Origin of the sequence: Halosaccharopolyspora lacisalsi, from assembly GCF_014137975.1 — a bacterium.
In the GTDB taxonomy this organism is placed as follows: Bacteria; Actinomycetota; Actinomycetes; order Mycobacteriales; family Pseudonocardiaceae; genus Halosaccharopolyspora; species Halosaccharopolyspora lacisalsi.
This window is the reverse complement of record NZ_JACGWZ010000004.1, coordinates 1-115,343: the sequence shown is the minus strand read 5'-3', so window position 1 is coordinate 115,343 and position 115,343 is coordinate 1. Positions and strand designations below refer to the sequence as shown.

Annotated in this window: 104 protein-coding genes, 3 rRNA genes and 1 pseudogene (1 of these 108 running past the window's edge); 44 read left to right on the top strand and 64 right to left on the bottom strand. The window is 67.7% G+C overall.

Annotation, left to right across the window (positions count from 1 at the left end):
• A protein-coding gene (locus tag FHX42_RS14650; RefSeq protein WP_182544955.1) for a vitamin B12-dependent ribonucleotide reductase crosses the window boundary here: on the bottom strand, window positions 1-2,388 show its 5' portion. Its footprint begins 435 nt before the window's first position; only the first 2,388 of its 2,823 coding nucleotides appear in the window; its start codon is at window positions 2,386-2,388; the stop codon falls past the left edge of the window.
• 175 nt (window positions 2,389-2,563) lie between these two features.
• A complete protein-coding gene (nrdR, locus tag FHX42_RS14645; RefSeq protein ID WP_182544954.1) occupies window positions 2,564-3,025 on the bottom strand; it encodes a transcriptional regulator NrdR in 462 nt (153 codons plus the stop codon).
• Between the two features lie 772 nt (window positions 3,026-3,797).
• Between nrdR and lexA the strand changes: the two genes are divergently transcribed.
• Complete coding sequence (gene lexA / locus FHX42_RS14635) at window positions 3,798-4,520, top strand: transcriptional repressor LexA (protein WP_182544952.1); 723 nt, start codon at window positions 3,798-3,800, stop codon at window positions 4,518-4,520.
• Between the two features lie 58 nt (window positions 4,521-4,578).
• On the opposite strand, the gene FHX42_RS14630 is transcribed toward lexA, so the two are convergent.
• The 4 genes from FHX42_RS14630 to miaA all read right to left on the bottom strand — a co-directional run bounded on the left by FHX42_RS14630 (window position 4,579) and on the right by miaA (window position 8,969).
• Complete coding sequence (locus FHX42_RS14630; protein ID WP_235987360.1) at window positions 4,579-5,520, bottom strand: NHL repeat-containing protein; 942 nt, start codon at window positions 5,518-5,520, stop codon at window positions 4,579-4,581.
• Window positions 5,521-5,630: 110 nt separating this feature from the next.
• Window positions 5,631-6,989, bottom strand: coding sequence for a GTPase HflX (gene hflX / locus FHX42_RS14625; protein ID WP_235987391.1), 1,359 nt, complete (start codon window positions 6,987-6,989; stop codon window positions 5,631-5,633).
• A 203-nt stretch (window positions 6,990-7,192) separates the two neighbouring features.
• Window positions 7,193-8,056, bottom strand: a complete 864-nt coding sequence (gene dapF, locus FHX42_RS14620; RefSeq protein WP_182544949.1) for a diaminopimelate epimerase — start codon at window positions 8,054-8,056, stop codon at window positions 7,193-7,195.
• 10 nt (window positions 8,057-8,066) lie between these two features.
• Window positions 8,067-8,969: a tRNA (adenosine(37)-N6)-dimethylallyltransferase MiaA gene (gene miaA, locus FHX42_RS14615; RefSeq protein WP_182544948.1), complete on the bottom strand. Its 903-nt coding sequence runs from the start codon at window positions 8,967-8,969 to the stop codon at window positions 8,067-8,069.
• A 558-nt stretch (window positions 8,970-9,527) separates the two neighbouring features.
• On the opposite strand from miaA, the gene FHX42_RS14610 reads away from it, so the two are divergent.
• Entirely contained in the window at window positions 9,528-10,850 is a 1,323-nt protein-coding gene (locus FHX42_RS14610; RefSeq protein WP_182544947.1) for a DUF349 domain-containing protein, read from the top strand.
• Window positions 10,851-10,930: 80 nt separating this feature from the next.
• Here the strand turns inward: FHX42_RS14610 and FHX42_RS14605 are convergent, their stop codons facing one another.
• Together FHX42_RS14605 and miaB are read right to left on the bottom strand one after the other, a co-directional pair.
• Window positions 10,931-11,446, bottom strand: a complete 516-nt coding sequence (locus tag FHX42_RS14605) for an Rv2732c family membrane protein (RefSeq protein ID WP_235987359.1) — start codon at window positions 11,444-11,446, stop codon at window positions 10,931-10,933.
• Complete coding sequence (gene miaB, locus FHX42_RS14600) at window positions 11,443-12,915, bottom strand: tRNA (N6-isopentenyl adenosine(37)-C2)-methylthiotransferase MiaB (RefSeq protein ID WP_182544946.1); 1,473 nt, start codon at window positions 12,913-12,915, stop codon at window positions 11,443-11,445. The genes FHX42_RS14605 and miaB overlap by 4 nt, the downstream gene beginning before the upstream one ends.
• A 259-nt stretch (window positions 12,916-13,174) precedes the next feature.
• Between miaB and FHX42_RS14595 the strand changes: the two genes are divergently transcribed.
• From FHX42_RS14595 to FHX42_RS14580, 4 genes are read left to right on the top strand one after another with little or no spacing between them, the layout of a single operon-like run.
• A complete protein-coding gene (locus FHX42_RS14595) occupies window positions 13,175-13,903 on the top strand; it encodes an amino acid ABC transporter ATP-binding protein (RefSeq protein ID WP_182545289.1) in 729 nt (242 codons plus the stop codon).
• Window positions 13,904-13,951: 48 nt separating this feature from the next.
• Window positions 13,952-14,854: a glutamate ABC transporter substrate-binding protein gene (locus FHX42_RS14590; protein ID WP_182544945.1), complete on the top strand. Its 903-nt coding sequence runs from the start codon at window positions 13,952-13,954 to the stop codon at window positions 14,852-14,854.
• A gap of 57 nt (window positions 14,855-14,911) precedes the next feature.
• Window positions 14,912-15,562, top strand: a complete 651-nt coding sequence (locus FHX42_RS14585; protein WP_182544944.1) for an amino acid ABC transporter permease — start codon at window positions 14,912-14,914, stop codon at window positions 15,560-15,562.
• A complete protein-coding gene (locus tag FHX42_RS14580) occupies window positions 15,559-16,422 on the top strand; it encodes an amino acid ABC transporter permease (protein ID WP_182544943.1) in 864 nt (287 codons plus the stop codon). The genes FHX42_RS14585 and FHX42_RS14580 overlap by 4 nt, the downstream gene beginning before the upstream one ends.
• A gap of 6 nt (window positions 16,423-16,428) precedes the next feature.
• On the opposite strand, the gene FHX42_RS14575 is transcribed toward FHX42_RS14580, so the two are convergent.
• The gene (locus tag FHX42_RS14575; protein ID WP_182544942.1) at window positions 16,429-17,052 is read right to left on the bottom strand and encodes a transporter substrate-binding domain-containing protein; all 624 of its coding nucleotides are present in this window, start codon (window positions 17,050-17,052) and stop codon (window positions 16,429-16,431) included.
• Between the two features lie 190 nt (window positions 17,053-17,242).
• On the opposite strand from FHX42_RS14575, the gene edd reads away from it, so the two are divergent.
• Both edd and eda read left to right on the top strand, forming a co-directional pair.
• A complete protein-coding gene (gene edd, locus FHX42_RS14570) occupies window positions 17,243-19,099 on the top strand; it encodes a phosphogluconate dehydratase (protein WP_182544941.1) in 1,857 nt (618 codons plus the stop codon).
• Between the two features lie 26 nt (window positions 19,100-19,125).
• Window positions 19,126-19,749: a bifunctional 4-hydroxy-2-oxoglutarate aldolase/2-dehydro-3-deoxy-phosphogluconate aldolase gene (gene eda, locus FHX42_RS14565; protein WP_182544940.1), complete on the top strand. Its 624-nt coding sequence runs from the start codon at window positions 19,126-19,128 to the stop codon at window positions 19,747-19,749.
• 48 nt (window positions 19,750-19,797) lie between these two features.
• On the opposite strand, the gene FHX42_RS27100 is transcribed toward eda, so the two are convergent.
• The 4 genes from FHX42_RS27100 to FHX42_RS14545 all read right to left on the bottom strand — a co-directional run bounded on the left by FHX42_RS27100 (window position 19,798) and on the right by FHX42_RS14545 (window position 22,607).
• Window positions 19,798-20,478 (bottom strand): HAD family hydrolase, encoded by a 681-nt coding sequence (locus FHX42_RS27100; RefSeq protein WP_182544939.1) that lies wholly within the window; start codon window positions 20,476-20,478, stop codon window positions 19,798-19,800.
• Window positions 20,479-20,522: 44 nt separating this feature from the next.
• Window positions 20,523-21,044: a regulatory protein RecX gene (locus FHX42_RS14555; RefSeq protein WP_328796143.1), complete on the bottom strand. Its 522-nt coding sequence runs from the start codon at window positions 21,042-21,044 to the stop codon at window positions 20,523-20,525.
• 12 nt (window positions 21,045-21,056) lie between these two features.
• On the bottom strand, window positions 21,057-22,121 hold the full coding sequence (gene recA, locus FHX42_RS14550; protein WP_182544938.1) for a recombinase RecA: 1,065 nt from the start codon (window positions 22,119-22,121) through the stop codon (window positions 21,057-21,059).
• A gap of 291 nt (window positions 22,122-22,412) precedes the next feature.
• Window positions 22,413-22,607 carry a DUF3046 domain-containing protein gene (locus FHX42_RS14545; protein WP_182544937.1) on the bottom strand — a complete coding sequence of 65 codons (195 nt, stop codon included), beginning with the start codon at window positions 22,605-22,607 and terminating at the stop codon, window positions 22,413-22,415.
• Window positions 22,608-22,641: 34 nt separating this feature from the next.
• On the opposite strand from FHX42_RS14545, the gene FHX42_RS27095 reads away from it, so the two are divergent.
• The 3 genes from FHX42_RS27095 (at window position 22,642) to FHX42_RS14535 (ending at window position 24,355) form a co-directional block, all read left to right on the top strand.
• On the top strand, window positions 22,642-22,770 hold the full coding sequence (locus tag FHX42_RS27095) for a hypothetical protein (protein ID WP_268898399.1): 129 nt from the start codon (window positions 22,642-22,644) through the stop codon (window positions 22,768-22,770).
• A gap of 56 nt (window positions 22,771-22,826) precedes the next feature.
• A complete protein-coding gene (locus tag FHX42_RS14540) occupies window positions 22,827-23,651 on the top strand; it encodes an MBL fold metallo-hydrolase (RefSeq protein WP_182544936.1) in 825 nt (274 codons plus the stop codon).
• 119 nt (window positions 23,652-23,770) lie between these two features.
• Window positions 23,771-24,355 carry a GNAT family N-acetyltransferase gene (locus tag FHX42_RS14535; protein WP_407926244.1) on the top strand — a complete coding sequence of 195 codons (585 nt, stop codon included), beginning with the start codon at window positions 23,771-23,773 and terminating at the stop codon, window positions 24,353-24,355.
• 10 nt (window positions 24,356-24,365) lie between these two features.
• Here FHX42_RS14535 and FHX42_RS14530 read toward each other — a convergent pair whose 3' ends face one another.
• Entirely contained in the window at window positions 24,366-26,048 is a 1,683-nt protein-coding gene (locus FHX42_RS14530) for a DUF885 domain-containing protein (RefSeq protein ID WP_182544935.1), read from the bottom strand.
• Between the two features lie 108 nt (window positions 26,049-26,156).
• Between FHX42_RS14530 and FHX42_RS14525 the strand changes: the two genes are divergently transcribed.
• On the top strand, window positions 26,157-26,834 hold the full coding sequence (locus FHX42_RS14525) for a DUF3153 domain-containing protein (RefSeq protein WP_220480374.1): 678 nt from the start codon (window positions 26,157-26,159) through the stop codon (window positions 26,832-26,834).
• Window positions 26,835-26,948: 114 nt separating this feature from the next.
• Window positions 26,949-28,079, top strand: a complete 1,131-nt coding sequence (locus FHX42_RS14520) for a polyprenyl synthetase family protein (RefSeq protein WP_328796139.1) — start codon at window positions 26,949-26,951, stop codon at window positions 28,077-28,079.
• 34 nt (window positions 28,080-28,113) lie between these two features.
• On the opposite strand, the gene FHX42_RS14515 is transcribed toward FHX42_RS14520, so the two are convergent.
• Both FHX42_RS14515 and FHX42_RS14510 read right to left on the bottom strand, forming a co-directional pair.
• Window positions 28,114-28,647, bottom strand: coding sequence for a VanZ family protein (locus tag FHX42_RS14515; RefSeq protein WP_235987357.1), 534 nt, complete (start codon window positions 28,645-28,647; stop codon window positions 28,114-28,116).
• A 336-nt stretch (window positions 28,648-28,983) separates the two neighbouring features.
• Window positions 28,984-29,349 (bottom strand): Rv2175c family DNA-binding protein, encoded by a 366-nt coding sequence (locus tag FHX42_RS14510; protein WP_328796138.1) that lies wholly within the window; start codon window positions 29,347-29,349, stop codon window positions 28,984-28,986.
• A gap of 166 nt (window positions 29,350-29,515) precedes the next feature.
• On the opposite strand from FHX42_RS14510, the gene pknB reads away from it, so the two are divergent.
• Complete coding sequence (pknB, locus tag FHX42_RS14505) at window positions 29,516-31,534, top strand: Stk1 family PASTA domain-containing Ser/Thr kinase (RefSeq protein WP_235987356.1); 2,019 nt, start codon at window positions 29,516-29,518, stop codon at window positions 31,532-31,534.
• Between the two features lie 278 nt (window positions 31,535-31,812).
• Window positions 31,813-33,366, top strand: coding sequence for a polyprenol phosphomannose-dependent alpha 1,6 mannosyltransferase MptB (gene mptB, locus FHX42_RS14500; RefSeq protein WP_235987355.1), 1,554 nt, complete (start codon window positions 31,813-31,815; stop codon window positions 33,364-33,366).
• Window positions 33,367-33,406: 40 nt separating this feature from the next.
• Here mptB and FHX42_RS14495 read toward each other — a convergent pair whose 3' ends face one another.
• The 4 genes from FHX42_RS14495 to FHX42_RS14480 form a co-directional block, all read right to left on the bottom strand.
• Window positions 33,407-34,795: a class II 3-deoxy-7-phosphoheptulonate synthase gene (locus FHX42_RS14495; protein ID WP_182544930.1), complete on the bottom strand. Its 1,389-nt coding sequence runs from the start codon at window positions 34,793-34,795 to the stop codon at window positions 33,407-33,409.
• A gap of 98 nt (window positions 34,796-34,893) precedes the next feature.
• On the bottom strand, window positions 34,894-35,931 hold the full coding sequence (locus tag FHX42_RS14490) for a 6-phosphofructokinase (RefSeq protein WP_182544929.1): 1,038 nt from the start codon (window positions 35,929-35,931) through the stop codon (window positions 34,894-34,896).
• Window positions 35,932-36,027: 96 nt separating this feature from the next.
• On the bottom strand, window positions 36,028-36,531 hold the full coding sequence (locus FHX42_RS14485) for a polyadenylate-specific 3'-exoribonuclease AS (RefSeq protein WP_182544928.1): 504 nt from the start codon (window positions 36,529-36,531) through the stop codon (window positions 36,028-36,030).
• 52 nt (window positions 36,532-36,583) lie between these two features.
• A complete protein-coding gene (locus FHX42_RS14480) occupies window positions 36,584-37,330 on the bottom strand; it encodes a lysophospholipid acyltransferase family protein (RefSeq protein ID WP_182544927.1) in 747 nt (248 codons plus the stop codon).
• Window positions 37,331-37,787: 457 nt separating this feature from the next.
• Between FHX42_RS14480 and FHX42_RS14475 the strand changes: the two genes are divergently transcribed.
• Entirely contained in the window at window positions 37,788-38,267 is a 480-nt protein-coding gene (locus FHX42_RS14475) for a DUF308 domain-containing protein (protein ID WP_182544926.1), read from the top strand.
• Between the two features lie 20 nt (window positions 38,268-38,287).
• Here FHX42_RS14475 and FHX42_RS14470 read toward each other — a convergent pair whose 3' ends face one another.
• From FHX42_RS14470 to FHX42_RS14450, 5 genes are all read right to left on the bottom strand, one after another.
• Window positions 38,288-39,259 carry an ROK family protein gene (locus FHX42_RS14470; protein WP_182544925.1) on the bottom strand — a complete coding sequence of 324 codons (972 nt, stop codon included), beginning with the start codon at window positions 39,257-39,259 and terminating at the stop codon, window positions 38,288-38,290.
• Window positions 39,253-39,699 carry a hypothetical protein gene (locus FHX42_RS14465; RefSeq protein WP_182544924.1) on the bottom strand — a complete coding sequence of 149 codons (447 nt, stop codon included), beginning with the start codon at window positions 39,697-39,699 and terminating at the stop codon, window positions 39,253-39,255. The genes FHX42_RS14470 and FHX42_RS14465 overlap by 7 nt, the downstream gene beginning before the upstream one ends.
• A gap of 6 nt (window positions 39,700-39,705) precedes the next feature.
• Window positions 39,706-40,935 carry an ArsA family ATPase gene (locus tag FHX42_RS14460; RefSeq protein ID WP_182544923.1) on the bottom strand — a complete coding sequence of 410 codons (1,230 nt, stop codon included), beginning with the start codon at window positions 40,933-40,935 and terminating at the stop codon, window positions 39,706-39,708.
• Window positions 40,936-40,974: 39 nt separating this feature from the next.
• Window positions 40,975-41,418 carry an SRPBCC family protein gene (locus FHX42_RS14455; RefSeq protein WP_182544922.1) on the bottom strand — a complete coding sequence of 148 codons (444 nt, stop codon included), beginning with the start codon at window positions 41,416-41,418 and terminating at the stop codon, window positions 40,975-40,977.
• A gap of 67 nt (window positions 41,419-41,485) precedes the next feature.
• The gene (locus FHX42_RS14450; RefSeq protein ID WP_182544921.1) at window positions 41,486-42,274 is read right to left on the bottom strand and encodes a metallophosphoesterase family protein; all 789 of its coding nucleotides are present in this window, start codon (window positions 42,272-42,274) and stop codon (window positions 41,486-41,488) included.
• A 302-nt stretch (window positions 42,275-42,576) separates the two neighbouring features.
• On the opposite strand from FHX42_RS14450, the gene FHX42_RS14445 reads away from it, so the two are divergent.
• The gene (locus tag FHX42_RS14445) at window positions 42,577-44,385 is read left to right on the top strand and encodes an AMP-dependent synthetase/ligase (RefSeq protein ID WP_182544920.1); all 1,809 of its coding nucleotides are present in this window, start codon (window positions 42,577-42,579) and stop codon (window positions 44,383-44,385) included.
• Window positions 44,386-44,484: 99 nt separating this feature from the next.
• On the opposite strand, the gene FHX42_RS14440 is transcribed toward FHX42_RS14445, so the two are convergent.
• The 3 genes from FHX42_RS14440 to FHX42_RS14430 form a co-directional block, all read right to left on the bottom strand.
• Complete coding sequence (locus tag FHX42_RS14440; protein WP_182544919.1) at window positions 44,485-45,819, bottom strand: peptidase MA family metallohydrolase; 1,335 nt, start codon at window positions 45,817-45,819, stop codon at window positions 44,485-44,487.
• 91 nt (window positions 45,820-45,910) lie between these two features.
• Window positions 45,911-46,963 carry a C40 family peptidase gene (locus FHX42_RS14435; protein ID WP_182544918.1) on the bottom strand — a complete coding sequence of 351 codons (1,053 nt, stop codon included), beginning with the start codon at window positions 46,961-46,963 and terminating at the stop codon, window positions 45,911-45,913.
• A 470-nt stretch (window positions 46,964-47,433) separates the two neighbouring features.
• On the bottom strand, window positions 47,434-48,801 hold the full coding sequence (locus FHX42_RS14430; protein WP_407926256.1) for an NYN domain-containing protein: 1,368 nt from the start codon (window positions 48,799-48,801) through the stop codon (window positions 47,434-47,436).
• 81 nt (window positions 48,802-48,882) lie between these two features.
• Here FHX42_RS14430 and FHX42_RS14425 point away from each other — a divergent pair, with 81 nt between their 5' ends.
• Window positions 48,883-50,598, top strand: a complete 1,716-nt coding sequence (locus tag FHX42_RS14425; RefSeq protein ID WP_182544916.1) for a DEDD exonuclease domain-containing protein — start codon at window positions 48,883-48,885, stop codon at window positions 50,596-50,598.
• A 10-nt stretch (window positions 50,599-50,608) separates the two neighbouring features.
• Here FHX42_RS14425 and FHX42_RS14420 read toward each other — a convergent pair whose 3' ends face one another.
• From FHX42_RS14420 to ctaE, 6 genes are all read right to left on the bottom strand, one after another.
• Window positions 50,609-51,031, bottom strand: coding sequence for a PPOX class F420-dependent oxidoreductase (locus FHX42_RS14420; protein WP_182544915.1), 423 nt, complete (start codon window positions 51,029-51,031; stop codon window positions 50,609-50,611).
• Window positions 51,032-51,095: 64 nt separating this feature from the next.
• Entirely contained in the window at window positions 51,096-51,521 is a 426-nt protein-coding gene (locus FHX42_RS14415) for a PPOX class F420-dependent oxidoreductase (protein ID WP_182544914.1), read from the bottom strand.
• 139 nt (window positions 51,522-51,660) lie between these two features.
• Window positions 51,661-53,328, bottom strand: a complete 1,668-nt coding sequence (gene qcrB, locus FHX42_RS14410) for a cytochrome bc1 complex cytochrome b subunit (RefSeq protein ID WP_182544913.1) — start codon at window positions 53,326-53,328, stop codon at window positions 51,661-51,663.
• Window positions 53,325-54,515 (bottom strand): cytochrome bc1 complex Rieske iron-sulfur subunit, encoded by a 1,191-nt coding sequence (qcrA, locus tag FHX42_RS14405; protein ID WP_182544912.1) that lies wholly within the window; start codon window positions 54,513-54,515, stop codon window positions 53,325-53,327. Before qcrA ends, qcrB begins: the two co-directional genes overlap by 4 nt.
• On the bottom strand, window positions 54,512-55,318 hold the full coding sequence (qcrC, locus tag FHX42_RS14400; RefSeq protein WP_182544911.1) for a cytochrome bc1 complex diheme cytochrome c subunit: 807 nt from the start codon (window positions 55,316-55,318) through the stop codon (window positions 54,512-54,514). The genes qcrA and qcrC overlap by 4 nt, the downstream gene beginning before the upstream one ends.
• 53 nt (window positions 55,319-55,371) lie before the next feature.
• A complete protein-coding gene (gene ctaE, locus FHX42_RS14395) occupies window positions 55,372-55,983 on the bottom strand; it encodes an aa3-type cytochrome oxidase subunit III (RefSeq protein ID WP_182544910.1) in 612 nt (203 codons plus the stop codon).
• 85 nt (window positions 55,984-56,068) lie between these two features.
• Between ctaE and FHX42_RS14390 the strand changes: the two genes are divergently transcribed.
• From FHX42_RS14390 to trpD, 3 genes are all read left to right on the top strand, one after another.
• On the top strand, window positions 56,069-56,530 hold the full coding sequence (locus FHX42_RS14390; RefSeq protein ID WP_328796134.1) for a hypothetical protein: 462 nt from the start codon (window positions 56,069-56,071) through the stop codon (window positions 56,528-56,530).
• A 104-nt stretch (window positions 56,531-56,634) separates the two neighbouring features.
• Entirely contained in the window at window positions 56,635-57,042 is a 408-nt protein-coding gene (locus FHX42_RS14385) for a hypothetical protein (protein WP_182544909.1), read from the top strand.
• Window positions 57,043-57,055: 13 nt separating this feature from the next.
• Window positions 57,056-58,108, top strand: coding sequence for an anthranilate phosphoribosyltransferase (gene trpD / locus FHX42_RS14380; RefSeq protein ID WP_182544908.1), 1,053 nt, complete (start codon window positions 57,056-57,058; stop codon window positions 58,106-58,108).
• 39 nt (window positions 58,109-58,147) lie between these two features.
• Here the strand turns inward: trpD and FHX42_RS14375 are convergent, their stop codons facing one another.
• The 3 genes from FHX42_RS14375 to ctaC all read right to left on the bottom strand — a co-directional run bounded on the left by FHX42_RS14375 (window position 58,148) and on the right by ctaC (window position 59,864).
• Window positions 58,148-58,429 carry an Lrp/AsnC family transcriptional regulator gene (locus tag FHX42_RS14375; protein WP_182544907.1) on the bottom strand — a complete coding sequence of 94 codons (282 nt, stop codon included), beginning with the start codon at window positions 58,427-58,429 and terminating at the stop codon, window positions 58,148-58,150.
• A 63-nt stretch (window positions 58,430-58,492) separates the two neighbouring features.
• Window positions 58,493-58,891 carry a cytochrome c oxidase subunit 4 gene (locus tag FHX42_RS14370; RefSeq protein ID WP_182544906.1) on the bottom strand — a complete coding sequence of 133 codons (399 nt, stop codon included), beginning with the start codon at window positions 58,889-58,891 and terminating at the stop codon, window positions 58,493-58,495.
• A gap of 43 nt (window positions 58,892-58,934) precedes the next feature.
• Entirely contained in the window at window positions 58,935-59,864 is a 930-nt protein-coding gene (ctaC, locus tag FHX42_RS14365; protein WP_182544905.1) for an aa3-type cytochrome oxidase subunit II, read from the bottom strand.
• 347 nt (window positions 59,865-60,211) lie between these two features.
• Here ctaC and asnB point away from each other — a divergent pair, with 347 nt between their 5' ends.
• Window positions 60,212-62,140, top strand: coding sequence for an asparagine synthase (glutamine-hydrolyzing) (gene asnB, locus FHX42_RS14360; RefSeq protein WP_182544904.1), 1,929 nt, complete (start codon window positions 60,212-60,214; stop codon window positions 62,138-62,140).
• Window positions 62,141-62,183: 43 nt separating this feature from the next.
• Here asnB and FHX42_RS14355 read toward each other — a convergent pair whose 3' ends face one another.
• Window positions 62,184-62,690, bottom strand: coding sequence for a GNAT family N-acetyltransferase (locus FHX42_RS14355; protein ID WP_182544903.1), 507 nt, complete (start codon window positions 62,688-62,690; stop codon window positions 62,184-62,186).
• A gap of 378 nt (window positions 62,691-63,068) precedes the next feature.
• On the opposite strand from FHX42_RS14355, the gene FHX42_RS27820 reads away from it, so the two are divergent.
• Window positions 63,069-63,230: a hypothetical protein gene (locus FHX42_RS27820; protein WP_407926255.1), complete on the top strand. Its 162-nt coding sequence runs from the start codon at window positions 63,069-63,071 to the stop codon at window positions 63,228-63,230.
• Window positions 63,227-63,427: a DUF397 domain-containing protein gene (locus FHX42_RS14350; protein ID WP_220480372.1), complete on the top strand. Its 201-nt coding sequence runs from the start codon at window positions 63,227-63,229 to the stop codon at window positions 63,425-63,427. The genes FHX42_RS27820 and FHX42_RS14350 overlap by 4 nt, the downstream gene beginning before the upstream one ends.
• Window positions 63,428-63,498: 71 nt before the next feature.
• Here the strand turns inward: FHX42_RS14350 and FHX42_RS14345 are convergent, their stop codons facing one another.
• The 4 genes from FHX42_RS14345 to FHX42_RS14330 all read right to left on the bottom strand — a co-directional run bounded on the left by FHX42_RS14345 (window position 63,499) and on the right by FHX42_RS14330 (window position 70,199).
• Window positions 63,499-64,998, bottom strand: coding sequence for an FAD-binding oxidoreductase (locus FHX42_RS14345; protein ID WP_182544902.1), 1,500 nt, complete (start codon window positions 64,996-64,998; stop codon window positions 63,499-63,501).
• 376 nt (window positions 64,999-65,374) lie between these two features.
• Window positions 65,375-67,504 (bottom strand): glucan 1,4-alpha-glucosidase, encoded by a 2,130-nt coding sequence (locus FHX42_RS14340; protein WP_182544901.1) that lies wholly within the window; start codon window positions 67,502-67,504, stop codon window positions 65,375-65,377.
• A 19-nt stretch (window positions 67,505-67,523) separates the two neighbouring features.
• Window positions 67,524-69,131, bottom strand: a complete 1,608-nt coding sequence (locus FHX42_RS14335) for a glycoside hydrolase family 13 protein (protein ID WP_182544900.1) — start codon at window positions 69,129-69,131, stop codon at window positions 67,524-67,526.
• Between the two features lie 30 nt (window positions 69,132-69,161).
• The gene (locus tag FHX42_RS14330; RefSeq protein WP_182544899.1) at window positions 69,162-70,199 is read right to left on the bottom strand and encodes a LacI family DNA-binding transcriptional regulator; all 1,038 of its coding nucleotides are present in this window, start codon (window positions 70,197-70,199) and stop codon (window positions 69,162-69,164) included.
• A gap of 234 nt (window positions 70,200-70,433) precedes the next feature.
• Between FHX42_RS14330 and FHX42_RS14325 the strand changes: the two genes are divergently transcribed.
• The 3 genes from FHX42_RS14325 to FHX42_RS14315 are packed head-to-tail and all read left to right on the top strand — an operon-like array spanning window position 70,434 to window position 73,584.
• A complete protein-coding gene (locus FHX42_RS14325) occupies window positions 70,434-71,681 on the top strand; it encodes an extracellular solute-binding protein (protein ID WP_182544898.1) in 1,248 nt (415 codons plus the stop codon).
• A 20-nt stretch (window positions 71,682-71,701) separates the two neighbouring features.
• The gene (locus tag FHX42_RS14320) at window positions 71,702-72,679 is read left to right on the top strand and encodes a carbohydrate ABC transporter permease (RefSeq protein WP_182544897.1); all 978 of its coding nucleotides are present in this window, start codon (window positions 71,702-71,704) and stop codon (window positions 72,677-72,679) included.
• A 2-nt stretch (window positions 72,680-72,681) separates the two neighbouring features.
• Complete coding sequence (locus tag FHX42_RS14315) at window positions 72,682-73,584, top strand: sugar ABC transporter permease (RefSeq protein ID WP_182544896.1); 903 nt, start codon at window positions 72,682-72,684, stop codon at window positions 73,582-73,584.
• A 65-nt stretch (window positions 73,585-73,649) separates the two neighbouring features.
• Here FHX42_RS14315 and FHX42_RS14310 read toward each other — a convergent pair whose 3' ends face one another.
• Window positions 73,650-75,134, bottom strand: a complete 1,485-nt coding sequence (locus FHX42_RS14310; RefSeq protein WP_182544895.1) for an alpha-amylase — start codon at window positions 75,132-75,134, stop codon at window positions 73,650-73,652.
• Window positions 75,135-75,314: 180 nt separating this feature from the next.
• Between FHX42_RS14310 and FHX42_RS14305 the strand changes: the two genes are divergently transcribed.
• Entirely contained in the window at window positions 75,315-75,527 is a 213-nt protein-coding gene (locus FHX42_RS14305) for an RNA-binding S4 domain-containing protein (RefSeq protein ID WP_182544894.1), read from the top strand.
• A 165-nt stretch (window positions 75,528-75,692) separates the two neighbouring features.
• Here FHX42_RS14305 and FHX42_RS14300 read toward each other — a convergent pair whose 3' ends face one another.
• The 4 genes and pseudogenes from FHX42_RS14300 to FHX42_RS14295 all read right to left on the bottom strand — a co-directional run.
• Window positions 75,693-76,058, bottom strand: coding sequence for a HesB/IscA family protein (locus tag FHX42_RS14300; RefSeq protein WP_182544893.1), 366 nt, complete (start codon window positions 76,056-76,058; stop codon window positions 75,693-75,695).
• Window positions 76,059-76,322: 264 nt separating this feature from the next.
• A complete protein-coding gene (locus tag FHX42_RS27090; protein WP_328796131.1) occupies window positions 76,323-76,577 on the bottom strand; it encodes a zinc ribbon domain-containing protein in 255 nt (84 codons plus the stop codon).
• On the bottom strand, window positions 76,544-76,648 hold the full coding sequence (locus FHX42_RS27085) for a zinc ribbon domain-containing protein (RefSeq protein ID WP_328796129.1): 105 nt from the start codon (window positions 76,646-76,648) through the stop codon (window positions 76,544-76,546). The genes FHX42_RS27090 and FHX42_RS27085 overlap by 34 nt, the downstream gene beginning before the upstream one ends.
• Before the next feature lie 206 nt (window positions 76,649-76,854).
• Window positions 76,855-77,565: pseudogene (locus tag FHX42_RS14295) on the bottom strand (RNA-guided endonuclease InsQ/TnpB family protein); the annotation flags it as partial.
• A gap of 219 nt (window positions 77,566-77,784) precedes the next feature.
• Here FHX42_RS14295 and FHX42_RS14290 point away from each other — a divergent pair.
• The 5 genes from FHX42_RS14290 to cobS are packed head-to-tail and all read left to right on the top strand — an operon-like array spanning window position 77,785 to window position 81,918.
• Window positions 77,785-78,429: a DUF3043 domain-containing protein gene (locus FHX42_RS14290; RefSeq protein WP_182544892.1), complete on the top strand. Its 645-nt coding sequence runs from the start codon at window positions 77,785-77,787 to the stop codon at window positions 78,427-78,429.
• Window positions 78,430-78,478: 49 nt separating this feature from the next.
• Entirely contained in the window at window positions 78,479-79,465 is a 987-nt protein-coding gene (locus FHX42_RS14285) for an aldo/keto reductase family protein (RefSeq protein ID WP_182544891.1), read from the top strand.
• Window positions 79,462-80,010, top strand: a complete 549-nt coding sequence (gene cobU, locus FHX42_RS14280; protein ID WP_182544890.1) for a bifunctional adenosylcobinamide kinase/adenosylcobinamide-phosphate guanylyltransferase — start codon at window positions 79,462-79,464, stop codon at window positions 80,008-80,010. The genes FHX42_RS14285 and cobU overlap by 4 nt, the downstream gene beginning before the upstream one ends.
• 34 nt (window positions 80,011-80,044) lie before the next feature.
• Window positions 80,045-81,178: a nicotinate-nucleotide--dimethylbenzimidazole phosphoribosyltransferase gene (gene cobT / locus FHX42_RS14275; protein ID WP_407926243.1), complete on the top strand. Its 1,134-nt coding sequence runs from the start codon at window positions 80,045-80,047 to the stop codon at window positions 81,176-81,178.
• Entirely contained in the window at window positions 81,145-81,918 is a 774-nt protein-coding gene (gene cobS, locus FHX42_RS14270) for an adenosylcobinamide-GDP ribazoletransferase (RefSeq protein ID WP_328796252.1), read from the top strand. The genes cobT and cobS overlap by 34 nt, the downstream gene beginning before the upstream one ends.
• Window positions 81,919-81,925: 7 nt before the next feature.
• On the opposite strand, the gene FHX42_RS14265 is transcribed toward cobS, so the two are convergent.
• From FHX42_RS14265 to FHX42_RS14245, 5 genes are all read right to left on the bottom strand, one after another.
• Window positions 81,926-82,216, bottom strand: coding sequence for a MoaD/ThiS family protein (locus FHX42_RS14265; RefSeq protein WP_328796127.1), 291 nt, complete (start codon window positions 82,214-82,216; stop codon window positions 81,926-81,928).
• A gap of 3 nt (window positions 82,217-82,219) precedes the next feature.
• Entirely contained in the window at window positions 82,220-83,308 is a 1,089-nt protein-coding gene (locus tag FHX42_RS14260) for a WD40/YVTN/BNR-like repeat-containing protein (RefSeq protein ID WP_182544888.1), read from the bottom strand.
• Window positions 83,309-83,399: 91 nt separating this feature from the next.
• The gene (locus tag FHX42_RS14255) at window positions 83,400-84,503 is read right to left on the bottom strand and encodes a branched-chain amino acid aminotransferase (RefSeq protein ID WP_182544887.1); all 1,104 of its coding nucleotides are present in this window, start codon (window positions 84,501-84,503) and stop codon (window positions 83,400-83,402) included.
• A gap of 55 nt (window positions 84,504-84,558) precedes the next feature.
• On the bottom strand, window positions 84,559-85,248 hold the full coding sequence (locus FHX42_RS14250) for a DUF402 domain-containing protein (RefSeq protein ID WP_328796125.1): 690 nt from the start codon (window positions 85,246-85,248) through the stop codon (window positions 84,559-84,561).
• Window positions 85,249-85,253: 5 nt separating this feature from the next.
• Window positions 85,254-86,489, bottom strand: a complete 1,236-nt coding sequence (locus tag FHX42_RS14245) for an APC family permease (protein WP_182544886.1) — start codon at window positions 86,487-86,489, stop codon at window positions 85,254-85,256.
• A gap of 174 nt (window positions 86,490-86,663) precedes the next feature.
• Here FHX42_RS14245 and FHX42_RS14240 point away from each other — a divergent pair, with 174 nt between their 5' ends.
• Both FHX42_RS14240 and FHX42_RS14235 read left to right on the top strand, forming a co-directional pair.
• Window positions 86,664-88,154 (top strand): leucyl aminopeptidase, encoded by a 1,491-nt coding sequence (locus tag FHX42_RS14240; RefSeq protein WP_182544885.1) that lies wholly within the window; start codon window positions 86,664-86,666, stop codon window positions 88,152-88,154.
• A gap of 154 nt (window positions 88,155-88,308) precedes the next feature.
• Entirely contained in the window at window positions 88,309-88,824 is a 516-nt protein-coding gene (locus tag FHX42_RS14235; RefSeq protein ID WP_182544884.1) for an OsmC family protein, read from the top strand.
• A 15-nt stretch (window positions 88,825-88,839) separates the two neighbouring features.
• Here the strand turns inward: FHX42_RS14235 and FHX42_RS14230 are convergent, their stop codons facing one another.
• Complete coding sequence (locus FHX42_RS14230; protein ID WP_182544883.1) at window positions 88,840-89,190, bottom strand: oxidoreductase; 351 nt, start codon at window positions 89,188-89,190, stop codon at window positions 88,840-88,842.
• 253 nt (window positions 89,191-89,443) lie between these two features.
• Here FHX42_RS14230 and lpdA point away from each other — a divergent pair, with 253 nt between their 5' ends.
• The 4 genes from lpdA to lipB all read left to right on the top strand — a co-directional run bounded on the left by lpdA (window position 89,444) and on the right by lipB (window position 94,462).
• Window positions 89,444-90,814: a dihydrolipoyl dehydrogenase gene (gene lpdA, locus FHX42_RS14225; protein ID WP_182544882.1), complete on the top strand. Its 1,371-nt coding sequence runs from the start codon at window positions 89,444-89,446 to the stop codon at window positions 90,812-90,814.
• 48 nt (window positions 90,815-90,862) lie between these two features.
• Complete coding sequence (sucB, locus tag FHX42_RS14220) at window positions 90,863-92,701, top strand: 2-oxoglutarate dehydrogenase, E2 component, dihydrolipoamide succinyltransferase (protein ID WP_182544881.1); 1,839 nt, start codon at window positions 90,863-90,865, stop codon at window positions 92,699-92,701.
• Between the two features lie 102 nt (window positions 92,702-92,803).
• Window positions 92,804-93,688 (top strand): TIGR01777 family oxidoreductase, encoded by an 885-nt coding sequence (locus FHX42_RS14215; RefSeq protein ID WP_182544880.1) that lies wholly within the window; start codon window positions 92,804-92,806, stop codon window positions 93,686-93,688.
• Between the two features lie 24 nt (window positions 93,689-93,712).
• Entirely contained in the window at window positions 93,713-94,462 is a 750-nt protein-coding gene (gene lipB / locus FHX42_RS14210) for a lipoyl(octanoyl) transferase LipB (protein WP_182544879.1), read from the top strand.
• A gap of 75 nt (window positions 94,463-94,537) precedes the next feature.
• Here lipB and FHX42_RS14205 read toward each other — a convergent pair whose 3' ends face one another.
• Complete coding sequence (locus FHX42_RS14205; protein WP_182544878.1) at window positions 94,538-95,485, bottom strand: LLM class F420-dependent oxidoreductase; 948 nt, start codon at window positions 95,483-95,485, stop codon at window positions 94,538-94,540.
• 166 nt (window positions 95,486-95,651) lie between these two features.
• Between FHX42_RS14205 and FHX42_RS14200 the strand changes: the two genes are divergently transcribed.
• Window positions 95,652-96,587 (top strand): oxidoreductase, encoded by a 936-nt coding sequence (locus FHX42_RS14200; RefSeq protein WP_182544877.1) that lies wholly within the window; start codon window positions 95,652-95,654, stop codon window positions 96,585-96,587.
• Window positions 96,588-96,635: 48 nt separating this feature from the next.
• The gene (gene lipA, locus FHX42_RS14195; RefSeq protein ID WP_182544876.1) at window positions 96,636-97,637 is read left to right on the top strand and encodes a lipoyl synthase; all 1,002 of its coding nucleotides are present in this window, start codon (window positions 96,636-96,638) and stop codon (window positions 97,635-97,637) included.
• 64 nt (window positions 97,638-97,701) lie between these two features.
• Here lipA and FHX42_RS14190 read toward each other — a convergent pair whose 3' ends face one another.
• Window positions 97,702-98,253 carry a hypothetical protein gene (locus FHX42_RS14190; RefSeq protein WP_220480368.1) on the bottom strand — a complete coding sequence of 184 codons (552 nt, stop codon included), beginning with the start codon at window positions 98,251-98,253 and terminating at the stop codon, window positions 97,702-97,704.
• Window positions 98,253-99,614: a molybdopterin-dependent oxidoreductase gene (locus FHX42_RS14185; protein ID WP_182544875.1), complete on the bottom strand. Its 1,362-nt coding sequence runs from the start codon at window positions 99,612-99,614 to the stop codon at window positions 98,253-98,255. Before FHX42_RS14185 ends, FHX42_RS14190 begins: the two co-directional genes overlap by 1 nt.
• A gap of 137 nt (window positions 99,615-99,751) precedes the next feature.
• Between FHX42_RS14185 and FHX42_RS14180 the strand changes: the two genes are divergently transcribed.
• Window positions 99,752-100,477 carry a DUF4191 domain-containing protein gene (locus tag FHX42_RS14180; RefSeq protein WP_182544874.1) on the top strand — a complete coding sequence of 242 codons (726 nt, stop codon included), beginning with the start codon at window positions 99,752-99,754 and terminating at the stop codon, window positions 100,475-100,477.
• A gap of 65 nt (window positions 100,478-100,542) precedes the next feature.
• Here the strand turns inward: FHX42_RS14180 and FHX42_RS14175 are convergent, their stop codons facing one another.
• A complete protein-coding gene (locus tag FHX42_RS14175; protein ID WP_182544873.1) occupies window positions 100,543-101,001 on the bottom strand; it encodes an RDD family protein in 459 nt (152 codons plus the stop codon).
• Between the two features lie 184 nt (window positions 101,002-101,185).
• Here FHX42_RS14175 and glnA point away from each other — a divergent pair, with 184 nt between their 5' ends.
• Window positions 101,186-102,610 carry a type I glutamate--ammonia ligase gene (glnA, locus tag FHX42_RS14170; RefSeq protein ID WP_182544872.1) on the top strand — a complete coding sequence of 475 codons (1,425 nt, stop codon included), beginning with the start codon at window positions 101,186-101,188 and terminating at the stop codon, window positions 102,608-102,610.
• A gap of 158 nt (window positions 102,611-102,768) precedes the next feature.
• The gene (locus FHX42_RS14165; RefSeq protein WP_182544871.1) at window positions 102,769-103,698 is read left to right on the top strand and encodes a hypothetical protein; all 930 of its coding nucleotides are present in this window, start codon (window positions 102,769-102,771) and stop codon (window positions 103,696-103,698) included.
• A 63-nt stretch (window positions 103,699-103,761) separates the two neighbouring features.
• On the opposite strand, the gene FHX42_RS14160 is transcribed toward FHX42_RS14165, so the two are convergent.
• The 7 genes from FHX42_RS14160 to tyrS form a co-directional block, all read right to left on the bottom strand.
• Window positions 103,762-104,697, bottom strand: coding sequence for an NADP-dependent oxidoreductase (locus tag FHX42_RS14160; protein WP_182544870.1), 936 nt, complete (start codon window positions 104,695-104,697; stop codon window positions 103,762-103,764).
• A gap of 61 nt (window positions 104,698-104,758) precedes the next feature.
• Window positions 104,759-107,824: a bifunctional [glutamine synthetase] adenylyltransferase/[glutamine synthetase]-adenylyl-L-tyrosine phosphorylase gene (locus tag FHX42_RS14155; protein WP_182544869.1), complete on the bottom strand. Its 3,066-nt coding sequence runs from the start codon at window positions 107,822-107,824 to the stop codon at window positions 104,759-104,761.
• A 62-nt stretch (window positions 107,825-107,886) separates the two neighbouring features.
• The gene (locus FHX42_RS14150; RefSeq protein ID WP_182544868.1) at window positions 107,887-108,639 is read right to left on the bottom strand and encodes a type 1 glutamine amidotransferase; all 753 of its coding nucleotides are present in this window, start codon (window positions 108,637-108,639) and stop codon (window positions 107,887-107,889) included.
• Between the two features lie 95 nt (window positions 108,640-108,734).
• Window positions 108,735-108,852: ribosomal RNA gene (gene rrf / locus FHX42_RS14145) — 5S ribosomal RNA — on the bottom strand.
• A gap of 78 nt (window positions 108,853-108,930) precedes the next feature.
• Window positions 108,931-112,027: ribosomal RNA gene (locus FHX42_RS14140) — 23S ribosomal RNA — on the bottom strand.
• Window positions 112,028-112,321: 294 nt separating this feature from the next.
• A 16S ribosomal RNA gene (locus FHX42_RS14135) occupies window positions 112,322-113,854 on the bottom strand.
• Together the 16S, 23S and 5S rRNA genes form the textbook arrangement of a ribosomal RNA operon.
• Window positions 113,855-114,575: 721 nt before the next feature.
• The coding region (gene tyrS / locus FHX42_RS14130; RefSeq protein WP_182544867.1) for a tyrosine--tRNA ligase at window positions 114,576-115,343 on the bottom strand (768 nt) is incomplete at its 5' end.

Genomic DNA, 115,343 nt, shown 5'->3' with positions numbered 1-115,343 from the left:
GAACTCCAGCGGAATGCCGTACTGCAAACCGACCGAGATCGACATCGAGAAGGCGTCCATGACACCGGCCAGGGTGGAACCCTGCTTGCCGAGCTTGACGAAGATCTCGCCCAATCCGTCGTCGGGGTAGGAACCGGCGTGCAAGTACCCCTCGGCACCACCCACGGTGAAGGAGATGGTCTCGCTGGGACGCTTCTTCGGCAGTCGCTTGCGGACCGGACGGTACTCGATCTGCTTCTCGGCGGCCTTGTCGTCGCCCTTGCCCGACTTGCCCGCCGACAGCGGCTGACCGACCTTGCAGTTGTCGCGATAGATCGCCAACGCCTTCAGACCGAGCCGCCAGCCCTCGAAGTAGATCTCCTCGACATCGGCCACGGTGGCCTCTTCCGGCATGTTGACCGTCTTGGAGATCGAGCCGGAGATGAACGGCTGCACCGCCGCCATCATGCGCACGTGCCCCATCGGAGCGATCGAGCGCTCACCCATCGCGCAGTCGAACACCTCGTAGTGCTCCGGCCGCAGTCCGGGAGCGTCGATCACGTGACCGTACTCGGCGATGTACTCCACGATCGCCTCGATCTGCTCCTCCTGGTACCCCAGGGCTCGCAGCGCCCGCGGCACCGTCTGGTTGACGATCTGCATCGAACCGCCACCGACCAGCTTCTTGAACTTGACCAGTGCCAGGTCCGGTTCGACGCCGGTCGTGTCGCAGTCCATCATCAGACCGATGGTGCCGGTCGGTGCCAGCACCGAAGCCTGTGCGTTGCGCCAACCGTTGCGAGCGCCGATCTCCAGGCTCTCCTGCCAGACCTTGGTGGCCAACCGGTGCACGGCGACATCATTGTGGTGGTACGTCCGCACCAGGTCGTTGGCCGCAGCGTGCTTGCGCATCACGCGCTGATGGGAGTCCGCGTTGCGCGCGTAGCCGTCGTAGGCACCGACGGCACCGGCCAGCTCGGCGGAACGCTTGTAGGCCGTTCCCGTCATCAGGGACGTGATGGACGCCGCCAGCGCACGGCCACCGTCGGAGTCGTAGGCGTGACCGGTGGCCATCAACAGCGCGCCCAGGTTGGCGTAACCGATGCCCAACTGACGGAAGCTGCGCGTGGTGTCGCCGATGGCCTGAGTCGGGAAGTCGGCGAAGCAGATCGAGATGTCCATCGCCATGATGACGAGCTCGACGGTCTTTTCGAACAGCTCCGCGTCGAAGGTCAGGTCGTCCCGCAGGAACTTCATCAGGTTCAGCGAGGCCAGGTTGCAGCTGGAGTTGTCCAGGTGCAGGTACTCCGAGCAGGGGTTGGAGGCCGTGATCCGGCCGCTTTCCGGGCTGGTGTGCCAGTCGTTGATCGTGTCGTCGTACTGGATGCCGGGATCGGCCGACTCCCACGCGGCCCTGGCCATCTTCTGGAAGACGTCCCTGCCCCGAACGGTCTCGATCACGGAACCGTCGGTACGAGCACGCAGCCCGAACTTCCCGTCGCTCTCCACCGAGCGCATGAACTCGTCGGTGACGCGAACCGAGTTGTTCGCGTTCTGGTACTGCACCGAGGACATGTCGGCGCCGCCGAGGTCCACGTCGAAACCGGCATCGCGCAGAGCGCGGATCTTGTGCTCTTCCTTCGACTTGGTCTCGATGAACTCGTCGACGTCGGGGTGGTCGACGTCGAGCACCACCATCTTGGCCGCGCGACGGGTCGCCCCGCCGGACTTGATGGTGCCCGCCGAGGCGTCGGCACCGCGCATGAACGACACCGGACCGGAGGCGGTGCCGCCGGAGGACAGCAACTCCTTGGAGGAACGGATCCGCGACAGGTTGAGCCCGGCGCCGGAACCGCCCTTGAAGATCAGTCCCTCTTCCTTGTACCAGTCGAGGATCGACTCCATCGTGTCGTCCACCGACAGGATGAAACACGCCGAGACCTGCTGCGCGGACTCGGTACCGACGTTGAACCAGACCGGCGAGTTGAAGCTGAACACCTGGTGCAGCAGCATCCAGGTCAGCTCGTGTTCGAAGACCTCGGCGTCGTTCTCGGTGGCGAAGTACCCGTACTCCACGCCGTTGCGCACGTAGGTCTTGACAACCCGGTCGATGAGCTGACGCAGGCTGCTCTCCCGCTCCGGCGTGCCCAGCGCTCCGCGGAAGTACTTGCTGGTCACGATGTTCACCGAGTTCAACGACCAGAATTCGGGGAACTCCACACCCCGCTGCTCGAAGTTGACCGTGCCGTCGCGCCAGTTGGTCATCACCACGTCGCGTGACTCCCACGTCACCTCGTCGTAGGGATGCACCCCCTCCGTCGTGTGGACGCGCGGCACCCGGATTCCCCGGTTCGTTCCCTCGTCCTCGGGTTTCCCCGCCGCGGCCGGGTTACCGACGGTCTCTGTCATGGCCTGACCCTCTCCCTTGTCACTCGCTCGTCCTGCCTTGCCCCCGTCCGGGCTCCCCGTCCGGTTCGGCCGCATCCCGTCTTGACCAGGCCCCCGCAAGGCCTGACGCTGCCGCTTCTTCCCCCCGGTGGCGCTGCGAGCGCGCCCACGCGACTTACCCACTGACACTCTCGTTTCACTCGGCGTAGCCGTCGCCGACGGTCCGCAGGTCCGCGATCTCCTTCTCGAAGTCCTCCACCGAGGAGAAGGAGCGATACACGCTGGCGAACCGCAGGTAGGCCACCTCGTCCAGATCGCGGAGGGGACCGAGGATGGCCAGCCCCACCTCGTGGCTGGGCACCTCGGACAGCCCCAACGAACGGATGGCGTCCTCCACCCGATGGGCGAGCTGTTGGAGCGCGTCGTCCTCGACCGGCCGTCCCTGGCACGCCCGGCGCACCCCCCGAACGACCTTGTCGCGACTGAAGGGCTCCGTGACTCCGGAGCGCTTGACCACCGTCAGAACGAGTTCCTCGATCGTGGTGAACCTGCTACCGCACTCCGAACAGGACCGCCTGCGGCGAATGGCCTGACCCTCTTCGACCTCGCGCGAGTCGACGACCTTGGAGTCATCACCTCGGCAGAACGGACACCGCACCGGTACACCCCCTTTCCCGCGAACACCGCCGACCCCGCCGCCTCGCTCGACCAGCTACCGGGCGTAGACACCCGAACACTACTCAAACCCAACCTGTGGAGTAATTACAGCTGTGAAACTACTAGATGTTGTGTCCGACTCTAATCCGCCCCCGAACGGGAGGCAAACCGGCACGGCACGCGCGTGCCGCCTCCGCCGGCACCGGCACGAGGCCGACTCACCACGGCACGACCGCCCCCGGGGGCGGGGCCGCGGGGCTCGGATCAACCCCGGGACGCGTGCCGACCAACCCCACCAACAGGACCAGCAGAAAGCTGAACACGGCCGCGGCGGCGAGCCACCCCCACTCGGCCGCCCCGCGCGAAGGCGCGGCACCGAAAGTCTCACGAGATCCACGAAAGCCCTGCTCGACGAGGTCGGCACGGCGTGGCGCCCCTCCTCGCCGAGCCGGCAGGCTACCGCGCGCACACGACTCGGGCGCGATGGCCCCGAGCGCCGAGTGCGTGCCGCCACGACACGCGGAACCACCCCGACGCGAAGGACCGGAGTCGTTTCCCGCTTCGGTGTATCTGCCCATGACGCCTCCCACGACGCAGCGAGATCGAATTTGTGTTCGATCGAACACGCATGCGAAGCTGTATCATGAACACGCTCCGAATACACCAAAACACCGTAAATTCACTCGAACTGGTGTTTGATCTTCATCAGGGTGACCTCTACCGTGGAAACCGTGCACCGACGCCGGTGCGGTTCGCGTCAACGGGAGGCAGTGGTGACCAGTAATGCTACCGATTCGCTGGAGGACCGGGTGAGCGGTGCCGAGGACACACCGGCCGAGGTATCCGTCCTGCCCACTCAGCAGGGTTCCACCGAGGAACTCAGCGAACGCCAGCGCAAGGTTCTGGACGCGATCCGGGAATGGATGCGCGCCCACGGCTATCCGCCGAGTGTCCGCGAGATCGGTAATGCGGTCGGTCTGACCTCGACCTCCTCGGTCGCTTACCAACTCAGGGTGCTCGAGCGGAAGGGATACCTCAAGCGTGACGCGCACCGCCCCCGCACAGTGGGAGTGCTGGTCACGGACGGCAACAACGCGGATCCCGAAATCGCCGGGCAGGCGAATCCCGCCTATGTTCCGGTCGTGGGGCGGATCGCTGCGGGTGGGCCGATCCTCGCCGAGGAATCGATCGACGAAGTCTTTCCACTCCCCAAGGAGATCGTGGGTGAGGGGGCGCTATTCCTGCTTCAGGTCGTCGGTGATTCCATGGTCGATCTGGCCATCACCGACGGTGACTGGGTGGCGGTGCGCCAACAACCCGATGCCGACAACGGTGATGTCGTGGCAGCCATGATCGAGGGCGAGGCCACGGTCAAGACCTTCAAACGCACCGAGGACCACGTCTGGTTGGTGCCGCACAACAACGCCTACGAGCCGATTCTGGGGGACGAGGCGACCGTGCTGGGCAAGGTCGTGGCAGTACTGCGCCGCCTGTGACCCCACAGGCCTCACCAACTCGGTGAGACCAGCCTCCCGTGTTCCTCCACCGAATGCTTCATCGCTTCCGGCGCCGGAACACACCGGTGATCACGACGATGGCGGCAGCCAGCGCACCGGCGAAAAGCAGTGTTCTCCCGAACGAGGTTTCTCGCGATTCCCGTTGCCCCACAGCACCGGGTTCGCTGGGCTCACGGTCGCTGGAACCTCGGGGCGATGGCGGAGTGTGGGATCCGCCGAAGGAATTCGCCGCCGCGACGGCACCCGGCACGGCACGAATCGACTGCTGGTCTTCGGAAGCGGAGAGCAAGGTGCCGTCAGGACTCAGTGCGATCGCTTCCCCCTGCGGCTCGTTCGGCAGTGGAATCCGCAGCGGTTCCCGCTTCAGCGCGGCCAGGACGTCACCTGCCGGAACGGGGTACAAGTACGCGTCGGTGTAGGTGCGAACCGCGACCACCGTCTCGTCGGCGCTCATCGCCGCTCCCGTCACGGTGACCGAACCGAATCCGGACGGAAGTGGTCCACCGGAAGTATCGGTCGAACGCATTCGCAGCGAACCGACTTGTTCCAACGGTGCGGTCTGCCCCGACACCAGCTCGGCGGCCGGGCGGTAGATTCCAGCCGTCCCGAGCGGGTCCTTCGTGATGATGTACGGCACTCCGGTCGGCCCGAGCAGCAAGGCTTCCGCGTCATGCGGGCCGTCGGGATAGGTCAGCCGGTACAGCTCGGCCCCGGAGTCCGGCGTCATCCGGTGCAGGGCGACGGTTTTCCGGTGGAGGTCATTGTCCCCCGTGTCACCGAGCCAGACATCACCGTTGTCGGCCAGTGCCATGTCCTCGACGTCGTAGGGGTTGGTCCGCGCCGCGCGGAGCGCACGCACGGAACAGTCCCGCGGATCGAGTACGTGGACCCGCAGGGAACTACCCCCGTCCTCCACCACGTACCAGGAGTCGCCGTCGGCGGCCATTCCCGACAACTCGGGCGATACCCCCTCGCTCATGCGGCACCGCTCGGCCGGCGAGGGCAGGTTCGGGGCGGTTCCGGCAGTGGCTGCCGATGGCCACATCAGCAATGCCGTGGCGGTGAGAAGAGCTCCTCGAGGAACCCGGGTCACCCCACTCCCACGAACGGTTCGAGCGCGTGCGCCAGATCCACCCGCACCTTGGCCCGGACATGGGTGCCGTCGGCCGTGTACTCCTCGTCGACCAGCTCGCCCTCGGAGTGCACTCGTGAAACGAGTTCACCCCTGGTGTAGGGAACCAGAGCGTCGACGAACACGTCGGGACGCGGCAGCAGGTTCGCGATGGTCTCGCGAAGAGAGTCGATCCCCTCGCCGCCGTGCGCGGAGACGAAGACTGCGGACGGCATCAGCCTGCCGAGTTCGGCCCTACGGGTGGCGCTGACCGCGTCGGTCTTGTTCACCACCAGCAACTCCGGTGGCATCGGTTGCCCGTGCTCCTCGGCGATATCCCTGATGACATCGCGTACCGAGGACACTTGCTCGTGCGGTGTGGCGTCCGAACCGTCCACGATGTGTACCAGCAGGTCCGCGCCGGTGACTTCCTCGAGGGTGGAGCGGAAGGCCTCGACGAGCTGGTGCGGCAGGTGCCGGACGAAACCGACCGTGTCCACGAGGGTGTAGTTCCGACCGTCGGGTGTCGACGTGCGCCGCGTGGTGGGATCCAGTGTCGCGAACAAGGCGTCCTCGACGAGCGCTCCCGTATTGGTCATGGCGTTGAGCAGGCTGGACTTGCCCGCGTTGGTGTAACCGGCGATGGCCACGCTCGGGACGGCGTTGGCCACTCGCTGGGAGCGTTTGGTGTCGCGGATCGTGCGCATCCCCTCGAGCTCCTTGCGGAGCTTGGTGATTCGCTTGTGCACCCGTCGACGGTCGGTCTCCAGCTTCGTCTCGCCGGGACCGCGGTTACCGACGCCACCGGAACCGCCGCCGGACTGCCGCGACATCTTCGCACCCCAACCGCGCAGGCGGGGTAGGAAGTACTGCAGTTGCGCCAGCTCGACCTGGGCCTTGCCCTCCTTGGAACTCGCGTGCTGGGCGAAGATGTCGAGGATCAGCGCCGTACGGTCGACGACCTTGACCTGGATCTTCTCCTCGAGCTGGCGAAGCTGGCCGGGAGCGAGCTCACCGTCGCAGACCACGGAATCGGCACCGGTGGCCACCACGACGTCACGCAGTTCACGAACCTTGCCGGAACCGACGTAGGTGGCGGGATCCGGCCGGTCACGGCGCTGTACGAGGCCCTCGAGAACCTCCGAACCGGCGGTCTCGGCCAAGCGGCCCAGTTCGGCCAGCGAAGCCTCGGCCTGCTCCGAGTTGCCCTCGGTCCACACGCCGACGAGCACGACCCGCTCCAGTCGCAGTTGCCGGTTCTCGACCTCGGTGACGTCGGTGAGTTCGGTGGACAGCCCCGGCACACGGCGCAGGGACGCACGTTCGACCCGCTCCATCTCGCCCGTCGAGGGAGCTTGCGAGGGGACGGGGTCGACCTCGATGCCCTCAACGGGATCGGTGTCGATGGTGGAGAACTCGGATGTGGAGGACTGGGACGTGGAGAACTGGGACGTGGAGAACTGGGATGATGGTTTGTTCATATCACCACTTATTGTCCCACGCCGCACGCCCGGTTTCACTGATTTTTTCGCCTGGGCAATCAGGGCTGGTCGAGGCGCTGCCACCAGTCGGCATCGAGCCGCCCGTGGCCGACCAGCACCGCCGGACCGGTCAGCACGCTGGTCCGTGCCGTCACCTCGACCTCGACCGTGCCGCCGGGTACCTCGACGATCCTGCGCCCCGTGGGGTGACCGTCGGCGTGCAACGAAGCCACGGCCGCCGCGACGGTGCCGGTACCGCACGAGCGCGTCTCCCCCACGCCTCGTTCGTGCACACGCATGCGCACCCGGCCGGGACCGTCGTCCTGGACCAGTTCGATGTTGACGCCGTTGGTGAACAGCTCGGCGTCGTAGTGGGGAACCGCCGACAGGTCGACCCGCTCCAAGCCCTCCTGAACCACGCACGCCAGGTGCGGGTTGCCCACGTCGACGGCCAGTCCCTTCCGGGAGCTTCCGTCGACGGTGGCCGAGGACTCACCGTGCACGGTGGCCGGCCCCATGTCCACGCTCACCTGCCCGTCCGGGTGGGTGCTGACCGTGCGCAGGCCCGCCCGGGTACCGATCGGTAACTCCGGCTGCTCCGAGGACGTCTCGGCCAGGCCTGTACCCACGAGGTACCTGGCGAACACACGTACGCCGTTGCCGCACATCTCGGCGATCGAGCCGTCGGCGTTGCGGTAGTCCATGAACCACGTTCGCGCCGGTATCCCGGCAGGGGCGTCGTCGATGTCACCGGTACGCACCACGCGGAGCACCCCATCGGCACCCAGCCCCCGTCGCCGGTCACACAGGGCCCGGACACGGGCGGGAGTGAGATTCAGTTCCCCCGCGGGATCCGGCAGGATGAGAAAATCGTTCTCCGTCCCATTGCCCTTGGCGAACTCGGGACCTCGGTTCAACTGCACACGGGCCACTCTACGTTCTCGACAGGGCGAGAACGTCCTCCACCAGCCGCGTGTGACCGGCGTCGAACCAGTGGATCCGGCTGTCGCGGCGAAACCACGACCGCTGCCGCCGGACGAAGCGGCGCGTCAGCTTGGCGGTCAGCTCGGCGGCGATCGCCATGTCACCGTCCCCGTCGAGTTCGGCGAGCACTTGCTGGTAGCCGAGCGCACGCGAAGCCGTCCATCCCCGCCTGAGCCCGAACCGCTCCAGACTGCGGACCTCGTCGACCAAGCCCTCCTGGAACATCCTGGTCACCCGGGTGTTCACCCGTTCGTCGAGCTCTGCGACCGCGCGATCCAGGCCGACCAGCACCGCGCCGTAGCGAGCCGGTCCCGGGGTGGGCAGGTTCGCCGAGAACCTCCTGCCGGTGATCTCGATGACCTCCAGGGCGCGTACCACACGCCGCGTGTTGCTCGGCAGAATCTTCGCGGCCGCAGGGGGGTCCAGCTCGGCGAGTCGTTCGTGCAGGGCAGCGGCGCCACGCGTCTGGCACTCCTGCTCCCACCGGGCACGGACCTCGGGGTCGGTGCCGGGGAAGTTCAAGTCGTCCAGCACCGCCTGCACGTACAACCCCGAGCCGCCGACCAGCACCGGAGTCGCTCCGCGGCGCAGGACGTCCTCCACGACGGCACGTGCCTGACTCTGGTAGGCAGCCACGGAGGCCGTTTCCGTCACGTCCAGGACGTCCAGGAGATGATGCGGGACTCCGCGGCGTTCGGCCACGGGTATCTTGGCGGTCCCGACGTCCATCCCCCGGTACAACTGCATCGCGTCGGCGTTGACCACCTCACCGCCCAGCTCCAGGGCCAACCGCACCGCCAGTTCCGACTTTCCGGTGGCGGTCGGGCCGACGATGACGAGTGGGAAAGGCACGGTCACCGAGCTTAGACGTCGGTTCACGAGTTCACCGCGACGTGGTCCGGCGCGCACAGTAACGATCCTCTCCCGATACCACCCATTCGCGAGCGGAGTCAGTCAGACTGGACACAGCGCGCAAACAGGCGCCCCACGGTCGTCCGAGCGCGGAGCCGACCCCACGGTCGGGTCCGGGAGCGGCGGCGGTGGGTACGGCATCACGACGAGACGAGTGAGCACGCTCGTGCACGGTACGAGATCTCGGGCAGCGGTGAATCGAAACAGGAACCGAAGGGGATTGGCGCGGCACGCCTCTCGGCGATTGGCTGTCACCGCCGGGCGAGTGGTCGAACACAATGGCATCGAGCGGCGCACGAGCGGATCAGCCGGAACGGGACGGCGGAAACGCGGCGAACCCCTGACTCGGAGTACTGATCCACATGCCGAGCTGCTTGAATGCGCCCGACGGAGGTCGGAACCCGACGGATTCGGATCTCCACTTGCCGGACCCCGTCCGAACGGGGCGCCCGTGCGCGTCACGGGCATCAAAGCGGGCACGCGAGGAGGAAGCCGGCTATGAAGCACCAGGACACGACGCCGGAGATCGTCACGGCGGCGACCGAGGACCCGGCCACCGGCGGGACCGAACCCCACACGGCTCCCCCGGAAGTGTCGGCGGCATCCACCGCCCCGAGCCGGTGGGGGCGGATGGACTCGACGGGTGCGGTGTACGTGTACGGCACCGAGGGCGAACGCTACGTGGGTTCCTGGCAGGCTGGTGATGCCACCGAAGGCCTGGCCCACTTCGCGCGGAAGTTCGACGACCTGCGTATCGAGGTCGAGTTGCTCGAGACGCGGCTGGCCACGCACTCCAGCGAACCGAAGCAGACGCTGACCAGTGCCAAGCACCTCCGCGACGGCATCCCCGATGCCGCCGTCGTCGGGGACCTGGCCGCACTGATCGCGCGAGTCGAGCACCTCGTCGGACGGGCCGAGCAAGCCGTCGAAGACGCCAAGGCCGAACGCGAGCGGGCCAGGTCCAACGCCGTGGCTCGCAAGCAGGAGCTGGTCGAGGAGGCCGAGCAGATCGGCGCCGAAGCCACTCAGTGGAAGACGGCCGGAGACCGGCTCAAGGCGATCCTCGACGAGTGGAAGACGGTGCGCGGTGTCGATCGCAAGACCGACGAGCAGCTGTGGCGCCGCTTCTCCAAGGCCCGCGACACCTTCAACCGCCGACGCGGTTCCCACTTCGCGGAGCTGGACCGTCAGCGCGGGGTCGCCAAGAACCGCAAGCAGGAGCTGGTCGACGAGGCCGAGTCCCTGACCGAATCGACGGACTGGGGCACCACCGCGGCCCGGTACAAGCAACTCATGGCCGATTGGAAGGCCGCCGGGCGAGCTCCCAAGGACAGTGACGAAGCGCTGTGGCAGCGTTTCCGGGCTGCTCAGGACACGTTTTTCGCACGCAGGTCGGAAGCGCTCTCCGAGCGTGACGCCGAATTCGCCGAGAACGCCCGGCTCAAGGAGGAGCTACTCGCCGAAGCCGAGCGGATCGACCCGTCGACGGACGTGAAGGCCGCGCAGGATCAGCTGCACCGGATTCAGCAACGCTGGGACGAGATCGGCAAGGTCCCCCGCGAGCGGATGCGTGAGCTGGAGGGCAGGCTGCGCTCGGCTGCCGACCGGGTGCGTTCGGCGGCCGACACGCAGTGGCGCCGTACCGACCCCGAGGCGCAAGCCCGGGTCGACCAGTTCCGCGAGCGTGTGGAGCAGTTCGAGGAGCAGGCCGCGCGGGCCCGATCGACCGGGGACGAGCGCCGCGCCGAAAAGGCCGAGCAACAGGCCGAGCAGTGGCGCGAGTGGCTCACGGCCGCCTCGAACGCACTGGCCGATCGCTGAAACCGCGTCCGGTGGGGTCTCGTTCCGGAGTGGTCACGACCCCACCGGACGCGGCGCCGCGACCACCGTCCCGGACAACGTCAGGAGCGGGAGAAAGCGATCGGCAGCCACTGGCTGGCGAGGACGACCATGCTGATCACCGCGAGGACGAGTCCGATGGACGGCCCCGCCTGCGGGACCGTCTGACGCGCCCAGATCGCGACGAGTCCCTCGACCGAGACCAGCGAGCAGGTCATGGCGGCCACCCAGGAGACCGTCCAGATCCGGGTGGTCAGGGCGAGCGCGCTGACCAGGACGCCCGCTATGCTCGAGTTGAGCGAGAACAGCCACGGCAGCAGGTCCACCTGCAGCGCCGGGTCGCTGCGGCCGAGCAGCACCTCCCACCCGGAGGCACTGCCGATCCACGGCAGCAGCGAACTCAGGATGAGCACCAGCATCACCGCGACGATCACCAGCGCACGCGATCCCGGGTCGATTTTGCGGGAGATGTCGCGTTCGGCCCTGGACAGCTGCGTCCGGAACCTCTTGTCCTCGGCTTGGGTCACTTCCCGCTCCCCGTTCAGGCCCTCGACTCCTTCGGCCTCACGACCGCTCAACACGCACACCCCTGTTCGGTCGTGGTTTCGGTAGCCGGCTCACCGAAGGACGGCAGCCCCAGGCTGACACCGGAGGTCTTGGGGCGCTGGCCGACCTCCCAGCGGTCCCCGGCCACCGTGCGCCGGTGCGAGCGGAGCCCGTCATCGGCGATCAGGTAGTGCGGGGCCGCTCGCGTCACGACCGTGTGGACGACATCGCCGGGCCTGATCTCGTCCACGTCGTCGCCCGGGGCGAAGTGCACCAGCCGCCCGTCCCGAGCTCGACCGGACAACCGCCGCGTCTCGGTGTTCTTGCGTCCCTCGCCCTCGGCGACCAGCAGCTCCACCTCACTTCCGACGAGTTCGGTGTTGAGCTCCCAGGATATCTCGTTCTGCAGTTCGACCAGGCGCTCGTAGCGCTGCTGCACGACCTCCTTCGGTAGCTGCCCCTCCATCTCGGCGGCGGGAGTACCGGCACGCTTGGAGTACTGGAAGGTGAACGCGTTGGAGAAGCGCGACTCGCGCACCACGTCGAGAGTGTCCTCGAAGTCCTGCTCGGTCTCGCCGGGAAAGCCCACGATGATGTCGGTGGTGATGGCGGCGTCCGGCATGGCCCGACGCACCTTGCGCACGATGTCGAGGTACCGCTCGGAGCGGTAGGAGCGCCGCATGGACTTCAGGACGCTGTCGGAACCCGACTGCAGCGGCATGTGCAGCTGGTGACACACGTTCGGGGTCTCGGCCATCGCCTCGATCACGTCGTCGGTGAAGTCCCGCGGATGCGGAGAGGTGAAGCGAACCCGCTCCAAGCCCTCGATCTCCCCGCAGGCGCGCAGCAGTTTGCCGAAAGCGTAGCGGTCCCCGAACTCCACGCCGTAGGCGTTGACGTTCTGCCCCAGCAGGGTGACCTCGCTGACTCCCTCGGAGACCAGCGCCCGCACCTCGGCGAGGACGTCACCGGGTCGCCGGTCCTTCTCCTTGCCCCGCAGCGACGGGACGATGCAGAACGTGCAGGTGTTGTTGCACCCGACCGAGACCGACACCCATCCCGAATAGGCCGACTCGCGGCGCGCGGGCAGCGTGGAGGGGAACACGTCGAGGGATTCGAGGATCTCCACCTCGGCTTCCTCGTTGTGCCGCGCCCGTTCCAGCAGGGTCGGCAGCGAGCCGATGTTGTGGGTACCGAAGACCACGTCCACCCACGGAGCGCGCCGGACGATCTCACCACGGTCCTTTTGCGCCAGGCAGCCTCCCACGGCGATCTGCATCCCCGGGTTCTCCTGCTTGGCCGGTCGCAGGTGCCCGAGATTGCCGTAGAGCCGGTTGTCCGCGTTCTCCCGCACCGCGCACGTGTTGAACACGACCACGTCCGGGTCGGTGTCACCGGTCGCACGCACGTAACCGGCGTCCTCCAGCAACCCGGACAGCCGCTCGGAATCATGCACGTTCATCTGGCAGCCGTACGTGCGTACTTGAAAACTCCGAGTCACAACCAACCCTCTTTCGCCTCTCGGCTCCGCGACTCCCCCGCCAGGATAGAACCGCCGCTGACGAGCGCGGACAGTGGCTTGACGGAGCGCGGACGGAACGTGTTCCCCCAGAAAGCACCGCGAGCGTCTCGTAACCGATTTGCAATCCGGAGTAACAGGATTTTTCTGGACTCACGCCCGCCGACGGCTTAGATTCCCGCCATCGCCATCACCGCCACGGTCGGGAGAACGAATGACCGAAGCTTCCACGGAGGCACCGATGATCCGGGCGTCCGCGGTCGACAAGCACTTCGGCTCGCTGCACGTCCTCAAGGACATCACCCTGGACGTGCCCCGCGGTCAGGTCGTGGTGGTACTGGGACCTTCCGGTTCCGGTAAGTCCACGCTGTGCCGGGTGGTCAACCGACTGGAACCCGTCGATTCCGGAGACATCGCGATCGACGGCGTCCCGCTGCCGGCCGAGGGGCGGGAGCTGGCCGAACTGCGCGCCGACGTGGGCATGGTCTTCCAGCAGTTCAACCTGTTCGCCCACAAGACCATCGTCGACAACGTCGTGCTCGGTCCCGTCAAGGTGCGCAGGATCGACAAGGAGACCGCCAGGCAGGACGCGATGCGGCTGCTGGAGCGAGTCGGCATCGCGGACCAGGCCGGCAAGTATCCCGCTCAGCTCTCCGGTGGTCAGCAGCAACGGGCGGCCATCGCCCGAGCGCTGGCCATGCGCCCGAAGGTGATGTTGTTCGACGAACCGACCTCGGCACTGGATCCCGAGATGATCAACGAGGTTCTCGACGTCATGGCCGACCTCGCCGCGGAGGGCATGACGATGCTGGTGATCAGCCACGAGATGGGGTTCGCGCGCCGGGCCGCTCATCGCGTGCTGTTCATGGACGACGGCGAGATCGCCGAGGACTCCACCCCGGAGGACTTCTTCCGAGCTCCCAGGAGCGAACGTGCGACGGACTTCCTGAGCAAGATCCTGACCCACTGATGTCGACGCCGCGGCGAAACGCAGCGGCCGGAAAAAGAGGTGGACGACATGCGCGTCAGCAGCAGACGGGCCGCAGCCGTCATGACGGCGTCCTTGGCGCTGGTCCTTACCGCGTGCGGTGGTGGCTCGACGAACCAGCTCGACCAGGGCACGACCTTCGAGGCGCCGGTGGCCGAGAACGTCTCGTTCGAGCCGGGAACCACCATGGCCCGGTTGAGCGAGGCGGACACGATCACGGTCGGCACCAAGTTCGACCAGCCGCTGTTCGGGCAGAAAACCATCGAGGGCGAGATGCGCGGTTTCGACGTGGAAATCGCCAAGATCATCGCGGGCAAGCTCGGGATCGAGCCCGGCAAGATCAAGTGGGAGGAGACCCCCAGCCACACCCGCGAGGAGGTCATCGAGCAGGGCAAGGTCGACATGGTGGTGGCGACCTACACGATCAACGACACCCGCGCCCAGCGAGTCACCTTCGCCGGACCGTACTACCAGGCGGGCCAGGACCTGATGGTGAAATCGGGCAACACCGAGATCACCGGCCCGGAATCGCTGCGCGCCAGCAAGGCCAAGGTCTGCTCGGTACACGGGTCGACCCCCTCCGAGGAGATCAAGAAGTACGTCGAACCGTCCCAGCTCGTTCTGTTCAACGTCTACTCGAAGTGCGCCGACGCCCTGCGCACCGGGCAGGTACAAGCAGTGACCACGGACAACGTCATCCTTCTCGGCCTCGTCAACGAGAGCAACGGCAAGTTCAAGATCGTCGACAAGCCCTTCACCGAGGAGCCCTACGGTGTCGGGATCAAGAAGGGCGACGTCGCCTTCTGCCGGTTCATCAACGAAAGCCTCGAGAAAGCGGCACGCAACGGCACCTACGAGAAGGCGTGGGAAGCCACGGCGGGCAAGGCCTCGGAGAGGACCCCCGAACTGCCCGAGCCCAACACCTGCAGCTGACCACGTTCCCTTCGGGGGCATCGCCGCGGGTGATGCCCCCGCGAGCCGGAGTGAACCGTGCACGTCATCCTCGCCAATCTCCCGCTGTATCTGACCGGGATGGCCACGACCCTGGAGATCTGTCTCTACGCGGGAGCGCTGTCCCTGCTCATCGGTACGATCCTGGCAGGATTCAGGGTATCGCCACTTCCTCCCCTGCGAGGGGTCGGAACATCGTGGGTGACCGTGTTCCGAAACTGCCCGCTCACCGTCGTGCTGTTTTTCATGGCCTTCGGATTCCCCGAGCTCGGTATCAACTTCCCGTACTTCTGGTTCGGCACGGTCGGCCTGGCGCTGTACACGTCGGCGTTCGTGTGCGAGGCGATCCGCAGCGGTATCAACTCGGTACCTCCCGGCCAGGCCGAAGCAGCGCGATCCATCGGGCTCGGCTTCGGTCAGTCCCTGACCTCGGTGGTCCTACCTCAGGCGGTACGCACCGTCGTGCCTCCGCTGGGCAGCGTCATCATCGCCATGATCAAGAACTCGGCGATCGTCGGCGCCTTCGGTGTCGGAGGAGACCTCTACGCAGCCGGGATCACGCTGACTTCGGCACGAGGTGAGGCCGCACTGCCCGTGCTCACCGGGGTCGTCATCGGCTACCTGCTGATCACCGTCCCCGCCGGATTGCTACTCGGAACTCTCGAGCGAAAGGTGGCGGTCCTACGATGACGAACTCGGTCCTCTACGAAACCCCCGGTCCGCGCGCCAAGCGCCGTGCCTTCTACGCCAGCTTCGGTGTCGGTGCGGCACTGCTCGCCGCAGCCGCCTGGGCACTGATCCAGCTCGGCCGACGAGGACAGCTCACCGCCGAGAAGTGGGGACCGCTCATCGACCCCACCAACGCGACCTTCGCGACGTTGTGGAACTTCCTCGGACAGGGCTTGCTCAGGACGCTCCAGGTGGCCGCGCTGGCCATGGCTCTCTCCCTGGTCATCGGGACCGCGCTGGCGCTGACCAGGATCACCAGCGCCGCCTGGTACCGCTGGGCGGTCGTCGGTGTGGTCGAGCTGCTGCGCGGCATCCCGGTGGTGATCGCGATCTTCTTCGCCGCCCGGGTGCTCCCCGAACTGGGAATCGACCTGCCGACGGCCTGGTACCTGGTGATCGGTCTGACCGCGTACAACTCGGTGATCATCGCCGAGATCCTCCGGGCGGGCATCCTCTCGCTTCCCCGAGGTCAGAGCGAAGCAGCCTACGCGATTGGCATGCGACGCCGACAAGTGCTGTTCAGCGTGTTGCTTCCGCAGGCTTTCCGCTCAATGCTGCCGGCACTGATCAGCCAACTCGTCGTGGTTCTCAAGGACACCTCGCTCGGATTCGTCATCGGTTACCAGGAGTTCGTCCGCCAGGGGCAAATATCCATCCAGGAATTAAATAACCCGATCCAGGCCTACTTCGTCATCGCAGTGGTCTTCATCGTCGTCAACTACGCGCTGAGCCGGGTGGCCGTGTTCACCGAACACCGACTCAGCAGGCGCAGCGCCGCGGGGGCAACAACCCTGGCTCAGCGGGAACCGGTCGGCAAGTGACTCACTTCAGCGGAGCTCGGGCGGACGGGCCCGGATTCCGGAAGCGGCGAGCGTGGAATCGCGGGCGCGCTGCCAGCTTCCGTCGTCCACAGCGGTACGCAGTATGTCGCGCAGCTTCCCGCGTAGCCGCTCATCACCGGAGGTAACGCCGAGGTGGAGCTTGTTCTCCTCCCCCGGCGGGCCGGTGACCACGTACGGCCCGACCCGGGCCACCCCGCTCGTTCCGGCGTCGACACCGCCGAACTGGATGTCCACGCTGCCGCCGCGAATCGCGTTCGCCCGAAGCGTGGGAGGCAGCCGCCGGAACGTGACCTGAGTCCGCGGATTCAGCCCCAGTTCGGCGGCGACGATGCGCGCCATCTCCACGTCGAACCCGACGTAGCGCCCCTGCTCCCGGCGCGCGAACTTCGGAGCGTCCGAACGCACGCCGACCAGCAGCTTGCCGCGCTCACGGATCTCGGAGATCGCCGGCGACTCCTTCAGCTCCACCGGATCCGGCGGCGGCAGCGCCCGCGTACTACCGGGGGTGGGTTCGGGAGCGGCGGAACGTTCCGGAGCGGAAGCTCCCGGAGCCCCGCATCCCGACACCAGCACACCGATCGACAGCACCGCAAGCAACCCACTCCGCATGGATCCCATGCTGGCGATCTCCGACGCCGATGTCACCCACCGAGTCCGAGATCGGGGATCTCTCCGGACAGCACGGCATCTGGATCGGTTTTGTCTCCCGTGGTTCGCACGTTAGTGTGAACGGCGTCATGGTTGCCGGAGGCGCCAGCGTCGTCGCCCCTCACCTTCACAATTCCTCAGGAGGCGATGAATGACGTCCGCGAGCATCCACCCCGTTGTCCAACAGGTCACCGACCGCATCGTCGCTCGCAGCGCACCCACCCGCAAGGCCTACCTGGAGCGCATTCAGCAGGCCAAGACCGACGGGCCCGCCCGTGCGGACATGGGGTGCGGCAACCTGGCCCACGGCTTCGCCGCCAGCGACGGCCCAGACAAGCAGGCCCTGCGCGGACTGGTCAGACCCGGAGTCGCCATCGTCTCCGCCTACAACGACATGCTCTCCGCGCACAAGCCCTACGCCGAGTTCCCGGACTGGATCAGGGACGCGGCGCGCGAAGCAGGCGGAGTCGCTCAGTTCGCCGGTGGCGTGCCCGCCATGTGCGACGGCATCACCCAGGGCCGCACCGGGATGGAGCTGTCCCTGTTCTCCCGCGAGGTCATCGCGATGGCCACCGGCGTGGCGCTCTCGCACGAGATGTTCGACGGCGCCCTGCTGTTGGGCATCTGCGACAAGATCGTGCCCGGACTGCTCATCGGCGGACTCAGCTTCGGGCACCTGCCCACCCTGCTCGTTCCCGCCGGGCCGATGACCTCGGGGCTGCCCAACAGCGAGAAGAGCCGCATCCGCCAGCTGTTCGCCGAGGGCAAGGCCACCCGCGACGACCTGCTGGAGGCCGAGTCCGCCTCCTACCACTCGCCGGGCACCTGCACCTTCTACGGCACCGCCAACTCCAACCAGCTCGTCGTCGAGACGATGGGGCTGCACCTGCCCGGAGCCAGCTTCGTCCACCCGGGAACCCCGCTGCGCAAGGCGCTGACCGAGGAGGCGGCTCGCCGCGCCGTCCGAGCCGGACGCGAGGAGGACACCCCGGGCATCGGCGAGATCGTGGACGAGCGGTCCCTGGTCAACGGCATCGTCTCGTTGCTGGCCACCGGTGGTTCCACCAACCACACCATGCACCTGATCGCGGTGGCCGCAGCCGCCGGGATCGAGCTGACCTGGGACGACTTCTCCGAGCTCTCGGCCGTCGTACCGCTGCTGGCCAGCGTCTACCCCAACGGCTCCGCCGACATCAACCACTTCACCGCGGCGGGCGGCGTCCAGACGCTCGTCGGCGAGCTCCTCGACGCGGGCATGCTGCACCCCGACGTCCGCACCGTCGCCGGTGACGGCCTCGACCGGTACCGGCAACAGCCCTTCCTCGAGGACGGCGAGCTGGTCTGGCGCGACGGCCCCCGTCACAGCCTGGACAACGACGTCCTGCGCGGCGTCGACGACCCCTTCTCCCCCGAAGGGGGGCTGCGGGTCCTGGAGGGGAACCTGGGGCGCTCGGTCATCAAGGTCTCGGCCGTACGAGCCGAGTACCACTCGGTCACCGCACCGGCACGTGTCTTCGACGACCAGCAGCAGTTCAAAACCGCCTTCCAGGCCGGCGAACTGGACCACGACGTGGTCGTGGTGGTCCGCAACCAGGGACCGAAGGCCAACGGAATGCCCGAGCTGCACGGCCTGAGCCCCGGGCTCGGCGTCCTCATGGACCGCGGACACCAGGTCGCCCTGGTCACCGACGGACGCATGTCGGGAGCCTCCGGCAAGACTCCCGCGGCGATCCAGGTCTCACCGGAGGCCGCCTCGGGCGGCCCCCTGTCCAAGCTGCGCGACGGTGACGTGGTCCGGGTCGACGCCGAGCACGGCACCCTCGAAGCCCTCGTCCCCGCCGACGAAATGGCCGGCAGGCAGCCGGCCGAGGCCGACCCCTCCGGACAGTTCGGCACCGGCCGCGAGCTGTTCGCCGCGTTCCGCCGCGCCGTGGGATCGGCGGAGGGGGGCGCGAGCGTTTTCAACCCCCTCGACCAGCAGCCCGCGACCAACGACGTACCGGCCTGAACAGCGACGAAGGAATGAACACCACCATGAACACCGCCTCCGACGTACTCGACCTCGGCCCGGTAGTGCCCGTCGTGGTACTCGAAGACGCCGAACACGCCGTCCCCACGGCGCAGGCTCTCCTGCGCGGGGGCATCAGCACCATCGAAGTAACACTGCGCACCCCGGCGGCGCTGTCGGCCATCGAACGCATCGCCGCCGAGGTACCCGAGGTCGTCGTCGGGGCCGGAACCATCACCGAACGGGGACAAGCTCAGCGGGCCGCCAAGGCCGGCGCACGGTACCTGGTCACCCCCGGATTCACGGAAACACTGCTCGACGAGGTCGACGACACCGGACTGCCCAGCCTCCCCGGTGTCAGCACCGTGTCCGAGGCGCTGCGCCTTGCCGAGCGCGGTGCGCGGGCGTTGAAGTTCTTCCCCGCCGAACCCAGCGGCGGAGTGCCCGCGTTGAAGGCCTTCGCCGGTCCCCTGCCGGAGCTGAGGTTCTGCCCGACCGGCGGGATCACACCGGACAACGCCTCCTCGTACCTCGCGCTGCCCAACGTGGGTTGCGTCGGGGGTTCATGGCTGTGCCCACGTGACCTGCTCGCCGCGGGCGAATGGGAACAGGTCGAGACGATGGCCCGTCAGGCCGCCCAACTCGGCTGACGCCCAGCGCGCGGGTGGCCCCGTTAAACCGGGGCCACCCGCGCCGCTTCAGGCCGCGATACCGGCCTCGAGGCTCTCCAGGGCCTCGACGACCGAGTCGAACACCGGAAAACCCGTGGCTTCCAGCGCCTGCCTGCTCATCACCCCGGTGGTCAGCAGAGCGCATCCGCTCCCCGCCTGCTCGGCCGCACGAGCGTCGTCGACCACGTCACCGATGAGCACGATCTCGGCCGGGTCGAGTTCCAGAGCCCGCACGTGCTCACGCAGGTGCGCGGCCTTCGGACCGCCGCCGATGTCGTCACGCAGCCCGTCGACGCGCGTGAACAGCGAGTCCAGCCCGAAATCGGTGACCAGCGGCACCAGCTCGTCGTGGAACCACATCGACAGCAAGGACTGCGAACCGCCCCGCTTGCTCCACTCCCACAACGACTCGGGAACTCCCGCCGCGAGACCGCAGGTGTGCAGCAGTTTCCGGTAAGCTTCGTGGTAGAGCACGTCGATGCGCGCCCAGTCCCGCTCGCTCAACGTCCGTTGCAGCACGAGTTCGTAGGTGCGTAACAGCGGACGCCCGAACACCGAGCGCCAGCGGTCGAGGTCGACGTGTTCACTACCGAATGCCGTGCAGACGGTGTTCACCGCCGATACCACGGCGTGGCTGTCGTCGAGGAGAGTGCCGTTCCAGTCCCATACGATGTGTCGTGCATCCCGCACGCTGGTCGAAGCAGTCACGAACCGACCCTACGGGCCCGTGCCGGCAGCGCCCAAGCGAAAACTCACCAATCCGCCTCTTCGGGCAACTGACCGTCCGAACCGGACGCATCCAGCTCCTCGCGCACCACCCGAAAAGCCATCCCCTCGGAATAACCCTTACGCGCCAGCATCGCCACGAGGCGCCGCGTCCGGGTCGTCGAGTCCACGGTGGTCATTCCGCGCAGCTTGCGCCGCACCAGCTCACGCGCCCGCTCCGCCTCGTCCTCGGAGGCCACTTGGGCCAGAGCCGCGGAGGCCGCCTCCTCGTCGACTCCCTTGTTACGAAGCTCGGCCGCCAACGCCTTACGCCCCAATCCCTGGTACTCGTGTCGCTGGCGGACCCAACTGTCGGCGAAGGCGGCATCATCGACCAGTCCGGCGTCGACGAACTTGCCGACGACCGCCTCCGCGACTTCCTCCTCGACGCCCTTGCGCGACAAGCTCCCCATCAGCTCCGCCCGGCTGCGCGCCCGCACGGTGAGCAGCCGATAGACCGCGTCCCGCGCGAACTGCTCGGGATCCTCCGGCCTGTCCTCCGAAACCACGGCGATCCCGCCCTAGAAATCGACCGGAGCCTGTTCACCGGCCTGGCTCTCCTGGCCCTGGCCGTCCTCGGCCGCCTTCGTCGCGCCGATGCCGAGCTTCTCCTTGATCCGCTTCTCGATCTCGTTGGCGACGTCGGGGTTGTCCCGCAGGAACTTGCGGGCGTTCTCCTTGCCCTGCCCGAGCTGGTCGCCCTCGTAGGTGTACCAGGCACCCGACTTGCGGATGAAGCCGTGCTCGACGCCCATGTCGATCAGCGAGCCCTCGCGGCTGATGCCCTGGCCGTAGATGATGTCGAACTCGGCCTGCTTGAACGGCGGGCTGACCTTGTTCTTGACCACCTTCACCCTGGTCCGGTTGCCCACGGCGTCGGAACCGTCCTTCAGCGTCTCGATGCGCCGCACGTCCAGCCGCACCGACGAGTAGAACTTCAGCGCCTTCCCGCCCGTGGTCGTCTCAGGACTTCCGAACATGACGCCGACTTTTTCGCGGAGCTGGTTGATGAAGATGGCGGTGGTCTGCGAGCTGTAGAGCGCCGAGGTGAGCTTGCGCAGCGCCTGACTCATCAGGCGGGCCTGCAGACCCACGTGACTGTCGCCCATCTCGCCCTCGATCTCGGCGCGCGGTACCAGCGCGGCGACCGAGTCGATGGCGATGACGTCCAGGGCACCGGAGCGGATGAGCATGTCCGCGATCTCCAGCGCCTGCTCGCCGGTGTCGGGCTGGGAGACCAGCAGCGCGTCGGTGTCCACGCCGATTGCCTTCGCGTACTCCGGGTCCAACGCGTGTTCGGCGTCGATGAAGGCCGCCGTACCACCCTCCTGCTGCGCACCGGCCACGGCATGCAGGGCCACGGAGGTCTTGCCGCTGCTTTCCGGTCCGTAGATCTCCACGACCCGGCCGCGCGGCAGGCCACCGACGCCGAGGGCGATGTCGAGGGCGATGGACCCGGTGGGGATGGCCGCCACCGGCGGGCGCGAGTCCTCGCCGAGCCGCATCACCGAGCCCTTGCCGAACTGCTTGTCGATCTGGGCGAGGGCCAGCTCCAGAGCCTTGCCCTTGTCGGGTGTCGCTGCCATCTTCGGGTCCACCTTGATCGAGTCGAACGTCGTCGTGTTGGTACCGACGCTACGGGCTGGGACCGACAATCCACCGACGACCTCGCGAGTCTGTGGATAAACCGTCCACGTGTGGATCCATCGTAACCGAACGGGTGTTCGATCCACAGGCGGCACGCCGCGACACAGCCGATTGGCGAGCTTACTGAGTGCGATCGAAAGCGGCAAAACGAGTCCCCTCCGCGAACCGGTACACGTCCCCTCCGGTTCGGAGGACGCGAAAACGCCGGGCGGGCCGGTCCGAACTCGGGGTCAGCGCCGCTCGGCGGGCACCTCGAAGGCATCGCACAGCACGCGCCACACCTGTTTGGGCTCCCACCCGGCTTCCAGGGCCTGGTTGGGAGTGCGCTCGCCGAGGGAGGACAAGACGAGATCCTGGACGAGGGTGTCGGCCCGAATCCGCCCGAACTCCTCGACCATTCGGCTACGGAAGACAGTGTGACGCATCGTCTCCAGCGTACGGGGCCGTTACCCTGGAAGGATGTACGTGCTGGCGCAAGGTGGCCCCCTGGGCCTGTCCTCGGTGTGGGGACAGCTGATCATCGTCGTCTGGCTGGTCGTGGTGATCCTGCTGGCCGTGCGGTGGTTCTGGAACCAGCGCAATCGCTGACCCGCGCGTTTTCGCGACATACGCTCGTCGCCACGCACCCCGTGAAGGAGACGACGATGCCGGTCTGGATCTGTGCCACCTGCGGCAACCACTACCCGGAAACCGGGAAACCACCGGACAACTGCGTGATCTGCGCGGACGAACGCCAGTGGATACCGCCCACGGGACAACGCTGGACGACGTCGGAGGAACTCGCCTCGAACGGATACCGAAGCGACGTCCGCGAGGTGGAGCCGGGGCTGCTCGGCATCGGCGTGGAGCCGTCCCTCGGCATCGGTCAGCGCGGGTTGCTCGTGCGCACCTCCGGGGGCAACCTGCTGTGGGATCCACCGGGCTTCCTCGACGAGCAGGCCCTTCGAGCCGTCGAGGAGGCGGGCGGGTTGCACGCGGTCAGCTCGAGCCACCCCCACATGTACGGCGCGATCATCGAGTGGAGCAGGGCCTTCGACGCGGAGATCCTGCTCGCCGAGGCCGATCTCGGCTGGCTCACCCGTCCGGAGGCCGACGTCCGGTCCTGGTCCGGAGCCCTCGACGTCCTCCCCGGGGCCACCCTGGTCCAGTGCGGGGGGCACTTCCCCGGTAGCGCCGTCCTGCACTGGGCCGGCGGCGCCGCGGGGGCCGGGGCCCTGCTCAGCGGCGACACCGTCCACGTCACTCCCGGCGAGGACCGGGTCACCTTCGCGTGGAGCGCTCCGAACCGGTTGCCGATGCCCGAACGAGCCGTTCGTCGCATCGTCGAGGCGATGCGTCCGTACTCGTACGATCGCATCTACACCGGCTGGTGGTCACCGACGCTGCACCGGAACGCTCAGCGTGTGGTCGACGACTCCGCCGAGCGCTACGTCCAGTTCCTTCGCGGAGAGGCGCCGAGCGTGATTTGAGCGGTTCGCCCGGACCGTCGAACACGGGTTCGCGCGACAGCGTCGGCGAACGGGACCGTGGCGCACACCGCGCCCGCCCGGAAGGAACGGGAGCCACGGCAACCGTTTAGTGTTCGACTGTGACCGCCACCTCTTCCTCCCAGTGCGACCGTGACCGAGTGGTGGAGCTTTCCGCCGAGCAGCTCCGGGCACGGCTCACCGAAGCCGTGCAGGTGTACATCGCCGCGATGGGTTACCCACCCGGGACCGCGCAACAACGAGCGCCCATGTGGTCGGCGCACATGCTGCGTCCCGGCTGGCGTTGCATCGGGGCGTTCAACTCCCGGGACGAACTCACCGCCATTGGTTACGGCTATCTCGGCGGCCCCGGACAGTGGTGGCACGAGCAAGTTCGTCGGGGGATGCTCGCGAGGTTCTCCCCCGACCACGTCGCCGCGTGGACGAACGACTACTTCGAGCTGACCGAGCTCCACGTGCGGCCGGACTGCCAGGGCGGTGGCTTGGGAGAGGCCGTGCTGCGCAGACTGCTGCGGGGAGCGCCGGGACAGGCCGTGCTGCTGTCGACCCCGGAAGGGCCGACGCGGGCGTGGAAGCTGTACCGCCGGCTCGGGTTCGACGACCTGCTGCGGGACTACCGGTTCACCGGGGATCCACGTCCCTTCGCCGTGCTCGGGCGCCGGCTTCCGCTGGAGCCCGAGCACTGAGAAGTCCGGCTCACAGGCGGGCGAGCTGCTCGCGCAACGTGTCCAGCCCCATGGGTCCCATGTTCAACGCGCTGCGATGGAACTCCTTGAGGTCGAACGCCGCACCGTGGCGTTGCCGGGCCTCGTCGCGAGCGGTTCGCCACAACCGCTCGCCCAACTTGTACGAGGGTGCCTGGCCCGGCCAACCGAGGTAGCGGTCGATCTCGTCGCGAACGTGGGCGGTGTCGGTGATGGTGCGGGTGAGCATGAACTCCAGACCCAGCTCCGGTGTCCACTTCCTGCCCTCGTAGAAGCCCGTTCCCTTCGGGATCTCCAGCTCCAGGTGCATACCGATGTCGACCACCACGCGCGCGGCGCGAAAGAGCTGCTCGTTGAGCATGCCGAGCAGGTTGCCGTCGTCGGAGAGGTATCCCAGTTCGCGCATCAGTCGTTCCGCGTACAGCGCCCATCCCTCACCGTGCCCGGACACGAAGCAGGCCAGCCGCTGGAACTTGTTCAGCCGATGGGACCGGTGTACCGCCGTGGCCACCTGGAGGTGATGGCCGGGGACTCCCTCGTGGTAGACCGTCGAAACCTCCCGCCAGGTCGGGAACTCCTCCTTGTCGGCGGGGACCGACCACCACATCCGACCGGGGCGCGAGAACTCGTCGGTCGGAGGGGTGTAGTAGGCACCGACACCGCCTCCCGGAGGGGCGATGCGGCACTCCAGGTTCATCAGTTCGTCCGGGATGTCGAAGTGTCCGCCACGCAGATCGTTCAACGCCTCGTCCGAGAGTCGCTGCATCCATCCGACGAAAGCGTCCTGCCCGTGTACGCGGTAGCGGGGGTCGGCATCCAGCGCGGCGGCGGCTTCGGCCAACGTCGCCCCGCGCTTGACCCTGTCGGCCACCTGCTTCATCTCCGCCTCGATGGCGGTGAACTCGTGCCAGCCCCACTCGTAGGCCTCGTGCAGGTCCAGCTCGGCACCGGTGAAAAAGCGCGACCACAGCCGGTACCGCTGTTCACCGACCGCGTCGGTGACGGGCGCCTTCGGCAGTAGTTCGGTGCGCAGGAAGTGCGCCAGGTCCGCGTAGGCCTCGGCGGCGACATCGGCGGCGCTGTCCAGTTCCGAGCGCAGCGTCTCCTCGACCCCGGGGGCACGAGCCACCATGGTGGCGAAGAACGACCGCCCGTCGCGCCTGCCCGCCCACGTATCGCACTGTTCGGCGACCTGCTTGATCTGCCGTGCCGCCGCGACCCGCCCCTCGGAGGCCGCCTGGGACAGCCCCGCACGCAGCCTGCGCATCGCCAGCGGCATCGCCGCCAGTCGCTTGGCGACGGTGTGCCACTGCTCGGGCGTTTCGGTGGGCATCAGGTCGAACACCTGACGCAGCTCCTGAACGGGGCTGGCGATCACGTTGAGCGCGGACATGTCCTCACCGGCCTCGTGCAGTTCCACGTCGAGGCCGACCCGTTCGAGGAACACCGCCCTGGCGACGCGTTCCGACTCGTCGGTGGGCTCCGTCGCGCTCATCTCGGTCAGCGCCCGACGCGCCAGCTCACCACGAGCCCGGTGCCCCTCCGGCGAGTAATCGGTCAGTTCCTCGTCCCCACCGGAGATGCCGAGGTGGGTCCCGCTGATCGGATCGAGCTCGGCCAACCGCTCGACGAAGCGATCACTGATCTGGTGCACACCTTGCTGGTCGGATGGCATGGCGGCACGCTACCGCGTCGCTTCGGCGCCGTTCGATCGGATATAACCGCAAGAGTTTCGTCCCTGTGCGAAGCGGCCCGAGATGGCACGATAACCATGGTGCGGGGTGTGAGAGTAACCAAGGATCGACACCGGTCCGGTGCGGCACTGGTGTTGCTGGTCATGCTGGGTAGTCTGCTGCTGAGCGGATGCCTGCGCGCGAACGTGTCCATGACCTTCTCCGAGAACGACCGGGTCTCCGGCGAGGTGCTGGTGGCGGTACGCAGACCCGCGAACCAGGAACCGTTCCGGCTCCGGGTCCCCCGCGAGTTCCGCGAGCGTGTGCACACCACGCCGTACTCCGAGAACGGGAGGGTGGGTTCGACGCTGTCGTTCGACAACCTCACTTTCGGGGAAGCCGAACAGCTCGGCCGTGCGCTGGGAGGATCGAACTCTCGGTACGACTTCAGCATCAAGCGCGCGGGATCCCTCATCGAGGTGCACGGGTCGGTCGATCTGACACCGCTGGACCAGACCAACTCCTCCGTGGTCGTTCGGATCAACACGGTCGGCGAGGTCACCACGACCAACGGCAAGAACAGCTCCGGAACGATCACGTGGAGACCGCAGCCCGGCGAGGTGACCGAGCTGTCGGCCACCTTCCAGCACTCGGACTCCGGAGGCGGCACCTGGCTGAACTGGACACTGATGATCGGTGCGCTGACCCTCGGAGTGGCGGCACTGGTGGCGAAGCTGGCCCTGGACAACCACCGGAGGACCCACGGTGACGCGGAGAGCGTCGCGTGATCTTCCCGGGCCCCCGCGGACATCCTCGAACCCGCTATGCGTTTCCCAGGTCACAACGGGTGTCCGACCGCCCCCTGTTGGGCCGGAGCGGGGAGCGTCGCGGAGGATGGTCCGGTGCCCCTCCAGGATCTCGCCGTCGAGCAAACCTCCGCTGAGGACGTCGTCACCGTGGAAACCGACCTCGCAGACCAGGTGCAGCAGACACTGGCCGACTACCTGCGGATCCGCCGCGCCGAGTGCGCCGAGCTGGACCCTTCCTTCGTCGAGGCGATCGACGAGCTCATCCGCTTCGTCCTCCGGGGCGGCAAGCGCATCCGCCCCACCTTCGCGTGGTGGGGGTGGCGTGCCGCGGGCAATCCCGCCGACGGAGAGTACGCGACCGCGATGCTGCGAGCCGCCAGCTCGCTGGAGCTCGTCCAAGCCTGCGCACTGATGCACGACGACCTCATCGACGACTCCGACACCCGACGCGGCAGGCCCACCGTGCACGTGAGCTTCGCCGACACCCACCGCGAACAGGGCTGGGGCGGCACCTCGAAACAGTTCGGCACGGCCGCCGCGGTCCTGCTCGGAGACATCGCCCTCGCCTGGTCCGATGACATGCTCCACGCGGCCGGTCTCGCACCACCGGACCTGGCTCGTGCGTCGCAGGCGTGGCAGGCCATGCGCACGGAGGTCCTGGCGGGCCAGTACCTCGACGTTCTCGGCCAAGCACGGGGCGACGAGACCCGCAAGGCCGCCATGAGGGTCGACGAGCTCAAGGCGGCTTCCTACACGGTGGAACGTCCGCTGCAGTTCGGTGCCGAGCTCGGGGGTGCCGACGCTGCCACGGTACAGGCGCTGCGGCGGTTCGGTGCGGACATCGGAGTGGCCTTCCAGCTCCGTGACGACCTTCTCGGGCTGTTCGGCGATCCCGGAGTGACCGGCAAGCCCTCCGGGGACGACCTGCGCGAGGGGAAGCGGACCCTGTTGGTGGCCGAGGCGTTCGAACGGGCACGCAGCCGTCACGATCAGGAGTCGCTCACCGTGCTGCGCTCGGCACTGGGCAACCCGGAGTTGTCCGGGGAAGGCGTCGATCGGGCCCGGAGCGTGCTGGAGCATCTCGGTGCCGTCGAGGCCGTGGAGTCGCGCATCACCGGGCTCACCGACTCGGCGCTGACGGCGCTCGGCACCGCGGAGGTGGAGGGACCCGTCGCCGCGAAGCTGGCCGAGCTCGCGGTCGCCGTCACCGATCGCACCGCCTGAGAGCTCGAACGGCACAAGCCGTACTTCGAAGCTGTCATGTCCCGTGGAAGCGCGCGTAGCGCGGTTTCAGTGCATGACGCCCCGTGGGAGCGCTCAGCAGTCCGGCGAGAAGCAGCACCCAGCGCGGACGTGCCAGTTCTCGGAAGTCGTCCCACCACTTGCGTGAGCACACCGCGCCGAGCAACGCCCCCGCCGTGTTCAGCAGGACGTCGTCGGTCGAGACGACCCGGCCGGGGACCGCGGTGAATTGGAACAGCTCGATCAGACACGTGGTCGCGACGGCGGCCGTCACGATTCTGGTCAGACCGGCGAACCGGGGAACGCGCAGCGGTAGCAGCGCACCGAGCGGCCAGAGCAGCAGGACGTTTCCGAGGAGTTGCAACCACGGCCAGATGTTTCCGGGAGCGGCGTGAATCGCGACTCCGAGATCCGTCCCCGGAACCAACCGCACCTCGTCCGGGCTGTTCCGAGGGGTCGAGACCAGCCGGAAAACCGCCACGGACGAGAACGCCAGCGCGGCGTCGACGGCGGAGAGCTTCACCGCGTGGGCGGACCGATCCGCCGGCAACGCAGCAGGATCGCCGTCACAGCCAGGACCACCGCAGGAATCAGCAGGACCCCGCGGGGAGCCGCCGTACCGATCACCGTGACCCATTCACGCACAGCCGTCCGATCCTCCTTCAGCCGGTCCGGCCTTCCGGATCAGCGAGACGGGGGGTCCCGCTCACGCGGATTTCCTCCCTCCATTCGACCAGGCTCGTGTGACATCACGCTTGAATCACAAAGAAGAATCGGGTGAATTCCGGCACAGTTCCGGAGTCGTTCCCGGGCACGACACGCGAAGAACCGGCGATGATATCACTCACCGCCGGTTCGCTCATCGGTGCCGGAAACGCGGTTCCGTTCAGAAAGCCATGGCCTGGGCCCGGCGCTTGATCTCCCGTCCGCGGTCACCACGCAACGCGTCGATCGGCGTGCCCGGAAGCGTGTCGTCAGCGGTGAACAGCCAACGCAGGATCTCCTCCTCCGTGTAGCTGTTATCCCGCAACAGGGTGATCGTGCCACCGAGTCCCTTGACGATCGCCTCGTCGGTCAGGAACGCCTCGGGGACCCCCAACACCCCCTCCCGGCGCAGCGCGAGCAGATGGCCATTACGAATCAACTGATGAACCCGGGTCACCGGTAGACCGAGTCGCGTGGCGACGTCGGGCAGCGGGATTACCGCCACATCGGGGTCAAGTACATCCGGGGCAGCGGGGACAGCACTCACGGAATACAGCTTGCCATTGAGCAAACCGATTCGCCAGCCTACCCACCGTTCCTCGATCGACTCACGCCTTCTCCTACCATTGGTACGTGACCAAAGGCGTGTTCGAGGCTCCCCCGACAGGCCGTGTCGGCTCGGTCGAATCCCGGCGGACCGCGGTGGTCGCGGCATGAGCGCCGAAACGCACCAGGGCGGCTCCCTGGTCGGCAACATGCTGGAAGGCCGCTACCGGGTCGACTCGCTCATCGCACGCGGGGGCATGTCGGCGGTGTACCGGGGCCTGGACACGCGGCTCGATCGGCCGGTGGCCCTCAAGGTCATGGACGCCCAGTACTCCGGGGACCGCTCCTTCGTCGACCGCTTCGAGGGAGAGGCGCGCGCCGCCGCCCGGCTGCACCATCCCGACGTGGTCGCCGTGTACGACCAGGGGGTCGACCGCACCCCGAGCGGTGATCACGTGTATCTGGTGATGCAGCTCGTAGAGGGCGGCACGCTGCGTGACCTCATTCGCCAGCATGGCAGGCTGACGCTGCCGGTGGCGACGAGCGTGATGACCTCCGTGCTCTCGGCGCTGACGGCCGCGCACGAGGCCGGGATGATCCACCGCGACATCAAGCCCGAGAACGTCCTGATCGGGCCCGGCGGCTCGGTCAAGGTCGCCGATTTCGGGCTCGTACGCGCGGCGGCCTCGGCGGGCACGACCAGTGGCAGCGTCATTCTCGGCACGGTCGCCTATCTGTCGCCGGAGCAGGTCACCACCGGCGCCGCGGACGCACGTACCGACATCTACGCGGCCGGTGTCGTGCTGTACGAGATGTTGACGGGGCGTCCCCCCTACTCCGGCGACACGGCACTGTCGGTGGCCTATCGGCACGTCAACGACGACATCCCCGCCCCCGGCGAGTCGGTACCGGAGATCCCTCCCGCCCTCGACGACCTGGTGATGCGGGCGACCCGCCGGGACGCCTCGGCACGTCCACCCGACGCCGCGACGTTCCTGGCAGAGCTCCAGGCGCTGCGCAGAAACCTGGGGGTGGAGTCAGCGGTCGTTCCCGTCCCCACCGGGGGGCCGGATACGAGCGGCTCGGACGCCACCGGTACCGACGACGGTCCCGTCACGGATCGCTTCCCCACCGTCGACGAGGACTCTCCTCCGTCCCTCGGGGCCGGCACCCCGGTGGAAGGCCCCCGGGGAACGCGAGCGCTGGTGCGGACGGCGCTCGACACCGACCGGACCCAGGACATGGCCGCGGTCGACACGCGGGCGACCGAGAAGCCCGGACCCTCGCGCACCCGGCGCCGCGGTAGGCGCGCGGTCGCGATCTCGACCGTGGTGGTCCTGGTACTGGCCGGCCTCGTCGGAGGCGTCGCTTGGTGGTTCGGCAGTGGCCGCTACATCGAGGTGCCCCGGGTAACCGGCAAGCCTCAGGCGGCGGCCCAGCGGGTGCTGCACGGAGCGGAGCTCACGCCGAAGATCACCAAGCAGTACGACAACGCGGTTCCGGCGGGAACGGTGATCAGCTCCTCCCCGGGGCAGGGCAGCCGGGCCCTCGCGGGTACCGAGATCACCCTGGTGATCTCGAAGGGAAAGCCGAAGGTTCCCGAAGTCCCGGCGGGGTCCTCGGTGCAGGAAGCTCGAACCATCCTTCGTCAGGCGAAGCTGCGACCTCGGGTGGACCCCTCGGCCAAGCGCTACCACAACAGCGTTTCCGAGGGGCGGGTCATCGGTGTCAGTCCCGCGCCGGGCACCTCGATCAACAGCGGTGCCACGGTCACCATCGTCGTCAGCAAGGGTGCGCCACCGGTCGCCGTCCCCGACGTGCGCGGCATGAGCCGTCAGCAGGCCTTCGCGAAATTGCGCCAGGCCGGTTTCACCCCCTACGAATCGGGACGCACGTTCGCCGAGGGCGTCGCGACCGACCACGTCGTCAGTACGAGCCCCGGCACGGGAACCAAGGTCCGGCTCAAGGACAGCCCGAAGGTCGGCGTCGTGCTGTCGAACGCGGTCAAGGTGCCCGACCTCGGACGCACGACCGTCAAGCAGGCCCAGCAGCGGGCTCGGAGCCTCGGTTTGAAGCTCAACGTGAGGTCGCTGCTCCAGCGGCCGAACGCCGTGATCCTGAGCCAGGAGCCATCGGCGGGGAGCACCGTCAAACCGGGCACGACCATCACCGTGACGGCCCTGTAGAGCCCGCGAAGCAACCACACGACTTTCCGGTCGACGTGCGCGGGGATCGGGTGGCGACCCCGCTCGGCACCCGACCACCGGCACCCACGGAGGCCCTCCCACCACGGCACCGCCACCCGCGGAACCCAACACGTTGAGTAACCATTTCGTCCTCCGATTCGTCGGAGTCACACCGACGCCGAAACCGGTCTGACGCGGGCATCGGGGAGATCACGAAACGGTCAAACAGCAGTGGCCGGGCACGGGTCGTCATGAGGGTGTGCGACTATGAGCCAACGATGTCCTCGAGTCCCGCCCTGGAGTCGAGACGCCAGTGGTCCGGCTGGATCGACCTCACTGCGCTCGACGATGCTCCGAACAGCGACCGCGCACCGCGCGGGCCGTTACCGCTTCGTACCATCGTGCTCGGCGGGGTCGGAACCGTGCTCGTCCTGCTGGGATCGATCGGTGCGGGTGGTGTGCTGATCCACGACCCGATCCTGCAGCCGGGCCCGCTGTCGGCCTTACGCTACGGTCACGGCAGGGACCTGGCCACGGCGGTCGTCTATCTGGGGTTCGGCCTGCTGGTGTGGGCCTGGGTACGACTGGGACGCGGAGTGCTCGCCGGCCTGGTGGGATCCCGCAGCGTGCTGCTGGCGACGCTGACGTGGATCGCACCGCTGATGATCGCTCCCCCGCTGTTCACCCGCGATGTTTACAGCTACCTGGCCCAGGGACTGTTGGCCCTGCACGGTCTCGACCCCTACTCGGTGGGGCCGTCGGCGTTGAGCGGAACGATCCCGAACAACGTGCACCCGTTCTGGCAGACCACACCGGCGCCGTACGGTCCCCTGTTCATCGGGATCTCCAAGGGCGTGGTGTTGCTCGTCGACCACGGCGTGATCTCCGGTGTCATCATGATGCGGATCTTGCTGCTGAGCGGTCTGGCCATGACGATCCTCGCACTACCGGGGCTGGTCCGACACCTGGGGGGAAGGCTGCCCGTGGCGCTGTGGCTCGCCGCGGCCAGTCCGCTGACGGTCGTCTACCTCGTCGGCGGACCCCACAACGACATGCTCATGATCGGCGTCCTCTCCGTGGGCACCCTGCTGGTGCTCGACGGCCGGCACGCGGGGGGCATCGCGCTGGTCACGCTGGCGATGGCCATCAAGGCCACCGCCGGACTGGCGCTGCCCTTCCTGGTGTGGATCTGGGCCGCCCGACTCAGCGGTGACCGGTGGCAGCGCTTCGCCAAGGCCGTGACGCCCGCGCTGGCCGTGTTCACCTTGGTCTTCGGCAGTTGCATGGCGCTGGCCAAGGTCGGATTCGGGTGGTTGCCCGCCTTGTCCGCCCCTTCCATGCTCGTCAACTACCTGTCCGCACCGACGGCCCTCGGCCAACTGCTGCACAGCGCCACGACACCGTTCTTCGGCATCAGCGCGGGGATGTTCGTCGGCTTCACACGCACGCTCGGTGGGATCCTGCTGGTGGCCGTGCTCGCCCGGCAGTGGTGGCAAGCGCGCGAAGGCGGCGCAGAGGCCGTCCGGCGTGCGGCGATCGCGCTGTTCGCGGGCGCGATACTCTCTCCCACGACCTTCCCCTGGTACCTGACGTGGGGCATGGCGCTCGCAGCGGCGTTGCCTTGGAACAGACGGGCGCTGAGCTGGGTTGTCGGTGCCTCGGTCATGCTGATGCTGACCTACTACCCCAGCGGGGAGGACGCGCTGTACAACTGGCCGTTCATGGCCGTGGGACTCGCCGCCGCCGTCCTAGCCGGCGCGTCCCTGACTCGTTTCGATCCCCTGGGGCTGGGCGAAGTCTTCCACCGCGAGCACCAGCAGTCGCGATCGTGAGTCCCGCGGGCCACGGCGTGGCAGCGGGACTCACGGCACCTCAGCTGCGCAGCATCTCGGCGACGAGGAAAGCCAGCTCCAACGACTGCTGAGTGTTCAGCCGCGGATCGACGGCGGTCTCGTAACGTCCGGACAGGTCGGTATCGGAAATGTCCTGGGCACCGCCGAGGCACTCGGTGACGTTCTCACCGGTGTGCTCGATGTGGAGGCCGCCGGGATGGGTTCCGAGCCGGTGGTGCACCTCGAAGAAGCCCTGGACCTCGTCGACGACACGGTCGAAGTGCCGCGTCTTGTAACCGGTGCTGGACTCGTGGGTGTTGCCGTGCATCGGGTCGCACTGCCAGACCACCTGGTGCCCGGACGCGGTGACCTTCTCCACGATCGGCGGCAGCAGGTCGCGAACCTGACCGTTGCCCATCCGGCTGATCAGGGTCAGCCTGCCCGGCTCGTTGTGCGGGTCCAACCGCTCGACGTACTCGACCGCCTCCTCCGGCGTCGTGGAGGGGCCGATCTTGAGCCCGATCGGATTCGAGATCAACCCGGCGAAGGCGACGTGGGCTCCGTCGAGCTGACGCGTGCGGTCGCCCACCCACAGGAAGTGCCCGGACAGGTCGTACAGGCGGGGCTGGTCACCGCTGGTGTCCAACCGCAGCATCGCCCGCTCGTAGTCGAGCACCAGCGCCTCGTGACTGGCGTAGTACTCCACGGAGTGCAGGCTGGAATCGTCGACTCCGCAGGCCGACATGAACCGCAGAGCACGGTCGATCTCGGCCGCCACGGACTCGTAGCGCTCCCCGGCGGGGGAGTTGAGCACGAAGTCCTTGTTCCAGTCGTGCACCTGGGCCAGTGCCGCCATGCCCGCGCCCGTCAGTGCCCGGGACAGGTTCATGGTCGCGCTCGCGTTGGCGTAGGCGCGGATGAGGCGGGAGGGGTCATGAGTGCGGGCGGACTCCGTCGCGGTCAGCGAGTTGATCATGTCACCGCGGTAGGCGAGCAGACCGCTGGAGTCGGTGGACTTCGAACGCGGCTTGGAGTACTGGCCGGCCATCCGGCCGACCTTGACCACCTGCATACTCGCGCCGTAGGTGAGAACCACGGCCATCTGGAGCAGCGTGCGGATGCTGGCGCGGATGTGCGGTTCGGTGTTGTCGGCGAACGTCTCGGCGCAGTCACCACCCTGCAGCAGGAACGCCTCGCCGCGCGCCACCGCCGCGAGGTTCTCCCGGAGGCGGTTCACCTCGGACGGCACGGTCACCGGCGGTACGCTTTCCAGCACCGACCTGACGTTGCGTGCCTGCTCGGGATCCGGCCACTCGGGCTGCTGCTCCGCGGGGCGGGACAACGCGTCGTCGAGTCGGGCTCGCATTTCGGCCGGCAACGGCGGCAATCCGGGGAGGTCGTCCACCGGTACGTCAACACTCCAGTTCACGGCCCCCAGGGTAAGCGGTGACCCCGGCGCATCAGCCAGCGGGAGTGACCGTCCCAACACCTGAAACAGCGCATCGGACGGTCCTCCCCCGCGAGATTTCAGCCGAACAGGGCTTCGGCCTCGGAGTAGCGCTCCAACGGCACGGTCTTGAGCTCGGCCGTGGCCTCCGACAGCGGAACACGCACGATCTCGGTGCCACGCAGGGCGACCATGCTGCCGAAGTCGTTCTCGTGCACGGCATCGATCGCGTGCAACCCGAACCGGGTGGCCAGCACCCGGTCGTAGGCGGTCGGCGTACCACCGCGCTGGGTGTGGCCCAGCACGACGGCGCGGGACTCCTTGGCCGTGCGCTCGGCGAGCTCCTCGGACAACCAGGTACCGACGCCACCGAGGCGGACGTGGCCGAACGCGTCCTTCTCCCCGGCCTGCAGCACCTCCTCCCCGTCTTCGGGCACGGCACCCTCGGCGACCACGATGATGGGGGCGTACTGCCGCTCGAAGCGCCGCTGCACCCACTCGCGGACCTGGTCGACGCTGAACCGCTTCTCCGGCCCGAGAATCACGTTCGCACCCCCGGCCAGGCCGGAGTGCAGCGCGATCCATCCCGCATGGCGCCCCATCACCTCCACGACCAGAGCGCGATGATGGGACTCGGCCGTGGTGCGCAACCGGTCAATGGACTCGGTGGCGATGTGGACGGCGGTGTCGAAGCCGAAGGTGTAGTCGGTGGCGTCGAGATCGTTGTCGATCGTCTTGGGCACCCCGACGACGGGAACGCCCTCACCGGAGAGTTTTTCGGCCACCCCCAGGGTGTCCTCACCGCCGATCGCGATCAGCGCCTCCACACCGCGCTCGGCGAGCGTGGCCTTCAGGCGGGCGACACCGTCGTCGATCTTGTACGGGTTCGTCCGCGACGATCCCAGAATCGTGCCGCCCCTGCTGAGAACGTCCTCGACCTGCTCCAGCCCCAGGGGCATGACCAGGTTCTCCAACGGCCCCTGCCAACCATTGCGGAACCCGAGGATCTCGTGGTCGTAGACCTCGATCCCCTTGCGCGTGACCGCGCGCAGCACCGCGTTGAGTCCGGGGCAGTCACCTCCGCCGGTCAGTACTCCGATGCGCTTACCGGTCGACATCCCGCCGCCTCCTCGCTGAAAACCGTCCACGTGACATGGATCTCCATTGCGGGAGTGAGCCTTTCACGGACTGGATCGGTGCAGCAAGTGGCTTGTTCAGCGCAGCGAGTAACCACGGTCGCGGCAGTGCTGTTCGATGGACTCCCACCGCCGCAGGTTGTGCCGAGCATCGGCGAGCGCGTCGTGAGCGTTCGACGGCGGCGGGGGAAGCTTGGGTTTGCCGACGGACTCCCAGCGTTGGCGAAGATCGCGGGTGAACTTCGGCAATCGGTTCGGCAGCGCGGGCATCGCCCCCCAGAGCTGGGCCAGCGCCACGTGGTCGTAGGCGGCGTACCAAGCCCACAGTTCGATCTCCGACCCGTCGGCGGTCAGGAAATCGTAGAGGTCGTCACGGATCCGCGCCCTGCTCCGCCAACTGTCGGAGGCGGGTGGCGGCAACTGCGGCAACACGTGCTTGCGTACCCACTGACCGGCTCGCATGGGGTCGAACTCGGTGGAGACCGCGTAGAACTCGCGTCCCCGTTCGTCGACCACACCGATCGACACCAGGTCGATGGTCAGTCCGTCCTCGATGAACTCGCAGTCGTAGAAAAACCGCACCCGGCAAGGGTATGCGCCATCCGAACACGGCCGGACCAGGGTCCGAGCGTGGTCACCCCGCCCGGCTCTGCGGAACACGGTCGGAGTCGACCTGGGTGCGCTTGGTCACGACCCGTCCGTGTTCGGCCAGGTCGTCCTTGGCCTTGGTCGCGTAGACGTCGACGTACTCCTGCCCGGACAGCTCCATGAGCGCGTACATGATCTCGTCGGTGATGGAGCGCTCCACGAAGCGATCCCCGGCCAGCCCCTCGTAGCGGGAGAAGTCCAGTGGTTCACCCACCCGGATCCGGATCCGGTACGGGCGCCACATCTTCGATCCCAGCGGGTTGACCCGGTCCGTTCCGATCATGGCGATCGGGATGACCGGCACCTCCGCTTCCAGCGCCATGCGCGCCACGCCGGTCTTTCCCTTGTACAGCCGTCCGTCCGGTGAACGCGTGCCCTCCGGATAGATGCCCAGCAGCTTGCCCTCCCGCAACAGCCTGATGCCCGTGTCGAGGGCGGCCTGAGCGGCGGCGCCACTGGAGCGGTCGATCGGGACCTGCCCGACACCGGAGAAGAAGTACTTCTTCAGGCGTCCCTTGATGCCCTTGCCGGTGAAGTACTCGCGCTTGGCCAGGAAGGTCACCCGCCTGGGCATCTGCAGCGGCATGAAGAACGAGTCGGCCACCGAGAGGTGGTTGCTCACCAGAATGGCCGCCCCCGCGTGGGGAACGTTGCCGCGTCCCTCGACCTTCGGTCGGCACCACAACTTCATGAGAGGACCGAGCACAATGTGCTTCAACACCCAATACAGCACAGCGCCGTTGCCTCCCAATCCCGATTACCCCGTTCAGGGTACGGAGCATCACTGACACGCACAATGTGGGATACCCGTACCAATCCTCGTGCACGAACCCGCCGCCCCCCGAGGGCGTGCGAGGATGGTCCGGAAGAGCCGAGCAACCGGGAGTGGAGGCTGGGGTGGCCTTACAACCAGTCACCGGACCGTTCGTCCACATCGGGCCCGAAGACGCCGTGCGCGGCGATTTCGACCGACTACGGCAACCACTGCTGCCGCCGTCGGCCACGACTCCCGTCGTGGAGTCGGCGCAGCCAGTGATGGTTCTCGAGCGCGTGGGTAGTCCGGGCGGGACGGATACCGTTTCACCGGGGAGCCATCATGCCGCGAGGCCGGAGAGCGGCGCTTCGACGAGCCACGTCGGAAGCGCCGAGTTCGTTTCCAGAATCCACCGCGAGCGCGTCAGGGAAGACGTATGAACGCGCGCCATGACAACGCCGACGGACCGGAAGACATCGACGCGGCCTTCGCGGAGATCGTCGCGGAGATCGAGCGGGACGAGCCACTGCCACGCTGGCCGCATGCCGGTTCGGAAACCGATGACAGCTCGGTGCCGGAACCGCCCTCGTCCGCCCCGGCCGAGGACGTGACCACGAGCGGTTCGGACGGTCCCCGCGACTGGTCGGCCCCCGAGGGAACCTCGGAGATCGACGAGGGGCATTTCGAACCACCGGAACCACCCCCGCTGTCACCGCCGAAACCGGGGACGGTCGGTGGCATCCTGCTGGTCGTGCTGGGAATCGTGCTGCTGTTCGCGCCCGGCCTGATCGGCTGGTCCAGTACCACGACCCTCCCGCTCGGGCTGATCTCGATCAGTGCGGGAATCGTGTGGCTGCTGCTGCGGATGCGTCCCTCTTCCAGGGACTCTGGCTGGGACGACGGCGCCCAGGTGTAGGTCCGCGACCAGCGACCACGTCACCGGCCGCAGACCGGGACGGCTCCGGAGCGGACGTGGTCGCGGGCCAGCTCGGCGGCTCCGATCATGCCCGCCTCGTCACCGTGATGCGCCAAGCGGAGCTCGGCCAGTGGTCGGTGACCGGCACCGGTGAGCACGGTCGAGTAGTGCTGTCGCGCCGCACCGAGGAACAGGTGAGCCGATCCGGACACTCCCCCGGAGAGCACCACCACCTGCGGATCGTAGACGTCGGCGACGAGGGCCAGGCCCTCACCGAGCCATCGCGCCAACTCCTCCATCGCGCGCAGCGCGGCGGGATCACCCTCCTCAGCGGCACGAGCCACTTCGTGGCCGGTCACCGACTCCGGCGACTCCGCCGCCCGCACGGCCAGCGGAGTCCTCGCCTGCCGACCCGCCGCCAGGAGTTCCAGCGCGGTGTTCGCCAGTGCCGTGCCGCTACAGTAGCGTTCCCAGCAGCCACGTTTGCCGCACGGGCAGGGCCGGCCCTGCGGTACCAGCCGCAGATGTCCGAGTTCCGGGGCGACACCGTGGGCACCCCGGTACACCTCGCCGTCGAGGACCAGCGCTCCGCCGATGCCGGTGCCCAGCGCCACCAGCGCTGCCACCCGGGCACCTTCGGCGGCACCGAAGCGTTGTTCGGCCAGCGCCGCCGCGTTCGCGTCGTGCTCGAGTACGACCGGCAACTCGAGCTGCTCGGCGATGCGGTCGGCGACGGCGACGTGGCGCCAGGCCAGGTGCGGCGCGAAACGCACGACACGACGGTCCGCGCTGACGAAACCGGCCACGGCCAGCCCCACCGCCGTAACCGGGTAGTCCCGTACGAGGCCACGCACGGCCTCGACGATCGCGGCGTCCAATGCGGGTACCGAGTCCGGAGTGGGGACACGGGCCGTCTTCAACACGGCTCCCTGGGGGTCAACCACACTGGCGCGGACGCTGGTACCGCCGACGTCCACCCCCACCGTCAGCAATACCGCTCGCCTGCCCGACTCTCGGAGGCACCGTCTCGGACCACGCTGCCCCGCACGCGCTGCACGGTGATCGGCTGCACCTTCGCGTCCTGCTCGGTCGCGTCGTCGTGCGCGGCACCGTCGGGCTCCCGCGAATGTCCGCTCGCCTGGTGTTCGAGCAGTGCCTGGCGCAGTGCGGCCGCCAATCCGGCCAGCTGTTCGGGCAGGTGCGCGCCCATCTGGGGTCGTTCACCCCGGGCCAGGGAGATCGCCGCACACAGTGGGCACCAGCCGCAAGGAGCGGAACCGTCCGACGCGCACGCTTCCTGCCCGTCTCCGCTCAGACCGAGCAGGTACTCCTCCGCGCGGGAGACGACCGCCTCCAGGAGCAACCGCAGCTCCTCCGCCGTCTTGTCCCGGCTCTCGCCCGCGGCGTCGGACTCGCCGTATGTCTGTTCCACCACCGCTCACCGCATCCACAGGTCCGGGTCGGGTCGGAAATTCACGGTCATCCCGTCGTCCCCGGCGACCGCACCGGTGACCAGGCAACGCCGCAACACCGCGGGCAGGGCGACCAAGCGACGCCGACCGTCGACGGTGACCGCGAGTTCGTCGCCGAGACGGGCGAGGTCGACTTCGGCCTCGGCGTGCAAGGGCATCGCGATCCGCAACGAATACTGCGAGTCCAGGGTCCGGCCACCTCCCGTGACCTCCATCGTCGGCGCCCTGTCGAGGCCGTGGGTGGGGTCGTCGGCACCGTAGAGCTCGTCACCGACCTCCAGCAGTGCGCCGACGCCGACGGGTTCACCCGCTCGGTGCTCGACCGTGCGCAACGGAACCCCGAGATCGGACAACTCGTTCAACACACCGTCCTGCTCGCCACGACGGGTGCGCATCCAGCTCGCCGCCGCGCCGCGAGCCGCCCCCGGATGCGGAACCAGCCGGTTGGCGATCAGGCCGTCGACGTGGATGCGCTGGAGCGCCAGGGCGGTCAGGGTGCGACGGGTCTCCGCCGCCACCACCGCTTCGGGAGTCAACACCAGACGCACGCTCGTGTCCGACCCCGTCAGGAACTCGGTCAACGTGGTGAGGCGCTGTGCCAGCCGGCCGAGCGCATCGGCCGTCGAATCCCAGCGTTCGACCTGGTCGCTGCCGGCCATGCCGGCCAGCATCCCCCGCACGACGCGGCGGTGCGTGGGAAAGAGCCGTTCGAGGTAGCCGGAGAGGGCCTCCGGCAGGCTCAGCAGTCGCAGGGTCTCGGCCGTCGGGCCGCAGTCGACCACGACCGTCTCCCACGGTCCGTCACCGGCCAGTCGCTGCACTTCGCCCAGCGCGAGCAGGTCCTCCAGACCGGGCACCTGGGTCAGCTCCTCGGTGTCCAGCTCCGTGACCCCGGCCCCCAGCAGCAACGTTCTGAGGTGCTCCCGCAGATCACTCCACACCTCGTCGAGCAGACCGCGGGTCTGGATCTCGGCGGCATGCAGGTGCGTACCGGGGGTGGACCGCTCCTGATCGTCCAGGTCGAGCTCGCGTGGCTCCGGCCCCAGCGGCACGCCCAGGGAATCGGACAACGAATGCGCGGGATCGGTGGACACGACCAGCACTTTCTCGCCCGCTCCGGCCAGCCGCGCCGCGGTGGCCGCGGCAAGAGTGGTCTTGCCCACGCCTCCCTTGCCGGTGAACAACAGGATTCGCACGCTGTGCTCTCTCGAACGCTCGGTCCGCCGAGTACGTGCTCAGCGGGCGGTTTCGACACGGCGCTTGAGCTCCTTCAGCGCCGTATCCATGATCATTTTTTCGGCCTTCCGCTTGAACATGCCGATCATGGGGATCGCCAGGTCCACGGCCAGGCTGTAGGTCACCTCGGTCCGTTGATCGGACTCCGGTCGCAACGTGTAGCTGCCGTACTGGGCCTTCTGGACCTTGCCCTCGGACAGGGTCCAGCTCACCGCCAGACCGTCACGACCCCAGTCGTAGATCAAAGAGTACGTGTCCTTGACGACTCCGGCATCCAGAACGAAGCGAACCTCGCGAGCCAGGCCGTCCGAGGTCGTCGACAGCACCTCGGTCTCCTTCACGGCCTCGGCCCACTCCGGATACGAGGCGAAGTCCGAGATCACCGCCATGATCCGTTCGGCCGGTGCCTCGATCACGATGGACTGGGTGGACTTGTCGACCATGCCGCGCAGGTTACAGGTTCATCGCCGCCGCAGTGCGCACCGGCGCGGTGACCACCGAGGACACACCTCACCACCGCAGTACGTACGGCTGCCCGGTCCGCCGGAAATGTCCGACGTTGACGCACTCGGTCCCATTCAACCGCACCCGCTGGGCCAGTGGCTGGTGCACGTGGCCGAACAGCGACCAGCGGGGCCCGTCCCGGGCGATCCGCCGCAACAGCCCCGTCGACCCGTGCTCCGGGCGCCGCGCCGTGACGTCGTAGAGCAGTTCGGGAACGTCCGGAGGAACGTGGCTGCACAGCACGTCCACCGGAGCGAGCCCGTCCACGAGCTCGTCGAACTCCCCCCCGGAACGCAGGTGCGGCACCCAGGGAGCACCCCGCCGCAGCGTCCCCCCGGGAGGCAGCAGGGCTCCGCCGACGAATCCGAAGCGCAGGCCACCGATCCACACGCTGCTCCCGTCCAGCACGTGGAGGCCCTCCCTGGCGAACTCCGGCCACAGGTGGGGCGCGTCCACGTTCCCCGCGGTCGCGTACGTGGGAGCGGTCATCGCCGCGAACAGCTCCGAGTACTGATCACGCACGGCCTGCTCCACGACCTCGGCGGGTCGGGGCAGACTCGCCCACAGGGACCGTGCGTAGGCGGCGACCTCGGCACCACGGTGGTTGCGGCGCAGTTCGGCGAAGTGAGCCACCTTCTCCGGGCCGAAAATCGTCCCCAGAATCCCCTTCTCGTGCTCGTGGTAGTCCACGAAGTGGATCAGGTCGCCGAGCACGACGAGCGCGTCGGCACCGTCACCTGCGCGCTTGAGGTCCTCCACGTTGCCGTGGACGTCCGAGACCACGTGAACCCGCAAACCGACTCCGCTCAGTAGTTCGAAACAGTGCTCTCGCGAAACCGGCGACCACCGACGGGACCCGACACGACGACGTGATGGCCCGGGCGCCGATCGACGTGATCGGCACGCGAGAAATAATGCGGCCCGGTGCCGTAGCGCACGGCCCCGACCGAACCTCCATACTTCCCGCCTGCGCCCCGCATCGTCCAGTACAGGCCTTCGTCAGCTGTGTGATGTGCGTCGGAGGACGGGGGCTACCGCTCGGTAGCTTTCAGGGTTAGGTTGTGGCCACAATCGGCGTGTTTTCGGAGGTTTTCGAGGTGCGAGAGTTCAGCGTCCCCGCCACGACCACGGTGGCCGAAGACGAGAACCTCACCGACATGGTGTGGGCCAACGCGGAGCGATTCGGGAGCGCGGTGAGCTTCCGGCGACGCATCGAGGACAGCTGGGTGGACGTGACCGCCGCCGAGTTCGCCGATCAGGTGCTGCAGGTGGCCAAAGGGCTCATCGCGACCGGGCTGCAACCGGGAGAGCGCGTGGCACTGATGTCACGAACCCGCTACGAGTGGACCCTGCTCGACTTCTCGATCTGGGCCGCCGGGTGCGCCACCGTACCGATCTACGAGACCTCGGCGTCCGACCAGATCGAGTGGATCCTGCAGGACTCCCAGGCCAAGGCGATCATCATCGAGACGCCGACGCACCGCGAGGAACTCGACAACGTCCGCGACGGGCTCTCCGACCTGCATCACGTGTGGCAACTCGACGCCCCCACCGCCGACGGCACCTCCCCCGCCGTGGAGGAACTGATCTCGCTCGGTTCCGAGATCCCCGACAGCGAGGTGCACGACCGACGTCGCACCGTGGGCGCCGAGGACCTCGCGACCCTCATCTACACCTCGGGCACCACCGGACGGCCGAAGGGGTGCGTACTGACGCACCGCAACATGCTCGCCGAGGTACGCGCCGACATCGACGCCTTCCCCCGGCTGATGCAGCCGGGCAACTCGATGCTCATGTTCCTGCCCATGGCCCACGTGCTGGCGCGCGCGATCGCCGTGACCTGTGTCTACTCACGACTCACGCTCGGACACACCGGAGACGTCAGCAACCTGGTCGCCGACCTCGGTTCCTTCCGCCCCACTTTCGTCCTGGCCGTGCCCCGCGTGTTCGAGAAGGTCTACAACACGGCCAAGCAGAAGGCCCATTCCGAGGGCAAGGGCAAGATCTTCGACAAGGCCGAGGCGACCGCCGTGGAATACAGCCGCGCCCAGGAGGAGGGCGGCGCGGGGATCTCCCTGCGACTCAAGCACCTCCTGTTCGACAGGCTCGTCTACGGCAAGTTGCGCTCCGCGTTGGGCGGACGGTGCCTCGCCGCCGTGTCGGGGGGAGCCCCCCTGGGCGAGCGTCTCAACCACTTCTACCGCGGCGTCGGCGTGCAGATCCTGGAGGGCTACGGGCTGACCGAGACCACCGCCGCGGCCGCCGTCAACGTCGAGAACTCCTACAAGATCGGCACCGTGGGTCGTCCGCTGGCCGGTACCAGCGTGCGCATCGCCGAGGACGGCGAAGTCCTCGTCAAGGGCGACGTGGTGTTCCAGCAGTACTGGAACAATCCCACCGCCACCGAGGAGTCGCTGGAGGACGGCTGGTTCCACACCGGTGACCTCGGCTCGCTGGACGAGGACGGTTTCCTGCGCATCACCGGGCGCAAGAAGGAGATCATCGTCACCGCGGGCGGCAAGAACGTCGCGCCCGCGGTGCTGGAGGACCACATGCGGGCGCACCCGCTGATCAGCCAGTGCATGGTCGTCGGAGACCAGAAGCCGTTCATCGGCGCACTGGTCACCATCGACGAGGAGTTCCTGCCGTCGTGGCTGGCCGAGCGGGGCCGTGATCGCACCACCCCCGTCGCCGACCTCGTCGACGACGAGGAGCTCCGCACCGAGGTGCAGAAAGCGATCGACGAGGCCAACGAGGCCGTCTCCAAGGCCGAACGGATCAAGCAGTTCCGCATCCTGCCGCGGGACTTCACCGAGGCGGGCGGCGAGATGACGCCGAGCCTGAAGCTCAAGCGCAGGAAGGTCGTGGAGAACCACTCCTCCGACATCGAGGCCATCTACTCTTAAGACTCTTTGCGGGATGGCCGGTGTAGTGGGTCGGGCGAGGGAACCTCGGGCGGCGCATCGAGTAGCCACACGTTCGGGTGGTATCCACTTCCCGCTGGTTCACCCGAACGTGTGGCGCAGGTGACCTCTCCAGCGACGCACGAGCTCGTTGGTGCTCATACCGGCGATGTCGCGCAGCGCTTCGTCCACGTCGGCGGAGGAGCCCGTTTCGGCGATGCGGTGGTACAGACCGACGACCCGTCGCTCACCCACCGTCCGGACCAGGAAGTCCACCACCGACCAGCCCTGCTGGTAGGCGAGCTCCATCCGCGAGCCGGATCCCTTGAAGGCGTCGTCGGACGGCAACCCGCTCGGGGGACCTCGCTGCCGAACCCGGCGCGCCAGGTCGGGAGCGGTCTCCTCCGACGACAGGCCGCTGCCGCGGTATCCGACGTAGTCGGCGAAACCCTCCAGCAGCCACATCGGTGCGCCGTCCACCGTGTCCGTACGGGTCGCGATGTGGGTGATCTCGTGCTGCAGCACCACTCGCAGAGTCGTGTCGGACAACTCCGCGGCCGTGGAGGTGTTGAACACGACGCGGGGACCCGCGACCCGGTCGGTGACCGTGTTCACCCGATCGGCGATGGCCACCGCCGCGATGCCGTCCACGGCGAAGGTGGGCCCCACCAGCGACCGCAGCTCCGAACGCGAAGCGGGAAGCAGCACACCGACCTGCTGGCTCCAGTCCGGGCCCCACACCTCGGTGACCGCTGTGACCGAGGCCTTCATGATCCTGGCCACGCGCCGCATGAGTTCCCGATTTCCGTCGTGCCCGAGCACCAGGCCGGTATCGGTGACGATGACCCGACACCTGCCGTAATACCAGGGGCCACGCCAGGTCAGCCGCTGCCGTTCCCGCGCGGCAGTGCCACCGGTCAGGTACCACGTGTCGCCTCTCCGGGCGAAAAGGTGGTTCACCGCCTTTCTCGTGGGCACGACGTCCACCCCGGTCAGGGCGTAGTTCAACACGACTCCGGGGGCCCACAGCTCCCTCGGTGGCTCGGGCATCGTGGCCGGGGGTGGCGACGATGCGGTGCCGTCCGAGTCGAGTTCGTAGAACCAGCGCGCCAGCGGCACATCCGCCAAGTTGTGGAACAGGGCACGCTGACGCCGGCGGAACGGCACGGGCGCCTGCGGGTCCACGGACGCCATGAAGGCCGCGAGGTTCCTGTTCCTCAACGCCGCGGCTCGGCGGTCCAGCAGCGCACGAATTTTTCGCTCGCGCGAGCTCACCTCACCACGGTCGCTCGAACGAGCCTGTTCGGACGGGTCGGGACTACGCCACGGTCCTGGCTTGCCCGGTTCCGAGACGGGAACGAGCAGGAGCACTATCGCCAGCACGAGCAGCGTAGCCGCCACGATCGACCACCCGTGCACCTTGCCGGAGTGCGGCACGTGACGAATCGTAAGTCGTGCCGAGCGCACCGGCACGGCACGAGCGGAAGGCCGGTACCATCATCGGTACCGGCCACTCACGCTCCGTTTCTCAGCCGGCGACGCGGCGCATCCCGTTGATCGGGCCGATGTCCCGGTACGAATCGACCTTGACCGGCTCGCCGGCCGTGGAGGCGTGCACCGCCTTGCCGTTGCCGACGTACATCGCCACGTGGCTGACCGGGCTGTAGTAGAAGACCATGTCACCCGGCTTGAGCTCGCTCGACGAGACGGACTTGCCCGTCTGGGACTGGGCACTGCTGGAACGGGGGATCGAGACCCCGGCCTGCTCGTAGGCCCACTGCATCAGCCCGGAGCAGTCGAACTGGCTCGGGCCCTCCGCCCCCCAGACGTAGGGCGCCCCCTGCTTGCTCAGCGCCGCCTGCACCGCCTGAGCGGCCGCACCGGCTCCGCCGGAGAACTCGTAGTCGGTGTTGCTGCCGCTGGACAGCGACTCCTTCTCCTGCTGGTCGAGATCGGCCAGGTGCTCCTTGACCTTGTCGATCTGGTCCTCCATGGCGGCCTTCTTGTCGCTGATCTCCTTCTTGATGCGAGCAGCGTCGGCCGCGGCCTGGGCCGCCTTCTTCCTGGACTCGTCCGCACTGCGCTCGGCGGCCTCGGCCCGGTCGGTGGCCGCGGACAGGGCCTGGATCGCCTTGTTGTTGTCCTTGGCCAGCGCATCCAGCATGGAGGCACGGTCCAGGAACGCTCCCGGGGACTCGCTGACCAGCAGGGCCGAGAGCTCGTTCAGCCGGGCACCCTGGTAGGCGGAGCTGGTGAGCCGATCGACCTTGTCACGGAACTTCGCCTCCTCGTCCCGTGCCCGGTCGGCGGCCTGCTCGGCCTTCGCCGCGGCGGCCTTGGCCTGTTCGAGAGCGGCCAGGCGTGCCTTGTGGTCGTCGGTGGCCCGGTGGTACTTCTCGGTCAGCTTCTCCGCCTTGCGAGAGAGGTCGTGAAGCTGTTCGAGCGTGTCCGAGGAGTTGTCGGGAAGTGGGGGTTCTGCGATGGCCGGCGCGGAAGTGATGGTGACGGCCGCAGCGACCGCCGTAGCCGTCAGGGCTCCGCGCATCGAGCGCTTCAGTCTGTGCGACGCCACGTCGCGCATAGCTCCTTCGTCTCCGTGACCGCCTACCGGATTCACCTTCACGGGTACGGGCACGAGAAAGCCCCCACCGGTTGACACGACGAACATGCCCCACCGGACGCACTCCACGAAGGTGCCGGTTCGGCTCCCCGACCAGCCGATGCGGCGGCGACTCGCGGAGCCACCCACGTCGGGCGGCTGATCGCCGCGAAGTCCCGGTCAGGTTACGAGAGGCGCGGCGCGACGTCCAGAGCGGGGCTAGACATCGACACCTCACTCCGCAAGCCCTCGAAAGAGTGAAGAGCGACCTCAGCTAGTAACCACGCCACCGGAAAAGCCCGTGAAGAGGTGAAATTCAATCCCCTGAAAGACTTTTGGATCACTCCGAACGTGACCGTGGAGAAGACATCCGCGCGCCGAACGGTCGACACTGTTCGGTGAATCACATTCATGAGGAGTCCGGTGGTGCTCCTGGGACGCCCCGTGACCGGTCAGACTCGGTTGATGCGCTGGAGCAGGACCGCGGAGGAGACCGCGTAGGCGCCCCGCTGACGAACCGAGTCCACCACCTCACGATCGGAGGTGGCCACGATCAGCTGCCGGCCCGGCGGCTCCGCGTCCACCAACCCGCGGATCACGTCGTCGGCCTGCACTCCGGGCTCACTGAACAGCACCCGGATTCCCCGCGGGCCCGCGGAGGGCACCGAGACCACGTCGGCCCCGTCGAAGACCACTGTGACCTCCGCCCCGGTACGCGCAGCCATCGCGGCCAGCTGGTGAGCGAGTCGCCCCCGTTGGTCGGCCAGCGGAAGTTCCGGATACCCGGTCTTGGTCACGTTGTAGCCGTCCACGACGAGATGCACGGCGGGAAGGGCCAGCAGTCGTTCCAGCGTCGTCTGGTCCGGCACCCGCCCCGTGGTGCCGGAATGGGCACGTACCCCGGTCACCGATTCGGCGGGCCTCGGCCCCCGGCCGCTCGCCCCCAGCTCCCGGCGGAGCCCACCGATCGACCCCTCCAGGGTGTCCAACAACAGCGCGAGGCGAACCTCGTCGCCCTGACGAGCTTCCCGCGCCGACTGACGAGCCACCTCGGCCTCGCTCGCGGCCCGCTCGGCGCGCACTCGGTCCTCCCGCGCCCGCGAAAGCTCGCGGTCCCGTTGCGCGGCGATCTCGGAAACCTCGTCCCGGGTATCCCGGCGAACGCGCTCCAGTTCGGCTCGCGCCGACTCGGCGTCCTCCTTGGCCGCCTTGAGTCGGACCCCCTGCTCACGCAGCCGCTTGCGAAGCTTGTCGGCCTCGCTGTCCTGCTCGGTTCGCGCGCTCGCCCGCTCCATCTCGGCAAGCCGGGTACGCAACCGTTCGGCCTCCGCGGCGAGCTTCTCCGATCTCGCCAGGGCGGAATCCCGTTCGGAACGCAACTGGCCGCGCTCGGCCCTGTGGGAAACCAGTTCCGCGTAGTGCGGAGCCTGCGGAGCTCCCTGGAGAACAGCGGCCACGGCCACGACCACCGCATCGGCGTGGTGGGTGTCGAGCGCCTCCGGCCGGTGTACGCGGCACCAGTCCACGACCGCGGTACGAAACACCGTCGAGTCACGCAAGGACGCGACCAGTACGTCCTTGCCGAGCTTGGCGCGTTTGGAAGCGGCGAACCGAACCACCGGACGTAACCGCGCGGGCACGTCGCCGGGCCGCAACTGTCCCAGCGCCGCGGCCGCGAGCTCCGCCAATCGGCTGCGTACCGCGTTCGGAAGACCGTCCCAGTCGACCGAAGCATCGACCCCGTCGTCTTGCTGTGCGCCGTCGCTGGCAGGCTCTTCGTCGTGGGGTGAGCCGTTGTCGTCACCCAGCGTCGGCGGTATCACGCTCCCAGGTTAATCACCCCACACCGCCCGCCCCGAAACAGCCGGGCACATCACTTGTCCGTAGCAACGAGTACCGTCATGGCAGTGCCAGACAACTCCCGGCAGCAACTGTCCTTCGACGAACTCGGGGTGTCCCTGCACGACGTCACCTTCGTCGTCCTGGACCTGGAGACCACCGGTTCCCGCGGTCGGTACGACTCCATCACCGAGATCGCGGCCGTCAAGGTCAAGGGGGGCGAGGTTCTCGGAGAGTTCTCCACCCTGGTCAACCCCGAGTGCGACATTCCTCCCGCGATCGTGTCGATCACCGGGATCACCGACTCGATGGTGGCCGAGGCCCCCCGGTTGGACGGTGTGCTGCCGAGCTTCCTGGAGTTCGCCGCGGGCTGCGTACTGGTCGCCCACAACGCCCCCTTCGACATCGGGTTCCTGCGCGGCGGCTGCGAGCGGCTGGAGCTGCCGTGGCCGAAGCCCACGGTCCTGTGCACCGTGCAGCTGGCCCGGCGTGTGCTGGGCAAGAACGACACCCCGAACAACAAACTCGCCACCCTCGCGCGAGTGCTGCACGCACGCACGACTCCCTCGCACCGGGCGTTGGACGACGCGCGCGCCACGGTCGACGTCCTGCACGGTCTGCTGGAGCGAGCCGGACCGTGGGGAGTGCACTCGCTCGAGGAGCTGCTGGAGTTCCTGCCCGCGGTCACGTCCCAGCAGCGCCGCAAGCGCGGACTGGCCGACGCGTTGCCGAACGCTCCCGGTGTCTACCTGTTCCGTGGCCCCAACGAAGAGGTTCTCTACGTCGGAACCGCCGGTAACCTGCGCAAAAGGGTTCAGCAGTACTTCACGGCTGGAGAACGACGCGGACGGGTCAAGGAGATGGTCGCGCTCGCCGAACGCGTCGATCACGTCGAATGTGCCCACTCCCTCGAGGCCGAGGTCCGCGAGTTACGACTGCTGGGCACGCACCAGCCGCCCTACAACCGACGTTCGAAGTTCCCGAACCGTGCCTGGTGGGTGGTCCTCACCGACGAGGCTTTTCCGCGCCTGTCGATCGTGCGCAAGCCGCGAGTCCGGTCACTCGGCCCGTTCCGGTCCCGCCGGAAGGCCGAGGAAGCTGTCAAGGCGCTCCAGGAGTCCACCACCCTGCGCCGCTGCACCCAGCGCATCCCCGCCGGGGACCAGCGTGGGAGCCCCTGCGCCCTGTACGAGATGGAGCTGTGCGGTGCGCCGTGTGCCGGCCACCAGGACGTCGAGCAGTACGCTCCGCAAGTCGTCGCCGTCAGCGAACTCATGGACGGCGCGGGCGACGGCGTGCTGGAGCATCTGCGGGAGAGCATCGACCGGTTCGCCACCACGCAGCGGTTCGAGGAGGCTGCGGCTCGCCGCGACCTGCTCGCCGGGTTGGTGCGCTCGGTGGACCGCGGGCAACGGCTGGCCGCGCTGGCCCGGATTCCCGAACTGGTGGCCGCCCGTCCGGACGGTTCCGGGGGATGGTGCTTCGCGGTGGTCCGACACGGCAGGCTCGCCGCGGCCGGAACAGCGCGCCACGGTACGCCGCCGATGCCGGTGGTGGACGCGCTGCGAGCCTCAGCCGAAACGGTACTGCCCGGAGACGGTCCACTGGCGGGAGTTCCCACCGACGAGATCCACGTCGTGCACCGCTGGCTCACGGCGGGCGACGCCCGAATGGTGCACTGCCACGAACCCTGGTCGGAGCCGGCGGGGGCGGCCGGTAAGTGGCGTTCCTGGGTCGACCGCGCCACCACCGCCCGCGACCCTTACCCGGAGGACTGACCGAAGTCGGTCAGGATTTGAGGTCGTCGCTGGTGACCAGTTTGGTGGGACGCAGGCGGACGACGACTTGGCCGGGAGAGGCGATCTGGCGCCCCACCTTGTCGGCTTTCTCCGCACCCACGTAGCGAGCGGCGAGGGCCGTGGCCGCGCGCAGCAGTTCGTCCGGATCCTCCGACGTCACCACCTCGCCCTGCACCTGAACGAACTTGTGCCCGTCGTCCTTGTCCACGCACATCGCCAACCGCGGGTCCCGAGTGATCGAGGCGCTCTTGGCGCTGGTGGCATCGGTGGTGAACACGATCTCGTCGCCTTCGAGGAGGTACCAGACCGGCGCCACCAGCGGTTGGCCGTCCGATCCGACGTAGGCGATCTTGCCCGTCCGAGGGCCCTCGTCGAGAAAGCCCCGCACCTTCTCGTCAGAGATCGAAGTCATGACGATCACCATAGCCGAGCCGCCGAAATCCGGCTATCCGGCGAGCCGTACCCCACGGTCCGGATCAGGCCGTGATGTCGAACTCCGCCACCACCCTGGTGGGACGCAGGCGAACGAGGAGCTCCCCCGGAACCCCGTTGCGACGGCCGAATTCCTCCGCACGCTCCGTCCCCACGTAGCGAGCCGCGATCACGGTGGCCATGCGCAGCAGTTCATCCGGGTTCTCGGAGACCATCGCCTCGCCCTGCACCTGAACGAACGCGTACGGCTGTTCTTCGAGATCCACGCACATCGCCAGTCGCGGGCCCCGTCCGATCGAAACTCCCTTGGCGGTGTCCCCGCCGGTGGTGAACACGATCTCGTCGGCCTCGAGGACGAACCACACCGGCACCGTCAACGGTCGACCGTCCGTCGCACTGTAGCCGATCTTGCCCGTGCGGGTGCCGTGTTCCAGGAAGCCGCGGACCTTCTCATCCGTGATCGAGGCCATACCCGTCACCGTAGTCCCGCGGCCGGGGAACGGCCACGTGGTGACGGGCCCCGGGAACCGGGCCGAGAAAAACCGGACCCGGCACCGCGATCGGTGCCGGGTCCGGTGCTGTCAGCAGTGTGGACTCACTCGCCGTGAGTCACTCGTCGGGCTGCTGCGGCTTACCCACGAGCTCGCCCTGATGCCGGTCCTCCTCGACCGACTCCTGTGGCGGCTCCTCGTGCCTCGAGTGTTCGAGTGCCTCGGTTTCCTCCACCGGGTCGGGCGTGAGGAAGCTGCCCTGCACCGGACTGCCCGCCGCGCCCAGCTTGTTCATCTTCTTGGGCACCGGAGCGCCCTGGTACTCCAGCTCCTCGGGGTGCCCGTGCGAGTCCACGGGGCCGAGCGACTGGTGGACCTCGATGAACTCCCCGTGCGGCAGCCGCTTGATGATGCCGGTCTCCATGCCGTGCTCCAGCACCTCGCGGTCGGCCTTCTGCAGGCCGAGGCAGACCCGGTAGGTGATGTAGTAGGCGATCGGCGGGGCCAGCAGCAGACCGATCCGGCCCATCCAGGTCGTCGCCTCCAACGCGATGTCGAACTTGAAGGCGATGATGTCGTTGACACCGGAGATCAGCAGCACCATGAAGAACGTGACCGCCATCATGCCGAGGCTGGTGCGTACCGGGACGTCACGCGGACGCTGCAGCAGGTTGTGGTGCGCGTGGTCGCCGGAGAGCTTGCGCTCGATCATCGGATACATGGCGGCCACGGTGAAGATCAGGCCCATGAACAGCGCGGTCGGGAAGAACGGTGCGGGGATCGTGTAGTCCCCCCACAGATAGACCTCCCACGACGGCCACAGCCGGCTCGACCCGTCGGTCCAGATCATGTACCAGTCGGGCTGCGAGGCGGCCGAGACCTGCGAGGCGTTGTACGGCCCCAGGTTCCAGATCGGGTTGATCTGGAAGATCCCGCCCATGATCGCCGTCACGCCGGTGACCACCGCGAAGAACCCGCCGGCCTTGACCGCGAAGCCCGGCATGATGCGCACGCCGACGACGTTGGACTCCTTGCGGCGCACCCCGGGGAACTGGGTGTGCTTCTGATACCACACCAGCGCCAGGTGGACCGCGATCAGGCCCAGAATGATGCCCGGCAGCAGGAAGATGTGCATCATGTAGAAGCGCGGGATCAGTTCGTCACCGACGAACTCCCCGCCGAAGAGGATCCAGTGGATCCAGGTGCCCACCACCGGGACCGACATGGTGATCCCGGAGGCGATCCGGACACCGGTACCGGACAGCAGGTCGTCCGGCAGCGAGTAGCCGGTGAAGCCCTCGAACATGCCCAGGATGAACAGGACGATGCCGATCATCCAGTTCGTCTCGCGGGGACGCCGGAACGCGCCCGTGAAGAAGATCCGCAGCATGTGGGCCACGATCGAGGCCATGAACAGCAGCGCGGCCCAGTGGTGCAGCTGGCGCGCGAACATGCCACCGCGGACTTCGAAGGAGATGTTCAGCGCGCTCTCGAAGGCACGGGACATCTCCACCCCGCGCAGGTTCGTGAACGCGCCCTGGTACTCGACCTCGGCCATCGACGGGTCGAAGAAGAAGGCCAGATACGTCCCCGTCACCAGCAGGATGATGAAGGTGTAGAGCGCGATCTCGCCCAGTAGGAACGACCAGTGGTTCGGAAAGACCTTGTTGATCTGCCTACGCATGCCGGCGGCCATGTTGAAGCGCTTGTCGAGCTCATCGGCCTGATGACCGGCCAGTTGGGAGACCTTGCTCTCCGACTTCGTCGGTGTGGTGATCGAACTCATGAATTACGCTCCCAGTACGCCGGGCCGATGGGCTCGATGAAGTCGTGCCGGGCCACGAAATACCCTTCTTCGTCAACCGTGATCGGCAGCTGCGGGAGGGAACGTGTCGCCGGACCGAACACGGGCTTGGCGTAGCTGTGGACCACGTCGAACTGCGACTGGTGACACGGGCACAGCAGCCGACCGGTCTGGTCCTCGTAGAGCGACACCGGACAGCCGAGGTGCGTGCAGATTTTCGAGTAGGCGTAGTAGTCGCCGTAGTTGAAGTTCTCCTGCCCCTTGCGCTCCTGCGGACTCGCTCCCGGGCTCAGCCGGATCAGCATGACCGGGTTGTCGGAGCGCTTCAGCGCCTCGAGCAGGGCGTGCTCGCTGTGCCGCTCGGACTCGCGGAAGGGGAAGACCGTCTCGATGGCACCCGGCGACAGGTCCTGCGGACGCACCAGGGAGACATCGTGCGGGTCGCCGGTGTTGCGCCGCAGGTAGACCTTCTCGCCGTGGGTCTTCATCCAACCGGTGTGCAGCAACGAGTCCGCACCGGTCTCGGCCCACGGGTTCTTGACCATGCCGCCGAGGGCCAGCACGCCGGTCCCCAGGCCGAAGGCCCCCACGCCGAACCCGGCGGTACGCTTGATCATCGAACGTCGGGCGATGCCGCTGCGACTGCCCGAGTCCGCCAACAACGCGACGGTCGTCTGACGGTCGACCTCGGACGAGCCGTGGCCGTCGTGGCGCTGCTGAACGGCGACCTCGTGCGGGATGAACTTCTTGGAGTACAGGATCACCCCGATGCCGACCGCGAGGATCGACAACCCCAGGAAGAATCCGATCAGCGGGTTGTACAGCGAGTAGATGAAGTGGCCCCTCGGATTCGCCAGCGGATCCTCGTAGTGCCACGGCCAGAAGATGAAGATCCCGATGAAGGCCAGTGCCGACAGTCCCGCCAGGGAGAACCAAGCGGCCACCGCGCGCTCGGCGCGCTTTTCGGCGCGAGTGCCCTTGACCGGCCAGGGATCCGGGTACTCGGCCAGTTCGACCTCATCGAGAGCCAGCCCGAGGCGGACCTTCTCGTCGCGGCTCATCGCCGCGAGCTCTTCCTCGCTGGGCTGGTGGTTCCGGTACTCGCCGCCGGCGTCCTCGTCGGGGGCTCCGCCGCCGGCCGTCTCGTCGTTGTTGTGCTGCTCGCTCATGCCCTGGCTCCGATCCACAAGGTGAGGCCGATCAGGCTGCCCAGTCCGACCACCCAGGCGATCACCGTCTCCGGCCCCGGACCGTAGCCACCGAGAGCGTTGCCACCAGGATTGTTCTTGCCGTCGCTCACAGACTTGACGTAAGCGACGATGTCCTTCTTCTCCTCGGGCGTGAGCTGCCGGTGCGAGAACTTGGGCATGTTCTCCGGACCGGTGACCATCGCCTCGTAAACCTGCTGGCTGGTGGCCTTGTCCAGCTGCGGGGCGAACTTGCCCCCCGACAGCGCGATCCCGCGCCCGGTGAAGTTGTGGCACGAGGCGCAGTTGAGCCGGAACAGTTCCCCACCGCGTGCGGAGTCGTCGCCCTGCAGGGCCTCACCACTCTGCTTGGGCGCCTCGGGGCCGCCGCCGATCGCCTGCACGTAGGCCCCCAGCGCCTCGATCTGCTGCGGCGAGAACCTCGGAGGCTTGCGCTGTGCCTGCGCTTCCTGACGGGCCAACGGCATCCGACCGGTGGAGACCTGGAAGTGCACGGCCGCCGACCCCACTCCGATCAAGCTCGGACCGCGGTCCTCGACACCGCCCAGGTTCGACCCGTGGCAGGTGATGCAGGCGTTGTTGTAGAGCTCCTCACCTTGCTTGACCAGCGCCGGCTCCACACTGGCCTGCGCGGTCTGCGGTTCGGGCACCAAAGCGGTGTAGAGACCGCCGGCCCCGACCAGAGCGATTCCCAGTGCCAGCGCACCGGAGAGCCGCCGGCGGAACTTCGAGCCCGCGCGGTTGCGTTTCTTGTTGGTGGTCATGAGTGCGCAAAACCCTTGCTGTCATGTTCGGGTGTGTCAGCGGCAACGAACATCTAGGGGACCAGGTAAATGACCGCGAACAGGCCGATCCACACGATGTCGACGAAGTGCCAGTAGTAGGACACCACGATCGAGGCGATGGCCTGGGCCGGAGTGAACTTGCTCATCTTCGTGCGGATCAGCAGGAAGACGAAGGCGGCCAGCCCCCCGAGCACGTGCAGGCCGTGGAACCCGGTGGTCATGAAAAAGACCGTCCCGAAGGCCGAGGTCGCCATCGTGGTGTGGTGTTCGGTCATCAGGGTGTAGTACTCACCGGCCTGTCCGATGATGAAGATCGCACCCAAGATGAAAGTGAGCACGTACCAGCGGCGCAGTCCGTAAACGTCGCCACGCTCGGCCTTGAACACGCCCCACTGGCAGGTGAACGAGGACGCCACCAGGAGGACCGTGAACGGGAGGGCGTAGGAGACGTTGAGCTCGGCCGGCGGAGGCGGCCACGGCCCTTCGTTCTGCGCCTTCACCGTGAAGAACATGGCGAAGAGCCCAGCGAAGAACATCAGCTCGCTGGCCAACCAGACGATGGTGCCCACGCTGACCATGTTCGGACGGTTCAGCGAGTGCACACGTTGACTCATTGAGGGCGCTGCCGTTGTCACGCGACGCATTATGTCTTGCGCGTGTTCGGCCTGCCCGATCGGGTCCACCCCAACAACGTCACTTGATCGGATCGCAACATGGAGGTCACCCACAGTGAAAAACTTCCGCTCCCCGCTCGCGCGGCTGCGCGAGCGGTTCAAATCCACCCGAACACCGTCGCTCGACATCGACGACCCGGAGCTCCGCACGGTGGTGGAAGCCTTCGACGAAACCGAGGCCGCCTCCGGCGCGCTCGGCCGCTCCACCACGTGGAACAGTGACCGACCAGCGGTTTTGCGGCATCACCTCGCCGTACCCGCCCGCCACGTGACCGCGGTGCGCTCGTTGGTCGAACAGGACGGCTGGGCCCTGCGGGAGCAGGACGCCCGTGGCTGCCCCACGGAGGACTCCGCGCACCACGACCAGGATCGCACCGTGACGGTGATCGCACTGCGTGTTCAGCTGCTGGACTCGCTGCACTGCGCGCAGGAAAGTTCCCGCATGGCGGGGCTCGCCCAACGGTTCCGGGGGCGTGCCCTCGGCTGGGACGCCCTGCAGCCCGAACAGGCCGGTTGAACGCGACATATCGGTGACGCACTACTGTGGGACCCACCCGGGGAGATAGCATCGAGGTGATCCTCGTCGCCCGTGGCCACGTGCCGCCCGTCCAAGGAGTGCTGATGAGCTCAACGACCACGACCGTCCTCGTGTTCAGCCATCGGCCCGAGGTCAGAGAAGCGATCACCTCGGCGATCGGTCGTCGCCCCGCTCCCGACGTGGGCCGGGTGCACTACTCGGAGGCTTCCACGGTGGCCGAGGTGATCGGCGAGGTCGATGCCGGCGCCGCGGACCTGGTGATCCTCGACGGTGAGGCACAGCCCACCGGCGGTATGGGCATCTCGCGCCAGCTCAAGAACGAGATCACCGAATGCCCCCCGATCGTGGTCACCGTCCGCCGCAAGGACGATCGCTGGCTGGCCACGTGGTCCCAGGCCGACGCCGTACTCGTGCATCCGCTGGACCCGCTGTCGGCCGCGGAGACCGTGGCCGAGGTGCTGCGTTCGCGTGTCTCGCCGGTGAGCGGCTGAGGTGGCTCCCACGATGACAGGAAGCTGGCCGGAACTGCTGCAGCACCTCGTCGCGGGCCGGGATCTCCAGGCCCAGGACACCGAGTGGGCCATGAACCTGGTGATGACCGGTGAGGCCACTCCCGCCCGAGTGGCGGCCTTCGTGGTCGCCCTGCGGGCCAAGGGCGAAGCGCCCGCCGAGGTCCGCGGGATGGCCGACGCGATGCTCGCGCACGCGCGCCCGCTCGAGATCTCGACCCGCGCGGTGGACGTCGTGGGCACCGGCGGGGATCGCACGGGCACCGTCAACATCTCGACCATGACCTCGATCGTGCTCGCCGCGTGCGGGGCGACGGTGGTCAAGCACGGCAACCGGGCGGCGTCGTCGAAGTGCGGCACGGCCGACGTTCTGGAGGCCATGGGAGTGGCCATCGACCTGCCGCCGGCGGAAGTGCGGACCTGCGTCGAGGAACTGGGGATCGGTTTCTGCTTCGCCGCGCTCTTCCACCCGGCGTTCAAGCACGCCTCCGGCCCGCGGCGCGAGATCGGTATCCCCACCGCCTTCAACGTGCTCGGTCCGTTGACCAACCCCGCGAGTCCCTCGGCGGGGCTGATCGGTTGCGCGGACCGCGCGATGGCCCCCGTCATGGCCGAGGTCTTCGCCACTCGCGGCCACTCCGCTCTCGTGGTCAGCGGCGACGACGGGATGGACGAGATCACCACGACGGCGCCGACGCTGGCCTGGGTGGTCCACGAGGGTCGGGTGCGGCAGGAGCGGATCGATCCCGTGGAACTCGGCATCTCCCTGAGCGATCCGGAGGACCTGCAGGGCGGGGACTCCGCCGTCAATGCCGAGGCCGTGCGTCGACTGCTCGCCGGAGAGCGCGGTCCGGTGCGGGAAGCGGTTCTGATCAACACGGCCGGAGCGCTGGCCGCCTACGACGGGCCCGAACCTGATCTCAAGGCTCAGCTGGCAGCGGGTATCGAGCGTGCGGCGACGGCCATCGACTCCGGAGCTGCCGCCGACGTGCTGCACCGCTGGGCCAAGCTTTCCAGCGACCTGCACAACACGCTCGAGAACTCCTGAAGCAGGTTTGGGCGACGAGCTCGCACCCCGTCCGCCTGCCTACTCCTCCATACCGAGGGAGAACATCGCCTCGGTGTCGCGTCGGGAGTACGAGCGGAAGGCGATGTGGGTGTCGGTGTCCAGGACACCGTCGATCTTGTTGATCCGGCCGGGCACGATGTCGGCGATCTCCTCGTGCTCGCGTACCCGCACCATCGCGATCAGGTCCACGTCACCGGCACACGAGTAGACCTCGGCGACGCCCTCGATGTCTGCGATCTGCTGGGCCGCCTCGGTGAGACGGTCGGCTGCGGTCTGGATGAGCACGATCGCGGTGATCACGATGAACCTCCTGCTGAGTGGGTGGACGGGAGGATCATACCGCCCACCCCACCGCCGCTCGGATCAGTCGTGGCTCGGACCCGCGTGGTACTCGAAAACCAGACCGGCGACCGTGATCAGCAGCGCCCCGGTGGCCAGCACGATCATCCACACGTAGAAGAAGGCCAGGGCCAGACCCATGAACGCCGCCGCGGCGGCCAGCCCGAACGGCCAGTAACTACCGGGGCTGAAGAAACCGACTTCGCCCGCGCCGTCACTGATCTCGGCGTCCGGGTTGTCCTCCGGACGCTGCTCGATGCGCCGGGCCACGAACTGGAAGTAACTTCCGATCAGCAGCGACAGTCCACCGACCAGGATCAGGGCCACCGTTCCCACCGGTTCCTTGGCCCAGAAGCCGTAAATGACCGCCGACAAGAAGAAGAAAAAGGTGATGATGTTGAAGATCTTGGCTTCAACCTTCATGGAGTCCTCGCTATCACGCCGTCCGCCCTGGGAGAGGGCACTCCTAGTTGCTGCCCGCCGACGCCTCGGTGGTCGCCCCACGCTCGGTGTCGAACGGAATCGTGGTCACCGAGTGCGGCGTGCACAACCGACCACAGTCCATCTCCCGCAGTGCCTCCGAAGCCGTGTACGGCTGGTCGGTGGCCGGGTTGATCCGCGTGCGCAGATCCATGTATCGCTCGAACTTGTCCGGCGACAGCGCGCGGACCTCGAAGTTCATCATGGAGTGGTACGTACCGCACAGCTCCGCGCACCGCCCCACGAACGAGCCTTCCTGCTCGATGGTGTTCTGGAAGACGCTGTCCTGGTTGTTCTTGTCAGGGTCCGGGAAGGTGTCCCGCTTGAAGTTGAACTTGGGCACGAAGAACGAGTGGATGACGTCCTTCGACCTCAGGCGGTACTCGATGGTGGAGTCGGTCGGCAGCACCAGCAGCGGGGTGAAGTTACTGGTACCGACCGTGCGGACGGGCTCGCCGTTGGGAGTCCGGTAACCGGGGTAGTCGAACTCCCAGTTCCACTGGAAGGCGACCACGTCGACGGTGGTGTCCGGCTCCTTCTCATCGGCCATCACGTAGTTCTGCGTGGTGGCGGTGAAATAGAACAGCACCACGACCATGACGAACGGTATGACCGTGTAGATGATCTCCAGCGGATTGTTGTACTGGAACTGGCGGGGCAGCTCGTCACCCTTCTTGCGGTGGAAAGTCACCGTCCAGAAGATCAGGGCCCACACCAGCACACCGACCGCGAGAGCCGCGATCACCGACCAGGTCCACAGCTGACGCATCGCGTCGGCCTGCGGGGTAACCCCCTCAGGCCAGCCGAACCGCAGGACCTGATCCGGCGTACATCCGGTGGCCACGACACCTACCAGGCCGATCAGACCACCGACCTTGATCAGCCGTGGCACTCGGGTCCCCTCCGTCAGGCCCACTGCGCGACGCCTCCTCGATGCGTAACTCGCCCGCGCGGCACTGTATAGCGATCACATGCCCGTCTCCGGGCGGGTGATCAGCCGCCGGAATACCGTGGTGAGCCTAGCCCAGCAGTAGTCGCGATACTGCTTCGGGGTGGCCCGCCAACGCTCATGGTGGTGTGTGCGGGGCCAGATCACCACCGCTGGGCCCCGATGGCGGGGGTGTGAGCTCCACAAAATCGTCGACATGCCCCGCGCGTGCCGCCCCACGCGGGCAACACGGCATACTGGAAGCCCATACTTGGCGAGAACTCCCTGCCGGGAGCGTCGAAGAACCCGCCCGACACGAGAGGTGCGCGAGAGGCGTGTGCGGCCTGCTTGGACTGGTCTGTCCCACTGAAGAGAAAGCCGGTTACGCCGTCAACGCGGTGGCCAACGCACTGCACTGCCAACGGCATCGAGGACCGGACGAAAGTGACACCTGGCACGGCGGGGAGGTGGTCTTCGGGTTCAACCGGCTGTCGATCATCGACCTGGAACACTCCCACCAGCCCCTGACCTGGGGTCCGCCCGAGAATCCCGGTCGTTACACGATCCTGTTCAACGGTGAGATCTACAACTACCTGGAGCTGCGCGCCGAGCTGATCGAACAGCACGGTGCCCGCTTCGCCACCGACGGCGACACCGAGGTCATCGTCGCGGCCTACCACTACCTGGGCCCGTCGGCGGTGGGGCGACTGCGCGGCATGTTCGCGTTCCTGGTCTGGGACAACGAACGCCACGTGGTCTTCGGTGCCAGGGATCCCTTCGGCATCAAGCCGCTGTTCTACGCGGTGGGCCCGAACGGCGTGGCCTTCGCCAGCGAGAAGAAGAGCCTGCTCGACCTGGCGAGCACGCTGGGCTTCGCCTCCGACGTCGACCAACGTGCCCTCCAGCACTACCTGGTCCTGCAGTACGTCCCCGAGCCGGAGTCGCTGCACCGCTCGGTGCGCCGGATCGAGTCGGGCACCTCGTTCACCGTCGCACCGGGGAGTCGGCTCGTCACCGAGCGCTACTTCTCCCCCAACTTCACCTCGCGCCCGATCGAGAACGACGCCGACGCCGACCGCCTGCACACCGAGATCGCCGACGTGATGCGCGATTCGGTGGGCAAGCACATGCGCGCCGACGTCACCGTGGGTGCCTTCCTGTCCGGCGGAATCGACTCCACGGCCATCGCCGCGCTGGCCAAGGAGCACAACCCGAACCTGATCACCTTCACCACCGGTTTCGAGCGGCAGGGTTACTCCGAAGTGGACGTGGCCGCCGAGTCGGCCGCCGCGATCGGTGTCAAGCACGTGGTGCGCACGGTCTCTCCCGAAGAGATGATGGAGACGCTGCCGCTGATCGTGTGGTACCTCGACGATCCGGTGGCCGATCCCGCGCTGGTTCCGCTGTGGTTCGTCGCGCGCGAGGCCCGCCAGCACGTCAAGGTCGTGCTTTCCGGCGAGGGTGCCGACGAGCTCTTCGGCGGCTACTCGATCTATCGCGAGCCGCTGTCGCTGGCCCCGTTCGAGCGCGTTCCCGGTTCGCTGCGCAAGGCCATGGGGCGGGTCTCCACGGCCATTCCCGAGGGTGTGCGCGGCAAGGACCTGCTGCGGCGTGGGGCGCTGAGCCTGGAGGACCGCTACTACGGCAACGCGCGGATCTTCCGCGACGAGCAGCTCAAGAGCATCATGCAGCGGTTCGATCCGGACGTCTCGCACACCGACGTCACCGCGGCCGCCTACCGCTCCTCCGAGGGCTGGGACCCGGTGACGCGGATGCAGCACGTGGACCTGTTCACCTGGCTGCGCGGCGACATCCTGACCAAGGCCGACAAGGTGACGATGGCCAACTCGCTGGAGCTGCGAGTGCCGTTCCTGGACAACGAGGTGTTCCGGGTCGCGAGCACGATCCCGCTCGAACAGAAGATCACTCGCGACACCACCAAGTACGCGCTTCGCCAGGGGCTGGCCAAGGTGGTGCCCTCGCACGTGCTCAACCGTCGCAAGCTCGGGTTCCCGGTGCCGATCAAGCACTGGCTGCGCGACGAGATGCACGACTGGGCGCGCAACATCATCCGGGACTCGCAGACCGACGCGCTGCTGAACAAGACGGCGGTGTTCCAGCTGCTGGAGGAGCACCGCTCCGGGGTGCTCGACCACAGCCGCCGCCTGTGGGCGCTGCTGGTGTTCATGATCTGGCACGGCGTCTTCGTCGAGCGCCGCATCTCCCCGCAGGTGCCCGAGCCCCACTACCCCGTCAAGCTCTGACGACCGCGTGCCCCGCACCGCCCCCCGGTGCGGGGCACGCTGGTCAGTCCAGGCGACGTCGATGGCGAACGACCTCGGTGGGCACTCCCCCGACATCCTCTTCCCGGCGGTGTCCGTCGCGGTGCCATCCGTCGGCCCGGTAGCAGCGCTGAGCTCGTTCGTTGCCCGCGAGCACCCAGAGCACGGCCTCGGTGAACCCCCTGGCGAGCAGCCGAGCTCTGGCTTCGATCAGCAACGTGCCACCGATTCCGCGCCCCCACGTCTGCGGGGAAACATAGATCGCGTAAACCTCGCCCGAGCCGGGCACATCCTCGTCCCTGGACGGTCCCGTGGTCGCGAATCCGAGGATGCGCCCGTCCAGGACGGCGACGATCGTCGCGGGTTGATCGGGTCGAGTGTCGCCGAACGTGTAGCGGCGCGTGCGGTCCTCGAGCCGCAGCCCGCCGAGATACTCGTCCGGAAGCAACCCGCGATACCCCACCTGCCACGCGCGCACGTGAACCCGTGCCACCTCGGCGGCGTCCTCGGGCTCGGCATCGCGCACGATCACCCGTCCATTCTGCTCCGGGCCGTCCGAGTGGGACCGGCCCGGATGCCGGAGGTCGGGGTCGAGGGCATCCGGGCCGGAGTCTCATGCCATTACCGCCGTGTGCTGCGGCAGGCCGGTGTCCGTGGGGCGCACGGTCAGGTGCAGGTCGTCGCAACGACAGTGCGGGCAGGTGCAGCGCCACCGGTCAGACGCACCGTGTCGACGGCCTCGGCCACGGGTGCCGACCAGCGGTGAACGTCGTCGACACACGCGCACACCGCGACAGCGGGAAGCTCCCCGGTCAGGGATGCGACTTCGGACCGGTCCCGGAGACTCATGCTGGTTCCCCGGGCCCGACCTCGTTCCCGGACTCGGTGATGAGCGTCTGAACAGGCCCCGATCGTGCAGTTGGAGAACCGGCGCTCAGGTCTTTTCCTCCACGAGCAGGAAGTGCACATGTGCCGACAGGCCGTCGCTACGGTACTCGAGGTGGCGATGCCCCCAGAGGACTCGGAACAGCTCATCACCGAGGTCATCAGTGAGATGGAGGCGACCCAATGACGTTGCAGCAGCAACCTACCGGATGGCGTAAGTCCAGCCGAAGCGCGAACACGAGCAGCTGTGTCGAGGTAGGGCGGGTGGACGACCGCGCGGCCGTACGCGACACCAAGGACCGCAGCGCCGGATACTTCACCACGAGCCGCACGCAGTGGTCGACGTTCGTGGCCGCCATCAAGGACGGCACCTTCGACAGCTGAGTCCGAGACGAGCGGGCCCCCGCACCGTGGTGCGGGGGCCCGTCGAACAACAACCGCTCCGAGCGAGCGGATCACCTCGGTTCCGGAGCCGGTGGGAGGGGTTCCTGCCTCCCCCCGGGTTCCGGGGCCACCGTTTCGGGAACGACCACTTCCGAGACCACCCCGCCCACGACCGCAGCCGGGGTGGGAGTCGGTCGCACGTTGTGCCAGCGGTTGAAGACGTTGCCGGGGTCGTACTCGGCCTTGATCCTGCTCAGGCGTTCGTAGTTCTCCCGGCCATAACCGGCGATCACCCGGTCCGCACCCTCGTCACCGATGAAGTTCAGGTACACCGCTCCGGTGGTCCACGGCCGGAGGTCGTCACGGACACCGCGCGTCCAGCGCTTGGCCGCAGCGTCGTCCTCGGGACTCTCCCACAGCCCCAGCGGATGTACGACCCACGGAACGTCGCGGTTCGACATCGCACCGGTGCCGTCACCTCGTGCGACGGCACCACCCCAGCGCACCAGCGCGTGTTGCGAGGGCGAGGGCACGATCATGTCGTGCGCTCGGGCGCAGAAGAGTTCCACGGCCTCGTCCGGCAGCTCGTGCAGGTACTCGGCCGACCAGTAGTTCCGGTACCCCGCCGGGTCGTCGAGCATGCACTGCAGGTCGGCGTACGGGATTTCCGTGATCATCCGGGCAGCCGGCCGCAGGTCCAGCAGCGGAGCGATCCGGGTGCGCAGGTCCTCCTCCCCTCCGAGATCGGTCACCAGAACCGCGCAGCACAGCGTTCCGACCAGGCTCCGCGGAACGAACTCCTCCGGCGGCCCCGTGAGGTACAGCAGACCACCGCCGAGCTCGTCGGGCGCCGCTTCCATGAAGTCGCGGTAGTGACCGGTCACCCTGCTCCCCTCATCCGCCGGCCAGAGCAGCAGGGCCATCGAGAACTCCGGCTCGTGGTGGAGCCGGAAGGTCATCGAGGTGACGATGCCGAAGTTGCCACCACCACCGTGCAGGGCCCAGAACAGTTCGGGGTTTTCCCGCTCGTCGGCCCTGACCTCGCGGCCGTCGGCCGTCACGAGGTCGACCGAGAGGAGGTTGTCGCAAGCCAGTCCGTACTTCCGCTCGACCCAACCGGACCCACCGCCGAGAGTCAGACCGGCGACGCCGGTCGTCGATACCCGACCACCCGTGGTCAACAGGCCGTACGGCTGAGTTGCCCGATCGAAATCCCTCCACGCGGCTCCACCGCCGACAGTGGCTGTCCGATGCTCCGGATCGACCGAGACTGCGTTGATCCGGCGCATGTCGATGACGAGCCCGTCCTCGACCAGGCTCGCTCCCGCGACGCTGTGACCGCCGCTGCGCACCGCGACCCCGAGATCGTGATGACGGGCGAACTCGAGCGCGGTTCGGATGTCCTGCTTGTGCTCGCACTGCGCGATCACCTGCGGCCGTGAATCGATCATCGCGTTGAAGACGCTGCGAGCGTCCTCGTAATCCGGGTCACCCGGCGTGAGGACGGCCCCGTCGAAGCGATCGCGGAGTTGCTCGACCGGGGCGCGGTGCGGAACGTGTTCTTCCGGCATGGCTCTACTCCCTGCTGATCAGCACGTGCTGGTAACAGTGGAGGACTCGGTGCCCCCCGGGTCGACGACCTACGGGTCCGACCACCACCGTCACGGCGGAATGCGATGCAGCGGTCGGCTCCCGCAGAAGACGACGGCTCGCTGTCGGCCTGGGCGCAGGATCCCGGTCAAGGCGGATCAGCGCGTCGAACATCGTTTCTGTTCATGTCGCCCGCTGAACTCAGTGTAGAGCCCTGAACAGTAAAGACCACAGAAGAAAGTGTCCCGTCCACGGCGGGGCCCCTCGGGCCTCGGGAGGAGACATCACCTTCGAGACTTGTCTCGGGACCAGGCGAGGCCCCGCACCGCGGCGGGGCCTCGCCTCGAACGCACGGTTTCAGCGTGCGTAGCGGTCGGCGACCACGGACGGGGTCTCGAGATTGCGTCCGGCGTCGATGTTGTGGGCCAATCGGATGAACTGGCTCATCGACCACGCCAGCGGGGTGGCCGAACCGGTGCCCTCACCGAAGGTGAACCCGTGCGCCGAGGAACGGTCCCAGACCTGTTCGGGGATCAGGTGCCCCTCGTTGGCCATGCGGGCCATCGTCTCCAGGTGCTTCCCGGCGTCGCGCCCCGCCGCCAGCTCGTACTCACCGCGTTCGCCGGTGAGCAGTGGCCACAGTCGACCGACGCCCTGACCCCCGTAGGGGCCGCCGTCGGCGGTCTCGCCGTAGCCGTCGTGGTTGTAGCGGTACCAGCCCGGACCGTTGGGCGTCTCGACGCGCAGCCGGTCGTCCACCTCGGGCAGCGAGGCCAGGATCTCGGGATCGTCAGCGGGCTTGACGCCCAGACGGACGAGGTCGAGGAACCCGGCGTCGACGATCGCCCGCTCGTCGTGGCAGCCGCCACCGTTGTTGATGCACAGCTCGTGCCCGTTGTTCGGGTTGCCGTCGTCGTCGATGCGCTCGTAGTAACGACCGTCCCCGTGGGGGCCGGTCGTGGTGAAGGTCCACTCCTCCACCTTGCGCTGCCACTCGTCGGCGGTGCTCAGGTACTTCTCGGCGGCGGCGGTGTCACCGTTGGTCCTGGCGATGTCGGCGGCGGTCACCAGTCCGGCGATCTCGGCGGCGATGGTCGACGGCGAGTAACCGCCCTCCTCCTCCCACCGTTCCTGCGGTGTCGCGGGGCCGTTGGCGACGATGAAATCGGCCGACTTCTTCAGCTTCGTCCAGGTGGCGGCGTCGGTACGGCCGAGCTGCCAGGCCAGCACGATCGGCAGGGCGACCTCGTCCATCTGCAGGCTCGTCCAGTGCGGTTCACCGTCGAGCCAGGTGTTCTGCGGGAAGGAGCCGTCCTCGTTCTGCTGCACCTTCAGCAGGTAGTCCAGCGCGCGGTTGGCGGCGGCTTCGTCGCCGAGGGCCAGTGATGCCGTCGCGGTGTGGTGGAGATCACGAGCCCACACCAGGTGATACCCGGCGGTACAGCACTCGTCGGCGTTCTTCGCCTGTCCCCACGGGATGGAGCTGGAGGCGATGAAGGCTCCTCGGTGGGTCTTGTCCTCCTGGGCCTTCAGCGTCATCGCGGCCACGTTGTACTGGGTCTCCAGCCCGCGCGAGGTCACCGACTCCGGCACCGGGTTCAACGAGGCCAGGTAGTCGTGCCAACCACCGACGTAGTCGCTCTCCAGCGCATCGAAACCCGTCTCCAGCGAGGCGTTCGCGGCCCGGCGAGCGGCGCCGCGGTCGTCGCCGAATCCGAGGGCCAGGGTGAAGGTGGTGTCGGTCCCGACCGGGATCCGCGCCGTCTGCACGAGGTTTCCGGGTTGGCTCGCCCTGTCGTAGGTGGCGGTCAGCCGGTGGTCGTCGGCCAGGTCCTGATAGCCGTCACTGGCGGTTCCGCTGTATCCACTGGTCGCGGCGTCGAAGCCGGTCGAGGACACCAGGGCGCTGGCGACGTCACCGTCGGAGGCGACGAGGGCACCCGAGTCGGTCGCACCGCTGTCGCCCATCCCGCTGCCCGCCAGGGACGGGTTGTACAGCGCGTACAGCTGGAGCGGACCGCCGCTGAGCGCCTCGAAGCGCACTCGCATGGTGATCACGGAGCGCTGCGGGTCGGTGACATAGGTCTTGGTGATCCGGTACCGGCCGTCCTTGTCGGTGTTGACCTGCTGGTACTCCAGCGCGCGCGGGTCCGCCATCCGGGTCTCATGGTTCGTGGCGTCGCGTTCGAGCTCGGTGAAGCCCTGGCCGTCACTGACCACGAACTGCATGTCCTGCACGTTGGGCACGTCCAGCTGCGGGTAGTAGACCTCGTTGAGGTTCCCCTGGCCGAGGGTGTGCCAGACCTTCGAGTCCACCGTGGTGGAGGTCCCGACGCCGTTCTTGGCTCCCGTGGTCCACGCCGAGGCGATTCCGGGCGCCCCCGGAGCGTCCGGGGCCGCCGCGGCGGCGGGCACCGTCGCTGTAACCGTGGCCAACGCCGCCAGCGTCGCCGTCCACAAGGAGGCCTTGCCGGGTCTTGATCTCATTTCCCGATTCCTTCCTCTTTCACCGGTCCTGTCGCAACCAGACCGTGGTCTCCCCCGGCAGCGCCCCGGACCAGCTCGGTGCCGCGTCGACGCGGTCGCTGCGGCACAGCAGTTCGCCGGGCAGTTCCAGCTCCACCGGCTCGTCCCGGAAGTTCGTCGCGCAGACGAAGCCGGGTTCCCGCCGCAGGATCAGCACGGCCTCCGGCGCGTCCACCCAGCGGTGCGCACCGTCGCCGAGGGCGGGGTGATGCCGTCGCAGGGCCAGCGCACTCCGGTAGAGCCGCAGCACCGATTCCGTGCGCAGGTGCTGAGCTCGCACGGACAGTTCCGACCATCCCTCGGGAACCGGCAGCCAGCTCTCGGTGGAACCCTCCGGGCCGAAGCCGAACGGGGGGTGCCGCCCCTCCCACGGGATCGGGACCCGGCACCCGTCGCGGCCCCTGCTGGTGTGCCCCGAGCGTTCCCAGATCGGATCCCGCAGGGCCTCCTCCGGCAGGTCGAGCACCTCCGGCAGGCCGAGCTCCTCGCCCTGGTAGAGGTACACCGAGCCGGGCAGCGCGAAGCTGAACAACGCCGCGGCACACGCTCGGCGCAGGCCGACGTCACCGCCGCCGTAGCGGGTGACCGGCCGCTGGACGTCGTGATTGCCCAGCACCCAGGTGGTCGTGGCTCCCACTCGGCAGTTCTCCCGCAGGGATTCGTCGACGACGGCGTGGAACCGTTCGGCGGAGAACTCCGCTTCCAGCAGCGCGAAGTTGAAGGCCTGGTGCAGCTCGTCGGGGCGGACGTAGCGGGCCAGTCGTTCACTGGTGGGGGCCCACGCCTCGGCCACGCCGATGCGGTCTCCGCTGTAGGAGTCCAGCAGGCCGCGCCACTCCCGGTAGATCTCGTGGACCTCGTCCTGGTCGAAGTACGGCAGTTCGGCTCGCCCGAGCATCCCGATCTGCTGCCGCAGGCCGGTGTCGGGCAGCCCGGGGCGCTTGATCATTCCGTGGGCGACGTCGATGCGGAACCCGTCCACTCCCCGGTCGAGCCAGAACGTCAGCACCTCGCGGAAATCGGCCCGCACCTGGGGGTTTCGCCAGTTGAGGTCCGGTTGGGAGGGATCGAACAGGTGCAGGTACCACTGCCCGTCGGCGGTGCGGCTCCACGCCGGACCACCGAACACCGACTCCCAGTCGTTCGGCGGCAGCTCGCCGTGTTCTCCCCGACCGTCGCGAAACAGGTACCGCTCTCGCTCCGGGCTTTCCCGAGCCGCGCCCAGTGCCTCGACGAACCACGGGTGCGCGTCGGAGGTGTGGTTCGGCACGACGTCGACGAGGACACGCAGCCCCAGCGCATGGGCGCGTTCGACAAGGGCGTCGAAGTCCTCCAGAGTGCCGAACAGCGGGTCCACACCGCAGTGGTCGGCCACGTCGTAACCGCCGTCGGCCATGGGCGAGGGATAGAACGGGGTCAGCCACACGGCGTCAGCACCCAGCTCCGCCACGTGTTCCAGCCGTTCCCGTGCCCCGACGAGGTCCCCCACGCCGTCGCCGTCGGAATCGCGGAAGCTGCGGACGTAGACCTGGTAGACGACGGCGTCGCGCCACCAGGACTCCTCCCCCGATGACTCGTCAGCAAGCATGCCGTTCCTCCTCGCAGTCGTGGAGCCCCGTCACTCGGTGCCGAGCGGGGCGGTGGATTCCCGTACGACCAGCCGGGGACGGAACACCCGGCTGTGACCGCCCGGCGCACGATCGGGTCGGTCCGGATCGAGGCGGTGCACGAGCTCGTCGACGGCGGCGTTGGCCATCTCCTCGATGGGTTGGGCCAACGTCGTCAGCGCGGGTGCGCAGTACGAGGCCAGCGAGATGTCGTCGAAGCCGACCACCGACAGGTTCTCGGGGACGGAGACTCCCCGGCGCCGCGCTTCGCGCATCGCGCCGAGAGCCATGAGGTCCGACGAACACAGCACGGCCGTCGGTCGTGCGGTGTCCATCAGCTCGGACATGGCCTGCCCGCCCCCTTCTGCGCCGAAGGGGGCGTGGGCGACGAGGTTCGGGTCCGCCACGGCCCCGGCCTCCTCCAGAGCCGCCGACCATCCCGCCTGCTTGAGTCGCGAGGGCAGCGCCTGGGAGGGGCCGCAGACGAAACCGATCCTGCTGTGTCCCAGTTCGAGCAGGTGCTGAGTGGCGGTGTAGCCGGCCAGCTGCTCGTCGACGGCGACGTCGGGCACCTCCAGCGCCGGAGTCCCACCGTTGACGAAGACCAGGTGCACTCCCTCGGACAACAACCGCTCGTAATAGCCGCGTGGCGGCCTCGTCCCGGCGCTCGGATCGATGTTGGCGATGGCGGGCGAAACGAAGATCATCGCTTCGACCCCGCGGGCACGCAGCATCCGGACGTAGTCCTGCTCACTCATGACCGCGCGCGTGTTGCACAGCAGCGAGGCGTAGCCGGCGCGAGAGGCCCGCGTCTCCAGCGCCTCGGCGAAAGCCGGGAAGACCGGGTTGGACAGCTCGGGAACCAGCAACCCGATGACCCCGGTGCGTCGCAGGGCCTCCATCCCGCGTGCCGTGTGCGGCATTTCGTTGAGGACGTCCAGCACGCGTTGCCTGGTGCCCTCCTTGATCCCGGCGCGGCGGTTGAGGACCCGGCTGACGGTCGACACGCTCACGCCGGCCGCCCTGGCGATATCGGACAGACCGGCCACTTCCCGAACTCCTTCGCTCAGCTGTGCACTCGACGGGGCAATCCTGCACGAGCACGCAAGTATTTGCAATCACATGTCGACGTCAATAATTATTGGATCATGGAATGACACGGAAAAATATCTTATTCCCTTGACTTGCCTTCTCTTCTGGTATGCAATCAACAACACTCTTTGTGCAAAAAATTGCACAAGTTTGCGCAAGCAAGGTCGAACCGGCCTGAAGGGAAGGCCCTCATGAGACCGAAGAACCTCGCCAGAGCCACCGCCGTGGTGCTGACCGGCGCACTCGTCCTCACCGCGTGCGGGTCGGGCGGAACGGAGCACCCGAACGCGGTCGTGTACTGGGACACCAGCGGCCCCGCCGAAAACCCGGTGTTCACCGAGCTCGCCCGGGACTGCGCCCGCAGGGGCGGCTACCGGGTCGCGGTGGAGAACGTGGCCTACGACCAGGCGCTGAACAACTTCAAGACCGCCGCCCAGGGCGGCAACGGACCGGACGTGTTGCGCGCCGACGTCGGCTGGGTCGCCCAGCTCGCCCAGGGCGGACTCATCAAGGACCTCTCCGGAACCCGCCTGAGCCGAAGCACCGCGGACTTTCTGGACGTACCGCTGCGATCGACCCGTCACCAGGGCAAGAGCTACGGCGTCCCCCAGGTCACCGACACCCTCGCGCTGTTCTACAACGAGCGCGAGCTCGCCGAGGCCGGTGTGGACCCACCGGAGACCTGGAAGGAGCTGAAGAGCATCGCCCCGAAGCTCGGCGGCGACAGCGCGCTGTTCATCAACAACGACGAGTACTACGCGTTACCGTTCCTGTACTCGACCGGCGGCTCCCTGGTCGACGTCGAGTCCAAGACGATCACGGTGGATTCCGGGGCCGGTGTTCGGGGCCTCGGCATCGCCAAACGGCTGCTGGAGGCGGAGGCCGCTCGTACCGCCCTCGACCAGCCCAATTCGTACACGAACATGAAAGCGGCGTTCACCTCCGGCGAGGTGACCATGATGATCGACGGCCCGTGGGTCACGCCCACGCTGTTCGAGTCCGAGCTGTTCTCCGGGGGTGAGAACCTGGGAGTCGCCCCGATTCCGGGCCCGCCGGGAGTGGCCAACTCACCCGTCGGCGGACACGACTACGTCATCCGGCAGGGAAGCGATTCGGGCGAGGACTCCGTCGAGTTCGTCGAGTGCATGAGCAGCCCGCGGGCACAGGCCGAGATCGCCGCCGAACTGGGCTTGCTCCCCACCCGCGAATCCGTCTACGACGATCCCTCCGTGAGCTCGAACCCCGTCGTGAGCGAGTTCGCACCGCTGCTGGACGACGCTCACGAGCGCGCCTGGATCCCGCAGGGCAACGAACTGCTCAAACCCCTCCAGACGGCCTACGCCGACATCCTGGCGGGCAAGCGCAGCCCGCGCGAAGCAGCGGACTCCCTGGCCACCCGCTATGAGGAAGTCGTCGTACCCGAGTACTCGCGGAACTGAGCGCGGTGCAAGGACCCATCATGGTCGTCACCTCACCCGCCACCGCGAGTGGCACCGCACGCACCCGTGGGCGCGGCCGTGCGGCCCGTTTCCTCGAGCGGTACTGGTACGTCTACGCGATGACGCTGCCGGTCGTCGTGGTCCTGGGCACGTTGGTGGTACTGCCGCTGCTGCAGGGGCTGTACTTCAGCTTCACCGACATCAACGCCAACAACATCGCCAATCCCGTGCTGGACCGCCCGGCGACCTACCGGGGAGTCGGGCTGACCAACTACCTGAACATCCTGTCGGGCGGCTCCGCCTACGGCTCGTTCTGGGCCACGCTGGCCAGGACGCTGATCTGGACGTTCGCCTGCGTGTTCTTCCACTACACGATCGGCCTGGCCCTGGCCGTCCTGCTGCACCGCCGGATGCGGCTGCGGAGCCTGTACCGCGTGCTGCTGATCCTGCCGTGGGCCGTGCCGGTGTTCGTCAGCGCCTTCGCCTGGAAATACCTGCTCAACGCCCGATTCGGACCGGTCAACTGGCTACTGGAGACGGTGGGGCTACCACCTCAGGTGTGGTTGGGGCAGTCGAACCTCGCCCTGGTCTCGGTCATCACCGTCAACGTGTGGCTGGGCGTGCCGTTCATGATGGTGGCCCTGCTCGGCGGCCTGCAGTCGATCTCACCGCAGCTCTACGAAGCCGCCGAGATCGACGGGGCCACACCGTGGCAGCGGTTCCGCGAGGTCACTCTTCCCGGCTTGCGGCCGGTCTCCGGAACGGTGGTGCTGCTCGGAGTGATCTGGACCTTCAACATGTTCCCGGTGATCTACCTGATGACCGGGAACAACCCCCACACGCGGATCCTGGTCACCTACGCCTTCGAGCGGTTCTTCGCCGGAGCCACCCGCGACTACGCCATCGCGTCGACCTACGGCGTGCTGATCCTGTCGGTCCTGCTGGTGTTCGCCACCATTCACCGGCGGGTGATGCGCAAGCAGGGGGAGGACCTGTGACCATGACCATCGACACCACCGCGCTCGGCCGCAGTCGCGCCTCCGGCGGGCGAGCCCGCCGGAGGCGCGGGCGGCGCTCCCGCCGGGCGAGCATCGGGTTGCACGCCACCATGATCGGCACGTCGCTGATCGCCGTGCTCCCCGTCTTCTGGATCCTCGTGGTCTCGTTCAAGCCCGACTCCGAGGCGGTCGAACCGACACCGTCGCTGTTCGACGAGTCCGGCTTGGACAACTACGTCGACATCCTCTCCGGCCGCAACGGGGCGTTCCTGACCTGGTTCGCCAACTCGGTGACCATCGCCTCGCTGACGACCGTGCTGGGCGTGCTGATGGCGGCCAGCACCGCCTACGTCGCCAGCCGCCACTCCTTCCCGGGGCGCCGCGCGCTACTGCTCTCGTTCCTGGTCGTGCAGATGTTCCCGTTCGCGGTGCTCATCGTGCCGCTGTACAACCTGCTGCTGAAGCTCGGTCTGCAGGGCAGCACCACCGGGCTGGTGCTGGTCTACTGCAGTACGGCGATCCCGTTCTGCACCTACATGCTCAAGGGGTACTTCGACTCCGTGCCCGCCGATCTCGACGAGGCCGGGCGGGTGGACGGGCTCTCGCCGTTCGGGGTCTTCTGGAGGCTGATACTGCCCCTGGCCAAGCCGGGACTGGCGGTCACCGGGTTCTACTCGTTCATCGTGGCCTGGAGCGAGGTGGCCTTCGCCTCGGCCTTCCTCTCGGCCAGCACCGAGTCCAAGACCCTCGCCGTCGGTCTCCAGCTGTTCGTCCAGCAGAACCGGGCTCAGTGGGGACACCTCGCCGCCGCCTCGGTGCTGGTGGCCGTTCCCGCCGTCGCCGTGTTCTACGTCGTCCAGCGCTACCTCGTCACCGGGCTCTCGGCCGGCAGCGTCAAGGGCTGATCAGCGGTTCGACGACGAGGTCGGGTGGGAGCCGCGGCTCCCACCCGACCCGCTGCCCCGGTGGGTCAGCTGCCGAGCTCGGCGTTCTCGTGCAGCGCCACGCCGGAGTTCGCCTCCACCATCGCGGTGAAGGTTCCGTCCGAGCTCACCTCGACGGCCTCGCCGGTGCACTCTCCGTTCTCGAACCGGCCGGTCATCACGTCGCAGTAGGTACCGGCGGGCAAGGACGTGGTGAACTCCCTGGTCACCTGCTCCCGCGCCGAACCCTGGGCGCCACCGGAGTTGAACGCGACGAATCCGGCGTCACCGCGCCCGAAAGCGATCAGGTTGCTGCCGTTGTCCCACCAGTCGGTGACTCCGGCGCCGCTCACCGCACTGCTGAACCCGGCCATTCCCGCGACGAGCTGATGCCGGTGCGTGCACACCCAGGCGCTGCCATCTCCGCAACCGGCCGGCTCGGTGAAGCCGTTGCTGTCGGAGGGCGGTCCCGCATCCGTGTTGCTCCCGAAGTCGAATCCCGACTGGACCCTGGCGGTGCCGTACGGGAAGGCCATGGCGAAGGCGTTGGCCAGGTCGTAGGCGGCCCCGTCCTTGTAGGTCAGCGTCGGTGAACTGCGCTCCGTGTCGTGGTTGGCCACGAAGACCACGGCCTGCTCGCTTTTCAGCGACAACTCGTCCGGAAGGTTTCGCAACCCGGAGACGGATCCGTCGGCGAAGGCGCCGGCGACCCTGTCGGTGTAGGCGAACGTGGTGGCGTCACCGTGGCCGGTGTACTCCGAGGCCGAGGTGGTCGCGTCCGCGATCACCTCCTGGTACACGTACGGCGTGGCTCCCGGTGGAGTCTTGTGCAGCCCGTCGACGACGGCCGCGATGTCCTGGGGCGCCATGTGCTTGGCCGCGTCCACGCGGAACCCGGAGACACCCATGTCGACCAGCTCGTTCAGGTAGGCGGTCTGGGTGTCACGGACCTCGGTCGACTCCGTCTTCAGGTCGGCGAGCCCGACCAGCTCGCAGTTCCGGACCTCCCACTTGTCGGTGTAGTCGGCGATGTCGCGACGGCAGTCGTGGAAGTCGGAGTCGACGTAGGTGCCCGGGTAGTCGTACTTCGCGTACTCCGTACCGCCACTGCCGGGGCCCGATCCCTGCGAACCCGAACCGGACATGTGGTTGAGGACCACGTCGACGTAGACCTTCACCCCGGCCGCGTTGCACGCCGAGACCATGTTCCCGAACTGCTCGGCGTCGCCGCGCCGACTCCGCAGCTCGTAGCTCACCGGCTGGTAGTCCTCGTACCAGGGGTACCCCTCGCCGGCGAGCTGGACGTGCTCGGTGGGTGGGGACACCTGGATCGCGGCGTAGCCGCTCGGACCGAGCGAGCTCCGGCACTCCTCGGCCAGCGAGTCCCAGGGCCACCCGAACATCTGCACGATCGGCCCCTCGGTCGCCGCGAGAGGTCGAGCCTCGGTGTTCGTCCGTTGTGGTGCCGCCGCAGCCGGCACCACAACGGAGCTCACGACCGCTGTGGTCAGGGTCAAAGCACGTAATCGCATCGCACTGCCTCCTTGTTGTGACGTGCAGCACGATGACAATTACTTTCTCAGCGAAAGTCAATACTCAAGTTTTTGACACTTTGAGCTGCATGAATTACCGCAAGAATTTGCAGATCACTCGTGCGGCGGCTGTTGCGGCTGGCCGCGAGGACGAGACGGCCCGCCCAGCACAATGGAGGCATGCACGAAGTGGAGATCAGCGACAGCACTATCCGGCTGGGGCAGCTGTTGAAACTGGCCGGAGTCGCCGAGCACGGGGCGGAGGCCAAGGCCCTGCTCGAGGAGGGCGAAGTACTCGTCAACGACGTCGTCGAGACCCGGCGAGGCCGCCAACTCACCGTCGACGACAAGGTCTCGGTCGGCGCGGAGGAGCTCCGGATCATCCGGGGCTAGACATGCTTGAAGCGGTTCCCCGCCATTCGGCGGGGAACCGCTCCCAGCGTCCGGCTTCGGGGCATTTCAGAAAGCGGCGCAGCCGCTTCACATCCGTGCACGCAGTCGGCCCGGTCGGGATCGCCCCACCAGCACCGCTGCGCAAGCCGTTCTCAAAAGACTCTATTAGTGGAAGGAGTCACCGCAGGCGCAGGAGCCGCCCGCGTTCGGGTTGTCGATGGTGAAGCCCTGCTTCTCGATGGTGTCGACGAAGTCGATCACGGCGCCCTGCACGTAGGGAGCGCTCATCCGGTCGACGACCACGTTCAGGCCGTTGAAGTCACGAGTGGCGTCACCGTCGAGGACGCGCTCGTCGAAGAACAACTGATAACGCAGCCCGGCACAGCCGCCCGGCTGGACGGCGATGCGCAGGTGCATGTCATCGCGCCCCTCCTGCTCCAGCAAGTTCCTGGCCTTGCCGGCCGCCGAGTCGGTCAACGTGACACCGTGCGCGGGCGCCTCGGTCTCCATGGTGGTGTCCTGGGCGGTCATGGCTCTCCCTTGCGTTCTGGCTGGGCGTGACGGCGGGCGTCGCGACCGACGTCGCGACCGCTGCCGTGTTGACCACTCATTCCCGTGGCCACTCACCGGACTTCGGCCGTTGAACAGTCCGGTCGTGTGACGAGCAACATCGCCGCTGACCGAACTATTCCCGAGGGCCGCCCCCTGGGTAGCTCACAGCCTGTCCTGCTCCTCACATGGTGACACAGGTACGCCACCCGACGCCGTGGAACGCGACTTTGACTTCCCTCACCCTCAAGAGGTGGGGATTCCCGTGGGGCTCGCGCCCGTGGGTTCCTGCTTCGTCGCCGATGGCGGAAGGGAGGACCCTTGCCGTCCGATGCCAGCTCCACAGGCTTCGCCGGACTGTTGCCCGGCTACGGATCGACCAGCCGCAAGGATGTTCTTGGCCGCGTCGTGGTCCCGATCGTGTCGGGTGCGGCAGTCCGGGCACGTCCAGCGCCGGATGGCAAGCTTCAGTTTTTCAGCAGGTACCCGCAGCGCGAGCACGTCTTCGACGACGGGTACCACCGCTCGATGACCGCGACGCGCTTGCCCGCACGTGCGGCTTTGTACTCCACCTGGCGTCGAAACTCGCCCAGCGCGGCATCGCGGGATCGACCGGTCCAGCCCGGCCTTCGCCGTGACGTTGCGGCCGGGCTGGTCGACGGTGCCCCGCGCTGAGCGGGACATGCCGTCCACGGAGAGGTCCTCGATGACGATCACGTCGGCACCCGCGGACGAGGTTCGTAGAGGTGCTGTGCAGAAAATCCTGGCGGGCGTGGCGGACCTCGCGGTGCGCGCGGGCGACCTTCGCCCGGGCCTTGCGCCGATTGTTGGACCCGCGCTGTTTGCGAGCCATGCGCCGCTGATAGCGGGCGAGGTTGCGGGCCTTGCGGTCCAGATGCCCGGGGTTGGCGATGCGCTCACCGTCGCTGGTGACCGCGAAATCCTTCACCCCGAGATCCACACCGACCGCGTGCCCGGTTTCCGGCTGCGGTTCGGGATCGTCGGCGTCGACCTGGAAGGTCACGTACCAGCGCCCGTCCGGATCACGCGACACCACCACCATCGTGGGGTTGATCGCAGTCGGATCGATGTCGTTCCAGGACCACACGAACTCAAGCGGGGCGGTGCGCTTGGCCAGCGTCAGCGCTCCACCGCGCAGGCGGAACGCGCTTCGGGCGTAGTGCGCCGACTGACACCCGGGGCGGTTCTCGAACCCGGGGTACTTCGCTCGTCCGGCGAAGAAATTGGAGGACGCGACGTGCTGGTGCCGCAGGGTTTGTCGCAGCGGCACGCTGGAGACCTCGGAGAGGAACGCCAGCTCGTCGGTGCGCTTCCACGCCGCCAGCGCCGCGTCCGTTTCCTTGTACGAGGTCTTCTTCCCCTCGATGTGGAACCGGCTGTGCCGCTGGTCGAGGGTCTTGTTCCACACCAGGCGCACACATCCGAACGTGCGCCCCAGCTGGGCCTCCTGCTCGGAGCCCGGGTACACCCGGCACTTGTACGCCGTCCGCGCACAGATCACTTTACAAGATCACCGGCCCTGAGTAAGCAGCGCTCTCGCGTGGAAGACAGTGCCGCTCAGGATCGGTTCCTCCCCGGCGCGAACGTCGGAGCTTCCACTGATTGGAGAGCGGATGACTTAGGCCTGGTCGAAAGCGCACCCCGGGACGGTCGTTCCTGATCCGCGGTCATCACATACCCTGGCAGCGTGAGGTTTCTTCGTCGCAGCAGTACCGAGCAGGCCACCATCGAGTCCCGAAGCGAGGACACGTCGTCGACGGAGCAGGCCTCCGACCGCACCACCCAGGGCAAGGGGCGCCCGACCCCGAAGCGCCGAGAGGCCGAGAACAAGCGCCGCGGCCCCGTACCGCCGCCACCGCGAACGCAGCGCGAGGCGATGAAGCGCAACCGCGGCAACCGCGCCAACAAGGAAGACCGGCGCAAGGCCGCGGCGGAGCGGCGCGAACGCATGATGGCCGGTGACGATCGATACCTCATGCCCCGCGACCGGGGACCGGTGCGGGCTTACGCGCGCGACATCGTCGACTCGCGGCGCCACCTCATGGGCCTGTTCATGCCGCTGGTGCTCATCGTGTTCGCCACCACGCTGGTGCAGAACCTCGTCGTGCAGCAGTACGCCACGCTGGCCTGCCTGGTGCTGCTGCTGACCATGATCTTCGAGGGCACGATGCTCGGCTGGGTGGTCAACAAACGGGTCCGGGCGAAGTACCCCGACGCCAAGGACCGCTCGTTCGCCCTCGGTTGGTACTCCTTCACCCGCGCGATGCAGATCCGCAAGCTGCGAGTGCCCCGGCCCCGCGTCACTCCCAAGGACGCCGACAAGATCGGCTGAACACCACCCAGGGGTGCCGATTCCTTCCGGTGGATCTAGGGTCGAGAACATGGAGTTTCGTCGGCTCGGCACCAGTGGTCTCACCGTCAGCGAAATCGCCTACGGCAACTGGCTCACCCACGGTTCCCAGATCGAGGAGCAGCAGGCGCAGGAGTGCGTCCGTGCCGCTCTCGACGCCGGGATCACCACCTACGACACCGCCGACGTGTACGCGGGTACACGCGCGGAGTCCGTGCTCGGACGTGCCCTGTCCGGAGTGCGGCGGGAAGGCGTGGAGATCTTCACCAAGGTCTTCTTCCCCACCGGTGAGGGGCACAACGACCGCGGTCTCGGCCGCAAGCACATCATGGAGTCGTGCCACGCCTCGCTGCGCCGGCTCCAGACCGACTACGTGGACCTCTACCAGGCGCACCGGTTCGACCGCACGGTGCCGCTGGAGGAGACCATGACGGCTTTCGCCGACCTGGTGCGCCAGGGCAAGGTCGGCTACGTGGGCGTGTCGGAGTGGAACGCCGAACAGATCACCCGAGCCGCGCAACTGGCCCGCGAGCTGCGGATCCCCCTGATCTCCAACCAGCCGCAGTACTCGATGCTGTGGCGGGTCATCGAGTCCCAGGTTGTGCCCACCTGCGAGCGCGAGGGGATGGGCCAGATCGTGTGGTCGCCCATCGCCCAGGGCGTGCTGACCGGCAAGTACCTGCCGGGCCAGCAACCACCCGCCGGTTCACGCGCCACCGACGAGTCCGGCGGGTCGACCATGATCTCCCGATGGATGCGTGACGAGGTCCTCGACGCGGTGCAGCAGCTCAAGCCCATCGCCGCGGACCTCGGACTGTCCCTGGGACAGCTCGCCGTGGCCTGGGTGTTGCAGAACAGCAACGTCTCGACGGCGATCATCGGCGCCTCCCGTCCCGAGCAGGTCACCGACAACGCCGGTGCGGCGGGCGTCCGGCTCGGTCAGGACGTCCTCGACAAGATCGACGAGGTGTTCGGCGAGCTGCCCGAGACCGATCCGCGTCACACCACCACCCCGTGAGCCACCGCACCCTGGTGCTGGGCGGGGCGCGATCGGGCAAGTCGGCCCACGCCGAGGGGCTGCTCTCGGCCGAGGAACCCGTGACCTACGTGGCCACCTCACGTCCCGCCCCCGACGACGCGGAGTGGACCGAGCGGATCGCCGCCCACGTCGCACGCCGTCCACGGGGATGGCGCACGGTGGAGGCCGGCGAGCCCGACGACCTGCGCACGACCCTGAGCGCCGCGACGGGTACGGATCCGGCCCTGCTGGTCGACGACCTCGCAACCTGGCTGACCGGAGCCCTCGACGACGCCGTCGCCTGGGAACGCGACCCGGCGGCGCTGGAAGTGGTTTCCGAGCGCCGCGAAGCGCTGGTCGGGGCCGTCGCGGACTGCTCCGCCCGGCTCGTGCTGGTCTCGGCCGAAGTCGGCCTGGGCATCGTTCCCTCGACGCGGTCTGGAAGACTCTTCCGAGACGAGCTCGGAGCTCTCAACGCATCCCTGGCCGAATCCTGTGACGAGGTGTTGCTGCTGGTGGCCGGTGTGCCACTGCGGCTGCGTTGAGGGACACGACGACGAAGGTAGGTGTTTGTCCACCGTGCCCGATTCACCCCAGTCGAGCACCGCGTCCGGCTACCCCCGCATCGAGTTCGGTGCGGTGCGGGAGCCCGACGAACAGGCCGGACGTCAGGCGGTGGCCAGGCAGCAGCAGCTCACCAAGCCGGCGGGCTCGCTGGGCCGACTGGAAGAGCTGAGCGTGTGGGTCGCGGCCCGCCAGGGGACGTGCCCCCCGCGCCCCTTCTCCCGCCCCCGCGTCGTGGTCTTCGCCGGGGACCACGGGGTGGCCGCCGACGGTGTCTCCGCCTATCCCAGCGAGGTCACCGGCCAGATGGTCACGAACTTCCTCACCGGAGGTGCCGCGGTCAACGCGCTCGCGGCCAACGCCGGCGCGAGCGTGCGCGTGGTGGACATGGCCGTCAACGGCGACACTTCGGAGGTCGTCGCCGCGCACAAGGTGCGGCGTGGTTCCGGGGCCATCGACAAGGACGACGCCCTGACCACCGAACAGGCGCACGCGGCCGTGACGGCCGGGCGCACGATCGCCGACGAGGAGATCGACGGCGGCGCGGACCTGCTCGTGGCCGGAGACATGGGGATCGGCAACACCACTCCGTCCGCCGTGCTGATCGCGGCGCTGACGGCGAACGAGCCGGTGGCCGTGGTCGGTCGGGGCACGGGCATCGACGACAACGCGTGGATGCGCAAGACGACGACGATCCGGGACGCGCTGCGGCGGGCACGCAAGGTGGTCGACGATCCGATGGCCCTGCTGCGCACGGCCGCGGGAGCCGACATCGCGGCGCTCACCGGTTTCCTGGCCCAGGCGGCGCTGCGCCGGACTCCGGTGGTGCTGGACGGCGTCGTCGTCGGTGCCGCGGCGATGGTCGCCGAGGAACTGGCGCCGGGGGCCCGGCAGTGGTGGCTTGCCGGACACCGTTCGGCCGAGCCGGGAGCCACGATGGTGCTCGATCACCTCGATCTCGCACCGGTGCTGGAGCTGGACATGCGCCTGGGCGAGGGCTCCGGAGCGCTGGCCGCGCTTCCCCTCGTGACCGCATCGGTACGAGTGCTGGACGAGATGGCCACCTTCGCCGAAGCCGGTATCGGCAGCCCGACCGAGGCCGAGTCCACCGCCCCATCGGCCGAACAGCGTTCCGAGGAGCTGTTCTGACGGGCCTGCGGCTCGCCCTGTCCTGGCTGAGCGTGCTGCCGGTCTCCGTCGACGAAGTGACCGCTCGCACGTGTCGCCGGGCTATCGGATTCGCCCCCGTGGTCGGTGCCCTGCTCGGTGCGGTCGGTGCCGCCCTGCTGTGGGGACTGACCACGCTCTCGGCCCCACCCCTGCTGGCCGGGCTGCTCACGGTGGGGGCACTGGTGGTGCTCACTCGCGGGATGCACGTCGACGGCCTGGCAGACGCCGTCGACGGGCTCGGGTGCTACGGGCCGCCGGAACGGGCGTTGTCGGTGATGCGCGACGGAAGCACCGGACCCTTCGCCGTGGTCGCCCTCGCCCTCGTGCTGGGCGTGCAGGCCGTGGGGCTCGCCGAGCTCGCTCGGACGGGCGCCTGGGGCGCCGTGGTGCTGGCTCCGGCCGTCGGGCGGGGTGCCTTCCTGCTGTGCTGCCGCCGCAGCCTTCCCGCCGCCCGGCCGGAGGGCATGGGTTCCCTGGTCGCCGGTTCCCAGTCCACCTGGACGGTGACCGCGTGGTGGTGCGTGCTGGGTGTGCTGGGCGCGTTCGTCCTGCCCGGCGCACCGTGGGTCGGCGTCCTCGCCGTGGCGCTGAGCGCCGCCGCGCTCTGGAGCTTCACCCGTCATGCCCGGCACAGGTTCGGCGGGATCACCGGCGACGTGCTCGGAGCCTCCAGCGAGCTGGCCACCACGATCGTGATAGCCGTGTGCACCTTCGCCTGAGCCGCTGTCACCCGCCCGCGACGGAGGGGATCACCCGCACCTCGGTCCCCTCGACCAGGACGGTCGCCGAGCCGTCGAGCGAGCGGCACTCCTGCCCGTCGAGGTAGAAGTTGATGTAGCGCCGCAAGGCCCCCGTCTCGTCGCGCAGACGACGTTCGAGCGCGGGGTGCCGGTCACCGATCTCGTCGAGCAAGCCGCCGAGGGTGGGGTCACCGTCCAGCTCGACCTCGAGGCGTGCCGCTCCCGCCGCGTTCACCCGCAGCATCTGCGGTAGGAACACCGTGACAAGCACCGTCACCCCCTACACCGTGGCCGCGCGCAGGGACAGGACGTCCGGCAGGTGCTGGACCACGCGCTCCCAGCTGTCACCCTCGTCGGCGCTGGCGTAGACCTCCCCGGAACGCGATCCGAAGTACACGCCACCGGGTTCGGAGTCGTCCACGCACAGCGCGTCCCGCATCACGCCCGACCAGAACCCCTCCGAGGGCAACCCCGCGGACAAGGGGTGCCACGACTCGCCCGCGTCCTCGCTGCGATACACCCGGCAACGCCCCTCCGGGGGGAACCGGCGCTGATCCGCGACCAGCGGGAACCCGTAGACGACGTCCGGGCGGTGCGCGTGCGTGGCGATCGGAAAGCCGAAGTCGCTGGGCAGACCGTTCTCGATGGGATGCCAGCTACTCGCCCCGTCGTCACTGCGATAGACCCCGCCGTGGTGCTGGAGGAAGAATCGTTCCGGTTCCGCGGGATGCCGTGCGACCTTGTGCACGCACTGCCCGAACTCCGGGTACTCCTCCGGCATGAACGGGGTGCGGATGCCCTTGTTTCCGGCCTGCCAGCTCGCTCCGCCGTCACCGGTGCGGTAGACGCCTCCCGTGGAGGTCGCCACCACGGCACGATCCCGATCGCGCGGATGGGGGAGCACCGTGTGCAGCGCCAGTCCCCCGCCGCCCGGCATCCACTGTTCGCGGTGGGGGTGGTTCCACAAACCGCGCACCAGTTCGTAGGTACGGCCACCGTCCTCGGAACGGAACAACGCGGACGGTTCGACGCCCGCGTAGACGAGGTCGGGCTCGTCGGGAGGTCCCGGAGCAAGCTGCCAGACCCTGCTCAGCGCGGTCCCGGTGTCGGGGGGAAAGGCGATCGGCGCGTGATCGGGTTCCCGCCAACTAGTACCGAGATCGTCACTGCTGACCACCGTGGGACCGAAATGCGGGTTCTCGCTGCCGACCAGCACACGCGGGCGCGCCCGGGTGTCGACGGCCACGGCGTACACCTCGGTCATGGGCAGGTGGGGGCCGGTGACGTCCCACCCGCCGCGACCGTCGCGGCGGGTGGCCAACCACAGCCCCTTCCGCGTGCCGATGGCGAGCACCACCGTCGAGGACATGGCTACCTCCCGTGTGAGTCGAGTCTCACAGGAAACTAGCTCATCGCCCCGACGGTTTCCGCTCGAAAGCGACGCCACGCCGCCGACCGGCTCAGGCGAGCGCGGTCATCCAACCGTTGGTGTCGGGGAGCGCGCCCTGCTGGATGCCGGTCAGCTTCTCGCGCAACCGCATGGTCAGCTCACCGGGCCGACCGTCGCCGATGGTGAACTCGCCCTCGCCGTGCTTGACGTGGCCGACCGGGGTGATCACCGCCGCGGTCCCGCACGCGAACACCTCGGTCAGTTCGCCGGAGGCGGCCTTCTTCTCCCACTCGTCGGTGGTGACCCGCCGCTCCTCGACCCGCAGACCGAGCTCCTCGCCCAGCCGCAGCAGCGAGGACCGCGTGATCCCCGGCAGCAGGCTGCCGGACAGCTCCGGAGTCACCAGACGCGCGTCTGCCCCGGAACCGAACACGAAGAACAGGTTCATCCCGCCCATTTCCTCGACGGCACGGCGCTCCACGGCATCCAGCCACACGACCTGGTCACAGCCCTGTTCCGCGGCCTCGGCCTGGGCCAGGAACGACGCGGCGTAGTTGCCCGCGAACTTGGCGGCGCCCGTACCACCGGGGCTGGCGCGCACGTACTCGTGGCTGAGCCACACCGTCACCGGCTTGATCCCACCGGTGAAGTACGAACCGGCGGGCGAGGCGATCAGCGTGTAGAGGTACGACCCGGCAGGCCGGTTCACGCCGAGGCTGGACTCGGTCGAGATCATGAAGGGGCGCAGGTACAACGAGCTCTCCCCCTGCTCCGGGACCCACTGCCGGTCGAGGGCGACCAGTTCGCGCAGGGAATCCAGGAACACCTCGTCGGGCAGCTCCGGCATGGCCAGCCGCCACGCCGAGTGGCGGAAGCGCTCGGCGTTGGCCTCCGGCCGGAACGAGGCCACCGACCCGTCCGGCTGCTGGTAGGCCTTGAGCCCCTCGAAGATGGCCTGGCCGTAGTGCAGCACGGTGGTGGCGGGGTCGAGCTCGATCGAGTGGTACGGCTCGATGCGAGCATCGTGCCAGCCCTGCTCGGTGTTCCACCGGACCGTGGCCATGTGGTCGGTGAAATACTTGCCGAATCCCGGATCGGCCAGTACTTCGGCTCGGCGCTGTTCCGAGGCCGGTCGTGGGTTGGTGCTCCGGGAAAACGACAGGGCTTGACTCATGGTCGTACCGTATCGTGACCCTTCGAGCAGTGGAAACCGGCTCGTCAGTACTTGGTCATCCGAGTTTCCCGCTTACGCTGACCGCCGAAGTCGCCGCACCGGAAGTCGTGGCGACCAGCTCGGGAGGTAGTTCGGGCAACGGCCAGTCGGGATCCGGTCGGGCGCCGCAGTGGCTGCCGTCGAAGGGGAACCGGCCCGCCTCGGCCAGGGCGATCGCTTCCTCGCCGGCGCGCCGCAGCAGCCGGATCTGTCCGCGGTCGAAGCGCCCCGCCTCGATCGCCGCGTCGACCTCGTCCTCGTCCTTCCACTGCCAGGTCAGGTCCGGGAACACCACCACGTCGAGCACCCCGTCCGCCCGGTCGATGCCCGTGGCGTCCCGCCCCAGCGGGATCTCCAGGTTGACGTACCAGTTGCGAAAGGTGCCGTCGTCGGCGAAGAACCACCAGACCGAGTACCACTCGCGCTCGAAGAGCAACCGGAGCGTGGAGCGACCGTGCCAGGTCGATAGCGCGGGAACCCGGGGGCCCGCGAACCGCTCGCGCAACGGGAGTTCCCGGGGTGCGTACCCGTCCGGCGAGGTGGTGACCCGGATGCTCGTTCCCTCCAGGACCCAGCACAGCAACCGTCCGCGGCTGTGGTCGACCACTCTGGCCGGGTGCACGTTGCCGAGTGATCCGTCCATTCTTCGAAAGCGGTAGAGCAGCTCGTCACCCGGCTGCCACGTCGTCGTGTCCTCAACACTCACCGCCGTCACCTCCAGCGTCCGGACGCCGCCCCCATCAGCGCTGGGGCCACCACCACGACTAGCAGGGTCCCGAGCACGGCGGGGAGCGGCATACTCATCGCCAACACCACCGACAACCCCATGCCCAGACATGCCGTGCGCCTCATCCACTTGCTCCCCCGCAACAAGAGGATCCGCGTTCCCGCATTGGCGAACGCGTAGTGCGCGAGGAGACAACACGCCGCGAGCACGATCGCTTGTGCCGGCTCGACCGCCACCGATAGTCCTGCGGCGACCAGTCCGGCCGCAAGGTCGAGCAGGTGCGGCGTGCCACGACCACCCGTACGGCCCAGCGCGGCGGGAAGGTCGCCGTCGGCGACCACGGCCCGCGCCGTGGAACGCAACGACTCCAGCACACCGAGCAGCACCGGCAGCAGTGCCAGGGCGGCACCGACTCCGACCAGTGATGTCAGTCCCGGTGCCGCCGCGGCCCGGAGGGCGTCGGTCAGCGGTACCGGGGACAGCGCGAGCCGCGCCGCCCCCAGTTGACGCAGCAAGGCCACTCCCACCAACGCGGAAACGACGAGAACGGCGGTGAGTGACACGCCGAGACCGAGCCGCAGCGCCCTGCCGCCGTGCCCGTCGCGCTCCTCGGCGGGAGCCGCCAGGCGTTCGAAGCCGAGGAAGCAGAAGAACATCGTTCCCGCGGCTCCCCCGACGCCCAGCAGATCGTGACTTCGGGCCCCTCCGCTGGTCACGGGGGCGATACTCAGGCACGCCGCGACCACCACTGCCACCACGGCCAGCGTCAGCACCAGCCACAACCAGGCCGCACCACCCCGGATGCGCAGACCCGCGGTCGAGGCGAGCACGGTGAGCAGGACCGCCACGACCGCCGTGGCCGTGTCCGGGCTCGGCAGATAACGCCCCACGGCGCCCGCCACGGCGGCCAGGGCCGCGACGTGACCCGCCAAGGACGTGCCTGCCGCGATCCGCCCCGGGACGAGCCCCATCGTGGAGCGGATACCGGTGTAAACCGCTCCCGGCCCGCGATGGATGCCGCCCTGGTGCATCACGGCCAGAGCACAGCATACGGCCGTCAGCGCGGCGATCGGAATCCCCGACAACAGCCATGCCCCGGCGAGTCGTGCGGCCGGGGCCGGACCGAGGAACACCCCCGCTCCCAGCATTCCGCCCAGTGCCAACGGCGTCGCACTCGACGCCTCCGCGACTCGCCGCGGTAATCCCACCTCTCGCGCCACACGACCACCTTCGCACCGGCGCCGACGGTGCCGAGCGGCACCCGTCGAGTGACGTCGGGCGACTCCTGCTCGGCGACGGTGGCGGTGGGCGTTCTAAAGTGCGGTGAAGGATCGACCAACGGCATGCGTCGACGCCAACCGTCGGCGCGAGGTACGGCCCAGGAGGATGCGCACGTGACCACCCCCAAACTCGCACTCACCGACAGCGCAGTGTCCAAGCTGACCGTCGAGGCCCTCGTCGTCGGCACGGTGCAGGGAGCGGACGGCCCCGAACTCGCACCGGGGGCCGAGCAGGTCGCCACCGCCTTCGACGGAGACCTGACCAAGACGCTGTCCTCGCTCGGCGCGACCGGCAAGGCCGAGGACGTCGTCAAGCTCGCCGCGGGCGGATCGCTGCGCGCCGACGTCCTGGTCGCGGTCGGTCTGGGCAAGCCCGACCAGGACGGGATCTCGGGCGAGGCGGTGCGCAGGGCTTCGGGTGTGGCCGCCCGCGCGCTGACGGGCTTCTCCCACGCGGCGACCACACTCGCGACGATCGATCTGTCGGCGGCCGTGCAGGGCACGGTCATGGGTGCCTACGCGTTCACCCGCTACAAGGCCGATCCCGGCGACGGCCCGGTGGCCAGGGTCGATCTGCTGGTGGACGACGCGAAGGACGAGGGGAGCCGCTCCACGCTCAAGGGCTCCACGGTCATCGCCGAAGCGGTCAACACCGCCCGCGACTTGATCAACACTCCGCCGAACGACCTGTTCCCAGCCGCCTTCGCCGAACGCGCGAGCGAGCTCGGCCGTTCGGCCGGGCTGGAGGTCGACGTCCTGGATGCCGACGACCTGCGCAAGCACGGTTACGGCGGCATTCTCGGGGTCGGCGAGGGTTCCTCCCGCCCGCCGCGGCTGGTGCGTCTGCGGCACAAGGGGGGCAAGGGCGCCAAGAAGGTCGCCCTGGTCGGCAAGGGCATCACCTTCGACACCGGCGGGATCTCGCTGAAGCCCGCCGCGGGCATGGACGAGATGACCTCCGACATGTCCGGTGCCGCCGCCGTGGTGGCCACGATGGTGTTGGCGAGCAAGCTCAACTACCCGGTGGAGATCACCGCGACCGTTCCCATGGCCGAGAACATGCCCTCCGGCACGGCCTACCGCCCCGGTGACGTGCTGAACATGTACGGCGGCAAGACCGTCGAGGTGCTCAACACCGACGCCGAGGGCCGGTTGATCCTGGCCGACGGCATCGCGCGCGCCTGCGAGGACGAGCCCGACTACCTGATCGAGACCTCGACGCTGACCGGCGCCCAACTCGTCTCGCTGGGCAAGCGCACACCGGGTGTGATGGGCAGCGACGAGTTCCGCGATCGGGTCACCGCGCTGTCCCGGGCCGTCGGTGAGTCCGGTTGGGCGATGCCGCTGCCGGAGGAACTGCGCGCCGATCTCGACTCGCGGCTGGCGGATCTGGCGAACGTGACCGGGCACCGGTGGGGCGGCATGCTCGTGGCCGGCCACTTCCTGCGCGAGTTCGTCACCGAGGACGTGCCGTGGGCCCACATCGACATCGCGGGTCCGTCGTTCAACAGCAACTCGCCCTGGGGCTACACCCCCAAGGGCGGGACCGGCGTGCCGGTCCGCACCATGGCGGCGGCACTGGCCGACATCGCCGAGAACGGCTGAGGACGGGCCACGGATCGGCCCGCGCGGCGGTGCCGACGGGGAGTCCCGGGAGGCCGGCACCTCGCGTAGGTGGCTGAGCGGGTGTGCGTCTTTGCGGCTTGTCAACCGCCGGAAAGACGCACACCGATCCGTGCGCGAATGCCAAGATGGCGCTGTGACGGAATCCACGCCGCGACAACCGTCCGAGACGACCACGCCGGACGGTCCGCACAGTTACCGGATCGACGTGGTCTGGACCGGAAACACCGGCCAGGGAACCAACAACTACCGCAGTTACCGGCGCACGCACGAGATCCGTGCCGCGAACAAGGACACCATCGACGGTTCCGCCGACCCCGCCTTCCGCGGCGACGACGATCGCTACAACCCGGAGGAGCTGCTGGTGGCGTCACTGTCCCAGTGCCACATGCTGTGGTACCTGCACCTGGCCGCGGACACGGGAGTGGTCGTGCTCGGCTATCACGACCGCGCCGAGGGCACCCTGACCGAGAACGCGGACGGCACCGGCCAGTTCGCGGGCGTCGTCCTGCGTCCCGAGGTCACCGTCCCCGATCACCCCAGCGTCGCCACGGCCGAAGCGCTGCATCAACGGGCGCACGAGCTGTGCTACGTCGCCAAGTCCGTGAACTTCCCGGTGCGTCGCGAGCCGTCGATCCGGGTCGCGCACTGACGGCGGACGGGACCGTCACTCCTCCAGCATCCGGCGTCGTTCGCGCTTGCGCCGCACGCGCTGCCTGGCCTGGTAGTCGCGCATCCGTTGCGGATAGCCGAGCTTGGTGACCTCGTAGAACGGGATTCCCAGCTTGCTCGCGAAGCGGTGGGCGGCATCGGGGCCGGCCACCCGGCGACGTGTCCACTCACCGTCGTGGGCGATCAGCACCAGGGTCGTATCGATCATCGGCGTGGGAGGCTCGAGATAGGCCTCCACTCCGCGTCGCTGCTCGGCCCACGCCCGCAGGTGTTCGAGGTCACCGGAATCGGTCCGCCGCCTTCCTCCGCTCCGCCGACGGCGCCGCAGACGATCGAACAAACCCAACGTATTCGCCTCCTTTCTCTTAATCCTGCCAGCCCGAGCGGCACACGAGCCCACGATGAGCGAAAACCGTTCGCACGGCGTGCGTCGACTGTGATCTGTCCCCTACTCGACCGTGGAATATCCACAGCCCACATCGCGTCAGGGCATCCTGTGGTGACAAGATGGCTCCCAGGTGCTGCCCAGGATCGGACGAACCGAGGCCGGACAACACCGCCAACGAGTTGAGCCAACGATGCCTGTCGAGGAGTGCGAAGTGACCGACACGTCCGCCGATCTAGTCATTCTCGGCGGCGGCTCGGGCGGCTACGCCTGCGCTTTCCGCGCAGCAGAGCTGGGCCTGTCCGTCGTCCTGATCGAAAAGGACAAGCTCGGTGGGACCTGTCTGCACCGAGGATGTATCCCCACCAAGGCCCTGCTGCACTCGGCCGAGGTCGCCGACGCCGCCCGTGACGGCGAGCAGGTCGGGGTGAAGGCCTCGCTGGAGGGCATCGACATCGACGGTGTCAACTCTTACAAGGACAACATCGTCAAACGCCTGCACAAGGGCCTGCAGGGCTTGGTCAAGGCGCATCAGGTCACCTACGTCGAAGGTGCGGGCACACTCGTCGACTCCAAGACCGTCGAGGTGGACGGCACGCGCTACACCGGTTCCAAGGTGGTGCTGGCCACGGGTTCCTACTCCAAGACACTACCGGGCCTCGAGCTCGGTGGGCGCATCATCGCCAGCGAGGAAGCGCTCAACCTGGACTTCGTGCCGAACAAGGTCGTGGTGCTGGGTGGCGGCGTCATCGGTGTCGAGTTCGCCAGCGTGTGGCGCTCGTTCGGCGCCGAGGTCCACGTCGTCGAGGCCCTGCCGCACCTGGTCCCCAACGAGGACGAGTACCTCTCCAAGCAGCTGGAGCGCGCCTTCCGCAAGCGCGGCATCAAGTTCTCCACCGGTGTGAAGTTCACCGGTGCCGAGCAGAGCGACTCCGGCGTGACGGTCAGCCTGGAAAACGGTGAGCAGCTCGACGCCGACCTGCTGCTGGTCGCGGTCGGCCGCGGCGCGAACACGGCCGCCCTCGGTTACGAGGAGGCCGGGCTGACCATGGAGCGCGGCTTCGTGCGTACCGACGAGCGACTCCGCACCAACCTGGACGGGGTCTACGCGGTCGGCGACATCGTTCCCGGTCTGCAACTGGCGCACCGCGGTTTCCAGCAGGGCATCTTCATCGCCGAGGACATCGCCGGGCTCAACCCGCCGGTCATCGACGAGGCCGGCATCCCGCGGGTGACCTACTGCCAGCCCGAGGTGGCCTCGGTGGGGCTGACCGAGAGCGCGGCCAAGGAGCAGTACGACCAGGTGGAGACCTTCACCTACGACCTGGCGGGCAACGGCAAGAGCCAGATCCTCAAGACAGCGGGAGCGGTCAAGGTGGTCCGGGCCACCGACGGTCCGGTCCTGGGCATGCACCTCATCGGAGAGCGGGTCGGCGAACTCATCGGCGAGGGCCAGCTGATCTACAACTGGGAGGCGCTGCCGGAGGACGTCGCACCACTGATCCACGCCCACCCGACCCAGACAGAGGCTCTCGGCGAGGCACATCTCGCCCTGGCCGGCAAGCCACTGCACGTGCACGGCTGACGGTCAGCACGGGCAGACAGCACACGAAGTACGAGGAGTCAGCAAGAGATGGCCTTCTCCGTCCAGATGCCGGCACTCGGCGAGAGCGTCAGCGAGGGCACAGTCACCCGGTGGCTCAAGCAAGTCGGAGACACCGTCGAAGTCGACGAACCCCTGCTGGAAGTCTCCACCGACAAGGTCGACACCGAGATCCCCTCCCCCACCGCCGGAGTGCTGCAGAACATCGTCGCCAACGAGGACGACACCGTCGAGATCGGCGGTGAGCTCGCCGTGATCGGTGACAGCTCCGAGGGCGAACCGGCCCAGCAGCAACCGGCGGCCGAGCCCGAACCCGCCCAGCAGCCCGCCCAGCAGGCCGCTCCGCAGGAATCCGCGCAGCCTCCCCAACAGGAATCCGCTCCCGCCCAACCCGCTCCCGCTCAGGCGGCACCCGCGGGTTCGGCGCAGGGCACCGACGTCCAGATGCCGGCACTCGGCGAGAGCGTCAGCGAGGGCACGATCACCCGGTGGCTCAAGCAAGTCGGAGACACCGTCGAAGTCGACGAACCCCTGCTGGAAGTCTCCACCGACAAGGTCGACACCGAGATCCCCTCCCCCGCCGCGGGAACCCTGCTGGAGGTCTCGGCCAACGAGGACGACACCGTCGAGGTCGGCTCGAAGCTCGCCGTCGTCGGTGAACAGGCCGCGGCACCGGCCTCCGCGCCCGAACCGGCACCGCAGCCGCAGGCGGAACCTCAGGCGGAGCCGGCACAACCGGCGCAGTCGGAGCCCCAGGCCCAGCCCGCGCAACCGGCCCAGCCCGCGCAACCGGCACAGCCCGCGCAACCGGCACAGCCCCAGCAACCGGCCCAGCCCCAGCAACCGGAGCCGGAGCCCCAACCGACCGGTGCGGACCAAACCGGCACGGCACAGACGCCGAGCACGAGCGGGCCGTACGTCACTCCGTTGGTGCGCAAGCTCGCCAACGAGCACGGCATCGATCTGAACACGCTGAGCGGCAGCGGTGTCGGTGGCCGCATCCGCAAGCAGGATGTGCAGGCGGCGATCAACGCCGGCCGCGAGCGTGGTGCCGCGCCGTCCGCGCCGACGGCTCCGAGCGAGGAATCCACCGCGCAAACCGGCCCCGCCATCGCGCAGCAGGAGCCTTCGGAAGAGGCCAAGGCCCTGCGCGGCACCACGCAGAAGATGTCGCGGCTGCGGCAGGTCCTCGCCCAGCGCATGGTGGACTCGCTGCAGACGGCGGCGCAGTTGACCACGGTCATCGAGGTCGACGTGACCAAGATCGCCCGGCTGCGGGACCGCGCCAAGCGTGGCTTCGAGGCCTCCGAGGGCGTGAAGCTGTCCTTCCTGCCCTTCTTCGCCAAGGCCACGGTCGAGGCCCTCAAGCTGCACCCGAAGCTCAACGCCTCGGTCGACGAGGAAGCCAAGGAGATCACCTACCACGGTGCCGAGCACCTGTCGATCGCCGTCGACACCGATAAGGGCCTGCTCAGCCCCGTCGTCCACGACGCCGGTGACCTCAACCTCGGCGGGCTGGCGCGCAAGATCGCCGACGTGGCCGAGCGCACCCGCGACAGCAAGGTCAAGCCGGACGAGCTCAGCGGTGGCACCTTCACGCTGACCAACACCGGCAGCAGGGGCGCCCTGTTCGACACGCCGATCCTGAACCCGCCCCAGGTGGGGATGCTGGGCACCGGCACGGTCGTCAAGCGCCCCGTGGTGGTGTCCGACGAAGCCGGTGGGGACACCATCGCGATCCGCTCCATGGTGTACCTGGCACTGTCCTACGACCACCGCCTGGTCGACGGTGCCGACGCCGCCCGGTTCCTCAACACCCTCAAGCAGCGCCTCGAAGAAGGAGCCTTCGAAGCCGACCTGGGAGTGTGACCGCTCCGCGTCGAGGGGCCCGGCCACCACGAACGGTGACCGGGCCCCTTTTACGTCCATCGGGTGGTCGCGCCGCGGCGCTCGCTGCGCGATGATCGACACATGCGTGTGGTCATCGCCGGATCCTCGGGACTGATCGGTACCCATCTCGTGCCAGCGCTCCGGCACTCCCGGCACGAGGTGATCCGCCTCGTGCGCCACGAACCCGGAGCTCCGGACGAGCGCGAGTGGGACCCCGACGCGGGCAGGCTCGACAGCACCGTGCTGGAGGGGGCCGACGCCGTGGTCAACCTCTGCGGCGCCGACCTGGGGCAACGCCGCTGGTCGGCCGAGCGCAAGAAAGCGCTGCTGGACTCACGGGTCCGACCGACCGCGCTGTTGGCGGCCGCCGTGGCCGAGCGGGGTGTCCCCGTCCTGGCCAACGCCTCGGCCGTGGGCTACTACGGCGACACCGGTGACCGGGTGATCACGGAGTCCTCCGAGCCGGGAGCGGGATTCCTAGCCGACCTGTGCCGCCAGTGGGAGGAAGCGACCAGGCCCGCCGCAGGGGCGCGGATCGCACTCCTGCGAACCGGCCTCGTGCTCTCCCCCGCCGGGGGACTGCTCGGCCGGCTCAAACCGCTGTTCTCGTGCCTGCTCGGCGGCCGGCTGGGCAGTGGCGCCCAGTACATGCCGTGGATCTCGCTGGACGACGAGGTGTCCGCCATCCGGTTCGTGCTGGAGAACCCCGACGTGTCCGGTCCCGTCAACCTCACCGGGCCGAACCCCGTCACGAACGCGGAGTTCACGCGAGCACTCGCCGACGCCGTGGGCAGACCCGCCCCCTGGGTCGTGCCGAGCTTCGTCCTCCGGACGGTGCTGGGAGAGTTCGCCGACGAGGGAGCCCTGGTCGGGCAACGTGCGCTGCCGCGCGTCCTCGAGCAGCACGACTTCACCTTCGACCACCCCTCGGTGCACGCGGCACTCGCGGCGGCTGTCGCGTCCTGACCGCTTCGGCGTAACCTGGCGCGAGTGAGTCGCACGAATATCTCTTGCCGCGCCTCGACCGATCCAGTCGAGGTACGCGACCTGGGCACGATCGACTACTTGGCCGCGTGGGACCTGCAACGGCAACTGGCCGCCGAACGTGCGGCCGGTTCCGGCGGCGACAGCCTGCTGCTGTTGGAGCACCCCTCGGTCTACACCGCGGGCAAGCGCACCGAGCCCGAGGACCGGCCTCAGGACGGAACTCCCGTCATCGACGTCGACCGCGGTGGAAAGATCACCTGGCACGGTCCGGGACAGCTCGTGGGCTACCCGATCCTGCAGCTGTCCGACCCGGTCGACGTGGTGGACTACGTTCGCCGCCTCGAGCAGGCCCTGATCCGGGTCTGTGACCGGTTCGGCATCCGCACCGGCCGGGTCGAGGGCCGCAGCGGCGTATGGCTGCCCGCCGACGAGCACCGCCCGGAGCGCAAGATCGCCGCGATCGGCATCCGCGTGCAGCGCGGCGTCACCATGCACGGGCTCGAGCTCAACTGCGACTCGGACATGGTCGAGTTCGATCGGATCGTGCCGTGCGGGATCAGTGACGCCGGGGTCACCTCGCTGTCGCAGGAGCTCGGCAGGGACGTTCCGGTGTCCGAGGTGATGCCGCTGGTCCAGCAGGGCGTCCTCGACGCCGTGGAGGGCACCCTGCCGGTGGAGGAGCGCGACATCGCCCGTCAGGAGACCCCGGACGCCGCGGGCGTGACCCTGGCCCTGGACCCCAGCCTGCGCTGAGTGAGCGCGTCGTCGTGGCGGCGAGAGCGCCGAAACGACGCGCCCACCCTTCGCACCGAGACCATCGGAGGGGCTTCAGCTCAGCTGCGGCATGACCTTGGAAGCCACCAGTTCGAGGTGGTCGAGGTCGGACAGGTCCAGCACCTGGAGATACAGCCGATTCAGCCCGGTGCGCCGCCGCCAGTACCCGATGGTGTCGACGACCTGGGCCGGACTACCGGCGAGACCGTTGGTCCTGAGCTCGTCGGGATCGCGACCGATGGCCGCCGCCCGGCTTTCGACCTGGGCATCGTCCTCGCCGACGCACAACACCAGTGCCGCGGAACGGACGATCTCCGAAGGCTCGCGCCCGATCTCCGCGCACGCCTGTTCCACGCGGCCGAACTGCGTGGCGGCGGTGTCCACGTCGACGAAGGGCAGATTGAACTCGTCGGCGTAGCGCGCGGCCAGCATCGGAGTCCGCTTCTTGCCCGCTCCGCCGACCAGGACCGGTGGACGCGGACTCTGCACGGGTTTCGGCAACGCCGGCGAGTCGGCGAGCCGGTAGTAGGTGCCGTCGTAGTCGAAGGTCTCGCCCCGCGGCGTTGCCCACAGACCGGTGATGATCTCCAACTGCTCGGCGTAGCGGTCGAAGCGCTCCCGCAGCGGAGGGAACGGAATGCCGTAGGCGGTGTGCTCCTCCTCGTACCAGCCACTGCCGATGCCGAACTCCACGCGTCCGCCGGACATCTGGTCGGCCTGGGCCACCGAGACGGCCAGCGGTCCGGGCAACCGGAACGTACCCGCGCTCATCAGCGTGCCCAGTCGGATCCGACTCGTCTCCCGGGCCAGCCCGGCCAGGGTCAACCAGGCGTCGGTGGGGCCGGGCTCACCGGAGCCCCCGCCCATCTTCAGGAAGTGGTCCGACCGGAAGAAAGCATCGTAACCGGCCGATTCGGCGGTACGCGCCACGCGCAGCAGGTCGTCGTAGGTCGCCCCTTGCTGGGGCTCGGTGAAAACCCTGAGTTTGAATGCCTCGCTCACGGCTCCCGAGGCTAGCCGCGGCCCGAGGACGGCTGCGAGTCGAGTCCTCCGCCTCGTCGGCGAGGCGATCCCTTAGTCAGACGCGTTTCTCGATCTCCACGCCGAGTGCTCGATCCCCGGAGGGCGACATTTTTCACCGCGGGCAGAGCACGGGTACATAGGGAGTATGACCGCTTGGACGGAAGCCGACATCCCCGACCAGCACGGGCGGACCGTGCTGATCACCGGAGCCAACTCCGGCCTGGGACTGCACAGCGCTCGTGCCCTGGCCACCAGGGGCGCCCGGGTACTGCTGGCCTGCCGCAGCGCCGAACGCGGCCGGGACGCGCTCGCGCGGGTCCGCGCCGAGGCCGACGTCGAACCGGAACTGGTCGAGTTGGACCTCGCCGACCTCGGATCGGTGCGTAAGGCCGCCGAGGACGTGCGCGAACGCAGCGAGGACTCTCTCGACGTGCTCATGAACAACGCCGGCGTGATGGCGCCGCCGAAGCAGTGGACCGGGGACGGCTTCGAGCTCCAGATCGGCACCAACCATCTCGGTCACGCCGCGCTGACCTGGTTGCTCATGCCGGCCCTGCGCAGCAGGCCCGGCTCTCGCGTGGTGACCCTGTCCAGCCTCGCCCACCACGGCTGTCACCTCGACACCGAGGATCCGAACTTCCGGAGCCGCCACTACACCCCCTTCCGGGGTTACTCGCAGTCCAAGCTCGCCAACCTGCTGTTCATGCTCGAGCTGGACCGCAGGGTGCGGCACTCGAACCTGAAAGTGATCAGCGTGGCCGCTCATCCCGGGATGACCGAGACCGAGCTGGCGACGAACTCCGTGCGCGCACGCTCGCTTCCCGCCGCGGTCACCAGCACGGCCGGAGCGATCAACAAACTCATCAGCCAACCCACCGACCAGGGCGCGCTGCCCCAGCTCTGCGCCGCCACCGCGCCCGGTGTTCGAGGTGGCGACTACTTCGGGCCGAGTGGATTCGGGGAGATGCGCGGCCGCCCGAAACGGGCCAAGATGCACCGCGCGGCCACCGAAGAGCGCACGGCGGCACAGCTGTGGAAGGTCACCTCGGAACTCACCGGGGTGCGACCCGAACCGGTGTGAACCGTCGGTGGTTTCGAACAACGGGGGTACACGGCGTAACCTGTTGCCGTGACTGTGACGCCTGAGGGTCGGAAGCTGTTGCGGCTGGAGGTCCGCAACAGTCAGACACCGATCGAGAAGAAGCCGTCGTGGATCAAGACCCGTGCTCGGATGGGACCTGAGTATCAGGAGCTGAAAAGCCTGGTCAAACGGGAAGGGCTGAACACCGTTTGCGAGGAGGCCGGCTGTCCCAACATCTTCGAGTGCTGGGAGGACCGCGAGGCCACCTTCCTCATCGGCGGAGATCAGTGCACCCGCCGGTGCGACTTCTGCCAGATCGACACCGGCAAACCCGCCGAGCTCGACACCGCCGAACCCCGCAAGGTCGCCGATTCGGTCCAGGCCATGGGATTGCGCTACTCCACGGTGACCGGGGTGGCCCGTGACGACCTGGACGACGGGGGTGCGTGGCTGTACGCCGAGACCGTGCGTCAGATCCACGAGCTCAACCCGGGCACCGGTGTGGAACTGCTCATCCCCGACTTCAACGCCGAACCGGACCAGCTCGCCGAGGTCTTCTCCTCCCGACCGGAAGTGCTGGCCCACAACGTGGAGACCGTGCCGCGCATGTTCAAGACCATGCGTCCGGCCTTCCGCTACGACCGCTCACTGCAAGTGATCACCGAGGCCCGCAACGACGGGCTGGTGACCAAGTCCAACCTCATCCTGGGGATGGGCGAGACACCGGAGGAGGTCGAGCCCGCACTGCGCGACCTGCGCGATGCCGGCTGCGACATCATCACCATCACCCAGTACCTGCGGCCCAGCCCCCGGCACCACCCCGTGGACCGCTGGGTCAAGCCGGAGGAGTTCGTCGAGCACACCAAGACCGCCGAGGCGCTGGGCTTTCCCGGCGTGATGGCCGGCCCCCTGGTGCGCTCCAGTTACCGCGCCGGGCGCCTGTTCGCCAAGGCGACCGAACACCGCGGTATGCCGCTGTCGGAGAACCTGCAGCACCTCGTTCAGGCCGGCACCGCCTCCCAGGAAGCCAGCAACCTCCTGGCCCGGTGATTCGTAGAGCACACGGACCGGCCGTGCAGGACCGGTGGGTGCGCCCGCCGATCCGCACGGTCGCTCACTCCCGACCGGGGTCGCGTCGACCGAGCGCGGCCCCGATCTTCTTCTTCAGTCGCGCCAGTCCCGCCTTCGTCTCCGGCCAGTACGCGATCCCCACGCGCAGCGCGTAGACGAGGGCGCTGGCACCGAACATCACCGCGGTGATCAGTAACCAGCGTTGGGAGAACGGCTCCTGCGTCTGCCCGGTCGCCGCCCGGTACCAGACCGAGCCCTGCTCGATGATGCCCGGGAAGAACAGCAGCAACAGCAGCCCGGAGCCCAGTATCGGCACCCGGAGGTGGTTGACCGGTGAGAACGGCAACCGCCACCGGACGCGGCGCAGCACCGTCGAGCCTGCGGTGAGAAGTCGGTCCCCGAGAGCGTAGCCGGGGAACAGCACCAGATCGTGAGCGATGACGGCGACGACGAACCAACTCACCATCCGGGTGAAGCTCGGGTTCTCGACGAGGTGACTCACCGCGTAAACGACGAGCGCGAAGCAGGCCGCCAGCACGAACAGGTGCGACGGACTCGCCCCGTAAAGCCGCCGCGCTCTCCGCAACACTCGCATCAACGACTCCGGAACTCGATCGAACGGACCCACTTGGTGTTGTGCACCCCCGGTAGCGCGGGGACGATGACGCGAGCCGGATAACCGTGGTCGAGGGCCAGCTCGGCGCCGTTGACCCGCAGCGCCAGCAATGCGGCGGGATCGAGGACCTGGTTGGCCTGCAAGGTGGCCCGGTCGAAGGCCCCCGCGGTTTCCAGGGACGCCACCAGCGCCGAAGCCGGATCGGGGACTCCCGCCGACTCCGCCAGGTCCCGCAGCCGCACCCCCGTCCAGGTCTGGGTGGTCGCCCACCCCTCCACGCACGCGATCGGCAGGGTCGCGGTGTGCTGTGGCATCGCCAGCAGGCTCGCCCGGTCCAGCTTGACCGGCCGTGGCCCGCCGGACAGGACGAGCCGCCAGCCGGGCCCGGTCTCGCGCGGATCGATCAGCGAGGCCTCGAAGGTGCGATTGACCTGGAATCCGTTCGGCCCCGCACCCTGGGAACGCCCCCTCGGCAGCAGCAGCGCGAAACGACGCGTGAAACCGCCGACGACCTGCCCCGCGGTCAGCACGGCCACCAGCAGCGACCCCCCGCCCACGAGACCGAGCGCCGCGCGACGGCTGAGCGTCGGCTCCGCGGGCTCCGCCGCGACCAGACCGTCCTCGTCCGGTGGTTCCGGACGCGTCCGCTCGCGGGGAGTACGCAGCTCGGCACGCAGTGAGCGGGAGCGCAGCGCGGTCACCACCCGGGGCAGCTTGACGGTCACGTGCGCGACGAAGCCACCGATGAACACCCACGCACCGAAGTAGTGCGCCGCGTAGAAGCTGAAGCCGAACACGTAGTCGTACTGGATGTTGAGGACACCGGTGACGATCTCGAAGAGCACTCCGCCGACCAGCAACAACAGCGACAGCCGCTCCAGCAGCTGGGCCGGTGAGCGCACCGGTGGCCAGGAGGACAGTTTCGGCACGACCGACCACAGCTTGGCCAGCACCACGGGGACCAGCACGAGACCGAGGACGACGTGCAGGCCCTGGTTCGCCTGATACAACCACGCGGGCCGGGTCGGCCAGGTGAACGGCGGCAGGCGTAGCCAGCCGACCTCGGCCGGGATGGCCTGCCCGAACTGGGGAGCGTAAGCGATGTAGGACAACAGTCCCGTTACGGTGACGATCGGCAGCGTGATCAGCAGCACCACCCCGAGTGCCGAGGTCAACCACGGCCCCCGCAGGGGGCTGCGCCACAAGCGGGAGCGCCCGAAGCCGGGAGGACGGTGCCGCGCCAGCGCTCGCCACAGCCCCGCGGGGAATCCGTAGGAGTCGCCTTGGCGCTCATCGGAACGAGCATCGCCCTCTTCGGCGCGAGACGGTGATTCGGTCACTGGAGATGCTCCGTCAAACAGCGCCCGGCGGGCTGTCAGCAGCGCTGACCACCCCACCTGGCCGTACACGACGACTGGTCGTGAAGTATTCGGCACCGCCTCAGCAGAGGATTGGTCCCGCGCCGTATCCTGGAAACATGGCCAAGCAGGACAAGGCAGCCAAGAAAGCGGCAGCCAAGCAGAAGCGACAAGCGTCCATGGCGCGCTTCAAGCAGATGTTCGAGGCGTTCAAGATGCAGCGCCGCGAGGACAAGCTACTGCTGCCGTTGATGCTGGGGACATTCATCGGCGTCACGGTGGTCGTGTTCCTGCTCGGTCTGATCTGGGGACTGCACTGGTTCTTCCTCCCGGTGGGCGTCGCACTCGGCGTGCTGGGCGCCGTCATCATCTTCGGGCGCCGGGTCCAGGCCAACGTCTACCGCAAGGCCGAGGGACAACCCGGTGCGGGCGGTTGGGCCCTGGAGAACCTGCGCGGCAAGTGGCACCTGACCCAGGCCGTGGCGGGGACCGGGCAACTCGACGCTGTGCACCGGGTGATCGGCCGTCCCGGCGTCGTGCTCGTCGGCGAGGGGTCGCCGAACCGGGTCAAGAACCTGTTGTCGCAGGAGAAGAAGCGGATCTCGCGACTGGTGGGCGAAACGCCGATCTACGAGTTCATCGTCGGCAACGAGCAGGACCAGGTTCCGATCGGCAAGTTGCAGAACAAGATCATGAAGCTGCCCCGCAACCTCAGCGCCGCCCAGGCCGCGTCGCTGGACAAGCGGTTGTCCGCGCTGGCCAGCCGCAATGACTCCACCCCCAAGGGCCCGATGCCGCAGGGCGCGAAGACGCGCAGCATGCAGCGCGCCACTCGCCGGCGCTGACGGCACCCGGATTCCGCGGTTTCGCGCGGCACCGCGTCACCACCCGACGCGGTGCCCGGAAACACCTAGCGCTGGATGACCACGGTCGCGGACAGGCGGTCGTGCCAGGAGCGCCCGTCCAGGTTCCAGAGCACGGCCGGCACCAGCAGCCCGCTGAGCACGCAGCGCAGCAGTGCCCGTGGCACCCCGATCATGGCGGCTCCGTCGAGGCGGGCGACCCAGATCCGCATCACGGCCATACCGGGGGTGAAGCCGAAGAAGCTCACCGGAACGACGGTGATGACGAACCAGGCGAACAGGCTCCAGTGGCCAGGGTAGTCGGGAGCGGTGAACAAACCGGCCACGAGCGCGGCCAGAGCGACGTCGATGAAGAATCCGAGCGCGCGCCGGCCCGTGGGAGCCGCGGCCCCGGGCCCGCTCTCCGGCAGCCCGAGTCGCTCGCCTCGCCAACGCTGTTGCTCGGTGTCATCCTGGTCACGTACGGATCTCGGGCCGGACAGCCAGGATCCCGTCGTTTTACCCACGTTCCCAGGATACGGCCCGTGGCCGTAACCGCTGGTGCGGGCGCGTCATCACCCCGCGACACTCGTTAACGTCGGCGAAACACGAGGGTGACGACCGGGCAACACCGGCCCCATAACGTGTCAGGCGAGTCGGCGCCGAAACGATGCCGATGAGCAACACGAGCGTGTGAAGGAGCCATCGAGGGTGTTCAAGAATCCAGACGAGGTCCTACGCTTCATTTCCGAGCAGGACGTGAAGTTCATCGATGTCCGGTTCTGTGACCTGCCGGGGGTCATGCAGCACTTCACCGTGCCCGCCGCGGCGTTCGACCACGACACCTTCACCGAGGGGCTCGGCTTCGACGGTTCGTCGGTGCGTGGTTTCCAGTCCATTCACGAGTCGGACATGCTGCTGCTGCCCGACCCCCAGACGGCACGGGTCGACCCCTTCCGCACCGAGAAGACGCTGATCCTCAACTTCTTCGTGCACGACCCGTTCACGTTGGAGCCCTACAGCAGGGATCCGCGTAACATCGCGCGCAAGGCGGAGCAGTACCTCGCGGAATCCGGCATCGCCGACACCGCTTTCTTCGCCTCCGAGGCCGAGTTCTACATCTTCGACTCGGTGCGCTACTCCGAGAACGCCAACTCCTCCTTCCACGAGGTCGACTCGATCGAGGGCTGGTGGAACACCGGCCGCGAGGAAGAAGGCGGCAACCTCGGTTACAAGACCCGCATGAAGGGCGGCTACTTCCCGGTCGCACCGTACGATCAGCTCGCCGACCTGCGCGACGAGATGACCACCGAGCTGATCAACGCCGGGTTCACCGTCGAGCGCGCTCACCACGAGGTCGGCACCGGCGGCCAGGCCGAGATCAACTACAAGTTCAACACGATGCTGCACGCCGCCGACGACCTGCAGCTTTTCAAGTACATCATCAAGAACACCGCGTGGCGCAACGGCAAGACCGTGACGTTCATGCCCAAGCCGCTGTTCGGCGACAACGGTTCCGGGATGCACTCCCACATGTCGCTGTGGCAGGAGGGCATCCCGCTGTTCCACGACGAGTCGGGCTACGCCGGCCTGTCGGACACCGCGCGCTACTACATCGGCGGGATCCTGCACCACGCGCCGAGCCTGCTGGCACTGACCAACCCGACGGTGAACTCCTACCACCGTCTCGTGCCGGGCTTCGAGGCTCCGGTCAACCTGGTGTACTCCCAGCGCAACCGCTCGGCATGCATGCGCATCCCGATCACAGGCACCAACCCGAAGGCCAAGCGCGTCGAGTTCCGCTGCCCGGACCCCTCCGGCAACCCGTACCTGGGCTTCGCCGCGATGCTCATGGCGGGTCTGGACGGCATCAAGAACAAGATCGAGCCCGCCGAACCGATCGACAAGGACCTCTACGAGCTCCCGCCGGAGGAAGCCAAGGGCATCCCGCAGGTTCCGGGCAGCCTGGCCGAGGCCATCGACAGCCTGGAAGCCGACCACGAGTACCTGCTCGAGGGTGGCGTGTTCACCGAGGACCTGATCGAGAACTACATCGCGCTGAAGCGGGAGAACGAGATCGACCCGATCCGGCTCCGCCCGCACCCGTACGAGTTCGCGCTGTACTACGACGTGTGATCTCCGGATCAGTAGCCGGCAGCAAGCTCCGCAAGTAGTCCAGCGTCGTCTTCACCGGAGCGTGGGGAGGGCGGCGCTGGACTGCTCGCACGTCCGCGCCGGGAGGGCGGACCGCGAGGCAGCTATGGGCATCGGCGGTCACGTGGCAGCATCACGGCATGGGCCGCGACGACCGTCCGCACGCCGCCCCCGTCACGGATGACCACCTCGACGAGTTGCGCGGGATGATCTCCCACCTGGTCGCCCTCGACGGTGTGCACGGTGGTGCCGAAGTCGCACCGATCGCCTCGCGCGGCTTTCGCCACGCGCAACGCGTCCTCGGCGAGGGCCGGTACCCGTCCAGGATCGAACGCGACCTCGAAGCCGTCACGGCCGAGCTCGGCGAACTGTCCGGGTGGCTGCTGTTCGACGCCGAACACCACGACGAAGCACGCGCGATCAACGCCGAGGCGTTGAAGCTGGCCCACCTCGCCGGCGACGCCTCGATGGAATGGTTCATCCTGTCGAACCAGGCGCTGGGCAGCGTCCACACCGGCCGCTGCCGCGAAGCGTTGCGGATCTCCCGAGGCATGAGCGAGCGCGAGCTACCGGGTCGCGTACGTGCCCTGTTCGACGTGCGCACCGCCCGTGCTCTGGCCTCGCTCGGCGACGAGACCGAAGCGCTACGCGCTCTCGACCGTGCCCGCTCGGCATTCGCCGACGGCACCACCAGCCGGGATCCCCCGTGGTCGTGGTGGTTCGACGAACGCGAACTCGTCGGGCACGCGGGCATGATCCACGCGAGCCTGGGCAACCCCACGCGGGCCCTGCCGTTGCTGGCGAAGGCCGTGGAACGCTCCGAAGGACGCGAACACCTCCGGTGGGCGCTCTACATCCACCGGGCGAACCTGCTGCGGGCCGCCCTGCGGGCAAGCTCGTGGACCGAAGCCGAGCACGTCGCCATCGATCTGGTCCCGATGGTCGGTGAAATCGCCTCGGCCCGCACCGAGGGGGCACTCCGGCGCATCACAACGGGACCGGAGCGACGCCCGAACCTGCCGTCCACGCTCGACGACGCTCTCGACCGGATCGGCGGGCTCCTCACTTGAAGGTGGCCGGGCGGATGTGGCGCCGCTCGGCCACCGTTCTCCCATCGCTGTGGTCCGTGCGGGTCAGCCGGTGGTCAGGACGAGTTTGCCCCGAACGTGTCCCCGTTCAAGCAGCTCGTGAGACTGCTCGGCCTGCTCCAGGGGCAGGGTGCGCTGAATCTCCACCCGGAGCCGACCTTCGTCGACGAGCTCGGCCAGCCAGCCGAGCTGCTGGGAGTCGGGGCGCACGAAGACGTACCGCCCGCCCTGGTTCAGGACGGTCTCGGCATCCTGGACCGAAGCGTGGCGCTGCGCTCGGCGCACCATCGACACCGAGTCCGTCAGCGCCTGACCTCCCACGAAGTCCAGCGCCACGTCGACCTTGCCGTCGCCACCGACGAGGTCGGCGACTCGTGACGGCAACCCGTCACCGTAGGTGACCGGCTCCGCCCCGAGCTCGCGCAGGAACTCGTGATTGCCCTCGGAAGCCGTGCCGATCACCCGAGAAACACCGAGTTCCCGCGCGATCTGCACGGCGAGGTGGCCGACGCCGCCGGAAGCGGCGTGCACCAGCACGACATCGCCTTCGCCGGCATCGGTGGCACGCAGCATCTGCAGGGCCGTCAATCCGGCGAGGGGAAGCCCCGCCGCCCGCGTGAACTCCAGTGACCGAGGCTTGTGGGCAAGAGTCCGGACGGGCGCGGAAACGAGCTCCGCGTAGGTCCCGTTCTGGACGTGGTCCTCGCGGGCGTAGCCCAGAACCTCGTCCCCGGAGCGATACTCGGTCACCGCCGGTCCGACCGCACGCACGACTCCGGCCACGTCCCACCCCGGGATCAGCGGAGTGTGGTGCGGGATCATCCCCTGCAGATAGCCGCGTCGGACCTTCCAGTCCACCGGGTTCACCCCGGCGGCCCGTACCTCCACCAGGACCGTGTCCGGGCCGACCAGCGGGTCAGGCAGCTCCTGCTCGTGCATTACTCCGGGCTCGCCGAACTCGGTGAGCGCAATCGCCTTCATGATCGGGACAACGCCGCGGGGACGACGCCGTATTCCCCGCCCGGCACCGACCACGGCAAGCTCACCCGTTCGTGTCCTGCACCGGCTCATCGAAGAACACGCGCTCGACCACCGCACGCGCGCGTCGCGTGACACGCAGGTAGGTGTCCAACACCTCACCCGTGTCCACTCCCGAGTAACCGAGTGCCGAAGCCACGGCAGCGAGTTCCCTGACCTGCTTGGGAAGCTGGTCGCCGGGCTTGCCCCGTACCAGCATCACGGCGTTGCGCGCGCGCATCGCCAGCGTCCACGCCTCGACGAGCGTCTCGACGTCGGTTTCCTCCAGCACGCCCACGCGGGCGGCCGCCCGCAGACCCTCCGTGGTGGAGGTCGTCCGCAGCTCCGGGAACTCGTCGGCGTGGCGCAGCTGCAGCAGTTGGAGCGTCCACTCCACGTCCGTCAACCCGCCCCGTCCGAGCTTGGTGTGCGTCGCGGGGTCCGCTCCCCGGGGGAGGCGCTCGGAATCGACCCGCGCCTTGATTCGGCGGATCTCCCGCGTTTTCGCTCCGTCCAGGCCACCCGCCGGGTAGCGCAGGAAATCCACGGCCCGACAGAACCGGTGCCCCAGGTCGGCGTCACCGGCCACCGGGCTCGCGCGGAGCAGCGCCTGCCACTCCCAGACCTGCGCCCAACGACGGTAGTAGGCCAGATACGAATCCAGGGTCCGCACCAGCGCCCCGCTCCGCCCCTCCGGTCGCAGGTCGGTGTCGACCTCCAGCGGCGGATCCTGGGTCGGGCGAGCCAGCAACCTGCGTACCTGTTCCACCACGGAGGTCGCGAAACGAACCGCCGTGGACTCGGAAACCCCCTCGATCGGCTCGCACACGAACAGCACGTCCGCGTCCGACCCGTAACCGAGTTCGGCCCCTCCCAGCCTGCCCATGCCGATCACCGCGATCCGGGCGGGCACCTCCGCGGCTCCCCACTCCGAACGGGTGGCCACCTCGCGGGCGGACGCTTCCAGCGCGGCCTCCAGAACGGCCGCCCACACGCTGGACAAGGCCCGGAACACAGTCGCGGGTTCCATCAGCCCCAACAAGTCCGCACACGCCACGCGCAACAGCTCGTGGCGCCGCAACGACCTGGCCGCCGTCACGGCTCGTTCCGGCTCCGCGTGACGTGAAACGGCGCTGCGCAGGGACCTCGCCACTTCGTCCGGATCCCGCCCGGTCAGCGTCGTGGGATCGGAAAGCAACCGCAGCACCTCGGGCGCCCGGACCAGCAACTCCGGTACCAGCTTCGACGTGCCCAGCAGCACCGCCAACCGCTCGACCACGACCCCCTCGTCCCGCAACAGCCGCAGGTACCAAGGCGTCTCCGCCAACGCCTCCGAGACCTTGCGGTAGGCGAGCAATCCCCCGTCCGGGTCGGGGGTTTCGGCCAGCAAATCCAGCAACATCGGCAACAGCGCGCCCTGAATGCTCGCTCGGCGAGACACCCCCGAGGTCAGGGCACCGATGTGCCGCAACGCCCCTTCCGGTGAGGTGTAGCCCAACGCCGCGAGTCGCTCGACGGCAGCACCGGTGGTCAGTCGCAGCGCCTCCGTGGGAACCTTCGCCACCGACTCCAGCAGCGGACGGTAGAACAGCTTCTCGTGCAGTCGGCGAACTCGGGCACTGTGCCTGCGAAACTCGGTGACGAGAACGTCGGAAGCGCTCTTCCGGCCGTCAGAGCGCAGACCCACCGAGCGAGCGAGGGGATGTAGCGTCTCCGGATCGTCGGAAGCCGGAAGCAAATGGGTCCGCCGCAGTCGTCGCAACTGCAACCGGTGTTCCAGAGTGCGCAGGAAGCGGTAGGAGTCCACCAGCTCCGCGGCGTCGCTGCGAGCCACGTAGCCGTTCTCCCCCAGGCTGCGCAGTGCCAGCAGCGTGGGCCGGATCCGCACCGACTCGTCACTGCGTCCGTGCACCATCTGCAACAGCTGGACGGCGAACTCCACGTCGCGCAGTCCGCCACGGCCGACCTTGAGCTCCCGCTCGGTCTGCTCCCGCGGCACGTGGTCCTCGACCCGTCGCCGCATCGAGCGGACATCGGCGACGAAGTCCTCGCGTTCGGAGGCCGTCCACACCAGGGGCTGGACCGCTTCGAGATAGCGATCGCCGAGATCGAGATCGCCCGCCACCGGCCGCGCCTTCAGCAGCGCCTGGAACTCCCAAGTGCGTGCCCAGCGACGGTAGTAACCGAGATGGCTGTCCAGCGTGCGCACCAGCGCACCGGCCTTGCCCTCCGGGCGCAGGGCCGCGTCCACGTCGAAAAAGGCGGTCCCCGCCACGCGCATCATCGTGCTGGCCAGTCGCGTTCCCTCCGCGACGTCCTGTTCCCGCTCGGCGACGAAGACCACGTCCACGTCACTGACGTAGTTCAACTCCCGCCCGCCGCACTTGCCCATCGCGATCACCGCGATACCCGACGGTTCGGACGAGCCCACCTCGGCCACCGCCACCGACAGCGTCGCGCGCAGCGCCGCGACCGCGATGTCGGAAAGCACACCGACGACCTGCTCGTAGGAGGCTTCGGGCAGGCTCGGCTCGACAACGGCCGCGAGATCCGCCGCCGCCACGTCCAACAACAAAGCGCGATAAGCGTGGCGCAGAGCGCTCGTCGCTTCGGCACCGGTCAGCGCGGCCACCGGTCCCTCCGCGGTCCCCGGCTCCCCCTCGCCGACGGCTCCCACGGCGTGCAAGAGCACCGAAGTACAACTGCCGACCTCCCACATCCACTCGTGCTCGGCCGAACGCAACCGACGCCAGTCCCGCGGGTGCGCCACCAGGTGATCCGCGAAGGCAGCGGAGATGCCCAAGATCCCGAACAAGCGGCCTCGTAGCCCCCGGTCCGAGAGCAACTCCTCCGACAGCCACGCCCACTCCTCCCCCAGCGTTTCCCGCAGCCGCTCCACGGAAAGCAGGGCGAGATCAGGATCCGCCGTGCGGGACAGCGCCGTCACCACCGGTTCGGCGGCCTCCAACGGTCCCCGGTGCGACCACCAACCCGCGGCACGGAGTTGTGCCTCGGCACGCTGGGCATCGCTGAAACCGTAGCGAGCGGGCGAGGGCGCCGAACCCGTCCGAGAAGAACCACCAGAGGTCATAGTCGAACCGTAGTCCTCCATCCCGAACGATCGAGTGGTGTGGCTTCACCACGCGGACGAAGTCACACCAGTGGGAGGGACCGACTCGAGGTTCGTCGCTCCGGTGGCTGAGCGGCCATTCGTACGAAGCGCTCCGCGACGGGACGCCACGTCTCGGCGAGATCCTCGTGGAAGGAATCGAGATGGTCACGGGAGAGCTGACCGGCGCGGGCGGACTCGGCCAGCTCCGGCATTCGACGTTGCCACTCGAGTACCGTCTCGGTGGTCGTCTCGACGTGGAACTGCATACCGTAAGCCACGTCGCCGACCCGAAATGCCTGGTTGTCACATTTCGGGGAGGAGGCCAACAATTGCGCGGAAGGCGGCAAAGTCATCACCTCGTCGCGGTGGAACTGCATGACATCGGGAGTGAGCGGCAACGGTCCCAGCAATGCGTCGTCCGCCGCGTGATCACGCTTGGCGACCAGCAGTGTTCCGGCTTCCGGACCACTACGCGACTGCTGCACCCGGCCACCGGTAGCCGTCGCCAGCAACTGGGCACCCAAGCATATCGCCAGTACCGGAGTCCGCCGTCCGACGGCTTGGGACAGCAGCGAGCGAATATCGCTCAACCACGGGTACTGCGCGTCATCGAGAGCCCCCATCTCACCCCCCAGCACCACCAGAGCGGAGTACTCGCCGAGTTCGGCGGGGAGCTGTTGTCCGGCGGGATCGACGACGTCGATTTCGGAACCACTGGCGATCAGCCATTCGCCCAATCGCTGCGGCGGGTCCGCTTCGGACGGTTGGACGACAAGAATCCGCACATCACCCATGCCGGTCAGCATACGTTGAAACGCGACGCGGTTGGTGGGTCGTGATGTGAAAGGGGCCCCCGCACGGGGTGCGGGGGCCTCTTTGTGGTGAATGTGGTCGGCGGTGTCCGAGTCTCCCACACCCGTGGGGGTGCAGTACCTTGGGCGCTGGGGGGCTTAGCTTCCGGGTTCGGGATGGGTCCGGGCGTGTCCCGCCCCGCTGTGGCCACCGACCACAAGTCTGTATGGGGTTGGGGGTTGTTGTTTCAGAGCCGGATGGTGGATGCGAGTAGTGGTGCTGTGCGGTGTGGTGTGGGGTAAGTCCTCGGCCGGTTAGTACCCGTCCACTGAACACATTGCTGTGCGTGCATGTCGGGCCTATCAACCCACTGGTCGGGTGGGGGCCTTAACCCACTGGGGGTGGGAGACCTCATCTGGGAACGGGCTTCCCGCTTAGATGCTTTCAGCGGTTATCCGTGCCGAACGTAGCCAACCAGCCGTGCCCCGGGCGGGACAACTGGCACACCAGAGGTTCGTCCGTCCCGGTCCTCTCGTACTGGGGACAGCTTTCCGCAGGTCTCCTGCGCGCGCGGCGGATAGGGACCGAACTGTCTCACGACGTTCTAAACCCAGCTCGCGTGCCGCTTTAATGGGCGAACAGCCCAACCCTTGGGACCCACTCCAGCCCCAGGATGCGACGAGCCGACATCGAGGTGCCAAACCATGCCGTCGATATGGACTCTTGGGCAAGATCAGCCTGTTATCCCCGGGGTACCTTTTATCCGTTGAGCGACACCGCTTCCACCTGCCAGTGCCGGATCACTAGTCCCTGCTTTCGCACCTGCTCGACCCGTCAGTCTCACAGTCAAGCTCCCTTGTGCACTTACACTCGCGGCCTGATTGCCAACCAGGCTGAGGGAACCGTTGGGCGCCTCCGTTACTCTTTAGGAGGCAACCGCCCCAGTTAAACTACCCACCAGGCACTGTCCGTGAACCCGATCAGGGTTCGACGTGAGACGCACGCTGCGACCAGAGTGGTATTTCACCAACGACTCCACCCCCACTGGCGTAGAGGGCTTCGCAGTCTCCCACCTATCCTACACAAGCCGTAGCCCGCGCCAATACCAAGCTATAGTAAAGGTCCCGGGGTCTTTCCGTCCTGCCGCGCGAAACGAGCATCTTTACTCGTCCTGCAATTTCACCGGGCCTGTGGTCGAGACAGCGGAGAAGTCGTTACGCCATTCGTGCAGGTCGGAACTTACCCGACAAGGAATTTCGCTACCTTAGGATGGTTATAGTTACCACCGCCGTTTACTGGCGCTTCCATTCTCCGCTTCCCCACATGGTGGGTAACGAGTCCTGTTAACGTTCCAGCACCGGGCAGGCGTCAGTCCGTATACCTCGTCTTACGACTTCGCACGGACCTGTGTTTTTAGTAAACAGTCGCTTCTCCCTGGCCTCTGCGGCCACCCCGAGCTTCACACGCGCGGTGCTACACCGGGGGTGGCCCCCCTTCTCCCGAAGTTACGGGGGCAATTTGCCGAATTCCTTAACCACAGTTCACCCGATCGCCTTGGTATACTCAACCAGACCACCTGTGTCGGTTTCGGGTACGGGCCATGGACACACATCGCTAGAGGCTTTTCTCGGCAGTGCGGGATCACCGACTTCGCCACAACGGCTCGGTCTCACCTCTCACCCCTGCAGCCGTCCGGATTTGCCTGGACGGCGGGCTACGGGTTTACACCAGTACTACCACTCACTGGCTCGGGCTACCCTGCTGCGTCACCCCATCGCTTGACTACTCCCGGATCAGGTCCCATGCCACTGGACTCCACACCGGCTCGAAAGCCGGCGCGGGCAGCGGGATGGTTAGTGTCCCCGGTTCCGCCATGGGCGCGTGCCCACGGGTACGGGAATATCAACCCGTTGTCCATCGACTACGCCTGTCGGCCTCGCCTTAGGCCCCGACTCACCCTGGGCGGACGAACCTGCCCCAGGAACCCTTGGTCATTCGGCGGGAAAGATTCTCACTTTCCATGCGCTACTCATGCCTGCATTCTCACTCCCCCACACTCCACACCGGTTTACACCGATGCTTCCGCGCAGTGGGGGACGCTCCCCTACCCACCCCACCCAACAGTGTTGGGCACGGTGACACGGCTTCGGCGGTACGCTTGAGCCCCGCTACATTATCGGCGCAGGATCACTCGACCAGTGAGCTATTACGCACTCTTTCAAGGATGGCTGCTTCTAAGCCAACCTCCTGGTTGTCTGGGCAATCCCACATCCTTTTCCACTAAGCGCACACTTAGGGGCCTTAGCCGGTGTTCTGGGCTGTTTCCCTCTCGACCGTGGAGCTTTTCCCCCACGGACTCACTGCCACGCTGCTACCACGGGCGTATTCGGAGTTTGGCTGACGTTGGTAACCCTCATCGGGCCCCGCCACCAACCAGTGCTCTACCCCACCCGGGCACCACGTGACGCTGCACCTCAATGCATTTCGGGGAGAACCAGCTATCACGAAGTTTGATTGGCCTTTCACCCCTACCCACAGCTCATCCCCCAGGTTTTCAACCCTGGTGGGTGCGGGCCTCCACACGGTCTTACCCGCGCTTCACCCTGGCCATGGGTAGCTCACTCCGCTTCGGGTCCGCACCACGCGACTTCGACGCCCTATTCAGACTCGCTTTCGCTCCGGCTACCCCACAACGGGTTAACCTCGCCACGCAGCCGCGACTCGCAGGCTCATTCTTCAAAAGGCACGCCATCACACCCGCACAGGGCGCTCTGACGGTTTGGGGGCACATGGTTTCAGGTACTCTTTCACTCCCCTCCCGGGGTACTTTTCACCATTCCCTCACGGTACTATCCGCTATCGGTCACCAGGAAGTATTTAGGCTTAGCGAGTGGTCCCGCCCGATTCACAACGCCCTCCACGGAAACGCTGCTACTCGGGGCCACCGCCCCAGGCCATGCCTGCAGTGTTCACCTACGGGACTCATCACCCACTCCGGTCACCGCCTCCACGGTGTTCGGCTCACCACAGCACGACCCTGGCAGACGAATAGATCCGCCCAGCGGGCCCCAACGACCCCACACACGCAACCCCTATCCGGTTTCCACGCGCGTGGTTTAGCCTGTTCCGCGTTCGCTCGCCACTACTAGCGGAATCACCAGTGTTTTCTCTTCCTACGGGTACTGAGATGTTTCACTTCCCCGCGTTCCCTCCACACACCCTATACATTCAGGTGCGGGTAACCCGACATCACTCGGGCTGGGTTTCCCCATTCGGACATCCTCGGATCACCGCTCGGTAGACAACTCCCCGAGGCTTATCGCAGCCTCCCACGTCCTTCATCGGCCCCTGGTGCCTAGGCATCCACCATGTGCCCGTCTAACTTGCCACACAAGCCACACAAACAAATTACAGCACAGATGCTCGCATCCACTATCCAGTTCTCAAACAACAACCCAGACAACACACCCACCCCACCCACCCCCAGATCGAAACACCGTTCCGACCTTCACGGGCGGGCTCCGGGGGCATGTTCCCTCAGAACCCAACAGCATGCCTGCAGCGAGCACACCCCCACCGCGTCCCCCCACACGGGGAAACCACGCCGAGAGCGACCACACGTCCACACCCCCATCCGGAGGCATCGTCCACGCGCGGGTTTGATGGTCCCACTGAACTCCTTAGAAAGGAGGTGATCCAGCCGCACCTTCCGGTACGGCTACCTTGTTACGACTTCGTCCCAATCGCCAGTCCCACCTTCGACCACTCCCCCCACACACAGTGTGGTTGGGCCATGAGCTTCGGGTGTTACCGACTTTCGTGACGTGACGGGCGGTGTGTACAAGGCCCGGGAACGTATTCACCGCAGCACTGCTGATCTGCGATTACTAGCGACTCCGACTTCACAGGGTCGAGTTGCAGACCCCGATCCGAACTGAGACCGGCTTTAAGGGATTCGCTCCACCTCGCGGTCTCGCCACCCTCTGTACCGGCCATTGTAGCATGTGTGAAGCCCTGGGCATAAGGGGCATGATGACTTGACGTCGTCCCCACCTTCCTCCGAGTTGACCCCGGCAGTCTCCCGCGAGTCCCCACCATCACGTGCTGGCAACACAGGATAAGGGTTGCGCTCGTTGCGGGACTTAACCCAACATCTCACGACACGAGCTGACGACAGCCATGCACCACCTGCACACCAGCCCAAAGGGAAACCCCATCTCTGAGGCAATCTGGCGCATGTCAAACCCAGGTAAGGTTCTTCGCGTTGCATCGAATTAATCCACATGCTCCGCCGCTTGTGCGGGCCCCCGTCAATTCCTTTGAGTTTTAGCCTTGCGGCCGTACTCCCCAGGCGGGGCGCTTAATGCGTTAGCTACGGCACGGAAACCGTGGAACCAGTCCCCACACCTAGCGCCCAACGTTTACGGCGTGGACTACCAGGGTATCTAATCCTGTTCGCTCCCCACGCTTTCGCTCCTCAGCGTCAGTATCGGCCCAGAGACCCGCCTTCGCCACCGGTGTTCCTCCTGATATCTGCGCATTTCACCGCTACACCAGGAATTCCAGTCTCCCCTACCGAACTCAAGTTTGCCCGTATCGACCGCACGCCCACCGTTAAGCGGCAGGTTTCCACGGCCGACGCGACAAACCGCCTACGAGCTCTTTACGCCCAATAAATCCGGACAACGCTCGCACCCTACGTATTACCGCGGCTGCTGGCACGTAGTTAGCCGGTGCTTCTTCTACACCTACCGTCACACCCACACGGGGCCTTCGTCGGTGTCGAAAGAGGTTTACAACCCGAAGGCCGTCCTCCCTCACGCGGCGTTGCTGCGTCAGGCTTTCGCCCATTGCGCAAGATTCCCCACTGCTGCCTCCCGTAGGAGTCTGGGCCGTGTCTCAGTCCCAGTGTGGCCGATCACCCTCTCAGGCCGGCTACCCGTCGTCGCCATGGCAGGCCATTACCCCACCATCCAGCTGATAGGCCGCGGGCTCATCCCATACCGCCGGAACTTTCCACACCCAGACCATGCGGCCAGATGTCCTATCCGGTATTAGACCTCGTTTCCAAGGCTTATCCCCGAGTACAGGGCAGATTACCCACGTGTTACTCACCCGTTCGCCACTCATCCACCCCGAAGGGCTTCAGCGTTCGACTTGCATGTGTTAAGCACGCCGCCAGCGTTCGTCCTGAGCCAGGATCAAACTCTCCATCCATGGATCATCAAAACCCCAGCACACCACACACATCCAACCCAACACCCCACAAACAGGGCATCACCGGCCGGACCCGCATGGCGCTGACAAAAAACAAAACCGAATCAACGGCTCCGCATCAAACACTCACCAAAACAGGCACACTGTTGAGTTCTCAAAGAACACACCCACCCACCGGCAGGCACCCACGGACACACCGCAGAATCAATTATCCTTCGCTTCGTTCCAACACCACTCTAGCAAACCCACAACCCGGCATTCACCCGGGGGTCACCCCCCGAACACCCGGCACAGAGCCACCACAGCGGGCAGAACCACCACACAACCACAACCCGGCCACGCGGCTACTTCACCAGTCTAACCCAACCCGAAACCACCAGCACACCGGGGGGCAAACCCCCGATCCCAGCGAATCCACGATTCAGCCACAACCAGATATTCACAACAATAACAACACCGAAAAAACCAGCCCACAACCACCCCGAGAAAACCCCGGAACACGCCGCAGAACCAGCAACCAACTTTTCGGCAAGACCGCATCCACCCTACCAGCAACACCAGTAGACCGAATCCGACCCCCAGCACCCGGCCCACCGCGCAGTCCGTTCCGTGCTGACTCCTCACAAGTTACGCGGCCGTGAACGCAGCGTCAAATCGGGGGTCCCGCACCCCCGAAGACGCGAAACCGCAGGTCAACTGTGCAGCGCCACCCGTCACGATGCTAGTTGATCACGCGTACCCCAGCGGTGTGGCGCTTGCCACGTCGCATGACGAGCCAGTGCCCGTGCAACAGCTGCTCCCGGGAGGGGGTCCACTGGTCATCCACGATCTTGGTGTTGTTGACGTAGGCCCCGCCCTCACCGATCGTGCGGCGGGCCGCCTTCCGCCCGCTCTCCAGGCCCGTCTCCACCAGCAAATCGACGAGCGTGGGTTCGTCGCCGATCCTGACCTCGGCGGTGGGAACCTCCGCCATGGCGGAGGCCAGCGTGCTCTCGTCGAGCTCGGCCAGGTCACCCTGTCCGAACAGTGCCTGGCTCGCGGCGATGACCTGCCGAGTCGCCTCCGCACCGTGCACCAGCGTGGTCAGCTCCTCGGCCAACCGACGCTGCCCCGCCCGCAACTGCGGACGCTCGGCGGTGGTGTGCTCGAGCTCCTCGATCTCCTCCGGCTCCAGGAAGGTGAACAACCGCAGGTACTTGCCCACGTCTGCGTCATTGGTGTTCACGAAGTACTGGAACCACGCGTACGGGGAGGTCATCTCCGGATCGAGCCACAGGTTGCCACCTCCGGTGGACTTGCCGAACTTGCGTCCCTCGGAATCGGTGACCAGCGGCATCGTCATACCGTGCCCGGTCGCGCCCTCCATTCGGCGCAACAGGTCGACCCCGGCGACGATGTTGCCCCACTGGTCCGATCCCCCCAGTTGCAGCCTCGTTCCGTAGCGCCGGTAGAGCTGGACGAAGTCGTTGGCCTGCAGCAACATGTAGCT

Coding starts and splice junctions, on each gene's coding strand:
- FHX42_RS14630 (WP_235987360.1), bottom strand. CDS start 5,520: ATGAGCGAGGGGGTATCGCCCGAGTTGTCGGGAATGGCCGCCGACGGC.
- hflX (WP_235987391.1), bottom strand. CDS start 6,989: ATGGAGCGGGTCGAACGTGCGTCCCTGCGCCGTGTGCCGGGGCTGTCC.
- FHX42_RS14610 (WP_182544947.1), top strand. CDS start 9,528: ATGAAGCACCAGGACACGACGCCGGAGATCGTCACGGCGGCGACCGAG.
- FHX42_RS14595 (WP_182545289.1), top strand. CDS start 13,175: ATGATCCGGGCGTCCGCGGTCGACAAGCACTTCGGCTCGCTGCACGTC.
- FHX42_RS14590 (WP_182544945.1), top strand. CDS start 13,952: ATGCGCGTCAGCAGCAGACGGGCCGCAGCCGTCATGACGGCGTCCTTG.
- FHX42_RS14580 (WP_182544943.1), top strand. CDS start 15,559: ATGACGAACTCGGTCCTCTACGAAACCCCCGGTCCGCGCGCCAAGCGC.
- FHX42_RS14575 (WP_182544942.1), bottom strand. CDS start 17,052: ATGCGGAGTGGGTTGCTTGCGGTGCTGTCGATCGGTGTGCTGGTGTCG.
- edd (WP_182544941.1), top strand. CDS start 17,243: ATGACGTCCGCGAGCATCCACCCCGTTGTCCAACAGGTCACCGACCGC.
- eda (WP_182544940.1), top strand. CDS start 19,126: ATGAACACCGCCTCCGACGTACTCGACCTCGGCCCGGTAGTGCCCGTC.
- recA (WP_182544938.1), bottom strand. CDS start 22,121: ATGGCAGCGACACCCGACAAGGGCAAGGCTCTGGAGCTGGCCCTCGCC.
- FHX42_RS14545 (WP_182544937.1), bottom strand. CDS start 22,607: ATGCGTCACACTGTCTTCCGTAGCCGAATGGTCGAGGAGTTCGGGCGG.
- FHX42_RS27095 (WP_268898399.1), top strand. CDS start 22,642: ATGTACGTGCTGGCGCAAGGTGGCCCCCTGGGCCTGTCCTCGGTGTGG.
- FHX42_RS14540 (WP_182544936.1), top strand. CDS start 22,827: ATGCCGGTCTGGATCTGTGCCACCTGCGGCAACCACTACCCGGAAACC.
- FHX42_RS14530 (WP_182544935.1), bottom strand. CDS start 26,048: ATGCCATCCGACCAGCAAGGTGTGCACCAGATCAGTGATCGCTTCGTC.
- pknB (WP_235987356.1), top strand. CDS start 29,516: ATGAGCGCCGAAACGCACCAGGGCGGCTCCCTGGTCGGCAACATGCTG.
- mptB (WP_235987355.1), top strand. CDS start 31,813: ATGTCCTCGAGTCCCGCCCTGGAGTCGAGACGCCAGTGGTCCGGCTGG.
- FHX42_RS14490 (WP_182544929.1), bottom strand. CDS start 35,931: ATGTCGACCGGTAAGCGCATCGGAGTACTGACCGGCGGAGGTGACTGC.
- FHX42_RS14475 (WP_182544926.1), top strand. CDS start 37,788: ATGAACGCGCGCCATGACAACGCCGACGGACCGGAAGACATCGACGCG.
- FHX42_RS14455 (WP_182544922.1), bottom strand. CDS start 41,418: ATGGTCGACAAGTCCACCCAGTCCATCGTGATCGAGGCACCGGCCGAA.
- FHX42_RS14435 (WP_182544918.1), bottom strand. CDS start 46,963: ATGCGCGACGTGGCGTCGCACAGACTGAAGCGCTCGATGCGCGGAGCC.
- FHX42_RS14425 (WP_182544916.1), top strand. CDS start 48,883: ATGGCAGTGCCAGACAACTCCCGGCAGCAACTGTCCTTCGACGAACTC.
- FHX42_RS14420 (WP_182544915.1), bottom strand. CDS start 51,031: ATGACTTCGATCTCTGACGAGAAGGTGCGGGGCTTTCTCGACGAGGGC.
- FHX42_RS14415 (WP_182544914.1), bottom strand. CDS start 51,521: ATGGCCTCGATCACGGATGAGAAGGTCCGCGGCTTCCTGGAACACGGC.
- qcrB (WP_182544913.1), bottom strand. CDS start 53,328: ATGAGTTCGATCACCACACCGACGAAGTCGGAGAGCAAGGTCTCCCAA.
- qcrA (WP_182544912.1), bottom strand. CDS start 54,515: ATGAGCGAGCAGCACAACAACGACGAGACGGCCGGCGGCGGAGCCCCC.
- qcrC (WP_182544911.1), bottom strand. CDS start 55,318: ATGACCACCAACAAGAAACGCAACCGCGCGGGCTCGAAGTTCCGCCGG.
- ctaE (WP_182544910.1), bottom strand. CDS start 55,983: ATGCGTCGCGTGACAACGGCAGCGCCCTCAATGAGTCAACGTGTGCAC.
- FHX42_RS14385 (WP_182544909.1), top strand. CDS start 56,635: ATGAGCTCAACGACCACGACCGTCCTCGTGTTCAGCCATCGGCCCGAG.
- trpD (WP_182544908.1), top strand. CDS start 57,056: ATGACAGGAAGCTGGCCGGAACTGCTGCAGCACCTCGTCGCGGGCCGG.
- FHX42_RS14370 (WP_182544906.1), bottom strand. CDS start 58,891: ATGAAGGTTGAAGCCAAGATCTTCAACATCATCACCTTTTTCTTCTTC.
- FHX42_RS14350 (WP_220480372.1), top strand. CDS start 63,227: ATGACGTTGCAGCAGCAACCTACCGGATGGCGTAAGTCCAGCCGAAGC.
- FHX42_RS14345 (WP_182544902.1), bottom strand. CDS start 64,998: ATGCCGGAAGAACACGTTCCGCACCGCGCCCCGGTCGAGCAACTCCGC.
- FHX42_RS14340 (WP_182544901.1), bottom strand. CDS start 67,504: ATGAGATCAAGACCCGGCAAGGCCTCCTTGTGGACGGCGACGCTGGCG.
- FHX42_RS14335 (WP_182544900.1), bottom strand. CDS start 69,131: ATGCTTGCTGACGAGTCATCGGGGGAGGAGTCCTGGTGGCGCGACGCC.
- FHX42_RS14325 (WP_182544898.1), top strand. CDS start 70,434: ATGAGACCGAAGAACCTCGCCAGAGCCACCGCCGTGGTGCTGACCGGC.
- FHX42_RS14320 (WP_182544897.1), top strand. CDS start 71,702: ATGGTCGTCACCTCACCCGCCACCGCGAGTGGCACCGCACGCACCCGT.
- FHX42_RS14315 (WP_182544896.1), top strand. CDS start 72,682: ATGACCATCGACACCACCGCGCTCGGCCGCAGTCGCGCCTCCGGCGGG.
- FHX42_RS14310 (WP_182544895.1), bottom strand. CDS start 75,134: ATGCGATTACGTGCTTTGACCCTGACCACAGCGGTCGTGAGCTCCGTT.
- FHX42_RS14305 (WP_182544894.1), top strand. CDS start 75,315: ATGCACGAAGTGGAGATCAGCGACAGCACTATCCGGCTGGGGCAGCTG.
- FHX42_RS14300 (WP_182544893.1), bottom strand. CDS start 76,058: ATGACCGCCCAGGACACCACCATGGAGACCGAGGCGCCCGCGCACGGT.
- FHX42_RS14285 (WP_182544891.1), top strand. CDS start 78,479: ATGGAGTTTCGTCGGCTCGGCACCAGTGGTCTCACCGTCAGCGAAATC.
- FHX42_RS14260 (WP_182544888.1), bottom strand. CDS start 83,308: ATGTCCTCGACGGTGGTGCTCGCCATCGGCACGCGGAAGGGGCTGTGG.
- FHX42_RS14255 (WP_182544887.1), bottom strand. CDS start 84,503: ATGAGTCAAGCCCTGTCGTTTTCCCGGAGCACCAACCCACGACCGGCC.
- sucB (WP_182544881.1), top strand. CDS start 90,863: ATGGCCTTCTCCGTCCAGATGCCGGCACTCGGCGAGAGCGTCAGCGAG.
- FHX42_RS14215 (WP_182544880.1), top strand. CDS start 92,804: ATGCGTGTGGTCATCGCCGGATCCTCGGGACTGATCGGTACCCATCTC.
- FHX42_RS14200 (WP_182544877.1), top strand. CDS start 95,652: ATGACCGCTTGGACGGAAGCCGACATCCCCGACCAGCACGGGCGGACC.
- FHX42_RS14190 (WP_220480368.1), bottom strand. CDS start 98,253: ATGCGAGTGTTGCGGAGAGCGCGGCGGCTTTACGGGGCGAGTCCGTCG.
- FHX42_RS14180 (WP_182544874.1), top strand. CDS start 99,752: ATGGCCAAGCAGGACAAGGCAGCCAAGAAAGCGGCAGCCAAGCAGAAG.
- FHX42_RS14165 (WP_182544871.1), top strand. CDS start 102,769: ATGGGCCGCGACGACCGTCCGCACGCCGCCCCCGTCACGGATGACCAC.
- FHX42_RS14160 (WP_182544870.1), bottom strand. CDS start 104,697: ATGAAGGCGATTGCGCTCACCGAGTTCGGCGAGCCCGGAGTAATGCAC.
- FHX42_RS14155 (WP_182544869.1), bottom strand. CDS start 107,824: ATGACCTCTGGTGGTTCTTCTCGGACGGGTTCGGCGCCCTCGCCCGCT.
- FHX42_RS14150 (WP_182544868.1), bottom strand. CDS start 108,639: ATGGGTGATGTGCGGATTCTTGTCGTCCAACCGTCCGAAGCGGACCCG.